This is a genomic window from Nitrosomonas sp. Nm51 (assembly GCF_900111165.1).
Taxonomy (GTDB): Bacteria; Pseudomonadota; Gammaproteobacteria; order Burkholderiales; family Nitrosomonadaceae; genus Nitrosomonas.
In genome coordinates this window covers 1-83517 of record NZ_FOGH01000009.1, presented here as the reverse complement: position 1 = coordinate 83517, position 83517 = coordinate 1, and the positions used below count along the sequence as shown (strand labels likewise).

The following is an 83517-nucleotide window of genomic DNA, read 5'->3' as shown; positions in this document are numbered from 1 at the left end:
ACCAGGTAAATTGCCCAAAACCACTTGGTTAGTGGCAGATTGGTTGAATGAAACAAGGTGCCTGCCGTTAATGAGGTTTGTTTGTGGCATTGACTACATTCCCAATACCCTCGCGTCTTAATAATGTAACCACCATCGTGACCACAACATGGGCAGCGAAATCCTTCCGGCCAGCGTCGCTCAATCAATGCCTGCACGCAGCCTTCTTCTGTACCGTACTGTTTTTGCCAATCTATCAGAGTCATTTCTTGGCCTTTCATTGTCGTTCCTTTATCTCATTGATATTAATAAATAAGATGAAAAATGCTGAGAATAGTTCATAGGCATATTAATTTGTGACGGTTGAATCAAAGCGTCTGCCCGATGAACGGTAGCTTGGGGAAAAACAATGCAAAAATCTCAGTGCGCAGCAGAAAATACCGTATGCTGAAAAAAATTTTCCACATCGGCTAATTGCCGCGTCCGTTTCATCGGCGGAAGGCTTTGCCAGATTTTTCGGCCGTAGGGTTTTGTCGTTAATCGCGGATCACAGATCATTAAAACACCGTAATCCGATTCATCGCGAATCAAGCGGCCTGCACCCTGTTTCAAACTGATCACGGCTCGCGGCAGTTGATAATCCATAAACGCATTCCCGCCTTCTCGGTTGATTTTATCGATACGGGCTGACAACACGGGATCATCAGGCGGCGCAAATGGCAGTTTATCGATGATCACCAGCGATAACGCCGCACCGCGGACATCAATACCTTCCCAGAACGAATAACTGCCGATTAGAACGGCATTGCCAAGCTCGCCAAAACGTTTAAGTATGCCGGTACGCGATGCCCCCCCTTGCAGCAACAACGGATAATCGATCTGTTCGGACGCAAAAGCCGCTGCCAGCTGGTCATGAATCTGCTGCATGGCGCGCAAGCTGGTACATAGAAAAAAAGCCCGGCCACGGCTGGCTTTCAATACAGGCAATGCGGCACTGACGATAAGGCTGATATAGTCTTTGTGATGCGGTTCCGGGATGGCTGTCGGCACATACAGCAGCGCCTGTTCAGCAAAATTAAACGGACTGTCCCAGCTCACTGATTTCGCACCACCGAGTCCCATTTCGCCGAGATAATGATCAAAATTTCTGTTTACCGATAGTGTCGCCGAAGTAAAAATCCAGGCGCGCGGCGTCGCGTTAAGCTGCCGGCCGAAAATTTCCGCGATTGACAGCGGCGTCGCGTTGAGTTGCATCACCTTGCTGTAGACTTCCACCCAGCGCACATAGTCGCCGGTTTCAGCATCGTCCCGCCAGCGTTTGATCAGGTTAATATGATCGTTTGCGCGCCGCCAGCAGTTTTCGAGTCCTTCCGAACGCTCTGCCTGTTTCTCCAGTATAGCGGCCAGTTCCGCAAGTTTTTTCTGCAGCGTATCCAGCGCCGTATTGAATGCTGGATTTTTTAACATGGCGGGTAATGAGAAACGAACATGATCTTCAGGAACCGTCAAACGCAAATCTTTGGCGGCCTTTTCCACCGCAACGGTTGCGTCTGGCAGGATCAAACAGTCACGGGCGGCCTGGAGCGCTTCCGCTTTACTGTCGTGCGCCAGGTCAAGCAGCTGTCCGGTGCTGATCGACTCGCCGAAAAAAAGCCTCGCAGTTTCCGGCAACTGATGCGCTTCATCGAAAATCACCGAGTTGCATGCCGGCAGCAATTCGGTCAGCCCTTCGTCGCGCAGCATAACATCCGCAAAAAACAAATGATGATTCACCACTACAATATCGGCCGCCAGCGCCTTTTTTCTGGCTTCCATCAAAAAACAGTTTTTATAATGCGGGCATTCCGTCCCGAGGCAGTTTTCGCGGGTGGCGGTTACATGATGCCAGACAACAGCATTTTCCGGGACCGCGGCCAGCCCGCTTTTATCACCATCTTTGCTATGCTTCGCATAACGTTCAATCAATTGCAGGTATCTGATTTCGTTACGATTGACAAAAGCCAGATGCTCGTCATGCAGCGTTTTTTCGAGATGATAGCGGCAAAGATAGTTGGCGCGCCCCTTCAGCAAAGCCACACTTACCGGCACATTCAGTGCGGCACGCACACCGGGAATATCCCGGTTGAACAACTGATCCTGCAGGGTTTTGGTACCGGTGGAAATAATGACTTTTCCGCCCGTGAGTAAAGCAGGCACCAGATACGCGAATGTCTTACCGGTACCCGTTCCCGCTTCCGCAACCAGCACACTGTTTTTTTCCATGATTTCGGCAATGGCCTGTGCCATTTCAAGCTGCTGAGCACGCATCCGGTATCCCGGAATCTGTTCGGACAACAGGCCGTCCGATGCAAAAATCGATTTAAGGTCGAGCATTAAACCTGAATGAAAGTATTTATTTAACTACTATTATACGCACAGGAATTACTGCGGTTAAGGCTGAATCGTAAGCATTGGAGAGTTACGCCGACTGTTATGCGAGCGCCAGAAATCGATTCGTTTTCATAAAACTTGGGTAAGTATTTTAGGAAGTGTCGTCATATGTTATAACCGCATGCAATTAACCTGACATACAATCAATGAAACTTCCCGCTAATATTACATGCGGTTTTTATAGTACAGAGAAAAAAGGGAATATCACCTTTATCGCGCAGGTTGGCGGTGAGCTTGCGAACCCCAACACACATGCTAATGACGGTCCTGATTCATTGCTGCCGCAACCGGTCTATTTTGCTATCTCCAATTTTCTTTTTTGCGTATACAAATACCGGATTAAATCGTATTCAAATGGCGAACCGCTTTGATAGTAACGGAATTCGATTTGCTTGCGGGTGTTAACGGCGCGCGTAGCCGCAAAGGCGCTTCCGGCACCCCTGTGAGAATTTAAATTAAAAGCCTGCCAGTAAAAAACAGCGCCGTAAGCCAAGGAATCGACCAGCCGGCCAGCGCCATCGCGCGTATTCATAGGGCCCAGCACAGGCAATACCAGATAGGGGCCATTCCCAACCCCATAGTGTCCTAAAGTCTGGCCGAAATCTTCCGGATGTCTGTGAATTCCCCAGGCGCTTGCATGGTCCCAGAGCCCACCAATACCTGCAGTCGAATTTATCAGAAAGCGCGATACAGCATATGCGGATGATTTGGGTTTTAACTGCAAAATTGAATTTGTCAAATTGGTTAATTCACTTAAATTAGAGAAAAAATTGTTGATCCCGGTCTGCGCAATTTCCGGTATGATAAATTCATAAACCTGAACGGCCGGCAAAAATACGAACTGATCGAATTTGGCGTTAAATTTATAGACGCCCCTGTTAAAGCGCTCCAGCGGATCATAAATTCTCAGCGGGTAGGTATCGTCATCATTTTTGTTTAACGTTCTTTGCGCCGGAATAATTTCCTTCTGTTGTTTGGGTACCGTGCTGCAACCGGTTATCGCACCGATACCTAATAACAGCATTATAATTCCGGGTAATTTTGACAAATCGTTATTCAGCATTTTCAAACAAAGCCGTACGTTACCTAATAGATATGAATTCACACGCAATCAATTACTTATGTTAGCGATTCAATTATTAAAAAAATCAACCATATATGCTGCATTTTCTTTATAATCCATATTTCCGCAGTGGCCCCCGTTGGGATATATTTTGGCTCTCGATTTAAACACCCTTTTTAAATAATCAATTTCACCTGGCGCCAGGATGAAATCATCCTGATTCGTCACCAGTCCGATTTTTTTGGAACTTGTCAGATAATCCTCAATACTTTCCAGGCTGGTACGCGCGATCAACGCCTGTTTATTCAGATCAGACTGCCTGGCCTGGAAATATGGATAAAAATATTCATTAAAATAATCCGCAAAGCTTATTCTGAGACTGACAATCATGTAATCGGTTAATGAACTGGTGCTGGTTAATACCAGATTTTTGGGAACGATATATCCTTCATTGTTGACGACATCCGAAGTAAAATACATCTCAGCAGCGGAAATTCGAAATGAAATACCGATAACAGCAGCCAGTTTTTTCTGGTCAGCTTTAAATTGCTTGAATGCTTCATACAGGAATTCTTCATCAGTGTCGATAAAATTACCCGACGAGTAGAATGCTGAGAACTGATCCATGGTTTCAGTTATGAATTCGTCTATATTATCCAATCCTCCCGGCACATTGCTGATCAGAAGATCATCGAGGATATTCACGGAATTGTACAGGTTGACCGGTGGATTGATCATTAAAACCTTACTGAAATCAAATATTCTGCGTTTTTCATCCAATTTTGATATAAACGCCGATTGAGCGCCGCCCAGGCTGTAACCTGTGAGGTAAAACTCGGTCACAGTGACGTCGTTTCGAATATTCTTCCAGATTAACTGCATTACGTTATAAAGATCTTCAGAATCTTCCTGGATATTGCCGGGAACCGAATTTGTTGATGCAGAAACGATGAAATTCGGATGCGTGGGAGAGCCTAGTGCAACAACATGAAAACCGGCCTGGTAGAAAATTCTGAGTAACGCATCAGCTTTGGGCGAGTTGGAATTGCTTCCAGTCCCGGCAATAATAAAAATCAGCGGCGCGGCGCCTTCCTGCGTGGCCATGGTAAATGTCAGGTTCTCATTGTACCAAAAGACTGCAGGCGTTATTCGATCTTCGAACACTTTAATTTGTTGCGTCTTGATATCTATTTTGTCCGGCATCTTGGCTTTCAACTCCTTGGGGGTACCAAGAACCGACGCTTCAAAAGGATCCGTTATCGGGTATCCGTAGGCCAGAGAAATTTTATTGATACCTGTTAAAACAAGCATCAAAAAAATACAGGCCAGTCTTTTGCTCATCATATTTTAAATAATGTATTGAATGTTAATATAAAATAACGCCACAATTCCGCGAAGAACCAATCAGTGATAGTTTATTCCTGAATACTTGTACCGCTTACCTCCAAACGTGCTGTTGCTGCCAACACTATAAAACATATGACGGTTTTTCCAAAACGTTTAGACATTCTTCAAACCAAAAACCGGATAAAATCATACACCTATTGTTTATGACCCGCGTCTGATAGGTTACTTCTGTCAAATATACATCTTATTTTACTAACCTGAATATGCCTGTTTTTATAACTAATAAACAGACTAATATATGCAGACGGCCTTCTACATACTTGTGGAGAATGCTGACAACCAGGGTTTGATAAAGGATACCTTCCGCCAGAGCTTTTTTCTGAAGCGTCCGCAAATCCCTGGAAGAAAGTCTGATGTTGATACGGACATCTTTCTTGAACATCGCTTCCGCGTATTCCTGATGGCCTTTCTTTCAGCGAAATCCGCAGCCCATCTGAGTTCACCGGCTTCAAACGCTTGTAGAAGTTCTTGCTCTTCCTGATCCAGTTCGCTCATTGACTACCTCCCAAATAGGTTTTGGTCGCTTTTCGGCTCGGAATAATCGTTTTCAATAGCAATCTTTTTTTGTTTAAATTATCGTGCTTGAGGAACTTCAGCATGCAACTTGACACCCAGGGCGCGTATTACTTTAAATATCGTATCAAAACGCGGTTTTGCCCCAGGTGCCAGTGCTTTATACAAGGCTTCCCGCGTCAAACCGGAAGCCCTGGCAACTTCCGTCATGCCACGGGCGCGAGCAATACTGCGAAGCGCCTGAGTCAATGCTGATGGATCATCTTCTTCCAAAACAATTGACAGATATTCAGCAATAGCCTGCGCGTTATCGAGGTGTTCGACGATGTCGAATTCGGGCAAATCAGCGATTTTAATTTTATTGACCATATTTTAATCCTCCAAAGAAGCGGCTAAGCTTTGCGCCCTGGCAATATCCTCATTCTGGCTCGACTTGTCGCCGCCGCCAAGCATCACAATCAATATCCCGCCGCGTTGAATGTAATACATACGCCAACCAGGGCCGAAATGTTCGCGCATTTCAAACACACCATTGCCCACCGGCTTGATGTCGCCCGGATTGCCGTTCTGGGCTTTTTCCAATCGGCGCGCAAGACGACGTCGCGTCATACCATCCTTCAAACCAAACAACCATGCTTTGAATTGAGGGAGCTGCTTAATGATATACATGACAAAAAATGTAGTCGTTTGTTCACACTCCGTCAAGCGTACCGCATTGACGAATGCGGATACTCAGCCCGCATAGCACCGACTCGGGCTTTCATATTTCACCTCAATCCGCCATCCAAACCAAACTTCAAAAAATCACTGACCGCCGCGCACGAACCGAACGTGGAAGTTGCCAGACTTATTGTTGACTTCATCTTTAGAATAGTTGCATTGCAGGAAAGCCGAATATGTTTTAATGTAAAACATCCTTATTGGAAATAATTCCATGCATCAGACAGCCAAATTGGCAAGTAAAGGTCAAGTTACCGTACCCGTCGACAGGGAAAATTTGTTCTAATTCTTGTAATCTGACAAAGTAGAATTAAACAAGCCTTGACTTCCCTGATTGAGCTTGAAGCAAAACGTCAACAACTGACTCTTAAAGGCTTGGCCGGTGTCGACGCTGGTCGAATCGTTGATCATGCATCAATTAATGATTGGGCAAAAAACATTGATAAGCCAGTCTAGTCCGTGGTTCTCAAGTGGACAACGAGCGCTGAACTTGATTTGGTTCGACTTCATACTTTTCTTGCGTTAACTAATCCGTGCGCGGCTCTACAAATAGTACAGCGGCTCATAACAGGCACGGAACAGTTACTGATTTATCCGCAACTTGGTGTGCTGCTGCATGAATTTGCACCACGCAATGTTAGACGAATAATTATTGACGGTTATGAGCTACGTTATGTGCTCACCGAAACCACGGTATATATTTTTCGCTCTGGCACCTGCGGGAAGACCGACTATAAGCCCAAGACAGTGCTCTATCATAGAAAGTCGTCAAATCGACCTTATAGGATGTCATCACACAAAATCAAGCGCAAGTTTTTCGGCAAACCAAAGCGCGACGATTTTGTTTCCGCAAAACTACCCTCTCGCCCCGTTCACATAAGCCGCCGTCAATGCTTCCCGGGGTGATTCGAAGATGTGCCGGCAACGGCCGAACTCCACGAGCTGTCCGGTACGTTCCCTGACCCAGAAAAAAGCCGCGTAGTTGGCGATTCGGCGCGCCTGCGCCAGATTGTGCGTGACGATGACGATGGTGTAGCGGCCCTGCAAGCGGCAGATCAGATCTTCCACCACGCCGGATGCAATGGGATCAAGTGCACTGCAGGGTTCATCCATCAGCAGAATTTCCGGATTCAGCGCCAGTGCGCGGGCAATACACAGACGCTGCTGCTGCCCGCCGGACAGGCTCAGCGCAGAAGCGTCGAGACGGTCGCAAACCTCGCCCCACAGTCCGACATCGCGTAATACTGTTTCAGTAATGGCAGCTACTTCTTTTTTTTGCGTAACGCCATGTTCATTGAGGGGCAATGCGATATTGCGGCGAATGGACAGCGGAAAAGGCGCGGGTTTCTGAAATACCATACCAATACGGCGGCGCAACGCCTGTACATCGCAGTCCCGATGATGGATATCCTGGTTGTCGACCAGTATCCGGCCGTCAATGCCACAGCACGGAATCAGGTCGGTCATGCGGTTTATTGCCGACAAAAAACTGGTTTTACCGCAGCCGGATGGGCCGATTAGTGCAGTAATGCAACCCTTGTATATATCCAGCGATACATTGTCCAGCGCTGTTTTACCGTCATAGTGCAATGTCAGATTGCGCACTTGGATAAGCGGTTGCGGCTCACAGCATGGCGGCCCGGCCTGCAGCGGTCCAAGGGTAAAAGCATCCGGATCGTCGTTCATGTCATGATTTTTTTGCGTTGCAACCCATAAGCCAGTTTCATTGCCAGTATATTGATACATAATAGCAGAATCACAAGCATCAGCGCCGAAGCGTACGCTGATTCATCGCCGCCCGGCACATTCATCGACAGATCGAAAATATGCAACGCCAGCGCGCGGCCCGAATCCAGCAATGAGCCGGGCATGCGGTCGACATAGCCACTGGTAAACAGCAGCGCTGCGGTCTCGGCCAGCGCTCGCCCGATACCGATCAGCAGGCCGGCGGCCAGTGCGGGCGCGGCAGCGGGCAGAATCAGATGAGTCAACGCTGCCGTTCGCGACAGGCCCAGCGCGGCTGCAGATAACCGGTAACTATCGGGCACCGCGCGCAGTCCGGCCTCGGCGGTACTTGTCAGAATCGGCAACAGCATGCAGGCCAGCGTCAGACCGCCGGACAGAATGGAAAAACCAAGCCCCAGGTAAATACTGAAAAACGCGTTGCCGAACAATCCGAATACAATCGACGGCACGCCTGCCAGCACGTGCAAGCTGAAACGCACTGATCTACCGAAACTGCTTTCTGCCGGTACAAGCTCAGCCAGCAGGATTGCCGTTGACCATGCCAGGGGAATTGCGGCGACCAACGCCACCAGCAGAATCAGCAGCGTGGAAACCAGAATCGAAGCGATCCCGCCGGCACGGCCGGCATCGCGCGGCGATTCGGTTAAAAACGCCCAGGAAAGGTGCGTCATACCGCCACGCGCAAGATCAACAAGCAACCAGAAAAATACCAGACTGACCAGCATTACCGCCAGATAGATCAAGCCTTGAGCCACACAGTCGCGGATTTTGCGTCTTGTCCGCAACGCCGCCGATTCAAACATGCCGGTGCTTTTCCAGTAAACCGGCCATGGCTGACAGCGCCATTACCAGCAGCATCAACAACAGCCCGGATACGAACAGAACCGACCGGTGATCGCCCATGGCATACGCCATTTCAAGCGCGATATTGGCCGCCAGTGTCCGCACAGGATCAAACAATGATTCAGGGTGCTGCACCACGTTGCCGGCGACCATCAGCACCGCCATGGTCTCACCCAGCGCACGCGCGGCGGCAAGGATGATTCCGGCAGTAATACCGGCCCGTGCAGCAGGCAGCACAACCCCGGCGATCGTTCCCCAGCGCGACAACCCCAGCGCTGCAGCATTTTGCAATAATTCGTCAGGCACCGCTGCAAGCGCCGTATAGGCGGTTATCGCTATCATGGGCAGAATCATCAATGTTAACACCAGTACAGCGGCCAGCAGGCTTGCCCCAGGCGGCTGCCATTCGCTGATTAATGGCACCAGCACCGTCAACCCCCAAAAACCGAAAACCACCGAGGGAATACCAGCAAGCAGTTCAATCAGCCGCTTGTAAAGCGAAGCCAGGTGCGATGGCGCAAAAAACACGATAAACAATGCCGAAGCAATCCCCAGTGGTACCGCCAGCGTTATCGCACCGATACTTGCCAGCAGCGTGGCGGACAGCATCGGCATCAAATTGTAAGCGCTTTCGAGCGGATGCCATGATGGATCAGTCAGAAATCCTGCCACTGGCAGACCGGTTAAAGCGGGCCAGGATTCGAGTAGCAGAAAACACAGAATCAACAGCATGATCAGCGCGGACAACAATGCGCCGCTTCGCAGAATACCGGTCAGTACACGGTCAGTTAGCATCAACCGGAACAAAATATTGCGCTTCGATCAGATCATGCACCTGCGGCGATTGTGCAAACAGGATGAATTCCCTGGTTAATCCCTGCGGCTCGCCAGCGGTAACCAGATTGAGCGGGCGCGACAGGGAGAAAATCCCTTCACGCACATTTTCCACCGAGGCTTCGACGCCATCGAGTGCCAGCAAGCGTAACGGCGCGCCGCGCTGCACTTCGTATTCGGCGGCGCCGATGGATACGTAACCAATCGCATTGCGGTTGCCTGTTACCGTTTTAATGCCCTGCGCATTGTCACCTATGATGACATGCGGCTTGATGGCGCTGTTTTTAAGCTGCAGATAATCCAGAAACAACTCCAGCGTAGAACGCCCTTCGGCTTTGTTGACAACGGTGATGCGCGCATCCGGCCCGCCAACAGCACGCCAGTGCGACAGGTCCCCGGTGAAAATACCGGCAACCTGCCGCCTGTTGAGCCCGGTCACCGGATTATCCGCGTGCACAATCAGACTGATACCGTCCAGCGCAATGGTGAAAGCAAGCAGGTCGGATTCGTCCGGTTTCAGGGCGCGCGACACCATGCCGATATCGGCAATACGCTTGCGCACATCGTTGATTCCGCGCGATGAGCCGCCTGTCTGTACATCGATGCGAACATCCGGAAATTTCGCTTCGAAACGCCGCGCTATCTCATTGATCAAAGGTGCGACTGTGCTCGAACCCGTCAAAACCAGCCGTTGCGATCCAGCATTCGCAACGGCTGGTACAGCCCAGACCAATCCGCAAAACGCGATGACCGCCGCTACGACACCGAACCGATTGGTCAAGGAAAAAATAATAATTTTAACCATACGTTACCGCGTGTCATTCAATTTCCAGTCGTAATCAAGATAACGTATCCTAAACCCACCCGCTGCAGCCGCCTGCCTGTCCTGTTCGTTATCCGTCAGGCTGTCCGCATACCGCGCCAGAAACTGATTCAGCGAATGCCACCCACCCCAGCCGCTTTCGAAGTCTTCAGCGTACCAGTCAAATATTTTAGAAATTTCCAGACGGCCTGTCGACGAATTATAGCGATTGCGCGTGCGATCTCCCAGAAACGCTTTGGTAACGATTTCAAATTGCTGTTCGAGCTTTTCACCGGCAAATGCCTGATTCAGCAACGCCGGACAACCTATCGACGCGCAATTCACTGCGAAATGAATGCGCGGTTCATTGTAGACGCCTGGCTTGCGGATCATGCCATGTTCAATATCATCGAGCGAGCGCATTTGGCCGAGCAACGGGACAAACGCTTTCTTCCAGGGGCTGCGCAAAAATGAACCCAGGTCCTTGATCGAATCGAGCTTCGGATAACGTGTCAGAATCAGTTCAACGGTAAACGCGTTATAGGCGTTAATTAAAAATGCCAGCTGCGCCGGCTTGCTCCAGCTTGAAAAAGCGTGCCTATCGACAGCGGAAAGCTGCCTTAAATAATCATGCAGCACTTTCTGCTCACGCAGAAAACCGTCATAGTCCACCTGACTGGCCCGCCCCTGGTTAATCATAACTACATGATCACGCAGCAATCGGTCCCAGGCAGAATGATCAAATTGCTCCGCCCAGACAGAATGCGTCCAGCACAATAGCAATACAGTCAAGCAAATTCTGATTAACCCTGTCATTCTGTAATTCTCAATTTTGCTCAATAACCGGCAATTAGTCGGCATTGCCCGGCATTGCTTACAGCTGCCGCAGCGGTGTTAAAACAGCTACCTCAAATACGTTTTCCAGCATCCTGTTCAATAAACGGCCTGCCAATATACCCAGTCATTTATGAACGACTCCTTACCGCAAGCCGAGCACATCCTGCATGTCATACAGGCCGCTGGTTTTATCCTGAAGAAAGCGCACGGCGCGCACGGCACCCATGGCAAAGGTCATGCGGCTGCTGGCTTTGTGCACAATTTCCACACGCTCGCCCGCGCCGGCAAACATCGCGGTGTGTTCACCGACGATATCGCCGGCACGGATGGTCGAAAAGCCGATGGTGTCGTCTGAACGCTCTCCCGTAACGCCTTCGCGGCCGTAAACCGCCACTTTTTTCAAATCCCGGTCCAGCGCATCGGCGATTACCTCGCCCATGCGCAGCGCAGTACCTGAAGGCGCGTCTATTTTGTGGCGGTGATGCGCCTCGATGATTTCAATATCATAGCCCTGGCGCAGCACTTTGGCCGCGATCTCAAGCAATTTGAAAGTAACATTAACGCCCACGCTCATATTGGGCGCAAACACTATGGCGATATCGTTTGCCGCGGCCTTCAATTGTTTCTTTTCCATATCTGAGAGACCGGTGGTGCCAATCACCATTTTTACCCTCGCCTCCCTGCAAGCTTTCAGATGCGCTAACGTACCCTGCGGGCGCGTAAAATCGATCATTTGGTGGCAGTCTGCCAAAGCCGTAACGATATCACTGGTGATTGAAATGCCGTTGCCTGAACCTATCAGTTCTCCCGCATCTTTGTTTAAAAAAGGACTGCCGCTGTGCTCCAGCGCAGCCGACAGCTGCATACCGTCAGCCTGCATGACCGCTTCCAGCAGCGCGCGTCCCATGCGACCGGCGCTGCCGGCTATAGCGATATGTTGAATGGACATGTAACTCCTGTGAATGATTAAAAATTTTATAGTTTAATTTTCTTCCGACTGTTCATCGGTTTCTTCTTCGACTGTTGATTCCGCACTTTCCGCACCGCCGGTATCCGAATCTGATGCGGTTGAATGGAGCGAATACAACTGTTCATTTTCAATCCGCATCAAGCGGTTATCTTCAAAATAAATTGTCAGTTTTTTTTGTACAACCAGGTCGCCTCCTTCACGTTCAATGTATGCGTAATCCCAGCGGTCATCGCGAAACACATCGACTATCAATGGAGAACCGAGTACAAACCGTACCTGAGACTTGGTCATCCCTTCTCTTAATTTGCCGAGCATTTCGTCGGTCACCACATTGCCTTGCTGCACGTCGATTTTATAGAGTACATGCGGAATTAAAAAACATCCTGACAAATTAAAAAAAAACAGCAACATAATGATTATTCTTATCATTTTATAGATACACACATATTCGTTATGCTTATATAGTAGACTGCGCATGATTGAGCACGATATGATACAGTAAATTAATTACATGACAGAAATCACCATGAGCAATTCCGGAGAAGCCAAAAGCATCGATCTGAAGACCATCGGCTTAAAAACCACACTGCCGAGACTCAAGATACTGAACCTGTTCGAGAACAGCCCTATACGTCATCTCTCGGCAGAAGACGTTTACAAAGAGTTGATCAATGAAAATGAAGATATCGGCCTTGCAACAGTTTACCGCGTCTTAACGCAATTTGAACAAGCCGGTTTGCTGGAACGTCATCATTTCGAAAGCGGCAAGGCTGTTTTCGAACTGAAAAATGAAGGACACCACGACCATCTGGTCTGTATGCAGTGCGGCCGTGTGGAGGAATTTTATGATGCCGATATTGAAAAGCGTCAAGAGGCGATAGCAAAAGAGCGCGGATTTAAACTGCGTGAGCATTCGTTATCACTGTACGCCGAATGCCTGCGTGATGCATGTCCGCATCGCAGCAAATAATTTTAATCTCCGTTTGCTTTTAAAAGTTAAACGAATAATGTCTTTTTTGCGATTGCCCGGCACAGCGTTTTTTTCAGTTACAGCCCTTCACATCACTGTACTAACCATCGGCATTACGGTTTTCAGTTACAGCGCGGCTGCAAATCAACAGTTCAACAAATGTGTTGCCGAATTGAAACCGCAAGCGCTGCAACAGGGCATATCCGAGCGTACGGTCAACAGTATACTTGGCCAGGCCAGGCATCTTGCGCGCGTGATCGAACTGGACCGCCGTCAGCCCGAATTCACACAGACGTTTGCAGGCTATTTCAATACGCGCGTCACCGGTGAACGGGTTCGCAACGGACGCAGGCTGTTCGCAAAGCACCGTGATTTATTCGGCAAAATTGAGCGGAAAACCGGCATTCCACCGAAATACCTGGCTTCATTCTGGGGCCTTGAAACAAACTACGGCGGATACTTCGGCGACTGGTCGGTGCCGAATGCATTAACGACACTCGCCTGCGACCCGCGCCGCAGCACGTATTTTACCCAGGAATTATTCAACGCCATGCGCATCATCGACGCGGGAGATATCACCCCCGAACGCATGAAAGGTTCCTGGGCAGGCGCAATGGGCCACATGCAATTCATGCCCTCCACATTTTTAAATTATGCCATCGATGCCGATGGTGACGGCCGCCGCGATTTATGGGGCAGCCTCGAAGATGCCATGGCTTCGGCAGCGAATTTTTTGCTCAAAATGGGCTGGAATCCGGATCTCGAATGGGGTCAGGAGGTCAAATTGCCGCCGGATTTTGATTACACTTTAGCCGGCAGTCAGCACAAACGCCCACTCAGTGACTGGATAGCACGCGGCGTCATGCCGGTATCCGGACCGGGCCTTTTGCCAACAGATCAAAAAGTGTCGCTACTGGTTCCCGCCGGCCACCAGGGTCCTGCGTTTCTCGTTACCCACAATTTTCACGTCATCATGCGCTGGAACCGCTCAGAATATTACGCCCTGTCAGTCGGCCACCTTGCCGACCGCATCGCCGGTGAACCCGGTTTATCTCAGCAACCACCCAAGGATGAAATCAAAATCACGCGCGAGCAGGTGAAACAACTGCAACATGACCTGCATACGCTGGGCATCGATGCTGGCGGCGTAGACGGCGTCATGGGCCCGCAGACGCGCAAGGCTATCAGTCTTTTTCAGCAAAGAACGCAGCGCGTCGCAGACGGCCATCTGGATGCCGACCTGCTCAATGCGGTGCATGCTGCAGCGCAATAATGATGCGGCAACAGCAGAACGTCAAACCGGCCTGCTAACCGGTTTTATTGCCATCCCCGGACAAATGCTTTTCAATATGTTTTTCAACATCGGTTTTGCTGAAACCGATCTCACTGGCCACCCGGTGCGCGTGACTGACCCGCGATACACCATCGATCATACGGTGGGTCGGCGCGTCCTGAACAAATTCAACCTGCAGATACCGTCCGATGCCTTCATTCTGCAAGCGCTCGCATAATTCGTGATTATGGGTAACCAGTATAGTGCTGGCGCCAAGTTGATGAAAGCCTTTCAGAATATATTCAGACAGTGTCATTTTTTCTTCAAATGTGGTGCCTTCGGATAACTCGTCAAGCACGACGAGACTAAGCGGCGTCGAATTAAAGAAAATTTCACGCGTACGTTTGAGTTCATGTCCGAATCGTCCCATTCCCGCCGCTAATTGCCCCGGATCGGGTACCTGGTAATAAATGCGTTCCGCGGGAACCAGTTGTGCACTAGTTGCCGGAATATAACAGCCGATCTGACCGAGCAGTTGAATCTGAGCAATCGTCTTGCAATAAGCTGTCTTGCCACCGCTATTGGGACCGGTAATGATCAGCAGCCTGCCAACCGCATCGAGAATAATATCATTCGGTATGTAAGCGGGATTGTCATGTATCAGCAACGGATTTTTGGCGTTATCGGCAATCAGCAAATGATGCGGCTCATCCAGTACTTTAGGCAATGTCATGTGTCCCTGCAGCGAGTCCCGGTAGCGGTGATGCGACAATAATTCATCGAGTAAACCCAAAGCATCGAGCAATCTGGCCAGGTCCTCGCTTTGCCGGTATTGCCTGCGCAGCGGATAAATCACTGAATCACGGTCGGACGCCCCCATTGCCAGTAATACAATCGGAAAAACCGGAACGGTCAAAACCATAATGCCGTAACCGATATACGATGCACCGAGCTCAGGCGCCAGAATCTCAAAAAAAAGCATAATCGCATAAGCCGCCGCGATAAATACCGTCGCCGGGATCCACTTGAAAATGGTCGGACGAAACCTTGGCAGCGGTAGTAATCTGGGCTTTTCCCGGCGGGTTTTAAACTTATCGTTGGCCAGGTATACCGGCCCTTTCATCAGCTGATAAACGCGTGTCTGGTCAAATGTCTGCAGCGTTGAAAGCAATATTTGCAGATAACGGCTTTCAGGCCGCGGCAATGCTTTTGCTGCCGCCACTCTGTCGACGACATACTGCGTCCCTTCCCGGTATTGATGGTAACCAAAACCGCCGAATTCAAGCCTGCCTGTCCGTTCGGCCGGCACATCGGTGGTCAGTCCGCCGGAAAACTCACCATACAACAGATATTTGAGTTCCCGCTCCTTTTTAACCCCGTTGTCAATGTACCGTTCAAGCGCTTCTCGTATTTCACGATTCGACCCGATTTCCTGTAATGCTTCCTGCTTCAGTCGTAAAACCTGCGCATCCGGCAACGGACGCGCCAATGAACGGTACAAGCACAAGCACCCGGCTTCAGTACGTGTGTAGTTGATTTTGGCAAACAGCCTCTCGGCTTCAATTGCCTCGTATGTCTTTGGGTCCAGTACCGTATAATCTGATTCGGCAGGCCGGAAATCGTCAATGCCGGCAGGCTGATCTCCGCTGGAAAGAATAAATGGATGACGCCAGATAGCTTCATCGGGTACCGCTTGATTGGAATTATTCATATTTTTTCTATAACCATGCAAAAGCCGGGAGGCTGTCCGAGAATAAGTAACCGTAGCGAAAAAAACAGTTTGAAACAGGTTTATTTGATTATTTGAGGCGAATAGAGTACCAGATTGACTGAATGTGTAAAATATCAATATCCCGTTTAAGAATACAAACAATAGCGCGCCCGCAATTATTCAACTATGCCACAATCCAGGAAAATATTCCGCCTGACCGCGTACGGCGGTTCCATTGCCTTGATCCTCAGTGCGGTCTGGTATTTCACCCGGCCGCAGCCCCCTGAGGCTGAATTCGCCGCCGTGACCTATGGTAGTGTGGAAGCCACAGTTGTCAATACGCGTGCCGGCACAGTCAAAGCCTGCCAGCGCGCCAAACTGGCGCCTGCGCTCGGCGGCCAGATTGCCCGTATTCTCGTCGAAGAAGGCGACAGTGTCGAGCAGGATCAGGTTTTACTCGAACTATGGAATGCGGATCTCATCGCGCAACGGGAACTTGCCGAACGCCAGCTCGCGATGGCGCAGGAACGCCATCGGGAAGCCTGCATTCTGGCTGAGAATGCATGGCGGGAATCGCAGCGGACACAGCAGCTGGTCGACAAAGGCTTTATCAGCCCACAGGCCGCAGAAGACGCTGACGCCAACGCGCGTGCGCGCCAGGCCAGCTGCGATGCAGCGTTATCCGACATCAAGCGGGCAAAAGCGCAGATCCGCGTCACCCAGGCCGGTCTCGAACGTACTGTGCTTAAAGCACCTTTTGCAGGTATTGTTGCAAAAATAACCGGTGAAATCGGGGAATATGCCACGCCTTCACCGCCTGGCATCGCCATGCCGCCCGTGATCGATCTGATCGACACCAGCTGCCTGTACGTGACGGCGCCCATGGATGAAATCGACGCACCCAGGATCAAACTCGGTCAGCCAGCGCGCATTACACTGGACGCCATGCCGGAAATATCTTTTTCGGGTCTGGTCAGCCGTATCGCTCCTTATGTCACGGAAGTCGAAAAGCAGGCCAGAACCGTCGATATTGAGGTCAATTTCACCGATTTTCCGGATAATCCACTGCTGGCGGGCTACAGCGCCGACGTCGAGGTGATACTTGACAGCCGCGAGCATGTACTGCGCATACCGACTCAGGCGTTACGTCAGAACAATCAAGTCTGGCTGCTCGGTCCAGACAATACACTCATAGCACGGCAACTGGAAACAGGCTTGGCGAACTGGAGCTTCACCGAAGTCGTCAACGGCATCAAAGACGGGGACCGGGTGCTGATTTCATTCGATCTCGATGAAATCAAACCAGGCATCGCCGTACGGCCTAAACAGCCTAAAGAACCCGACACCCCTCTGTATTATGATTGAGCTCACCGGCATTACGCGCATTTTCCGCATGGGCGGGCAAACCATTTATGCGTTAAATCAAATCGATCTTGAAATACAGGATGGTGGATATGTAGCCATCATGGGGCCATCCGGCTCGGGTAAATCAACGTTGCTGAATGTGATCGGCTTGCTCGACAGGCCGGACAGCGGCAGTTACCAGCTCGACGGCAGGACGGTCACTGATTTATCGGAACCCGAACAGGCGCAGTACCGCCGTGAAAAAATCGGGTTTGTGTTTCAGTCGTTTCATCTGGTTCCGCGTTTGACGGCTGCCGAGAATATCGAGCTGCCTCTGGTTCTCAGTGGCCTGGCACCCAGCGAACGCAAGTTGCGCGTAAACGAAGCGTTGCGTGCATTTGACCTCTCGGATCGCGCCACTCACCGGCCATCTGAATTATCCGGCGGACAGCGGCAGCGCGTCGCCATCGCCCGCGCCACCATTATGCAACCGACAGCCATACTGGCTGATGAACCAACCGGAAATCTGGATCATCGAATTGGCGCGGAAGTTATTGCGTTACTGGAGAATCTGCATAAAACCGGCACTACGCTGATAGTTGTTACACATGACCGTGAACTCGGCGACCGTGCGCACCGTCAACTGATACTGCGTGACGGAAAAATTATTGCTGATAAAAAAGCATGACGCTGGCTGATACATTTCATTTATCGCTTAAAACAGTACTCAGTTACCGCCTGCGCTCAGTTTTGATTATTCTGGCCATGACACTGGGTGTTGCAGCCGTTGTCGTGCTAACTGCATTGGGCGACGGCGCCCGGAATTATGTCGTGAACCAGTTTTCTTCGATCGGTACCAATTTGCTTGTTGTCATGCCCGGCCGGGCGGAAACATCCGGCGCTTTCCCCGGCGCCGTACTGGGACAGACCCCGCGCGATTTGACGCTGAAAGACGCGCAGCTGCTTGGCAGACTGTCGCAAGTCAGGCGGTATGCGCCGTTGAATGTTGGCGAAGCGGAGCTTTCTGCCGCAAACAGGCTGCGCGAAGTAACCGTGCTCGGCAGCAATGCGGATCTCATTCCCATACGGCATATGAAGCTGGCGCAAGGCAGTTTTCTGAAGCGTGGTGCTGACTACAGCGCCCAGATCGTACTCGGTTCTCAACTCGCTCGTGAATTCTTTCCGCGCACGCAAGCTATCGGGCAGCGCGTCAGACTGAATGAGCGCCGTTTCCTGGTATCCGGCATACTCGCCCCCCAGGGGAAAACCATGGGCCACAATACCGACGAAATCGTGATCATACCGGTCAAACAGGCGCAGTCACTATTCAACACCACATCCTTGTTCCGGATACTGGTCGAAGCCAAAAGCCACGATGCCATAGAGCCGGCCAAAGAAGCCATACTGGAAACACTGAAACAAAGTCACGACGGCGAGGAAGATATCACTGTCATTACGCAAGATGCGATCCTGGCAACATTCGACCGGATTTTGCATGCATTGACGCTTGCTGTTGCGGGTATTGCCGCGATCAGTCTGATTGTTGCGGGTATTCTGGTGATGAACGTCATGCTGGTGGCCGTGAATCAGCGCACCTCGGAAATCGGGCTATTGAAAGCGATAGGCGCGCCTGCTGCGGATATCCGTTTTTTGTTTTTTGCCGAAGCAATGTGGCTGTCTACGGCAGGCGCAGTGTTCGGCTTTCTGCTGGGCCAGCTGGGCAGTCTCCTGCTGCGTCTGGCATACCCGGATTTGCCTGCCTGGGCACCCGTATGGGCAAGTGTGGCCGGTATTCTGGTCGCCCTGATTACCGGTATTCTGGCCAGTATTCTACCGGCTAACAAGGCCGCACGTCTGGACCCCGTTCAGGCGCTGGGCAAACAATGAACACAATTGATACACTGCACTTTGCCTTCCGCTCTCTGACCGCGCATCGCCTGCGCACCGCTTTATCGGCTTCAGGTATTGCTATCGGCATCGCCGCGGTCATCCTGTTAACCGCCATCGGCGACGGGGTACAGCGCTTTGTATTATCTGAATTCACTCAATTCGGAACCAATATCATCACCATCACTCCCGGCAAAATCACAACGCACGGCGGATCGCTGGGCGCTATCGGCAGTGCGCGCCTGTTGACCATCGACGACGCGGTTGCGCTGGGCAATTCCCATTATGTACAGTATACCAACGCAAGTGTTATGGGCAATGCGGAAATCAAGGCCAACGGACTCGGCAGGCGCGTTACGTTGTACGGCCAGAGCCCCGATTTTTCGCGCGCATTCAATATGCAGGTTGCTATCGGCCGATTCCTGCCCGATGACGATCCGCGTAATCCGCGCGCTTATGCTGTACTCGGCGCCAAGGTACATCAGGAATTGTTCGGCAGCGATAACCCTTTGGGCGAAATTCTTCAGGCCGGAGGATCCCGTTTCCGGATCATCGGCGTCATGGCGCCGAAAGGACATGTGCTTGGATTCGACCTGGATGACACAGTGTACATACCAACCACACGGGCGCTGGAAGTTTTTAACCGGGAAGGCGTGATGGAAATCAATATATCCTATCGGCCCGATGCACCCTTGGAAGCCGTTGTCGATGCGCTGAAGGATATTCTTACCGCACGGCACGGGCGCGAGGACTTTACGGTGACACCGCAACAGCAAATGCTCAGCACGCTCTCAACCGTTCTGAACGTACTCAAATTCGCTGTTGCAGCTTTGGGCGGTATTTCTCTGCTGGTAGGTGCTGTCGGTATGGTGACATTGATGCATATCGCAGTCGCGGAACGTGTGGCTGAAATCGGATTATTAACCGCACTGGGAACGACGCGCGCGCGTATACGTATTCTGTTTTTGATTGAGTCGACCGTGTTATCAACGCTGGGGGGGCTGGCGGGACTTGCCGCCGGTTCGAGTCTGGCCGGTTTGCTTAAAATTTTTGTGGTCAACTTGCCCGTGAATATACCCTGGGACTATGTTCTGGGCGCTCTGGCCATCTCCATACTGATAGGCCTGGCGGCCGGTGTGGTCCCTGCCATGCGCGCCGCCCGACTGAATCCGGTCGATGCGCTGCATACCGAGTAAGCTGTATTGGCAGTCTTCAGACAATATGCGCCCAAAGCCCGTTCAGAAAAAGGTGCCCGGGACGTCAGGCTGACGCATGATCGGCCGGATCGTGACAAGTTAATGGTGAACCGGACACAATTATGTTATAACCACTGACCTGACACATCCATCTTTGATTTTGCCACCTGGTTTGAACAGAAATGCCATTTAAACCCGTTATTCTCTGGACAGATGCACTGGTTTTTCTAGTGGTTTTTATCGTGCTCGTTACCATATGGCATGTCCGCAGCAATGAACATTTACTTGCGCCATGGAGAAGAGTCGGACACAGCGCCAGCGGCATGTCCGCACTTACCGTTTTACTGGTTTTTATTTTTATCGGATTGCTGGACACGCTGCACTTCCGGCCCGCTCTGCCGCATACAGACAGTGCCGGAAAAAGTGTATACAGTGTTGAAGTGCTCAGCGTGCTCGATATCATGCTCACACCGTTGCGAGCCAACGTTGAAAAAACATATTCGGCGCCACTGGCAACGCATTTACATACCAAAGAAACCGTCGATCTGCCAGACGGCAGCCAGATACGCACTTTTGCCAGACTTGAATTCGGCGGCGCGCACCTTCAAAACCCGGAAACAGAGCATCTGCAGGATATCGGCTGGCGCGCTGCCGCCGGTGCCGGCCTGGGATTACTGGTGTGGTGCGGTCTGCATGCCATACTTTGCCTGCTGATGGCGCGCCGTTCAAGCAATAATTTTGCGCAGTGTTTTCAGGCCGTCTGGCGGCGTACCACAGAAATTCCCTGGTACGCCGTTCTCATTACGCTGGCGATTATCACCGTTCTGACCGGTGTTATCGGCATGCTTGCTGCACACTATCATGTACTGGGTACCGACAAGGTCGGACAGGATGTGCTGTATCTTTCACTCAAGAGTATACGCATAGCGCTGATCATCGGCACCCTGACCACTTTAATCATGCTACCTTTCGCATTACTGCTGGGTATAGCGGCGGGCTATTTCCGCGGCTGGATCGACGATGTGATTCAGTATATTTACACCACGTTGAATTCAATCCCCAGTGTTCTGTTGATTGCCGCAACCGTTCTCATGATGCAGGTCTACATTGAGACCCATCCGGAAATGTTTGATACGATCGCTGCACGCGCCGATATCCGTCTGCTTTTTTTATGTATTATACTGGGGATTACCAGCTGGACCAGCCTGTGCCGGTTATTGCGCGGAGAAACGCTGAAGCTGCGGGAAATGGAATATATTCAGGCCGCGCACGCGTTCGGCGTTTCACACTGGCGCATCGTCAGCCGCCATATTCTGCCCAATGTCATGTACATTGTCCTGATTGCCACTGTGATGGATTTCAGCGGCCTGGTGCTCGCCGAAGCCGTACTGTCATATGTCGGCGTAGGCGTTGACCCTTCCATGATCAGTTTCGGCACCATGATCAATGCGGCACGTCTGGAAATGGCCCGGGAGCCCATGGTATGGTGGGCCTTGCTGGCTGCGTTTGTATTCATGTTTACCCTGGTGCTGTGTGCAAACCTGTTTGCGGACGCGGTGCAAAAAGCACTCGATCCGCGCATCAAAACGTATCGGCATTACAATCATCCAGCAAACACAGGCCATAGCGCTGCTCCCGCAACAACGCAACAGGCTGCTGCAACACAGTCAACTGCCACACCGGCCTCAGCCGGTACTGTCAACCGACCGCCGCAGCCATGAGCGCTCTCCTGGAAATAGAAAATCTGAAAACGGTACTGCACACCGGCGGCAATCCGGTGCGCGCTGTCGATGGACTTTCGTTAGCCATCAATAAAGGAGAGACTTTCGCCCTGCTTGGGGAATCAGGCTGCGGCAAATCCATGACGGCACTGTCCATCATGCGGTTATTGCCCGACACAGGCGAGATTCTGTCGGGCACGGTCAAACTCAGCGGCAACGACATCCTTCAGTTACCCGAAACTTTGATGCGCCGGATCCGCGGCAAACTGATCAGCATGATCTTCCAGGAACCCATGCTCAGCCTCAATCCGGTCATGACCATTGCGGATCAGATTAATGAAGTGTTAAAACAGCATTTAAGGCTGAATAACGAAGACGCGCAACACCGTATCACGGAACTGCTGGAACAGGTCGGCATTCCTGACGCACAGCGGAGAATGCATGAATTTTCATTTCAGTTTTCAGGCGGCATGAAGCAACGGGCGATGATCGCCATGGCACTCGCTGGCCAGCCGGAACTGTTGATTGCGGACGAACCCACGACCGCACTTGATGTCACCATCCAGGCGCAGGTGCTGGCGCTGCTGCGCCGGGTGCAGCGGCAACGTCACATGGCCATTTTACTGATTACGCACGACCTTGGCGTCGTCAGCGAAATGGCGCAGGTCGTTGCGGTCATGTATGCGGGAGAAATCGTCGAACAAGCCCCGCGGCAAAGCTTTTTCGCACAGCCTGCGCACCCGTATTCACAGCAGTTGTTCGCATCACTTCCGGCGAAACAAAAACGCCATCAGGAACTGGCTGTCATCAGCGGCACGGTACCCTCGCTGTCACGGAAATTTACAGGCTGCCGCTTTGCAGACCGGTGCACGTATGCTCTTGCACGCTGTCACGATACCGAACCGCAATGGCACGCCATTGCCGGCAACCATAAAGTCCGCTGTCATCTTTACGATCCGGCTGCAGCGCCTGTCCAAGACAAACCGATTTCCGGTACCGCTTTGAAAACTGCAGCGGCACCGCCGCAATCACCGGCCAACGAACCTTTGTTGCAAGTCGCCGGGCTTAAGGTTCATTTCCCGATACGCAAAGGACTGTTCAAACGCGCAGTCGGACAAGTCAAGGCTGTCGATGGCGTCTCACTGAACATCTTTGCAGGAAAAACGCTGGCGCTGGTCGGCGAATCGGGTTGCGGAAAAACCACTGTCGGTAAAAGCATTCTCCAGCTGATTGAACCGACGGCGGGCAATGTCCGCTATAACGGCAACGAACTGATAGGCATGCGACGTGAACAGTTACGCCCGTTACGCTCACAGCTTCAATTCGTATTTCAGGATCCTTATTCTTCACTGAATCCGCGGATGCGTATCATCGATATTATTGAGGAAGGCATGAATGCACTGAATATCGACGCACCGGCAGTGAATTCGCAGGCATCGCAGACACCACTGTCGCGCGAAAAAGCAATCGATGCACTACTTGATTGCGTTGGTTTGCCTAGTGAAGCCAAGTGGCGCTATCCACATGAATTCTCAGGCGGCCAGCGTCAACGGATAGCAATCGCCAGAGCGCTGGCGGTCAATCCCAGACTGCTGATCTGCGACGAACCGACCAGTGCGCTGGACGTCTCGGTTCAGGCGCAGATTTTGAATCTGCTGAACACATTGCAGGACGAATTCCGGCTCGCCTTTTTGTTCATTACGCATAACATTTCGGTTGTCGAATATCTGGCTGATGAAATCGCCGTCATGTACCTGGGCCGTATTGTTGAATGCGGGCGAATTGACGAAGTGATTGAAAATCCCCTGCATCCGTATACCCAGGCGTTATTGTCCGCCGTTCCGGTCATCGATGCATCCTCCGCTGTATCCATGATAAAATTGAAAGGTGATTTGCCCTCCCCCGCCTCGCCACCGGCCGGCTGCCATTTTCACCCGCGATGCCCGCATGCCATGCCTGTCTGCAGCCAGTCTTATCCGGCAGTCAGCACAATCAGCCCAACGCACTATACACATTGTTATCTTTATTCACAGGAGCACGATACCGACTGACATGAGCATTAGAAATGAAGCTACGCGGCGGCGCACGTTCGCCATTATTTCCCATCCGGATGCAGGTAAAACGACGCTTACTGAGAAACTGCTAATGTATGCCGGAGCAATTCATATCGCCGGCAGCGTCAAAGCACGCAAAGCCAGCCGGCACGCCACCTCGGACTGGATGGAAATCGAAAAGCAGCGTGGCATTTCCGTAGCCAGCTCGGTCATGCAAATGGAATACCGCGACTGCGTGATCAATCTGCTGGATACGCCCGGCCACCAGGATTTCTCGGAGGATACCTACCGGGTGTTGACCGCCGTCGATGCGGCACTAATGGTGATTGACGCCGCCAACGGCGTCGAGGAGCAGACCTTGCGCCTGCTGGAAGTCTGCCGTGCACGGTATACACCGATATTGACCTTTATCAATAAAATGGACCGCGAGGTGCAGCCGCCACTTGATCTGATCGACGAAATTGAACGCACGCTCGGCATGGATGCGGTGCCTTTCACCTGGCCGATCGGCATGGGCCGCGCTTTTCAGGGCGTATACGATCTGCGCAAACAGGGGCTGCGTGTTTTCAAACCGGGCGCCGACCGTGCCGGCACCGCAGACGAGTTCATCACAAATCTGGACGATAACGATGTACGAATGCGTTTCGGCTCCGCCCTGAGCGACGCGCAGCAGGAAATCGAACTGATTGAAGGCGCCACGCACACATTTGACCACGCGGCGTTTCTTGCCGGTCGGCAGACTCCGGTTTTCTTTGGTTCTGCTATCAATAATTTCGGCGTACGCGAAGTGCTGGACGCGCTGGTAGACCTGGCGCCGCCACCCGAACCCCGCCAGGCGATGCAACGCGAAGTACTGCCCGATGAGCAGAAATTTTCCGGCGTCGTCTTTAAAATCCAGGCCAATATGAACCCGGCGCACCGCGACCGCATTGCTTTTTTACGCATCTGTTCCGGTCAGTTCAAGCGCGGCATGAATCTTAAAGTCGCACGCAGCGGCAAAGATATCCGCACCAACACCGTGGTGTCGTTTTTATCGCAGCGCCGCGACATTCTTGAAGAAGCCTATCCCGGCGATATTATCGGCATACCCAATCACGGCACCCTGCAGCTCGGCGACACCCTGACCGAGGGTGAATCGCTGCAGTTTACCGGCCTGCCCTTTTTTGCGCCGGAAATTTTCCGCACAGTCGAAGTGGCCGACCCGCTGCGCAGCAAACAGCTCAAACTCGGGCTGACGCAGCTCGGCGAAGAAGGTGCGATCCAGGTATTCCGTCCGCATCTCGGCAACATGCTGCTACTCGGCGCGGTAGGCATTCTGCAATTTGAAGTTGTCGCGCACCGGCTGCAGCATGAATACGCCGTCGCCGCCCGGATCGCACCGGCCAAATATCAGCTGGCGCGCTGGGTGACGGCGGACGATCCGCGCGAACTGCAGCGCTTTATAGAAGCCAACGCCCACCGCATTGCCTATGACGCTGTAGACGCGCCGACATTTCTGGCTTCATTCGGCGCTGAAATCAGCGTCGCCGAAGAAAACTGGCCGTCCGTGCAGTTTCATAAAATGCGCGAGCATGCCGGGCTGGTTTTTCAAACGCAATAATTTTTTACACACAGGACACATTCCCTATGATCAGCAGCATGACCGGTTATGCAAACCGGTCGCAATCCACTCCCGACGGCACACTGACGCTGGAATTACGCGCGGTCAACAATCGTTTTCTGGATATTCAGTTACGCCTGCCGGACGATTTTCGGGCGCTGGAGCCCAAAATCCGCGAGCACATCGCGCAACAGTTATCCCGCGGAAAAATCGAATGCCGCCTGAACTTCACGCCGCATTCGGCCATTGAAAATCCGCAGGCACTCAATTCGGCGTTACTGCAAAAACTGCTGGAATTAAACACAGCAGTCAAAACCTCATTGCCTGAAACCGCCGGTTTGTCTGTTGCCGAGATTTTGAACTGGCCCGGCATGCTCGGCAACAACACGCTGTCCACCGGTACATTACATCAAAGCACGCTTACACTGTTGCAGGCGGTTCTGCCGGACTTAAAAGCGGCCCGTATGCGCGAAGGCGAGAAACTGCAAGCGGTATTGCTTGAGCGCGTTACCCGTATGCGCCAGCATGTCGCCGCAATTCTGCCGCGCATACCCGCCTTGATCGCAGCATTCGAGGAAAAACTCAGCACGCGCCTGCAAGAGGCGCTTAACCATCTTGATGACGAACGCATCCGCCAGGAAATCACCATTTACGCCGCCAAAATCGACATCGACGAAGAACTTTCCCGCCTGCAAACCCACCTGGACGAAGTCGAACGCATTCTGAACACCGGCGGAACCGTCGGCAAGCGCCTCGATTTTCTGATGCAGGAACTCAACCGCGAGGCGAATACCATCGGCTCCAAATCCGTCGATATCGACATCTCCAAAATCGCCATGGAACTAAAGGTCCTGATTGAACAGATGCGTGAGCAGGTACAGAATATTGAATAAAAAAGTTTTGTAGGATGCTTTGTAGGGTGCCAATAAGCGCAGCGCATTGCGCCTTAAAGATGCGCCCAATGGTGCAATGCCCCTTGGTTATTGCACCCTACGATTATCGAGCAAGACGGAAACCAGTATTGTAGCGGCGATAAGACGGATCGAAGCTGCGGCTTGCAGAACGGCAATGCATGCCGTGGAGGATCCACGAGCCGCCGCGCAACACGCGGTCGTGACCAGTATCCGGGCCTTGTGGATCGGTCACTGGTCCTGACGGGTAACCACCAAACCAGTCCTGACACCATTCCCTTACGTTGCCATGCATCTGGTACAACCCCCAGTCGTTGCAAGGCAAAGCCTTCACGTCAACTGTCTGTTCTCGGAATTCATCGCGTTGGCCATCGCTATAGGGATAATTCCCGTCGTAATTAACCAGCGACGAATCAATTTGGTCGCCCCAACAAAATGGTGTCGTTGTTCCGGCCCGGCACGCATATTCCCATTGCACTTCCGTTGGCAGACACAACTTCAATCCCGCTTTCAGGCCGTTCATTTTGGAGATAAACGCCTGCGCATCCCCCAACTGACATGTTCTACCGGCCGTTCTTCCCCTTTAAATTCACTGAGATTTTCATCCATGACTACTTGCCATAATGTCTGGGTCACAGTTGTGTCAGCAATCCAGAAACCTTTGGTTAATGTAACTTCATGTTGCGGCTCATCGTCGTTCCGTTCCGATTCATCTTTTGGCGAACCCATCAAAAATATCCCCGGCTCGCACCATCGGAACGCCTGACGCACGCTTTTATACGTGAACGCCATCCACAACCCGAATTCGTCCTCGCTCCAGTCGGACGCCCAGGCTTCGGGAAACTCATCAGGGAATACGGTATGTTTGCGGATAACCATAGCAATGAATTTTTTGCTAGTGTGCGCCCTTCATTTAGCGGAACAATTCAGCATGACAGCCGGTGCGGACTAATATAATGGTTTTCTTTTTGTTGTCAATACGATAAATCAACAACCAATCGGGTTCAATATGACATTCCCTGTAACCCGCATAATTTCCGATCAGACCATGATCCTTGTTTTTGGGCGGTAAAGGCGAGCAGGTTGCTATAAGATTGATCAGCAGTTCCAGCTTGTCGATAGTTTTGTTTTGGCGATGGAGACGTTTCAGGTCGCGCTTGAAGCGGCTGGTTGAAGCCACGGAAAACAAAGCTTAAACACCCAGTTTTTTACGTAAATCCTTAAAAGAATCAAATTTTTCCAGATCATTCGATTGTTCGGCTTCTTCCATAGCACTCAAGGTGTCCTGGTTCGGGATAACAATCTCAAATGGAATACCACCACGCATTTTGACCTGCGCGTAAAACATTCGGATGGCTTCACCTGAAGTAATTCCCAGTTGACTGAAAATGGTTTCCGCAGCCTGTTTGAGTTCCGGCTCAATCCTGACTTGTACACGGTCGTTTTTATGGCTCATTTTTGTATGCTTTAGAATTGCTCTTTGAAAGTACACCACAAATGTACTCCCTATCAAGTACGCAATCAATATTAAGAAACTGAAATAATGCTGTAATGCAGCATTACTTTAAATACATAATCAAAACGAATCGTTAAAAACTCCGGATGATTTTCCTTGATGCTTAGGTTTCACACGCACCACCCCCGCAGCCCATCCCCCGCCTGAGCCTTCGCGCGCTCCGTCGCGCTACGGTCAGCCGGCTGCTGGCCTGCTCCGGTTAACTGGTGCAATACCCTCCGGCCATTGCAGCCCGTCCTGCTTGAGCTCAGTGACCTCGGGCAAGACGAAAGCCGAAGTCGACGTTGCGAAGGGACGGATCGTCGGGGGAGCGGAAAGCAGAACGGCAGTTCCTGCCGTTGATGATCCACGAGCCGCCGCGCAACACGCGACTGTCTCCTGTATCCGGGCCTTGTGGATCGGTTACCGGCTTTGGCGAGGAATCACCATACCAGTCCTGACACCATTCCCACACGTTACCGTGCATCTGATACAACCCCCAGTCATTACATGGCAATGCTTTCACATCGACGGTTTGTTCCCGGTATTCACTGTGCTGGCCATTATTGTAGGGATAATTACCGTCAAAATTAACCAGTGATGAGTCGATCTGGTCGCCCCGGCTAAATGGCGTTGTCGTTCCGGCACGGCAGGCATATTCCCATTGCGCTTCCGTTGGCAGGCAGAGCTTCAACTCCGCTTTCAACCCGTTCATTTTGGAGATAAACGCCTGCGCATCCTCCCAACTGACAGTTTCAACCGGCCGCTCTTCACCTTGAAAACGACTCGGATTCTCGCCCATCACCACTTGCCATAACGCCTGGGTCACAGTTGTGCCGGCAATCCAGAATCCTTTGGTTAAAGTGACTTCATGCTGCGGCTCATCGTCGTCCCGTTCAGGTTCATCCTCCGGCGAACCCATCAAAAACGTCCCCGGTTCGCACCAGCGGAACGCCTGACGCACGCCTTTGTAGGTAAACGCCATCCACAGCCCGAATTCGTCCTCGCCCCAGTCGGACGCCCAGCTTTCCGGGAATTCCTCGGGAAATATGGTGTGTTTGCGGATGTTGATCATGGCATATTGTAAGGTGCAATAAGTGAAACGCATTGCACCATAGTATGTTTAATGGTGCAATGCCCTGCGGGTATCGCACCCTACTTTCACTCTTTGTAATTCGCCGTGTCCTCATTGCCACCCGCCCAATCCAGTTGGTAAACACCGTCTTCCACCAGTTTGTGGAATGTCGAATGTGGCCAATCGGCTACACGCTTGACAAGGCCATGCTTCACGGGATTGATATGCACATAATCCATATGCGCATTAAAATCGGATTCATCCCGGATTAGATGCTCCCAGAACCGCCGTTGCCAGATGCCCCGTTCGCCACGGCGTATTCGAGAAGCTCCGCGTGCTTCGTTTTGTGGCAGCCCTTTGGAAAACCCCATTTTAATCAACCGCCAGCGCGTCGCAAAATCCGCATCGTTCAACGGCAATTCGATCACGCAATGCAGATGATCCGGCAGCACAACCCAACCATGAATGACAAACGGATGCGTCTTTCGTACCACCGAAACAGATTTCCGTAACAAATCAATATGCCGCGTGAGCAAATCATTTCCTTGCCGTTGCAACAGATTCACTGTAAAAAAATAAGTCCCGCCCGGATGCCACAGGCGGCGATAATTTGGCATGCTGTCATTCCCCAAATACACATAGCAGGGTGTCAATAAGCGAAGCGCATTGCACCATAAACAAACGTCAAACTACCTAAAACTCTGACCGGCTTGAGCTCATGACCTCGGGCAAGACGAAAGCCGCCGCGCAACACGCGCCCGCCTTCGGTTTCGCGGACCTTGCGGAGAAGCCACGGACTCTGACGGATAATCATCATACCGGTCCCAATACCATTCCCAAACATTGCCATGCATTTCATATAACTCCCAGACATTCGGTGGATACCATGGCCTATACTGGATATTCAGGTGCGGTCATTTCGCCAAGCGTTACGAGACAAATTGCTTGCGCTCTTCCTGGAATTGCAGCACCAGACTGTAGATGACTGGAAACACCAGCAGCGTCAGAATAAGTACTGTAAACATACCGCCTAATACCGGCGCCGCAATGCGATGGGTGACATCTGCGCCGCTGCCGGTGGCCATCATGATGGGTATTAAGCCGATCATAGTAGAGAATGCTGTAATTGAAACTGGCCGCACACGCATAGCTGTCGCCGCTTCAACCGCTTCTTTGATTTCAGAAGGAGATAGCAGCGTCTGTTTTCGTTTGCGCAATCTGGCAATTTCGATATCGATAAAATTTAATACCATCACGCCCGTTTCGGCAGCCGTCCCGGCCAGCGCTATAAAACCAACATAGACCGCGACAGAAAGATTAAATCCGAGACCGTATACTAACCATATGCCACCAATAAGACCGAAAGGAACGGTCAGCATCACGATAATAGGTTCAACCATGTTGCGAAAGGTCAGGTAGAGTAAAAAGAAAATCAGTACAAGTGTTAACGGCACTATAATGCGAAGTTTTTCTGCAGCCCGCTCCATGTATTCGAACTGACCGGACCAGCTGATGGTGTAGCCAGCAGGAAGCCTCACCTGGTTTTCAATAAGCGTTTTTGCTTTTGTCACAAAACCGCCGATGTCAGCGGTTTTGAGGTCTACATAAATCCAGGCATTAGGACGCGCATCTTCACTTTTAATTGAAGGCGGGCCACGCCTTAGCGTAAGATCGGCCACCAGTGACAGCGGGATTTGCGCGCCGATTGGGGTAGGAATCAACGTACGCTTCAGACTCTCCAGATCATCCCGCAATTCACGTGGATAACGCAGATTGACAGGATAACGTTCCAGGCCTTCTACCGTTTCAGTAATGTTCATGCCGCCAATTGCACTTTGAATCACGTCTTGAACGTCGCCCACCGTTAAACCATAACGGGCGGATTCATCGCGTTTGATATCGAAGTCCAGATAATATCCGCCAGCGGCCCGGTCGCCAAAAGCAGATAGTGTTTCCGGCATGGTCTTCATGACTTGTTCAATCTGTTCAGACAATTGCTGCAATTTGTCCAGGTCAGGCCCGGAAACTTTGATGCCGACAGGTGTTTTAATACCGGTCGACAGCATATCGATACGTGTTTTGATTGGCATGGTCCAGGCGTTGGCTACGCCGGGGAAATTAATGGCCCGATCCATTTCAGACATCAGTTCTTGCGTAGTTTTGTTTGGATCGGGCCATTCCGAGCGGGGTTTAAGCCGAACGGTCGTTTCTATCATCGATAAGGGGGCAGGGTCCGTTGCGGTTTCGGCGCGACCGACTTTCCCAAAGACATGGTGCACTTCAGGGAAGGTCTTAATGATCTTATCAGTTTGTTGCAAAAGCTCTTTAGCTTTGGTGATGGAAATGCCGGGGAATGTACTGGGCATGTAGAGTATATCGCCCTCATCCAGCGGCGGCATAAACTCACTGCCGATTTTGGATAACGGATAAAAGGTTGAAGCCAATAGCAGCATGGCCAGTACCAATGTCACTGCCCGCCAGCGCATGGCCAGCTTGAGTATCGGCGAATGAATGAAATGCAAGAAGCGGTTGGCAGGATTTTTTTGCTCGGGAATAATTTTGCCGCGAATAAAATAACCCATCAATACGGGTATAACGGTAATAGTTAGGATGGCTGCTGCGGCCATCGCATAGGATTTGGTATAGGCCAGTGGACTGAACAGCCGGCCTTCCTGTGCTTCCATCGCAAAAACAGGTATAAATGATACGGTAATGATGAGTAATGAAAAGAACAGTGAGGGCCCTACCTCACGGGAAGCTTTGCCTATGGCCTGCCAACGTTCTCTTTTGGTTAACCCGGCCTTTTTCCTGGCGACTGCTTCACTCAGATGTTTATGGGCGTTCTCCACCATCACAATGGCGCCATCGACCATGTCGCCAATCGCGATGGCAATGCCCCCTAAAGACATGATATTGGCATTGATGCCCTGCCATTTCATAACAATAAATGCCATCAATACAGCCAGTGGCAGTGTAATAACAATGACCAGTGACGAACGCAGGTGCAGTAAAAACAAGCCAACCAGTACACAAACGATAATCAATTCCTGGACCAGCACTGTATTTAATGTAGCTACCGCGCGTTCAATCAATGCGCCACGGTCATAGACAGGAATAATCTCGACACCTTCCGGTAACCCTTGCTTGAGTCCATTCAGTTTTTCACGCACTCCCAGTATGGTCGCCTGCGCGTTATCACCATAACGCATGATGACAATACCACCGGCGACTTCGCCTTCACCGTCTAACTCGACGACACCTCGGCGCAGCTCGGGGCCGATTTGTACCTGCGCGACGTCTTCCAGGCGGATGGGCGTGCCATTGGCGTCCACACCAACCGGAATGCTTCTGATATCATCAAGCGATTGGATATAGCCTAAACCACGTACCATATACTCAGTTTCGGCCATTTCGACTACTCTGCCGCCGACATCATTATTCGAGCGTTGAATGGCATATTTCACTTTGGACAAGGGAATACCATAGGCGAGTAATGCATTCGGGTTAACTTCTATCTGATATTGTTTGACGTAACCGCCGACTGACGCGACTTCTGACACGCCCGGTACTGTTTGCAACGGGTAGCGTAAATACCAGTCCTGTATGGAACGCAATTGCGCCAGGTCGTGCTTGCCCGTTCGATCAACCAGTGCATATTCGTAAATCCAGCCGACACCGGTTGCATCCGGTCCCAGTGATGGACTGACCCCCTGCGGCAGCCGTGCATTAGCATAGTTGAGGTATTCCAGCACCCTGGACCTGGCCCAATACATATCGGTATCATCTTCGAAAATGATATAAACGAATGACAGTCCAAAGAAAGAATAACCGCGCACCACTTTTGCATGCGGCACCGCCAGCATCGCTGTGGTCAACGGATAGGTAACCTGATCCTCCACTACCTGGGGTGCTTGTCCGGGGTATTCAGTAAACACAATGACCTGTACATCCGACAGGTCTGGAATAGCGTCTAACGAAATATTTTTAAAAGACCAGTATCCTGCCGCTGCCAGTACAACTACCGCCAGCAGAACCATAAAACGATTATTTAGCGATCCATTGATGATGGCATTAATCATGTTGATGCGGTCCTTCCTCTATCTGTAACGGGTTGGGTCTGGAGTCTTTTTCTTTTAGTCCCGGTTTTATCATTTTGGCTGTGGCTTCACGCAAACTGGATTCAGAATCAATCAGGAACTGGGATGAAGTAACGACTTCCTCACCTTCATTCAATCCATGCAGCACAACCACTTTTCCATCAGCTGCCACGCCTGTTGTAATTGTCCGCGGTTCAAATTTTCCAGCGCCACGCGCAACCAGTACCTTGTCGCGTGTGCCTGAACGGATGACCGCCTCGGACGGAATCACTAATGCACTTTTTTGTTTGCTTGCATAGATTGACACTTCGGCGAACATGTCCGGTTTTAATAACGATTCGGTATTTTTAAAATCAAGACGCACTTTGATTGTGCGTGTTTTGGCTTCGGCATATGGGTAAATGAAGGCCAGGTGTCCTCTGAAAACACGTCCGGGAATGCCTGCCAGCCGCATTTCAACCAGATCGCCCAATTGCACCCAGGGCAATTCATTTTCGTAGATATCGGCATATACCCAGACTGCGGACAAGTCAGCGATCATGTAAATCTCAGTAGCTGGCGTCACGTATTGGCCTTCTCGGGCGCCTACATTAACCACAATGCCGGAAGCCGGGCTATGAATATGCAAGGTTTTATGTATGTTATGGTCTTGTGTCAGATCATGCAGTTGATGTTGCGGAACATCCAGGAGTTTTAGCCGTTCGAGCGCGCTGCTGGCCAGTTCTTCCGCACCGCGGCGAATGTCTGCAATGGGACTTTGTTTTAGTATGTGAAGATGGTTTAAGGCCAGGACATATTCCTGCTGGCTGACAACCAGCTGGGGAGAATAAATACTCAGTAAATTCTGATTCTTCCTAACCTCCTCACCGGTTTTGTCTACACGCATGGTTTCAATCCACCCTTCGACTTTAGGATGTAACCGAACGATACGTTCTTCATCATAGCCCACCCGGCCGACTGTTCGAACGATATGCGACAGCACGTCTCTTTTAACAATCGCAGTACGCACCCCTATATTTTGCGCAACGACCGGATCAATTTTGACTGTACCCGCTGGCTGACCGTCTTCACCGTTATTGTCGGCGTAAACCGGTATATAGTCCATGCCCATTGTATCTTTTGCGGGAACGGGAGAGGTAATCAATGGATTCATCGGGTTACGGTAGAAAAGCGGTTGCCTGTTTTGTTCCGAGTGCACAGCCTGGCTGTTTCCCTGCTGGTGCTGTGTGACCGCCGGCTGTATATAATCGTTAGCCAACCAGCCCCCACCGACACCTATTATCAACATCACAACAGCAACGATTATTAATGGTTTATTCATAAATTTCTTCCTTGCCAACTGCGGCCACTAATTTTGCCAAAGCCTGATTGGCTTCAGCAAAAGCACTCCAATATTGCAGCTCATTATTTAATAAAGTAATCTGGCTGCGGACCAGATTCAAAAAATCGACTTTGTTGACCTGATAACCAACCAGCATGGATGCCACAGTCTGTCTTGCCTGAGGAATAATCCCGGTTTTGAACAATACCGTCTGTTTCGAGGCGCGTTGAAAATCGCTATAGCTTTGTGAGATCTCGGCACGCACCTTATTCCATTCGTCCTGTAGCATATATTTCTGCTGCATCAACTCACTGTTTCGCTGATCGACTGCCTTCGCTTGCTTGCGGTCCAAAAAAATCGGAACGTTCATACTCAAACCAAGGGTTAAAAAATCATCCCGATCAATACCTGCTGGGTTGTCACGCCGGAATCCATAAGAAGCCCGTAACTTAAAGTCCGGATAAAAATCTTTTTTAGCCAGATCAACACGGGCCCTTGCAGCATTGACAGACTCATGTTTCGATGCCAGCAGAGCTCTGGAGTGTTCGGCCAGTTGGTACAATGCCGTTTCAGAAAGAATGGCCGGCAATTCTTCTGCTATTTCTTCAAGTAATGTTATTGATTGGTTGGCAGCTCTATCCAGTAATACATTCAGTTTCGCAACGGAATTATGTCGCGCGCCCTCCAGCCTGAGCTGTTGATCCAGTAGTTTGGACAGTTCCAGTTGTGCCAATAAAATATCTTGCTGCAGCCCTTCACCCACTTCATATTTTGTACGTGTGATCTGAATAAACTGCTCCAGCAGCAGCTGATTGTCTTTTACGACTTGTAGCGCATGGTCCAGGTAGAAAATTTGCCACCAGACCTGTTTAACGTTACTGAGTAACCACCACCGCGCTTCCGTTACATTCTCGAATGCAGCTTTTGCTTCAAAACTTGCCGCTGAGCTGCGTAATGCCAGTTTTCCCGGAAAAGGGATTACCTGCGAAATGCCCGGGCCGATTTGCGTCATGTCCACCTGAGCAGTATTGAATGTATCGACAGGCAGATTTGCAGCACTGAAACTGATTTCAGGATCAGGCAGCGTGCCTGCCTGTGGCGGGATCGCTGCCATTGCCTCGGCGCGCGCGCGCATTTGCGCCAAATCCGGATTGTTCCGGATCGCTATTTCTGTCGCCGATTTTAGTGTTAAAAAATCATGGTCTGCTCCGGCGAACACATCGTTTACAAGTAACAACAAACCTAAAGTAACGCTGTTTAGAATAATAAGAAGTGAAAACATAATGCGCCATACTCGTAATATAAAAGCCTTAGGAGTCGTTCATAAATAACTGTAACACCTGGTTCGCATCTGGCGGGCACACTGCGGCGTTGTTCGCCGCCGCCGTAGCTTGATGACTCACCTCTCGCCTTGCATCCCGCCAGACGCGCCCAATTGTCACGCTTATTTATTCACGGCTCCTTAACGTGAAGGAAACTATGCCTTAACCTGTCAAATGCTTTTGTCGTGCATCTAGCCAGGATCAGAATGAAATTTATTCGGCCACCGATGAAATCCATCAAGCTCAATATAATAGATAGCGCCTAACCACCTTTAAGCCAGTGGGTTTCTTGTTACTGCTCAGGGTGAATTATGCGAGAGGAGGGCGTTGAAATTGTTCAGGTATAAACGAATCTGATTGAGCTGTAACCGAGAAATTACAGGAAATGCAATCGGGGGAGGATGGATCAGAAAGTATAGAAGGTATATAAGTGCTGCAGCTTACATGACATAAGGTGTCCACCTCACATTCTTGGCCGGAAGCCGTGTTACTTGTTTCTTTGAAATGAAGCGCATGCTGGTGGCCATCAGTTATAGGAGGAGCATCAACGGCATTGATTTTATTAACTGTATTTTCTTCATGTACGCACGGCAACTGCCCAAAAGCAAACGCTCCTTGCAATGGCAACCAAAACATGATTAAAACCAAAAGTATTCTGCCTGATCTTCCAGTCACTAGAATTTGATTTTATTTGACAATAAATAATTTTCTCTAAACACCAACACTTTCTACATTAAAGTATTGTCAGTGTCAAGCTGGATACCTAACATGACCAGGCGTAGTATTGACAGGGTTCCAAAAAAGGCGGCGATCCATATGGTTAGCGCATGGGCGCAGCGCAATAGTCTGGTTTTGGGTCAGGCTCAAGTGGGTGAAAAATCCAATGAAATTACGGCCATTCCCAAACTGCTTTCCCGTCTGGATCTTACAGGAACGGTGATCGCAATTGATGCGATGGGTTGCCAGAAGAAAATAACCAGCCAGATTGTCCGGCAAGACGCGGACTATATCTTGAGTCTGAAAGGCAACCAGACCAAAAAAGCCGCCGAGAGTGCGCTTGATACACTGGAGGCAAAATGGGGAAAACAGTATCCTACTATGATCGAATCATGGCGAAGCAAATGGGACAATTCATCGGTATTCTTCAAATACCCTGAGCCGATACGCCGCATAATGTATACAACCAACGCCAATGAAGCGGTGCCTCGTCAGTTTCGGAAATCAACCAAGATCAAAGACGTATTTCCAAATAAAATCAGTCTGTTGAAATTATTGTACGTTGGTATCAAGAACGCCAGCAGAAAATAGGCAATGCCATTTCCAAACTGGAATTTGACATTGTCCCAACTGGCGATATATTTTGAGGGCCGCTTGGATGCTGCACTGGATTTGTAAATTCGTTGCCGAATTTTATATCGCCGCTGAAAACGATCGCTGTCTGGGTGATCGGTTGAAGTGACTCAACAAGCGAAGCGCGTTAGGCGTTAGGTTGACACAGAATTATGAATGCCCTCGTTCAAATTCAGACCTGCATATTCATTATTTCCTGATAAGCCGTGACGAGTTTATTACGAACCTGTACCATGGACTGGAAAGATACATTGGCCTTTTGCAATGAAATCATCACTTCATGCAGGTCCGTATCGGAATCGCCGCTGACAAAGTCCCTGCTTAGCTGCCCCGCTGTCTGCTGTACGTCATTGACCTTGTCGATCGCGGCTTTTAATGTCCCGCTGAAGTCAACCCCGGCTGTTTCATTATTTTCTTCCGGTTTCTTTACACCTGAGGTCAGTGCTGAGGCCGCATTTAATTGTTCAAATACATTATCAATTCCAGATCTATCCATAATTAAAACCCTAATTTCAGAATTCCCCGACACAATGGCTGTGATTTATGCCGAAGTGTATCCAGAATATGCTTGCGCTCCAGCGCTTTCATATCCAGTGATGCAGCTTCTACAGAAATATCAGTCTGCCGGGAATTAGTGCCGGCAACCGGTAGTATGGCGCGCTGCATCACGTTTTCAAGTTCCAGAACATTGTCAGGCCAGTGATAGTGCGTAAGAATGTTAATTGCATCCTGCGACAGGCTGCGGGCACAGCAATGCTGTGCGACCATCTTAATCCATTTCACAAAACGCCGTGCCAACGGCTCGATATCAAGCGGTCTTTGTCTTAGCGCCGGCACTTCAATCGGAAAAACGTTTAAACGGTAATATAAATCTTCCCTGAATTTTTTGCGCTTGACCATCTCAGACATATCACATGCATCGGGGTCCAATGCAATGACACCGCCAGGCAATGCACGCAATAACAAAGCCAGTTTCTGAGATAACGCTTCTTTCGCCGCCAATTGCCGGTGCAGTCCGCCATTAGCCAGCATCAGCTCACGCGTCAACCGCTCCACCTGCAGCTGCAAATCCCGATACGCGCCCGACAGCTGTTCAGAGGCCGCATTAAATACAGTGGATGCAACTTCCAACTGTTCCTGGCCCGGCATATCCGGCAATGGTTCGGCTACATTCATGTGATTGACATCTATATTCGAAATTCAATAACAATTGCTGATGATGAAGCGCAGCATAGCATTAAAGGAAAGTATTGTTATGGCTAGAATAAGACAAGCAAATTTGCTTTATTTGAGCATTCAAGAAAAATGAGAATTCTTGATAATACGTTCGCTGAGAATGTAATCCAGATTGGATATCATTACGCGGCATCAGTCGATTTTTGACGACCAAAAGACGTATAAGCAAACGACTAATTGCATCACTAATAATGTTTAAAACAATTTTTATCAACAATAATCTTGCAAGTTGAGCAGGAGTATATTTGTGGCCACAGTACCTAACGAAACCAACACAGCAAAAATTCCACCGCCCGGCATGGCTTCTGTATTAGGCAAATTCAATCAGCTGCCCAGCCAGAAAAAACTGGGAGTTATGCTCGCTGCGGCGGCAAGCATTGCGTTGCTTGCCGCCGCCTGGATGTGGAGCCAGTCACCCGATTACCGGGTACTTTACTCAAATATCTCCGATCAGGATGGCGCCGAAATTATCAGCGTACTGCAACAAGGAAATGTTCCATACAAATTTTCACACAATAGTGGCGCAATACTGATACCCAGTGACCAGGTGCATGAAGCACGCATACGCCTGGCAGGCCAGGGATTACCGCGAGGGGGGCTGGTCGGGTTTGAATTAATGGAAAATCAGAAATTCGGCATCAGTCAATTTCTCGAACAGGTCAATTATCAACGCGCCCTGGAAGGGGAATTGTCGCGATCCGTACAGTCTCTTTCAGCAGTGCAAAGCGCACGTGTACACCTGGCCATTTCCAAACCATCCGTTTTTGCCAGAGAAAGACAAAAACCCAGTGTTTCAGTATTGCTGAATTTATATCCGGGCAGAATACTTAGAGAAGAACAGGTCAGCGCTATTGTCCATCTTGTTTCCAGCAGTATTCCCAATCTGCCCGTTAAGAATGTCACTGTTGTTGATCAGGATGGTAATTTGCTCAGCGGTCAGGAACGTCCCAAAAATGAATCTAAACTCGACGCCAAACAGCTGGAGTATATACACGAGCTTGAAGAAAGCTATACAAAACGTATCGAAGCGATACTGTCACCGATTACCGGTGCTGCAAATGTACGCGCTCAGGTCACTGCCGATCTGGATTTCTCCAGAATCGAGCGTGCCGAGGAAATTTACCGTCCGAATAATACGGATACCGAAGCGGCATCAATTCGCAGCCAGCAAACAATGGAGTCGGTTTCAACCGGTAACAAAATTGATGGCGGCATTCCGGGTGCATTAACCAATCGACCACCTGAACCGGCAATTGCGCCTATCGAGATTAATGATGAAGACGCGGCCGACGGTATAAAACCAGAACCGCTGCCGACTGATCAACGTAAAGAATCAACCATCAATTATGAAGTCGATAAAACGGTTCAACATACGCATCTGCCTACCGGCAACATTAAGCGTTTGTCAGCTGCCGTAGTTGTCAATTACCGTAAAACAATTGACGAGGAAGGTAATGTCACGCATTCACCACTATCCAATAAAGAAATTCAGGAAATTAATGAGCTGGTAAAAGACGCAATGGGTTTTAATGAGGAGCGTGGCGACACCTTAACGGTTACCAATAATTTATTTACCGATTCAGACCATGCGCTAAAGAATATACCGCTATGGAATGATCCGGAAATTATCGCGCTGGCACAGGAAGCCGGGAAACAATTATTAATTGCCGCGATTGTACTGTTCTTTTTGCTAAAAATTCTACGTCCATTTCTCAGATCATTGACGCAAGATACTGAGCAGGACAAGAAAAAGACCGCAGAATTGACGGATAGCACTGCAGCCGCCAATGCATCAAAGCAGCCGGTGCAACTTGCCGAGGATGGAACACCTTTGTTGAATAAAAAACCTTCTGAAGAATCAATCAGAAAAGAAGTATTTGATAAAAATCTTCAGAAAGCCAAGCAGCTGGCTATCGACGAGCCGGCGATTGTTGCCAATGTTGTCAAAGAGTGGGTCAATGGCAATGGATGACATGGGTTTGAAAAAAAGTGCAATACTGCTCATGTCGCTCGGCGAAGATGAAGCAGCTTCGGTTTTCAAGTTTTTGTCGCCCAAAGAAGTTCAAAAACTTGGCAGCGCCATGTCCGGCCTGAACAACATTACCCAAGGTGAAATCGAGCATGTCATTGAAGAATTTAATACACAGGCCAATGGAAAAACTGCATTGGGTCAAGGCGCGAGTGACTATATCCGCAAGGTATTAACCAATGCGCTAGGCGACGAAAAAGCCGCCAATCTTATCGACCGGATTCTACATGGTGGCGACACCAGTGGAATCGAAGGATTGAAGTGGATGGATGCGCCATCGATAGCTGAACTTATTAAAAACGAGCATCCGCAGATCATCGCCACCATTCTTGTGCATCTTGAACGCGATCATGCCAGCGAAATACTCAGCCTTTTTGCGGAACGCCTGCGCAATGATACATTACTGCGCATTGCAACGCTGGACAGCATTCAACCCGATGCGTTGCGGGAACTTAACGATGTGCTGACCAAGTTGTTGTCTGGTAGTAACAATATCCGGAAAGCACCTATGGGCGGCGTCCGTGCCGCGGCGGAAATCCTTAACTATGTGCCCACAGTTCAGGAGACCAGTGTAATCGATAATATCAGACAATACGACGAAGAACTGGCGCAGCAGATTATGGATGAAATGTTTGTGTTCGATAACCTGGTGGATATCGATGATCAGGGCATTCAACTGTTACTCAGAGAAGTTCAGTCGGAATCTCTGGTCATTGCACTGAAAGGCTCGCAAGAAGAAATCCGCGAAAAAGTTTTCCGGAACATGTCCAAGCGGGCTGTAGAATCCCTGAAAGAAGATATAGAAAGCAAAGGACCTGTACGCGTATCTGAAGTTGAAGCCGAACAAAAAGAAATACTCAAGGTGCTGCGTCAGCTGGCCGAGAGCGGACAGATTGCCTTAGGCGGCAAAGGGGATGACAGTTATATTTAACATACGTTGCAACACAGTCTACCGGTTATTTCACATGATCCGCTAAAACTGTCTTCGTTCAACGGCACGCCATTTACATAAAAAAACCGGAAGCATCCAGATGAATACAACCACTGTTATTCCAAAAGCTAAGCTGGCATCATACGAGCGCTGGAAGCTGGACACGTTTGACATACCCATCGCGGAAGCATCCGCCGAGAATCCGCAATCATGCGTTTCAGCCCAGAATCCTGCCCCATCTGCCGTAACACAGGAAACCGAATCTGTAATTCAAGCAGCAAAGGAAGACGGTCTCAAACAAGGTTATGAAGAAGGCTATAAAAATGGTTTTCAAGAAGGCCGGAGTCACGGTCACCAAGAGGGGAGGCAGCAAGGTGAATCAGAGGTTAAGGCAGAACTCAATCAAATCAATTCCGTATTTAATAACCTGAATGAGCAAATCCAATCAATTGAACAGCAAATTGCACAAGATATTTTAGCGCTGGCGATTAGTTTAACCAAAAAAATGATCACGCAGGCACTTACCATACACCCCGAATTAATCTTGCCCATTGTTAAGGAGGCAGCCCGTCACCTTCCCGGTTCCGAACAGCGTCTACGCCTTTTTCTCAACCCGGAGGACGCAAAAATCATTCGTCAATACCTGTCGGAAAAGTCGCCACAAGAAAGCTGGACAATTCACGAAGACACACATCAGGAGCGTGGCGGCTGCCGTTTAGAGGCGGATGGAAGCGAAATTGACGCAAGTTTAGAAACGCGGTGGCGACGTGCACTGGCGGCCATTGGTGAAAATAATGACTGGATCGATCAATAATTTTCAAATGCACAATCATCATGAAAATTGGCGCAATTATTTAAATAATTGCAATCAACTCGTCACGGCTTCAAAACCGGTCTTACTGAATGGAACCATTACACGCGTTACCGGACTGGTTATGGAGGCAACCGGGCTTAAACTGGCAATCGGCAGCAGTTGTACCATTTTTTTATCCAATGGAAACAATGTATCAGCAGAAGTTGTCGGGTTCTCAGACGAACGCCTGTACTTAATGCCAACCAGTGAAATTTTTGGATTAACGCCCGGCGCAAAAGTGATATCCACCGAAGTCGCGGCGGAGCCGCCTAAAATTGGAAAAAAACAGCATCCGCAAAGACGCGCTTCTGACCAAACCAAGCATGTTAATGTCGGCGAAGGATTGCTCGGGCGTGTACTCAACGGACTCGGCGAACCACTCGATCATTTAGGTTTAATCGAAACCGAGAAAAGCGTTCCGCTTTACAGCAGACCGTTTAATCCATTGGAACGAACACCGGTCTGCCAGCCACTTGACGTTGGCGTACGCGCAATCAATACATTATTGACCGTTGGCCGGGGACAACGCATGGGACTTTTTGCCGGAAGCGGTGTCGGCAAAAGCGTTCTTTTGGGCATGATGGCACGTTACACTGCTGCGGATGTCATTGTTGTTGGCCTAATAGGAGAACGCGGGCGTGAAGTAAAAGAATTCATAGAAAATATATTGGGGCACGAAGGCCTTACACGTTCAGTAGTTGTTGCGGCACCTGCTGATACATCACCCTTACTCCGGCTTCAGGGCGCCGCCTACGCCACTGCGATTGCAGAGTTTTTCCGTGATGAAGGCAAGCATGTTCTGCTGATAATGGATTCGCTGACACGTTATGCCATGGCACAAAGAGAGATTGCACTGGCCATCGGCGAGCCGCCAGCCACAAAGGGGTACCCACCTTCTGTATTTGCGCGGCTACCCCAACTGGTCGAGCGTGCGGGTAATGGCAAGCATGACAGCGGTTCAATTACCGCTTTTTATACTGTTCTTACCGAGGGAGATGACCACAATGATCCAATAGCCGACAGTGCGCGCGCTATTTTAGACGGGCATATTGTACTTTCACGCCGACTGGCGGAATCCGGCCACTACCCGGCAATTGATACTGAGGCATCCATCAGCCGTGTCATGGCCAACATTGTATCAATGGAACACCTCGAGACTGCAAGAAAATTTAAAAATATTTATTCGCATTATCAACGCAACCACGACCTGATCAGTGTCGGCGCTTATGTTTCAGGTTCCGATCCGGTACTTGACCGGGCAATTAAAATTTATCCGGCGCTAAGTCACTTTTTGCAACAAGGCATGGCGCAGCGGGAAAATTACGACAACAGCATTAGAAATTTGTTTGCACTCTTTAATAATCAAGACAACCAGTAACGATACGAGCCACACATGCCGGATATGTCGCCATTAATAAAATTGCTGAATCTTGCACAGAAACAGAGCGACGATTCGGCGAAAAATCTGGGAAGACTGAATTATCAACACCTGGAAGCCGAAAGAAAACTTAATTTATTACTACAGTACCGGCAAAGCTATCAGGACCGTTTGCAAAATGCTATACAAAGTGGTATGGGGCATGTTGAGTGGCAAAATTTCACCACATTTATTAACAAGCTCGATAATGCCATTTCTGAGCAGCGATTAGCAGTCGAATACACAGAAAACAACCGCAAGACTGGCAGCGGCGAATATCAATCCTGTCAACGTAAACTTAACGCCTACGCCACATTATTTCAGCGCCATCAGGAATCGGAAAATACACGGCAAAAAAAAATAGAGCAAAAAGCGCTTGATGAATTTACCAGTAACCGGTTTGCCCATCGCAATTCAAATTCAACCAAATGACGCCACATACACTAACAGCTTGGTACAGGCATTGCTTAACTACAGAATAAACACCAACAATTTTAATGAGATCAACTATGTTAAATTCATCCTTTCCCATTCAAGCACAGATACCGACAAAGCAGCCAGCAGTCAATCGTACTGATTTGATACGCACCAATGAGTCCAACGAGACTGAAGGAAAACAATTTGACAACGTTCTGGCGCGTGAAGTCGAAAATAAAAAACAACCGGCAGCAACTGACCGCGACCCAGGAAACGCAAATAGCGTCGATGCAAAATCAGCCGGCAACACCGAAAGCAAAGAAAATACAGTTAATAAAACCGATAACTCAGATTCCGGCAATACAGCAAAATCATCGTCTCAAACAAAGTCTGACCTTGCGCAAGAGTCAAGCCAAGAAAATGACACAGCGCAAATCGAATTAACAGAAAACAACACCGATAACACAATAATACCACCGCTGCAGACAGTACAGGTGCCAGGAATATCACCTAATCAGTCAGGGATACATGCAAATAACACAAACCTCGGACACGCTTCAGTCTCGACCTCGATACTTTTGCAGTCTCAATCGGAGATACAGCAGAACGATAAACACAGAATGCCAACGAACCAATACCCATGGCAACAACTATCACAAGCAGACAATTCTGCCGGTGACGGCAAGAAATTGCCGTTCCTATCCAATCTCTCCGGTAATAATTTAGGAAACGGCGGCTTACTAAATAATGCAAACCCAGTTAACACAGCTCGCAACGGAAGTATGCCGCAATTTTCGATTGATACAATGCAAAGCCTGTTGGGAAATCAGGATTGGGGACAATTATTACAAGCAGCGAATGTTACCAGTAGTAGTGACAAAATTTCAGAATTTTCAACAGATGCCGGTGACTTTCTGGCAAGGCTGACCGAAGCCAGTTCACTTCTTCAAACAGATTCAGATACAATATTCCAAACTGGATTAAATAACTTGTCACAAACACTTTCTCAAACCGCCACGCATGCAACTGCCTCGCAACATATCGATATTGACGCTCAAATCGGACAACCCAAATGGAATGGTGAGTTCACGCAAAAAATCGTTTGGCTTGCCAGCCAGCAGCATCAGTTTGCTGAACTTCGCCTGAATCCGGCCCACCTCGGCCCGGTGGAAATCATGTTAAATCTTACAAATGACAACGGCACGCAAGCATCGGCCCAATTTGTATCGCCACATTTGGCAGTACGCGAAGCGATAGAGGCGGCCTTACCGAGATTACGTGAATTAATGGCTGAAAGTGGTATTCAGCTTGGGGATGTCATGGTCGGAGCTGAATCATTTCAACAGCAGGATAAAGCTGAACAGCAGGCAAATCATCCAGATAGGAATACACCCGTAATTAGCGCACATAATAATTCTGACACAAGCCGGGAAGGTGGGATTACCATAGGCAGACACAACGGCATCGTTAATACCTTTGCTTAAATGAACGGGAAAATTTATAACTGTGTGCTGAAGGCAAATATACCGCCTTCAACAGTCTGCACGACAAATCCGTCAGGAATGCGCTGCGGGCGCGATAAAATAGCACTGCCATCCGTTGCTGCACGTGCCAACACCACGCCATCATAATTTCTCAGAATATTGACGTAACCTTTATCATCACCAATCACTACAACGTGACCAGCTACCAAAGGTGCGGTTAAATTTTTGCTGCCCAACCGCACCTGCTTCCACATACCGGCACCGCTTCTTTTGTCGTAGGCAGCCAATACACCATTATCTTCGGAAACATAAACATAATCGCTGTCCATTGCCAGTCCCGCACTACTGGATGATTCACGCGCCCAAATCTGTGTTCCGTCGATAATCTGAAAACAGCCCACTCGCCCCTGATAAGCAACGGCACAAATCAGGCGGTCGTCGACAGCCGGTGAACTGGTAATATCAGTCATTCGCTCTAACTCGGTCACACCCCGCGGTTGTGATACCACGGCCTCCCAACCCACATTCCCGGTAAACAGACTCATCCCTACTAATTTGCCACCGGCAAATCCTGCAAATACCGCACCTTGCGTAATGGCCACCCCCGCTGAACTGCGCACTGTCAGAGCAGGCGTTGCACCTTGAAAAAACCATTTGCGACTGCCATCCAGCGCATCGAGACCATAAATCCGTCCATCGGCCGTACGTACAACGACCATATTGTCTTTAACCTGGGGAGGACCTAGTACTTCACTACTGACTTGTGCCTTCCATACCGTATGGCCCGATTCATTGAAGGCAAACACTTCACCTTTAGACGTTCCTACCAGTACCGTACCTTCTCCGACTCCGACACCGGCTGAAAACGGATTTTTAGTCTTAACATCCCAGATTTTCTCGCCTGTCTCCGGTTCCAGTCTGGTCAACCGGCCTTCTTCGTCAGCCACATAAACAGCATCATTTTCATAGGCAACAATAAAACGGGATACTTCGCTATCACCGACGCGGTTTTTCCATAGAAGCGGAATTTCATCAAGTGCATTCAATGCTTCCAATTCCGCCTCATCGATTACTTCTTTTTCTTCTCCTTCAAAGAGTTCGGTAATTTGATATCCCAGCGAATCAAATATACGGGGATCGAATGGTAATGGCAGACTACTGCAACCGTTTAATAGGAATACCAAAAATAAAACCCATAATGATCTGCTTCGTCCAAGCACGCTGGTTCTCAATAGTATACAATCGATTATTCTGATTCACCCAGTGCATCCAGTTTCATTTGGACGATATTGAAATAACTGTTATTTTTATTCAGTTTATCAATGGCCGCTTGATAAGATAAACGGGCCTCTTCCGTTTCTCCTGACGCCAGCAAAACATCACCTTTTAAATCAGCATACAAACCGGAGAAAGAATCTAAATGCTCAGCGTTTAAATGCCGTAAGGCTTCGCTGTAGTTTTCTTCATCCAATAAAACACTGGCAAGTCTCAACCTGGCCAAATCTCTCATCTCGGGTTCTTTGGCATGATCAAGTATCCATTCTAGTTGCTGTTTTGCGCGTTGCATGTCACCTGCATCCACACTGGCCTTAGCGGCTATCAGTGCGGCACGCGGCGCATACCCGCTGGACGGATATCCTTCTGTTAACAAATATGCGGCATCGCCGATTTTCTCAATATCTTGAGTTGACTGAACCTGCTTCAACAAAGCATATAAATCGGCCGCCTGATGCGCTTGTTGTTGCTGATAATATTTCCATACCTGCGTGGCACCGATGGTTGCAACCATTGTCGCCAAAACTATTGTTATAATAGTTCCATACTTGTCCCACCATGCTTTAATGCCTTCAATTTTTTCTTCTTCTTCTCGATTATATGTCGCCATTGTATTATCCTGAAAGAATCTCTGTTCACATCAAAATTCAAACACAATCAATATCTGTTTAAATCTCATGTTTTGTTTTAGTCAGTCTGCCAAAACAAACAACATGCCTGCTATGTTTTTATCAAATCACCAATTGCATGCAAATCTATTCTGGTTTGATCGGTAGCCACGCGTAAAGGCTTTAAAGTGACTTCTCCCGCCAATGCTTCATCATCACCAATAATGATTGCATAACGTGCACCGCTGACATCCGCTTTTTTCATCTGTGATTTAAAGCCGCCACCTCCGCAATGCAGAATGACCTGACAGCCTGCTTCACGTAACAGTTCCGCGGTTTTCCATGCGAAACTCATAGCTTGTTTGCCCTGATGCACAATATAGGCATCGGGAATCGGTGGCATTATTTCTTTGCCACATTGATGCACCAATGCCAGCAAACGTTCTACACCCATGGCAAACCCACAAGCAGGTGCTGGTTTGCCGCCTATCTGCTCTATTAGCCCGTCATAGCGGCCTCCAGCACAAACCGTACTTTGCGCCCCGAGTCTATCAGTAACCCATTCAAAAACCGTACGGTTGTAGTAATCCAGCCCTCTGACCAAGCGCAAATTGATTTCAAATTGAACATCCTGCTCGCGCAGCATAAACTGCAACGTTTCGAAGTGAATACGCGACGCTTCATCCAAGTCGTCGATCAGTCTGGGCGCCTGTTCGATAACCGACTGCATTTTCGGATTTTTACTGTCCAGGATTCGCAACGGGTTTGTATGCAACCGCCTGCTGGCATCCTCATCCAAATGTTTGACGTTTTGCTCAAAATATTTGATTAGCTTCGCCCGGTGCAGTGCCCTAGATTCCATACTTCCCAGTGTGCCAATTTCAAGACGCAGACCGGTGATACCGAGCATTTGCCACAGACGTGCGCACATGACAATTAATTCGACATCTATATCCGGGCCGGAATAGCCCAGTGCTTCTACACCGACTTGATGAAACTGTCGGTAACGCCCTTTTTGTGGTCTTTCATGCCGGAACATTGCTCCGGAATAGGAAAGGCGCTGCGGTCCTTCATACAACAGATTGTGTTCGATGACAGCCCGAACGCAGGAAGCAGTGCCTTCTGGCCGCAGCGCCAGTCTGTCATTGTTGAGGTGATCAACGAAACTGTACATCTCTTTTTCAACAATATCAGTCACCTCACCAATGGAGCGAACAAATAAATCAGTGTGTTCGACTATAGGCGTTCGTATAGAGCGATAACCATACATAGCCAGCCAATCTTGTACAGTCCGTTCGAAAAATTGCCACTGATGCGCTTCTTCGGGAAGAATATCATTCATCCCGCGAACTGCCTTCGCAACTTTAGCCATTACCCAGCTTTCTTAGGATATTTTTCCCGAACATAGTTTTCGACAATCTGACGGAATTCACCCGCTATATTATCGCCCTTTAAAGTGACCGTTTTTTCGCCATCCACATAGACCGGTGCCACCGGACTTTCGCCAGAACCCGGCAAACTGATACCAATATTGGCATGTTTACTTTCTCCAGGCCCGTTCACTACGCATCCCATTACCGCCAGCGACATGTTTTCCACACCTTCATACTGATCACGCCAGACAACCATTTCGTCACGCACATAACCTTGAATACTTTCAGCCAATTCCTGAAAATATGTACTTGTCGTACGCCCACACCCGGGGCATGCAGCAACCAATGGCACAAATGCACGCAATCCCATGGTTTGCAGTATTTCCTGCGCAACAATCACTTCCCTCGAGCGTGATCCGCCGGGTTCCGGCGTTAATGAAATACGAATTGTATCACCAATGCCTTCTTGTAAAAGTACCGCCAAAGCAGCTGCCGAAGCCACAATTCCCTTGGACCCCATTCCAGCCTCAGTCAATCCCAGATGTAGAGCATAATCACACCGCAGGGCAAGTTCGCGATAAACCGAGATCAAATCCTGTACGCCACTGACCTTGCAGGACAGTACAATTCTGCTACGTGGCAGTCCAATTTCTTCCGCTTTTGCAGCACTTTCCAGTGCAGACGTTATTAATGCCTCACGCATCACATAGGCCGCGTCTTTCGGGTCGTTTGAGCCGGCATTTTCATCCATGATGCGCGCCAGCATTTCCTGATCCAGACTGCCCCAATTAACACCGATACGAATAGGCTTGTCATACCGACAGGCTGTCTCAATCAGGGTAGCAAACTGCTCGTCGCGCTTTTTTCCTTTTCCAACGTTCCCGGGATTAATTCGAAACTTAGCCAGGGATTGCGCACATTCAGGATAACTCGTCAGCAGTTTATGTCCATTAAAATGAAAATCGCCGACTAGCGGCACATGGCAACCCATATCATCCAACCGCTGTCGTATAGCGGGGACTGCTTTTGCCGCCTCGGCTGTATTTACTGTGATACGTACCAGTTCAGAACCGGCACGCGCAAGTTGCGATACCTGCTCGACGGTTGCAGTTTCATCGACAGTATCGGTATTGGTCATGGATTGCACGACAACCGGCGCGCCTCCGCCGATTTTAACGGTACCAACGTTGACGCCAATACTGTTACGGCGTTGTGAAATTAAACGATTTGGAGACATCATACGTACATTTTCATTTAGGGCATGGAAGCAGCGCCAGTTAACATGACTGGAAACTATTCAAGCATTAATTGTGCGCTGCCATTTTGAGTATTGGTATAAGGCTTAATATCGATCAGACGGTCATTATATGTAACCTCAACCGCTGATGCATCACTGATAACAATCGACAAGGGTTTTCTGCCGCTGACTCTTTGTTGAGTACCACTGGCATTATTTTGTTCAAAAATTATATCATCGTTACCATCGGTTACTTTTACATGCGCCTCTGCAGTAAAATTCAAGGTCAGCGTACCGAAGGTATTTATTGCAGAAGCGTTGTTTAATCCCGTTAAGGAATCTTGATTGAATTGAGTAGTTTTATCAGGTTTATCTGATAATTTTAATGAAGATAATGGAAGCTGCAGCTCCACGGATGCCTGACCATTTTCTTGCTGAACTGCCAGATCGGTACTTTGTACCGCTGATCGCCAAAACAGTAATTTATCGTGGAGAAAGAACAAAACCGCTGCCAGAAGCGCCAAAATAACAATAGTCAGTACTGTATTGTTTATTCCCCTGCCACTCCTGGATGAAGACTTCATTTCTTGAATTTTGAAGGGTGTGTGTTCAATATGTGAGACAGTCGTTGTCGGTCCTGGCAACAGTTGTACAATTGCATCAGAATCCAATTGCATCAGATTAGCGTAGTTACGTACAAACCCGCGAACAAATGTACGCCCTGGCAGTACATCGAAACTTTCCTTCTCTATTGCTTCAACCTGCTGCACGGAAATCCTGAGTTGACGAGACACATCTTCCATGCTCATATTTCTGGATACGCGCGCATTGCGCAGCATATGACCCACACCATGTACAACACTTGCAGAGTTTAACACCTGGTTATCCGGAGTATCCGAATGACTTTCCGTCTTTAGAAAGTGACTGATTTCTGATTCCGACTCAACAGATAATGCGTTTGTCTGCATATTGTCGGTTACACCGGTGTCACGGCCAATCGCAGGTGAATTTTGAAACGTATCTTGTGCATACTTATCTGCTTCGGAAGCACTGTGAGCACGGACGTCGTCTGCATGGAGATTCTTCATTATTGCATCGTTCAAATGCATGCGTTCATCTTTTTTCTCTTTTTCATTATCGCGCTCATCCATTTCAAAGACCACCTTCTCTCGCAGCCCTATATTCACTAGAATTGGGGAAATTTTTTTGTAGCTGAAAAAGATAGCTATTTGCTGCGCGGATATTTCCGGCAATCCGTTCAATTTGCATCCCAAGCCATAGGCTTCTGGCTGTCGGTTGATATTTTTGCAGGTATTCAGACAGCTTCGACTGAGCAGCCTCAATTTTTCCCACCTTGAAATCCATCTCGATCAACCCGACCAGTGCTGGACGATAATTGGGCTGCAGCGACAGAGATTCATCGAAATACAGGGATGCTTTAGAAAAATTACTACGTTTCAGTTCACAAATACCGGCGTTGGCGTATGCCACATGGCGCGTTTCATAAAGAGGATCTTTTAGCGCGGTCATAAAATGATTAATCGCTCTGTCAATTTGTTCGGGAAAACGCTCGCACAGAAACCAACCATAATTGTTATGTAACTCAGGGTTTTCCGGATCAATTTTCAGCGCACGGTCAAAATTAAACTGCGCTTTGCCATCCTCACCCAAGGTCATATAAACTAATCCAAGCACGCTAAAAGCTGGCGCATAATTTGGTTTTGATTCCAGCGCTGTTTCAATTTCTTCCAGCGCCACTTTATATTGTCCGCGATAGTAATATTCGGCAGCCAATTCAGTGTGTATACGCGCACTTTTCTCTGCTCGCGCCGCACTCTGTTCGGGTGATAAACGTCCTTCTATAGGTTCATGGACACACCCGCCCCACAAAAAGCTCAATACAATAACGAATGCAGACAGCTTCACATATTTTATAAGCATGACTTTTTCCAGTATTGCGCTTATCAAATTTAAATGACCTCCAACTTTCCCCTGGTAGAACGGCGGGTTTTGTCATATACCCGCCCTGCCAGCTGGCCACATGCGGCTGCGATATCATCGCCACGTGTTTTTCGCACCGTCGTTGTCAACCCTGCCTGCATTAGCATATCACGAAATACACGGATCGATTCAGACGAAGAGCGCTTAAATTCAGAACCAGGAAAAGCATTAAACGGAATCAAATTAATTTTACAGGGCACATCCCGGACGAGTTGGATCAGTTCACGCGCATGCGATACGCTATCGTTGATACCGTCAAGCATTACATATTCAAATGTAATAAAGTCGCGCGGCGCATCCTGTAAATAACGCTGACACGCTGCCAACAGATCCTGGATCGGGTACTTCTGATTAACCGGCACCAGATAATCACGCAAAACATCATTCGGTGCATGCAAGGATACGGCCAAAGCCACCGGACATCTTTTTCGCAGTCGATCCATTGCGGGAATTAATCCTGAAGTACTGACCGTTACGCGCCGCCGTGACAATCCATATGCATGGTCGTCAAGCATGATATTTAACGCGGTTACGACATTTTCAAAGTTGGCAAGCGGTTCACCCATCCCCATCATTACAACATTGGTAACTCTGCGCGCGAAAAGCACAGGCTGCGGATCAAGAATACCGTTTCGCGTTTTTGCCGGTGGTTGACAACCGTTCTTCTCCATCAGCATCTTATTTGCCAACCAAAGCTGCCCGACAATCTCAGCGACCGATAAATTCCGGTTAAAGCCTTGTTTACCCGTCGCACAAAATGCACAAGCAAGAGCACATCCGACCTGGCTGGAAACGCACAATGTTCCACGGTTTGCTTCGGGAATAAAAACGCTTTCAACGCCGTTACCCGAGCCAACAGATAACAACCATTTACGTGTTCCATCGGCAGCCGTATGGTCGCGAGTTACCTGAGGTACTGTGATGACAGATATTTTAGAAAGTTTTGCTCTCAGGTTCTTTGCCAAATCGCTCATTTGATTAAAATCAGACTGATTCGACTGGTGAATCCATTTTAGTATTTGCCGGGCGCGAAACGGCTTCTCACCCATTTCTGTCAAAAAATCAGCGAGACCTTCTCTGTCGTAATCAAGCAAATTAATTGTCACAGTTTATTTGAGTACAGCAAAATGATCGGAATCAGCGGGAATAAATTTCCAGTGCCGGGAAAAAACTGGCAATTTCAACAGCAGCTGTTTCCGGCCCATCCGAACCATGTACGGCATTCGCATCAATGCTGTCAGCGAAATCAGCGCGAATAGTGCCTCTATCCGCTTTTTGTGGATCGGTAGCACCCATCAATTCTCGATTTTTGCGAATCGCATCTTCCCCTTCAAGCACCTGTACCATAACAGGACCGGATACCATAAAATCAACTAGATCGTTAAAAAACGGGCGCTCACGATGAACGGCGTAAAACTGCTCGGCTTCAAACCTGGAAAGCTGTATCATGCGTGCGGCAATTATTTTTAGTCCACTTGATTCGAAACGCGTATAAATCTGACCAATTACGTTTTTTGCAACTGCGTCAGGTTTGATAATGGAAAAAGTTCTCTCAATTGCCATCAATTGCTCCAATTATATATGTGTTGATTAACCACATATTTTACCAAAAAAAGAAGCAAAATCTGAAAAAACCTATTATTATTTTATTTGACCGTTTTAGTGCAAAAGTATTGGTGCAGATATGTGGAAAAAGCCTGATACAATATATTCAGCAATCCACTTTCTGCCGGTCTTTATGACCTTCTCGGTAATAAAATGCGCTACGCCAGTCACATCGAACAGCCAATCCGGTAGCTTTGGCACTACCCATGCATTTCACGCCATTGCAATAAAAAATGACCGCCTGATCCTTTGCTTGTTGCTATTATGCGCAAATTCTCGGCGTATGAACTGTGTAAACAGTGTGAATGATTATCAGAAAATTAGACGGTTATAAAAGCATTTCCACACTCAATCTCAAGAAAACTATCATAAAAGACGACTTAAGTTTTATTGTGACGTATCTTTTTGAATTGACTCAATGCGTTTTAACCAGTTTATCGTATAATCAAATAATTGCTTGCGCCATTCCGGCCGGGAAAAAGTGTGATCAGCTTCAGGGATATCTTTCAGCGTCACACATCCGGAAACGGTTAATTCCTGCCAAATTTTGGAAGATTTAACATAATCGTTGAACTCCCTTGCTATATAATCCCATCCGCTTGTCAGAATAAACATCTCACCAGAAAACCGCTGGCAACTTTGCGCCAGCCGTTCAGGTAAAGGCAATGTGTCTAAGGTATCATTGAAAACAGAATCGGCTTTTCCACCTGAGCGCGCCCAGGTCGACTTAATCATTTTCATGCATGATTTCAGCGATGCTGTTAGTGAAAAATTTCCAGACATTACTTTAGTCCAGAATGACTTCTCAAGCAATCGACGCCAGTAATAATGCCTGATCATGGTCTTAGCCAATCCCGCTTCAGTTCTAATCCATGGATTTACCATAAAAATACCCTGAATACGTGGATCCAAGTAACTGTAGAACGCGCTGGCGGTTGCCGATTCACATTCTCCCCACAAGACAATTTTTTCAACTTCTGGCACTCGGCTGAGCAAAGTATCAGCCGCACTTTGTATATCTGCATTCATGTCGACAAAACCACGCAGGTTTCCAGTACTATCACCCGTGCCACGATGATCAAAACGAATAGACGCTATGGCATGACTGGCAAGCAGTCTGGCCAGTGTTACGAACTGTCTGTGTGCACCAACACGATATTGCGGTCCGCCAGCAACCACGATTACCACGCCAATCCTGCTTGAATTCTCTGGTTTACTGATAACGCCAACCAGCGAATCGTTATTACACGGGAAAACGACCGGAATTTCAGTATGACTGAGTAACATAACGTACTGTAGCTTCAACGAGTTCTGGAACCAGCGTGCGCTCGTGCGCAAGCCAGAATGGCGGGCCGATAACTTCCTGATGATCAATCCTGGCACCTCTTTCGCGCCACTTTTCGATCATCATCATATCACCCCGTGGTGTTTTTCTGTCTGCACTGGTAATTACAGTAAACCAGCCAACAGGAACAACAAGTGAATTAACAAATGAATTGAATTTTGCAGCTTTGATCCCCTTAAAAAGATCGGGCCCGACATCATAACCTGATACGCTAATATGTTGACCATTGTTAATCTGATTTTCCAAATCCTGAACAGTTTCCTGTTGTTCTCCACGCTGCATGGATGCAGCAATTCTGATGCGAAGAAACTGCGTTAACGCAGCCTGTCCGTTAATAACAGGTTGCCAGAATATCAAACGCTGTAAGCACTTAATCGCGCCAGCAATTTGCACGGCTTGCAATGCACCAAGCCGCACTCCCAGAATAGAAATTTTCTGATAGCCCAATGTGCCGGCATACGTAATTGCCGCCAGCAAATCCTGACAGCCTTGTTCCCAGTTCGAATCTTTGAATTCACCTTCGCTGTCGCCTGTACCATAAGTATCTACCGATAAGAAACCGTAATTAAACTGTGATACCTGTTGCGCGAACAGTGTGCACATATAACGGCATCGATTCATTTCTTCTGCAAATGATGCGGCAGCAACAATACATTCCGTCTCGTCAGTGATACTTTCAGGCGCGTAGTGCAAGGCGAACAGTTTCCCGGCACCACCCTGAATAAAGTCAACTTCAATTCTGGATTGCGCAAGCATGACTTAGAGCTTCGATTCCACCAGTTGCGTCAAACTGCCAATTGTTTTGAATACATCAGCAGTGATTTCATCATCTTCAAAAACACAGTCATACTCATCTTCCAGCGCTGTTATAATCGCAACCACAGACATAGAATCAAATTCAGGAATATCGCCCATCAATGCTGTCGTTGTATTAAATTTATCTGCACGATCACCGAGGACCAGCACGTCGCGCACGATGTTGATTATTTCATTTTCCAGTTTCATTTACCCTGTTCCACTTAAAACTAAACAAAAATTTTATAAATCCAACGCAACCAGTTCGCTATATAAATTTTGAATATGGCCAGCTGATATTTCATCGCTCAAATAAAACTTCTGAGCCCCTTGTTCCGGTTCAAACCATGTTTTCATTGGTTGATCCAAAAATCGTGCTTCAATTTTACTGGTAAACAACCCATGCTCGAGCAGCAGACTTGTCCTGATGGCCGGCCAGCACTGACGAAATAACACAGCATCGCTGATATACATAATCCATGCGCTGGCTAATCTTTTATAACGGTGTCGTTTATAAATAAAAAAACCATATTTATCATTATTTCTGAAAAACAGAAAGTTGAGCCATGGAAAATGAATATGATCCAGATAATGCTGTACAGCGGTTTCTGGCAAGAGCAGCTTAACCTGCTGCTTGTCCCGAAGTTCGATAACTTTTCCGGATCCATATATAGATGGTATATTCAACAGTATCAAAACGCGGTTATCCAAAGGTTGAAATTTTAAATACCTGAATATTTCAAGGCCATCCTTATTCGGTGAAAACATAGTAAATATGTAACTCTTCTGGCGTATCAGAGCCAGTACCAGCTCTATACTGCGCTTGCGAAAATCAGCAAGCACACACCAGCTGTGTGGGTTACAAAACCGTTTCAAACCACCGGCAATCAATTGCTCGGAGTAAATAGCGCATAAGACACCCACTATCTGCACATCGTTTTTCAGCATGTAGCCGTAATTTGGCACATCGGGCATCCAGGATTGGCTGATGCCCTGCTTCCATTCGGACTGTGTAAAGCGATTATTCATATGGTGATGCAAAAAAAGCGCCACTTCATCGAGATCATCTTTGCAAATTGCAGTTAAAACCGTTGCGTTAACAGAAGAATGGACTCTTAAATTATTTGACATATCAATTGGGTGTAGCGCTCATCGACATCAGTATATCCAGCATCGTTGCGGCTGTTGTTTGCGTCCACTTTACATTTAAACCGCTGGTCTGATCGGTCAGCATTCTAGGTAATCTGGGTACATGAAACGTCCAGCCGGGATATTTAGCGGATAATTGCCGAACAAAAGCTTCTACAGCTGCTTTAGCCGCAATATACTCAGCAAAACCTTTCTGCGGTTGCTCCAAGAAAACCGTCGATGGAACAAATACAGTCATTGAATGCTTCCTGTATACCGCATCGCTTAAAAACTTTTCAATCAGCGCCGCAAAACCTTTCAGGTAATAATGACAAAATTTCTGAAACACCGTGTCGTCCCACACTAATCCTTCCCCCTTCTCGATCAAAGGGGACGCAAAATAATAAATATGTGAAAAACGTTCTTTTGAAATACGGTTTGTAATGCCGGTTTCAGATTCAGACAAGACATTATACGATAGAACATCGCAGCGCCCACCGTGTGAGCGGATATCGCGGGCGATCTTTTGCGCATCCTGTTCTCCCTGATAATATGTAATCACAGAATGACCGCCACCTGCCGCTATTAATTTGGCTGTCACCTCACCAATTCCACGCGAACCACCAATGATCAGTGCCTTCTGATCTGCAAATCGGTTTTTAGTTACAGTACCCTGTAATTCAGCATACCTCTCCTGAGATACAGGCTCGGGCCGAAATAGCGCGGTAATTTCACCGCTTGCCGTATTATGCGTTATACTGATCGTTACCAGTGAAAAACGGTTGTCGCGATGCAATACTTTAAATTGCATTTTTGCATTACCGGCGGCCGCTTTTTGTTCGAAACGAATAGCCAGCCCAGTAAAAACAGAATGCAGTCCCGGACAGCGCATGCCAACAATTTGAGTCAAACCCAGCAATACCGCAGTCTGATTATCCGGTAGATATTTTTTTATATATGGAAATAATTCTTGAATAACATCAGGCATCCAGACCAAGTCCAGCGTACCTTCCAAATCATCAGTATTTTCAAACTGTAAATTTTCAGGTTGCGGTTTTCCCGTTGATACTGGCTGATAGTCAATCATTTCCGGTTTTATGTCAGATTGTCTCATTAATTTCAGATCGATGTCCTGAACACGGCGCCCCTGGACTAGCAGTCTCAGCTTTAAGTCTTGCCCAGCGGATTGTTGACTGAAAACATCGACACACTCGCCATGCAGAACCGGCCGTACAAACTGTACCCTGATCGAATTGATTGATTGAGCGTTATCAAAATTCTTGAATAGGCAATCTAGTGCCTTAAGAACACCGCAGACACCATGCATCACAGTGGTTCCAAACTGGTAGCGTCTTGCGAGTACAGGATCAACATGCAAAGGATTATAATCGCCCGACGCCTGCGCGAATTGGCAGCTTGTCTTCTGATCAATTTGAAACGCGCCTATTCTATTCCAATTCGTCATTTTTATGAAAAGTCATGCAGTCACAGACGACTTTGTAACTTTAATAGGTGGATTTTTTATTTGATAACGATCAACGACCAAATCCCAGACATCTTCAGTGTCACTCGAACCAACACACTCGAACCCGAGCCGCCGATAATGTTCTTTGACCAGACCATTCTTTTCAGTCGGTCGATAAAATCCACGCAGCCTACTCACTCCACTCTTTCTTGCACGCGCTACCAGCTCGTCACAGACAGCATCTTCAACTCTGCGTTTTATGACACGGCAGCTCATCAACCAGGTCTCTATTTCCCAGCGATCTTTATACACTTTGCAAATTAGAACACTGATCATGCCGTTATCACCAAATTTATCCTGCAAATGCACTTGAAGCGTTACAGATTGTTCGTTATTTTCAAATTGTAACACTTCGGCTTCCGTATAACGCCGCGTTGTCAAATTAAACTGATTGGTTTTATTGATTAGCTGTACGATGCGCTTGCGTCCAAATTCATCAAATGGTGCAAAACTGATATGCATTTCAAGTGAAACCAGATAATCGTCCAAACTGGCAGCGGATTTCTGTATTTCCTGACGCCGGACGTTACTTGAATACTGTGCATTGCGCTGCGCATCATCATCGGTAAAATCGATTTTTTCAAAGTAGCGCGCTGCACAGAGTATGCGCAAAAATTGCGATGGGTCCTTAGGCAGTTCGGGCACACTTATTTCGGGCAGCATTGTCCGGATAATTTCACGCTCCGCAGGGTTATCGTCAACAAAAACTATTGCATCCAGACCGATATTCAATGTTTCTGCTATATACCGGATGTTAGACGCCTTATCTTCCCAGTTTGCGACAAAAACAGCAAAATCATTTTTTTTCAATAACATGCCTGAGTGTCTCTGAAACGCCTCTGATGCTATATCCTTATCATTTTTCGAACATACCGCCAATAGAACACCCAGATCTTTTAACGTCTTAGCCCACTGCTGTACCGCTAAAAACGACTCACCAACCGGATGTCCCTGACCAATCTGAATTCCCTCCAAACCATCATCCCCAATCACTCCGCCCCACAAAGTATTGTCAAGATCTAAAACCAGACATTTTTTACTTTTCCCACGTAACGCAGCAATCAGTTTAGTCAAATACTCAGCATACAGCGGCACATAAGTATTCGCCATGGGTACCCTGGATAAATACCATTGTCTATCATCGAACCAATGGCATGCGCCAACCATATTGACTATAGCCGCAACGTCCAGCAACACATCTGGACTGTTTTTAATATCGTCGACCAGTGCGCGGTTAAATTCGGTAAGAGATTTACGTAATATGCCATCAAGTTGCACATCAAAATTCCCGCTGAATTCATAAGGAGGACATGCAAGCGTTTGCACAATGCAAATCATGCCGCCCTTTTGTTTGAATGATTCTCTGATTTGCTGCAAGTAATTAAGCGCCTTTTCACTTGGTGTAATTTGAACTGAAGCGACTGATTGATCACCAAAGAACGGATAGGCACGATAATCCAATGCTACCAAAACTGCGTCCGGTTTCGATTGATTAAGTTTTGAATCAGGATCAAATGCCTCTTGTGCCACTTGCCCAAAATCTGTGGTTATCAACTCAAGATCCACGCCATTCCGTATTGCCGCCATCACGAAAGATGGAATCATCAAATCCATAGTAGCATTACTGACTATGCCTAATTTGAATGGTGTCAGCGTATGAGCTAATAATGAACGGGTATTAGCATTCAGCTTACGTATGGCCTGATATAAACGATTGGATTGGTTTATAGATAAGGCATATTTCGCTAATGCATGCACTTCATCAGCGGGAGTTTTATGGTACTTCAACTGAGCGCAGCGCTCATTGAAGTCGTCGGGAGGAGCAAGTAACCAGGGAAGATCGTACATGAAAAATTCTGTTCGACAATTATTATTTATACTAATTTCTCATGTAAAAGATTTACAATAGTGGCGACATCGGTCATATTGCCTATTTCATCCAGATCAAACTGAACGCCAAAATTAGCTTCAATAGCGGTCAGCAGCCTGATATGGCTTAAGCTGTCCCACTCTTCAATATCATCACGCGTGGTATTAACCGAGAATGCATAAGTATTCTCGGTGAACGTATCTTGAAAAATCAACTCCAGTTGATCGAGTGTTACCGCCTTGTCTTGGCTCATATATAAATTTTCCAGAATTTTATACTATTCAATCGCTTAGCACATTGTAACAGAGCAATGTCTGATAATAAAAACGTATCCAGCCAATATTTTAGGGATTCACTTCCACTATCGCGTTATGTCGTGCCAGACCGCTAATAATACGGCCTGCCGGGTTGCGTACTTGAACAATCTGCCCTTCAGATGCGTCTGATAACGCATGCCCCTCTGAGCTGACTCTGAACCCGCGCCCATTAATCATTAGCTTTACGTTTTGTCCTCTTAATATTATATAAGGTGAGCGCAGCATACTTTGTCGCAAAGGCTGTCCCATTGTCAGATTCGTTACTGCAATTTTACCAACAGCCTGGGAATAGTCTGTCAACACACCTTCAGGGATTTGTGTCAGATTAACAGTTTGAAGCGCCAGGTCACCATAGTTAATCGTGTGATCACGTGACAGCGGTTGTGTGACATGCAATACATCCGCCATGATTCTGATCTCGGCCTGCACATAAATTGTCCAGGATACTTGCCCATCGCAACGCACACCTACCGACGTTTTTCCCCATAATCGGCTACCTGACGGCATGAATACATTAAGTTTCTCACATTTTGGCAATGTAATCCGCTGGTCAATCTGGCCGACCTCGACCTGAATATCACCCGCGGAATTATTTGCATGACTATAAACAAAATCTTCAACCGCTTTTTTAATAAGTGGTATTTCCTGATATTGCGATAACGAATTATGACTTTCTGCAAACAGATTGACTGACAATTTTGCAGTCACCAATAAAATACAAAGTTGAAATGTCTTACGTCGCATTAAATATTGTCCTGAAAATTTTTGCTGCTAATTGCTATTTCCGGCAATTATTGCCGCCCGGACAATATACTAAAGGTCAAAAAATAAATTAAGTGCTTCGAGTTAGCAGTAATTTCACGCTCTTTTTAAACAATTACTCACAAGAGAAATGCACTAACATTGTTGACACGAAAAATGCAATTAATGAAATGAACATTTCAGACCAGGAATTCACATGATTAGCAAACTAGATAAGACTGTTAACTTCCATCAGCAAGCATTAGGTCTCAGAGCCGCACGGCAGGAGCTACTCGCCAGTAATGTTGCTAATGCCGACACACCCAATTTTAAAGCAAAAGATATTGACTTCTCAAGCGTATTAAAAGAGAAACTCGCAACAACCACGTCCGCAGCGACACTTTCGACCACTTCACCAATGCATATCGGCGGCAATAAAGGTAACGGCATCAGCAGTAACATTCTTTACCGTATTCCGCAGCAGCCCAGCGCGGATGGCAACACAGTTGATATGGATTCTGAACGCACTCACTTTGCGGACAATTCCGTCAAGTATGACGCGAGTTTAACTTTTATCAGCAGACAGTTCAGAGGTCTGCTATCTGCTATACAGGAGCGATAATCATGTCACTGTTTAAAGTATTTAATATTGCCAGTTCAGCAATGACAGCTCAATCTCAGCGCTTGAATGTGGTCTCAAGCAATTTGGCAAATGCCGATAGCGTTACTAATTCATCGGGCGAACCTTATCGAGGACGTCAAGTTGTCTTTAGCACGCTCAAAGCAGACGGCAACGGTGCCAGCGGCGTCAAAGTCGCTGCTGTTGTCCATGACGCTTCACCGATGAAAAAAATTTTTGAGCCCAGCCACCCGCTTGCAGATGAAGATGGCTACATCATAAAACCTAATGTCAACGTCGTTGACGAAATGGTCAACATGATGTCTGCATCACGTTCGTATCAAAATAACGTAGACATGTTAAACACGACAAAATCCTTGTTGCAAAAAACACTCACAATCGGTCAATAAAGAGGCGAGCAGTCATGAATTCAGTACAAGAGGTTAATAAACACCCATTAGCAACAACCAATGCCACAACAACAGCGGACAAAAATAAAAACAGCGTAGAAAACCCTCAGGACCGATTTTTAAAGCTTCTGGTAACACAGATGCAAAATCAGGATCCTCTCAATCCGCTTGATAATGCCGAAGTAACCAGCCAACTGGCACAAATCAGCACTGTTACAGGTATTGACAAACTCAATGATACGTTACAGCTATTGCTTGATGGAATCGAAGATAGCCGGACATTGGAGGCTGCTAATCTTATAGGCCACAAAGCATTGGTTCCCGGCACCACTCTGTCGCTTGAAAATAATGCTGCCATTGGCGGGTTTGAACTTCCGCAATCGGTAGACAAGCTGAGCGTCACAATTCTCGACAGTTCAGGCATAGCAGTACGTACACTTGATTTAGGCGCACAACCAGCCGGTGTCAACACGTTTATTTGGGATGGTGCGGCAGATAGCGGAGCCAATGCTGCCAACGGGAATTACAGTTTTGCCATCAAAGCAGCGCAAGGAGATCAGGAAATCACGACCAGCCCACTCGCATTAGGCCAGGTTAGCGGCGTATCGCCGGGTGAACATGATGCCATACTCGACATGGGCGAACTTGGTCTGGTCGGCATGACAGATATTAAACAGATATTTAAATAAGGAGTCAGACATGGGTTTTCAACATGGATTAAGCGGACTTAGTGTAGCTTCCCAAAGTCTCGATGTGATCGGTAACAACATCGCAAATGCCAATACCGTTGGATTTAAACAAGGACAGGCGCAATTTAGTGATGTTTATGCTAACGCGTTATCTGGAGCCGTCGCAGACCAAAGGGGTATGGGCGCAAAAATCGCAAATATAGCGCAGGAATTTTCTCAAGGCACCATAACCGCAACTAACAACCCCCTGGACATCGCAATTAACGGTAACGGTTTTTTTCGCATGAGTAACGACGGCGCAGTTTCGTACAGCCGTAATGGCCAATTCCACATTGATGCAGACGGTTTTATTGTCAACAATAACAATTTAAATTTAACGGGTTATTCAACAGATGCCAACGGAGAAATCCTGACTGCAGATCCCACCAATTTAAGAATTTCGACAGCAGCTTTAACGCCCGATGCAACCACAGAATTTAATACATCATTAAACCTTGACTCACGTACTACGGTGCCTGCTGCATTGCCAGCGTTTGATGCAAACGACCCAGCAACCTACAACGGCACAACTTCCGGCACTATCTATGATAGTCTGGGTAATTCGCATATCTTTTCAATTTATTTTCAAAAGAATGCGGCCAATACATGGGACATGTTTGCTACAGTTGATGGAGAAACAACACCGGCCGGCGTGCCTGTTGGTGTAACGCTGGGCGGGGGAGCTTCTCAGGCGGTAACCTTTGACTCCAATGGTAATTTGACTGCGCCGGCTGCACCAATCGCGGTATCGGTTGATTTGGCGGCAATCAACCCCGCTTTAGGCGCCACCTCTCCTTTGGATTTTACACTTGATCTGGATGGAACCACACAATTCGGTACTGCATTTGGCGTCAATGCACTCAGTCAGGATGGGTTTTCATCTGGCACAATAGCGGGTTTTTCTATTGATGAAGAAGGCCTAATCAGCGGAAACTACACAAACGGAGAGTCAATGACGCTTGGCCAGCTGATACTGGCCAATTTCAGTAATCCTCATGGTCTGACACCGATCGGCGACAATCAATGGATCGAATCGAGGGCATCCGGCCAGCCACTCATCGGTACACCGGGTACGGGAGTAATGGGTGTGCTTCAATCTGCAGCGGTAGAGGAAGCAAATGTTGATCTTACCGCCGAATTGGTTGATATGATCACGACCCAAAGGGTATACCAGGCGAACGCAAAAACCATCGAAACACAGGATGCTATTTTACAAACATTGGTAAACCTATAGTAGGTAAACAATTATGGACCGCCTGATTTATACAGCAATGACTGGCGCAGCGCATACGCTGAATCAGAAGGCAACGGTTTCTCATAACCTTGCCAATGCATCGACAACAGGTTACCGCGCGGAAAACAATGCTTTCCGCGCCGTACCAGTTTATGGTGACGGCTTGCCTACCCGCGCTTTTGTAGTCGACTCAACAACCGGAGCGGATTTCACCCCAGGCCCGATTCAGCAAACTGACCGCAATCTTGATGTTGCGATTCGCGGTTCAGGCTGGATTACAGTGGAATTGCCCGGCGGCAAAGAGGCATACACGCGTCACGGCAGTCTGCAAATCAGCCCGAACGGGATACTGCAGACACATAATGGCTTTAACGTCAAAGGTGACACTGGAATCATTACCGTGCCTCAAGATCATCGTGTCACCATTGCCAAAGACGGGACTGTATCAGTTGTGCCGATTACGCCGCTGCCGAATACAGTTGCCACCGCTGGCCGCATTAAGCTGGTCGATCCGCCAGAAAATCAGCTTATAAAAGGGGCGGACGGTCTGTTCCGCATGAAAGACGAAACTGTTCCGCTGGCTGATGCCAATGTCACCTTAGTTGATGGGGCTTTGGAGGGCAGTAATGTCAATTTGGTGCATGAAATGGTCAGCATGATTGCTTTGGCACGTCAGTTCGATATGCATATCAAAATTCTTGAAAGTGCTGAGCGTAATGCCCAGCAGGCCAGTGAAATAATGGTAGTCAGAGCATAAACGACAGATACGTAACTGTTGATCAAATCAGTATGGAGTAAATCATGACACGTTCACTATGGATTTCAAAAACAGGACTTGACGCACAACAAACCAAGATGGATGTCATTTCCAATAACCTTGCTAACGTCAGCACCAATGGGTTTAAACGTGCTCGCGCGGTTTTCGAAGATTTACTCTATCAAACTATTCGTCAGCCCGGCGCGCAGTCTTCACAACAAACACAATTACCATCAGGATTGCAGCTTGGCGTTGGCGTACGTCCAGTTGCGACAGAGAGCATTTTTACACAAGGCAGTCTGCAACAAACTGGCAATTCGCGTGATATTGCCATACAGGGAGAAGGCTTTTTTCAGGTATTAATGCCGGATGGCACCACGGCCTATACCCGGGACGGCGCATTCCAGTCAGATATTAACGGTCAGTTTGTTACCTCGAGCGGCTATGTTATACAGCCAGCTATTACAATTCCGCCCAACACACTAAGTATTACCGTTGGTCGCGATGGAACGGTTTCAGCTTTGGTGCCCGGTTCGGCAACACCGATACAGGTTGGTAATATTCAATTAGCAAGTTTTATTAATCCTGCTGGCTTGCAAAAAGCTGGTGAAAACCTTTATTTGCCTACCGCATCCAGCGGGGTCGCTAATCCCAATGCACCCGGCACCAACGGGCTTGGTTTGTTAAATCAAGGCTTTGTCGAAACGTCAAACGTAAATGTCGTGGAAGAACTGGTAGGCATGATTCAGACACAGCGCGCCTATGAGATCAATTCCAAGTCAATAGAAACATCTGATCAGATGTTGCAAAGATTGGCACAATTATAGTCCGAATGAGAACTGGATCGAACCGTGACACAGAAATTACACAAGAATTTTTCATCTTTAGTTTCGATGGTTTTGGTGATGCTGTTTGCATCGGGATGCGCATTAACACCGACGACAAAAATCCATCAGCCGATTACATCACGACCACAGCAATCAGAAGTGAATCTTGATACCAGCGGCGGCATTTTTCAGGGTGTCAGCCATACAGCCGGCGCACGCTATACACCGCTTTTTGAAGACCGGCGCGCACGCGGAATAGGTGATACGATTATTGTCACCTTAAATGAGAAAACCAATGCCAGTAAACAATCAGGCAGCAATGTCGACCGATCCGGCAGTTTTGATTTTTCAATTCCCACCGCTATTTTGGGCATACCGTTAAACTTTCTTGGCGGAACTGAAGTGGAGGCAGCCACCAACAACAACTTTGATGGCCAGGGCGCAAGCTCCAGCAATAACGACTTCACCGGTACGATTTCAGTTACGGTCATAGAAGTGATGCCAAACGGTAATTTGTTAGTCAGTGGAGAAAAACAGATAGGAATTAATCAGGGTCATGAGTTCATTCGTCTATCCGGTATTGTGAACCCGATTAATATCATCAACAATACCGTTTCATCTGTTCAGGTATCTGACGCGCGTATCGAATACCGGGCAAATGGCTATATAGATGAAGCACAAACAATGGGCTGGCTATCGCGTTTTTTTCTCAATGTATCTCCATTTTAAAACTGGTTAACTGAACAGTCAGTCAATAACGAAATTAACGCCATGATGATTCGCTGCAAACTTATTTGTATTGTTTTAATAACCATGCTGTTGTCGCCATGTTACAGTCAGGCAGAACGTATTATGGATCTGGCCAGTATACAAGGCGTTCGCAGCAATCAGTTAATTGGTTACGGCCTCGTCGTTGGACTCGATGGCAGCGGCGATCAGACGACTCAAACGCCTTTCACCGTCCAAAGTATTATCAATATGCTTGGGCAGTTAGGCATCAACCTGCCGCCCGGCACGAATCTTCAGTTACGCAATGTCGCAGCTGTAATGGTAACAGCAACATTGCCGGCTTTTGCCAAACCGGGCCAGTTAATCGACGTAACCGTCTCGTCAATGGGTAACGCCAAAAGTCTTCGTGGCGGCACTTTATTGATGACACCACTGAAAGGCGCTGACAATCAGGTTTACGCAATGGCACAGGGTAATATCGCAGTGGGCGGTGCAGGTGCGGCTGCAGCCGGCAGCAGTGTACAGGTAAACCACCTGAATGCTGGCAGAATAACAGGTGGCGCGACAGTCGAGCGTTCAGTGCCGGCCTCGCTTGGGCAATCTGAATATATTAATCTAGAGCTTAATTCCACTAATTTCACAACCGTCAAGCGTATCGTCAACGCAATTAACAGTTTTTACCCAGGTTCGGCCAATGCAGTAGACGGACGTATGGTTCAGGTCAGAGCACCAATTGAAAGCAATCAACGCGTCATGTTTATTTCGCAAATTGAGAGCCTGGAAATAACACCAGCTAAAGACGCCGCTAAAGTTATTGTAAACTCGCGCACCGGTTCGGTAGCTATGAACCAGTCTGTCACACTGGAATCCAGCGCCATTGCTCATGGAAATTTATCCATCATCATCAACAACGAACCTATTATCAGCCAACCCGGACCATTTGCGCAACGTGGCGAAACAGTCGTCGCACAACGCGCGCAGGTTGAAATTCGCAGCGATGAAGGTAACCTGATGTTACTGCCATCCGGAGCAGACCTTGGTGAAGTTGTAAAAGCACTCACTGCTATCGGGGCGACAACGCAGGATTTATTATCTATTTTACAAGCATTAAAAGCAGCGGGGTCGTTACGCGCTGAATTGGAAATCATATAAAATTAAATACGGATTATGATGAATTCTCCTGATCTAACCAGCAGGCTTGCCATTGATAGCAAAAACATTGACGACCTTCATCTGCTGTCAAAGCAAGATTCCAAAAAGGCGTTACATCAAGCTGCACAACAATTTGAAGCGCTGTTTTTACAAATGCTGATCAAAAGCATGCGTGATGCAACGCTTAAAAGCGGTCTGATAGACAGCCAGCAAACACAATTTTATACCGAAATGTACGATCAACAGCTGGCTCAAACCATGTCATCAAAAGGGATCGGCCTGGCAGACATAATGGTCGAGCAGTTAACGCGAACCTATAACACCAACCAGAATTCGCAACGCCCCGAGTCTGTCACTGAGCATAGCAAAACAGATGCCAGCCTTATCGGCTCTGAAAAAACACCGAATAACCGTCAAAATGCGCCCGCAATTGATCAATCTACCCAACTTTGGCTAAATAATCATGCAATATTTGAAACACCTCCTTCCAAAAATGAAACTACACATCAACCAGCTCCCGCTTCGGATAAATCCGCACAACTCTGGCCCGAAACTCAGACTATAGCTGCAAAAATAACAACCAATACTACATCCCAAACCGCATCAACAGTATCTGCGCCTGATAAGACGGCGCATTTTATCAATGCGCTTATGCCCCATGCCAGCAACGCAGCTGAGACTACCGGCATACCAGCTCACTTTATGCTGGCACAGGCTGCACTGGAAAGTGGCTGGGGCAAATTTGAAATACGTCATCCAGACAACTCACCTAGCCATAATCTGTTTGGCATTAAGGCTGGCAGCAGTTGGCAAGGCGAAATAGTAGAAACTATAACAACGGAATATATCAATGGCGTACCACAAAAAATGATTGAAAAATTCCGTGCGTACAATTCATATGAAGAAGGTTTTCGCGATTATGCAAATTTATTATCCAATAATCCACGGTACGCTGACGTTATTAATTCACAAAATGCAACTGATTTTGCGCATGGTCTGCAGCAAGCCGGCTACGCAACAGACCCACACTATGCCGATAAGCTACTGCGTATTTTAAACAATTCTATTTTACACAACCAGGAAGCCATTTAATTTTTTAACCAAATTGCCGTTTCACTAACAAGTTTCTTTTAATTTTTTCTGGATGTTCAATTACGACGATGGGTAACATTCTAAGCACAGGCATATCTGGTTTAAATGCAGCTCAAGCCAATTTAACGACAACTAGCCATAACATCGCCAATGCCGATACGCCTGGTTATACGCGCCAGCAAGTTATTCAAAGCACAAATTTTCCTCAGTCTACAGGGGCTGGCTTTATTGGCCGAGGCGTTAACATCACCACTGTGCAACGTATCCATAGCCAATTTCTAACCACGCAACTGTTACAAGTACAAACACAAAGCAGCCAACTGGACAATCACTACAATCAAATCAAACAAATCGACAATTTACTGGCAGATCCCGTGTCGGGGCTTTCACCGGCATTGCAAGATTTTTTTAGTGGTGTCAATGATGTAGCGGCCAATCCCTCATCCGTTCCCTCACGCCAAGCAATGATCAGTAATGCACAGGCTTTGGTTTCGCGTTTCCACAGTCTGGATCAGCGGCTTTCTGAAATGCATCAAGCCGTTAATACTGAAATCAGCAGCAGCGTAAGCGAAATTAATTCACTGGCAAAACAAATTTCTGAACTTAATCACAATATACTTTTGGCTGAGGGAGCAGCGGGCGGTCATCCAGCTAATGATCTTTTGGACCAACGCGATGCGTTAACCAATCAATTGAGCAAACTGGTAAATACCGATATTGTCAAACAAAGAGACGGAACTTTGAATATTTTCATTGGTTCCGGCCAGGCTTTAGTCGTGGGCAATCAATCCATGTCACTCAAAGCGATGGTCTCCTTTGATAACCCCCAGAAAACAACTATCGGGCTTGTTAACGGTAGCAGTACTATGCGTTTGCCTGAGCATTTGATCCATGGCGGTAGTCTGGGCGGTACTCTGAGTTTTCGAAATGAATCACTGAGTGAAGCGCAAAACGCATTGGGACAGATTGCTATCAACCTCGCTCAAACTTTTAACGAACAACATAATTTGGGATTAGATCTCAACGGAAATCTTGGCACCGATTTTTTTTCAGTGCCTCAACCACAGGTTTTTTCTCATACAGCTAATAATCCGGCGTCAAACATTACTGCTGACATTAGCAATGTCGGCGCGCTAACAACGAGCGATTATCGATTTTCATTTGATGGCATAAATTATACGTTAACGCGCCTATCTGACAACCAATCAGTAAGTGCAGCCGCTGCCCCAACAGCTGGTTCACCGTTAATTATGGACGGTCTTAGAATCAGCTCGGCCACCATCAATGCCAACGAACGGTTCTTGATCCAACCGACAATTAATGGTGCGAAAAATATTGTTGTCAATATTTCAGATACAGCAAAAATTGCAGCCGCAGCGCCTGTACGTACCGAAGCGGCCTTATCAAATACCAGCAATGCCGCTATCAGCCAAGGTAGCATCAACCCGCTACCCCTTGATCCCAATCTGCAACAACCGGTAACCATCACATTCCATTCACCCTACGACGGGCAGTTTGACGTTACCGGCACTGGATCAGCTCTACCAGCAAATAATCAGGTTTATACAGAGGGCGCCGATATCAGTTTTAACGGATGGACCATCCAGATTAACGGTCAACCCGCCGCTGGAGATATATTTACCATTGAACCCAATCATAACGGCAGTGCTGACAACCGCAATGCATTACTGCTAGCCGGGCTTCAAACACAAAATACAATGGTAGGCGGCACAGCATCTTTTCAGGAAACCTATGGCCAGATGGTAAGCTCAATCGGTAACAAAACGCGGGAACTGGAGGTTACCAGCAAGGCGCAAAATAATCTGGTTACACAAACGGAACGCTCACTCCAGGCTATTTCAGGAGTTAACCTGGATGAAGAAGCAGCTAATTTACTACGCTATCAGCATGCATTCCAAGCTTCAAGCAAAGTGATCGAGATCAGCAGTTCGCTTTTTGAGACCATCCTACGAATTGGTTAAATAGTAAATAGCCTTACATAAAGGGACAAAAATGCGCTTCAGTACGAATGGAATCTATGATGCAGGAACAACGGCTATTCTGCAACAGCAAGAAGCCTTAATTAAAACACAACAACAAATTTCAACCGGCAGACGCATTCTGACTCCGGCTGACGATCCAATTGCAGCAACACAGGCACTTAATCTGTCACAGGCTTCATCACTTAATTCACAGTACTCCGTTAATCGCGGTCACGCGCTGGCATCACTCGGACTCGCTGAAACAACATTAAAAAATGTTACGTCAAATCTGCAGGATATCCGCCAGATTGCCGTTAACGCTGGCAATCCTGCACTCACAGATACAGACAGAAGAAGTCTGGCAACAGAGTTACGCGGCCGCTTTGAAGCACTGCTTGGACAGGCAAATATTACAGACGGAACAGGTAACTATTTGTTTTCCGGTTTTCAAGAAAGCACCCGGCCTTTCTCACATCAGGGATTGAACGTACAATACGATGGCGATCAAGGACAGCGGCTCAGCCAGGTGGGCTCAACACGCCAAGTTGCCGTCAGCGATTCCGGGACAGATATCTTTGAACGTATTAAAAATGGCAATGAAATATTTACAACTGCCGCAAATACCGGCAATACCGGCAGTGGCATTATTAGTGCAGGCTCCGTTCCTTCACCCGCCAATCTGACAGGACATCATTACGAAGTTTCATTTACTGTTAACGCAGGCGCAACTACTTATGACGTTGTTGACATTACAACCGGTGCAACGCTTTCAACAGGTAACGCATTCTCAAATACCAACACAATCAGCTTTGATGGCCTCGAATTCAGCATCACAGGTGATCCAGCAAATGGAGATATTTTTACAGTCTCACCCAGCACGAATCAAAGCATCTTTCAAACGGTCGGAGACTTGATCACGGCATTGGAGACTCCTTCGAGCGGACAGCCTGGAGGCGCAAGATTAACGAACGATCTGAATTCCGCGTTGCAAAATATGGATAACGGTTTAGAAAAAATCCTTTCCACGCGAGCATCTGTCGGCTCACGACTACAAGAGCTCGAAGCGCTCGAAACGCTCGGAGGCGATCTTGAAATTCAATACGAGCAAAGGCTCTCCGAATTACGGGATGTGGATTACGCCAAAGCGATTTCTGACTTCAACAGACAACAAGTATATTTGCAAGCCGCACAAAAAACATTCTCAACAGTCTCAGGCTTATCGTTATTCGATTTTATTTAACCGTCCAGGCGGTAAACTATTTCAGACGGTGGCGTTAGGATACGCGGGGTTTCTTCTGATTCCGCCTCATCAAATATGGGTACAATAATCTCAATAAATGGAAACATTGCAGTTGATCCATTCGTCTGAACAAATCCTTTATTATGAATTATTTTTTTCAGAATGAATGAAGCAATCTGAGCATCGTATTTTAAAAACAATGTGTTGGATACCGGCTGTATACGGCTTGTACTGAATGAAGAAAACGCTCCTCGAGACGCACTTAAATCAGTAAAAATCGAATTCACGACGATAACCAAGTCTCCTTCATTAATACGGGCGACTGCTTCGATACGGTCCAGTTTTAGAGGTAACCCCACTGTTCCGGCAGCATTTGGGGTGCCGATAAAGCCAATGGCAGTATCACTGTCTATGCAAATATTCTGACTGCTGTCAACAAATCTCGGTAGCCCCCCTGACAGACTTAATCGCAGCATGCCATCTTTGCGTATTTCGATAACTTCAAACCTGCTTTCAATACGTGAAGCAGTTGGTGTAGGGTCATTTACATTGACAGCATTCAAACATTCAAACCCTAGATAGGAAATTGACTGTGCCGAACCATTTTCTGAAACAAAGGCCGTTACACAAATCAATGCAATAATACTCAGTGCCCTCATATCCAGTCCTCATTCAAAATGTTTTTACATCATGTCTACTGATGTTTTCGCTTTACGCGCAGTCTTCTGGCTTCTTTAGGATCAATGCGCAACGGCCGGTAAATCTCAATACGATCAAGGGGCTGCAAAACAGTTTTTCGATCAGCAAGCTTGCTGAAAACGCCAAGCCGATTTTTATTTAGATCAATTTCTGGGAATTGATCCGTGATGTTGGAAAGACCGATTACCTGCTCAATGGTTGAACCGACAGGCACTCGAAGCTTCTTGAGATATTGGCATTCAGACAGAGCATAAACAATTTCGACTTCAATACTTTCAGTCAGATCTTCTCGATTGATTCGATCATCTGCCGCCATAGACTGCTTCAGCGCGTTCAATAAACGATTCCACAAAGCTGTTGGCAATCATGTGAAACACAGGGCCAACCAACTTTTCTAAAATTTTATGCGAGAAAGTATAATACAAGCGGAACTCTATTTTACAGGCTTCATCGGATAAAGGTATAAAACGCCAGTGGCCATCAAGATGTTCAAACGGTCCATCTAACAGAGTCATTTCAATAAGTTCCGGCGGTGTACGTTTATTCTCAGTGGTAAAACTGTGCTTGACATGATGATAATTAATTTTGATGGTCGCGTGGGTAACGGATTCATTCTGCGGATCAACTGACGTACCGCCACACCACGGAAGAAATTCCGGATACTGTTCAACCCTGTCCACCAAATTAAACATCTGCTCAGCCGAATACTCAACTAAAACGGTTTTCTCAATTTCTGCCATAAAAGTAAATTACCTCTCCTTTCTTTCTATATGAGGTTTATTACTGGAAAACTGATAAAATACACAAAATTTAAAGAACAATCACCTTTTTTAATCATCTGCATGAGTATTATTCACAATAAAAAAGCCTTTCACGATTATTTTATTGAAGAAAGATATGAAGCAGGCATAGTATTGGAAGGCTGGGAAGTGAAAGCTATCCGGGCCGGGCGCGCTCAATTAAAAGAAGCTTATATTATCATCCGAAAAGGTGAATTATACCTGATTGGCTGCCATATCAGTCCGTTGAAAACAGCATCAACCCATATTCACCCTGAACCGGTCCGAACGCGAAAATTACTATTGCATGCAGAAGAGATCAAACGGCTTATCGGCAAGGTCGAGCGTGCCGGATATACACTAGTACCACTAGATATGCACTACAAGGCTGGCCGTATCAAGCTTGAGACCGGTCTTGCCAAAGGAAAAAAACAGCATGACAAACGTGAAACGGAAAAACGGAAAGAATGGGAACGTGAACGTCAACGCCTGATACGCGCCAAGTAAGAAATCAGTATCAACTCTTTTATTATATAAATCGTATAATCGTAATATCTCATGAACTCAGAAAAAAAACCCATTGCAATCTGGCTGTTGATTTGTTGCGCACTTGTTTTTGCCATGATTGTTGTCGGCGGCGTTACACGACTGACTGACTCGGGCCTGTCTATTGTCGAGTGGCAGCCACTGGTCGGTACCATACCGCCGATCACGCAAGAAAATTGGGATGAACTTCTTGAAAAATACCGCTCATCACCCCAGTATCAGCAGGTCAACAAAGGCATGAGTATTGATGAATTCAAAACCATTTTCTGGTGGGAATATTTTCACCGGTTGCTCGGACGGCTCATCGGTCTGGTATTTTTTATACCATTCATTTATTTTCTGGTTAAAAAGAAAATCGACAAACCACTTGGCTATAAACTCGCCGGCATTTTCGTACTAGGAGGACTGCAGGGTTTTATGGGCTGGTACATGGTCATGAGCGGGCTGGTCGATAATCCACGTGTCAGCCAATACCGCCTCACCGCTCACCTAGGGCTCGCATTTATCATTTTTGCAGCCTTGTTCTGGGTGGCTCTCGGAATATTGTCCCCAACTGCGAGCGCCGCCACATCCAGCCGGGATGCCGGGACATTAAAAAGCTTACGCCGCTTTGCGCACGGTTTATCATGGCTCATCTTTATCATGGTGTTGTCGGGCGGTTTTGTCGCAGGTATCCGCGCGGGTTTGGCCTACAATACTTTTCCGCTGATGAATGGCCACTTTATTCCGCCCGATCTCTTCATACTCGAACCCTGGTACCGCAATTTTTTCGAGAATATGACAACGGTGCAATTCGATCACCGCATGATTGCCTGGATATTGATATTTACCGTACCATTTTTCTGGTTCAAGGCCATTTTTAGATCCAGTCTGTCCGGAACCACCCGCTTGGCGTGTCATGCGTTTCTGCTGATGCTGGCCGTCCAAGTCAGCCTTGGCATCGCCACATTATTGCATGTCGTACCAATTAACCTGGCTGCAGCACATCAAGGTGGCGCAGTGTTGTTGTTTGCTTCGTCGCTCTGGGTAAGCCACCAGTTGCGAGAAGCAGTATAAAGCTGAGTATTTTCGATCGGACCGATGTAAAATATACGCGTACTTTAATTCTACTTTGTCAGATTACAAGAATTCAATTAAGCGGAAAATCGTGATTGAAAATCATAGTTGATGCATAAAAATTCGACAACTATCAATCAACGACCTTCATACAGTTTTTCGATTTCGGCTTTATGTCGTTCCATGATTTTGGATCGCCGCAATTTCAGTGTCGGTGTCATCATTTCGTTTTCTATTGACCAAGGCTCGGAAATAACGATAACCTTGCGGATACGTGCATAACCTGGAAATTCACGGGTTTGTTGCGTAACTCTATCAAGTAAGATTTCTTCAATGTGCGCTTTTTGACCGGTATTGGTTGCATTTTTATCAAGGTTATGTTCTTCGGCAAAATTATTCCAGTTTTCGGGATTCAGCACGACCAGTGCACACAAATAAGGACGCGCTTCGCCGATAACCAGAGCCTGGTCAAATATCATGTCACGCATAATGGCTGCCTCCATGTCGCCAGGCGGAATTTTTTCGCCAGTTGACAGGACAATAATATCTTTCAGCCGTCCGGTTATAGTAATATGACCCAGAGAATCAATTGTGGCGACATCGCCCGAATTTAACCAGCCGTCGGAAGACAGCACAACTTCGGTCGCCTGCGGATTATTCCAGTATCCCATCATGACATTCGGCCCACGGATTAACAATGCTCCATCTTCTCCAAGCTTGACCTTCACACCGGGAACCGGCACACCTACGCTGGACGGCACATTATCGTCGTGACGGTTAACACTGACAACCGGACTGCTTTCTGTCATGCCGTAACCTTGCAGTATCGGGAGTCCTAGTCCGATAAATACCCGTGAGATCTCAGCCGATAATGCCGCTCCACCGCTCATGGCGTGACGCAGCCGGCCGCCTAGTTTGCTGATCAATTTGGCGGCCACCAGTGCGTTCAATAACGGCCATAATAAAAACGCCAGACGCCAGTGCCCGCGTTTTTGCCGGTATTCAAAACGGCTGTATCCGACATCTACGGTAAAGTTAAACAACCAGCGGGCAAAAGCAGAATTTTCTGCCAGCTTTGTCTGGACACCCGCATAAATGCGCTCATAAATCCGTGGTACCGATATCAGTATTGTTGGCCGTACGATCTGCAAATCTTCCTGCAGCTGGGGAATTGAGCGTGCATAGGCAACAGTTGCAGCGCACATAATAGGCAGATAATAGCCGACGGTCCGCTCAAAAGTATGAGACAACGGTAAAAAAGACAACAACAAGTCATCCGGATTTACCTGGACAGCCTGCAGGCTGGCATAGGCATTTGACAGAATATTGTGATGGTTCAACATTACACCTTTGGGACGACCGGTAGTCCCAGACGTATAAATTATGGTAGCCAAGCTGAAAGGGTCATCATTGATATGCTTGACTGTATTGACGTCGGCATCGGCATCGGCAGACAGCCAGTCCGCAGAAACCTTCAAACGCGGGCTGTCGTCAGGATGCACCTTCGGCACCGTATCCGTTTCAGGATTTCCGGTTGCTTCAATCAGCACAACCCGCTGCAGACTGTCCACTTTGCAACTGGCTTCAAATACTTCACGCCAGTGCGCCGATTTTTCCAGCAACAGCAGTTTAACACCGGCATCTGCAAGCATATATACTACATTGTCCGCACGGTCTTCAGTATAGAATGGAACAACAACCAGGCCCAGGCCCAATGCCGCCTGGTCAAACATGACCCATTCCGGGCGATTGCGCATCATCACCGCAACGCGGTCTCCAAAGGTCAGCGATTCTCTGATCAGCGCCGCCTGCCATTGGGCGACATGCGCATGCATTGCTTCCCAGGTATGGACACACCATAATTCATGCTTATCATCGTAATACCGGTAAGCCTCTCCCTGCGGCGCAGCGAGCACACGCTCTTTAAATAAACCATCCAGAGTTTTCGCTTGTTCGACAGAAATTATTTGGTTCATATTAATTTGTTTGATGGGTTTTCGCTTCATTTATGTCATCGTCGTCGCTGTGCTTCGCGATACCTGGCCTGGTTCCGCCAGTTGACGATTCATCGGCTGCCCGCAAAGCATCCTCATCGCCAGACGTGGTATCATTATCATTTTCTGTTTCAGCATTCAATGCAGTCGGCTGACTACTGTCTTTATTCTGTTCAGATGCCGGTTTCTCGTGAGCAAACAAATCGGATGATGCTATTTCACTCAATTGTCCGGACTCAAACAAAGTTGACTGCTCGATGTTTGTGCAGGTTTGGCTGCTTCGCGTTTCCTCTCCCGGCTCATTGGATTGTTCCGACACATCTGTTGCCGATGCGGCAGTTGCAGCTGCAGTTGTTGACGATGTTGGTGGTTTTGGCTCTATACGATTGAGCGTACCGGGCGCTACGTAAGAGAAATCCTGGGAAAAATCGTCCACTTTAATCACGCGGCTGCGCAAGTCCCGCATCTTGTGCAGCCGATCCGCTTCGGTGACGGTAATCACGTTAAGGTGATAAGCCTGTGTTATCTGCTTTTCAGCTTGCTGGGCGGTAATTTTGCCCGACTTAACAGCATTGCGCACTTTTGCTTCAAGCGGCGCGCTTTCAATTGCGCATGTCATAGCATCCTCGAGATCTGCCAGAGGTTCACCGGATGCCGTGGGCAGATAGATACCCGCAGTCAGCCGGTCGCGCGCTTCATTCGGCTCGAGCATCATTTGAGATATTTCATGCCCAAGCTTATCGGTTGGCGGTAAATACGGTTTTCCTAGCGGAAAAATCCATTTTCTCAGCAACCACACAAATACCTGATTACCCGGAAAATTGCTCAAAAATTCGTCAAAAATTTGTTGAATGCGGTATATAGCATCCTGAACAGACCAGTGCAATAATGGCAAATCAGCTTGTGGCCGCCCGTCGTCTTCAAAGCGCTTAAGCGTAGCCGAACACAGATACAGCAAACTAAAAATGTCCCCCAAACGGGCGGATAATCGTTCCTTGCGTTTCAATGCGCCACCCAGTTTCATCATGGTGATATCAGCAAGAAATGCAAAATTTACAGCAAAACGCGTGAGCTGTTGATAATAGCGCGCAATTTCAGAATTACAGTTATCCGGAATACTGCTTTTAATATATTTGCCGAATAAACCGTATACCAGACAGTTGACGGTATTACGCACGCTGAATAGAATATGGCCGACCAGCGCAGAGTCAAATGCCACAGAAGCACGTTTTTTATCTGTATCGTGCACTGCATTGATTTCCTGCAGAATATACGGATGGCAACGAATCGCACCCTGCCCGAAAATAATCATGCTGCGCGTCAGAATGTTGGCACCTTCCACCGTTATACTAACCGGCATATGTTGATAGGTGCGTCCAAGATAATTACGCGGACCAATGCAAATACCTTTGCCGCCATGTATATCCATTGCATCGTCAATGGCCTGTCGCGCCCGTTCGGTCAGGTGATATTTAACGATTGCAGAAATCACAGACGGTTTTTCACCCAGATCGACTGCACCGGCTGTCATGATGCGTGCAGCGTCCATCATATAGGTATTGCCGCCGATGCGTGCCAGTGCTTCTTCAATACCCTCAAAATAACCGATCGGCAAATTAAACTGCACACGAACCCGGCCATACGCGCCGCTGGTTCTTGCCGCCAATTTTGCACTGCCGGTACTGGTTGCCGGCAGTGAAATGGAACGACCAGCCGCCAGACAATTCATCAACATGCGCCATCCCTGCCCAACGCCATTCTGGCCGCCGATAATCCATTCCATCGGTATAAATACATTTTCGCCCCAATTCGGGCCGTTTTGAAATGCTGCATCCAATGGCAAGTGACGCCGCCCGATGTGCAAACCCGGCGTATCCGTCGGAATCAAGGCCAGCGTAATACCGAGGCTTTCCTGATCACCGAGCAGGTGATCAGGGTCGTATAATTTAAAAGCCAACCCCAAAATGGTAGCCACAGGACCCAGTGTAATATAGCGTTTTTCCCAGGTAACGCGCATGCCCAGCACGTCCTGCCTGCCATTAAACTCGTCTTTGCACACGATCGCGTAATCGGGAATGGATCCTGCATCTGATCCCGCGTCCGGTGACGTCAGGCCAAAACAGGGGACCTCAAGTCCCTGCGCCAATCGCGGCAAATAATGATTTTTCTGCTCGTCGGTACCATAATGCAGCAGTAATTCCGCAGGACCGAGTGAATTTGGCACCATGACTGTTACCGCGGCCGTCCCGCTACGTGAACCGATTTTCATTACTATCTCTGAATGCGCCAACGCCGAGAAACCACGTCCGCCATACTTTTTGGGAATAATCAATCCAAAAAAACCATTGTCTTTGATAAATTGCCAGATATCCGGTGGCAAATCTTTCAGATCGTGTGTTATCTGCCATTCATCAAGCATGTCGCAAAGCTGTTCAACCGGGCCGTCAAGAAAAGCCTGTTCCTCGTCGCTCAATTGCGGTTTAGGGTAAGCCAAAAGTTTGTTCCAATCCGGCTTGCCACTGAACAGATCGCCATCCCACCAGACAGTACCCGCATCAAGCGCTTCCTGTTCAGTTTGTGAAATGGGCGGCAACATTTTTCGAAAAATTTTGAGAAATTGATTAGAAATAATCAACCGCCTTAACCATGGAACGAATAAAATTAAAGTGGCGACGGCCAGCAATGATATGAAAACAAAAAATAGCGACTCGAGCATTTTTTCCCCTTATGATCGAATTCAGTTAGTTGTATGCTTTGCTGCGCATGCGCACGGTGCATGTTTTACACCAGACGTGTAGAATTCAGTTTCTGCTACGACCCCTAAATTTACATGATAATCAGCCAAATCCCTACACCCACATAACAGTTTTGAACAGAAAGTGTTGCTAAATACATACACAGGCTGCACGCACAGTGATTTAATCTCCAGTTTTTTCTTGAAGGATAATTTATGACCAATGAAACATTGGATTTAGCCTGCCAACTGATCGCGCGGCGCTCGATTACTCCACACGACAGCGGTTGTCAGGACATTCTTGCGCAGCGTCTTAAAACAATAGGTTTTCAGATTGAAAACTTGCGTTTTGGCAGTGTCGATAATCTTTGGGCCAGACGCGGCACTGCATCACCTGTGTTCTGTTTTGCCGGACACACCGATGTCGTCCCTACCGGCCCGCTGGAACAGTGGAAAAGCAATCCGTTTGAACCGGAAATCCGGGATGGTAAATTGTATGGTCGCGGCGCCGCAGATATGAAATCGTCCTTAGCCGCTTTTATTACAGCCATCGAAGCATTTGTTGCTTCGCATCCTGAGCATAATGGCTCTATTGCTCTGTTGATTACATCCGATGAGGAAGGCCCGGCCGTTGACGGCACAGTGAAAGTTGTCAATACGCTTGGCGCGCGCGGTGAATTACTGGATTACTGCATAGTCGGCGAGCCAACCTGTTCACAACAATTTGGGGATACGGTCAAAAATGGCCGGCGGGGTTCACTTTCAGGCAATCTGACAATCAAAGGTATACAAGGCCATATCGCCTACCCTCATCTGGCGAAAAATCCGATTCATTTAGCCGCGCCAGCGATCGCAGAACTCTCGCAAATCCGCTGGGATGATGGCAATGAATATTTTCCACCGACCACCTGGCATACTTCCAACATCAATGGCGGTACCGGCGCAACCAATATCATACCTGGCACTGTAAATATGCAGTTTAATTTCCGCTTTTCTACCGCCAGTACGGTTGATTCTCTGAAATCCAGAGTACATGCGGTGCTTGATAAATATGGATTGGAGTATGCACTAACCTGGACACTTTCAGGAAAGCCTTTTTTAACGCCCAATGCAACGCTTGCCAGCGCGTTACGTGATGCCGTCATTAAAATAACACAAGTTGAACCGCAATTATCTACATCGGGCGGCACATCTGACGGGCGTTTTATTGCAGATATCTGCAAACAGGTTGTCGAATTTGGTCCACGCAATGAAACCATTCACAAATTAAATGAGCATGTAGATGTTGCAGACTTGGAACGCCTGTCGAAAATTTATCAGCTAGTGATTACAAAATTACTGCTATAGGTTGACAGAATGTCATTACAGGGATATATAAATCATAGACGTATACTGCAAACAATGTCAGCACAGTTTTAAATATTTTCCAGCCACAGCAGCAATGCATAAGGCAACAACAATATTTTTCAGTTCGGTTTTCATGAAAAACATGCTCTGCTATTTTTAACTGGAACTGCGTAAAAAAGCAAGCCGTCGATAATGGCTGGAAACGGCTTACATTAAAAAAGAGAAGTTATATAAAAAACAAAATCGCATTGATGGAATAAGCGCTTATAAACTAAACCATTTCTCACGGAAACCATTAGATTTTGTTCTGAATGCTGGTATGGCAATGCCGCTGCATCGACGTCAAAACATCCGGTAGTTTATATAAAAATCTGATCAGACAATGTTTTTGTCTGATCAGATTTGGATCTTGTCACAGTATCAACCGACCCGTTATTGAATTTTATAAAGCATCTTCTAAACCGTCTGAATTTACCGGTGTACTTTTGTCTAATCTGAAGCTTGCTTTATCGATCTGCTCTTTTGTAGCATCTGAGTTTGTATGTGTATCATGTCTTCCCTGTTCCCGGGCAATTTTTTTATGATAAGCAGCTTTGGCGAAATTCACTTCGGCGGCTTTTTCATAATTATGAATCCTCCATAAAACACGTTTTTTAGCGCTCTGCGCGTTTCTGCCAAACTTGCTGAAGCGGGATCTGCTTTTAATAATCTTTTTTTGTTCTTCTGCCTTGGCCTGCATTGATCTGGCCAGATTTTCATGGTGTTTTGTCAGCGCTGTATGATTAAGATTTTCCGTCCCTTTTCCTACGGACGCATGCGGACTCATCTGTGCACATGCGGCAACCAGAATACAGATCGTAAGAACTGCAAAATATTTAACTGTTATGGCTCTCATTAGCATTTCTCCATCGCGTTTAACACAGGGTCTATACTAATCAATCCAAAACAGTTTTAATATTAGGAAAACTATTGTTTTCGCGTAAGCGAAACCATTAGGTAACTCGTTGATGGATAACAAATTGTAATACAGATTAAAAATGATATGTACAAACCTGACACTTACACAGATTATCGCGACCAGAACGAATGCAGACAGCACCAGTATATCCAGGCGTTGGGAATTCTTCAAATAATCTGTTATAGCCTACCAATTCTGCATGCATAAATTTTTTGTTTCCAGCTATCGATAAAGCAAAGATGTTGATTGATTCGAACTGCAGGGCAATCGGGCTTAAATTACTCCAATAATTCGTAGCAGATAATCATTATCCCAACCTGCCTTTAACCGTTTTGTTTTTACACCAACTTTTGACGTTTTTTCTTTTTTTATCAGGTTCAACGCAATATGTCTGATAATGGCAAGATTAGCAGCGCTATGGCCTTTGCGCGTTCGATTACTGTCTTCATCAAAAGCAATATCAAGCACCCAATGTAAATTGTTTTCGATAGCCCAATGAGCGCGAACAGCATGCTCCAATTTATTCGGATTATTGGCGCTTAGACTACTGATGAAATAACGCGTTTCCTCGGTTATTTTATTTTCTGATTCTCTTGTTGCTGTGACCTCAATGATGCTCTGCAGCCCCGCCCAGGAATGTCGTTTTTTTAGCCATGCTATCTCATCTGTTACACGAACAGTACGTGTCTCAATGCGCCCATGCCCACCATCGACAGTTGCCCTAGCGGCTTCCGGAGATAGTGGCGATGTAAAATACGTAACAACATCTTCATGCAAGCTTTCCTGATTGCCTTTCAGGCTCAAAACATAATCTCCGCCTTGCTCGACAATCTGCTGAGCTATCTTCTTCTGGCAACCCATCGCATCAATTGTAATCACAGCCCCTGCAATATCTAAACGAGAAAGCAGCTTGGGAATAGCCGTAATTTCATTGGACTTGTCATCTACTTGAACCTGACCTAAAACCAGGCTATTG

General features: G+C 47.8%; 81 protein-coding genes and 1 pseudogene. 32 read left to right on the top strand and 50 right to left on the bottom strand.

Going from position 1 to position 83517, the window contains the following annotated elements:
• The 7 genes from BMY60_RS05395 to BMY60_RS05365 all read right to left on the bottom strand — a co-directional run.
• A partial coding sequence (locus tag BMY60_RS05395; RefSeq protein ID WP_143057359.1) for a transposase occupies positions 1-260 on the bottom strand: 260 nt, incomplete at its 3' end.
• 139 nt (positions 261-399) lie between these two features.
• Positions 400-2352: a DNA repair helicase YoaA gene (locus tag BMY60_RS05390; protein ID WP_090331911.1), complete on the bottom strand. Its 1953-nt coding sequence runs from the start codon at positions 2350-2352 to the stop codon at positions 400-402.
• A 349-nt stretch (positions 2353-2701) separates the two neighbouring features.
• Positions 2702-3433 (bottom strand): MlaA family lipoprotein, encoded by a 732-nt coding sequence (locus tag BMY60_RS05385; RefSeq protein ID WP_090331929.1) that lies wholly within the window; start codon positions 3431-3433, stop codon positions 2702-2704.
• Positions 3434-3541: 108 nt separating this feature from the next.
• Positions 3542-4816 (bottom strand): alpha/beta fold hydrolase family protein, encoded by a 1275-nt coding sequence (locus tag BMY60_RS05380; protein ID WP_177166591.1) that lies wholly within the window; start codon positions 4814-4816, stop codon positions 3542-3544.
• Between the two features lie 315 nt (positions 4817-5131).
• Complete coding sequence (locus BMY60_RS05375; protein WP_256250700.1) at positions 5132-5374, bottom strand: hypothetical protein; 243 nt, start codon at positions 5372-5374, stop codon at positions 5132-5134.
• A gap of 78 nt (positions 5375-5452) precedes the next feature.
• Entirely contained in the window at positions 5453-5761 is a 309-nt protein-coding gene (locus tag BMY60_RS05370) for an addiction module antidote protein (RefSeq protein WP_090331908.1), read from the bottom strand.
• A 3-nt stretch (positions 5762-5764) separates the two neighbouring features.
• Entirely contained in the window at positions 5765-6061 is a 297-nt protein-coding gene (locus BMY60_RS05365; protein WP_090331906.1) for a type II toxin-antitoxin system RelE/ParE family toxin, read from the bottom strand.
• A 510-nt stretch (positions 6062-6571) separates the two neighbouring features.
• On the opposite strand from BMY60_RS05365, the gene BMY60_RS16175 reads away from it, so the two are divergent.
• Entirely contained in the window at positions 6572-7018 is a 447-nt protein-coding gene (locus BMY60_RS16175; protein ID WP_256250698.1) for a type II toxin-antitoxin system RelE/ParE family toxin, read from the top strand.
• Here the strand turns inward: BMY60_RS16175 and BMY60_RS05355 are convergent.
• The 7 genes from BMY60_RS05355 to BMY60_RS05325 all read right to left on the bottom strand — a co-directional run bounded on the left by BMY60_RS05355 (position 6968) and on the right by BMY60_RS05325 (position 12555).
• Entirely contained in the window at positions 6968-7798 is an 831-nt protein-coding gene (locus tag BMY60_RS05355; protein WP_090331904.1) for a phosphate ABC transporter ATP-binding protein, read from the bottom strand. The two genes, BMY60_RS16175 and BMY60_RS05355, sit on opposite strands and share 51 nt — an antisense overlap.
• Positions 7795-8661, bottom strand: a complete 867-nt coding sequence (pstA, locus tag BMY60_RS05350; protein WP_090331902.1) for a phosphate ABC transporter permease PstA — start codon at positions 8659-8661, stop codon at positions 7795-7797. The genes BMY60_RS05355 and pstA overlap by 4 nt, the downstream gene beginning before the upstream one ends.
• The gene (gene pstC, locus BMY60_RS05345; RefSeq protein WP_090331900.1) at positions 8654-9496 is read right to left on the bottom strand and encodes a phosphate ABC transporter permease subunit PstC; all 843 of its coding nucleotides are present in this window, start codon (positions 9494-9496) and stop codon (positions 8654-8656) included. The genes pstA and pstC overlap by 8 nt, the downstream gene beginning before the upstream one ends.
• Positions 9486-10340: a phosphate ABC transporter substrate-binding protein gene (locus BMY60_RS05340; RefSeq protein WP_090331895.1), complete on the bottom strand. Its 855-nt coding sequence runs from the start codon at positions 10338-10340 to the stop codon at positions 9486-9488. The genes pstC and BMY60_RS05340 overlap by 11 nt, the downstream gene beginning before the upstream one ends.
• 3 nt (positions 10341-10343) lie before the next feature.
• Positions 10344-11129 (bottom strand): DUF547 domain-containing protein, encoded by a 786-nt coding sequence (locus BMY60_RS05335; RefSeq protein WP_218141627.1) that lies wholly within the window; start codon positions 11127-11129, stop codon positions 10344-10346.
• Positions 11130-11316: 187 nt separating this feature from the next.
• Positions 11317-12123: a 4-hydroxy-tetrahydrodipicolinate reductase gene (gene dapB / locus BMY60_RS05330; RefSeq protein ID WP_090331891.1), complete on the bottom strand. Its 807-nt coding sequence runs from the start codon at positions 12121-12123 to the stop codon at positions 11317-11319.
• A gap of 33 nt (positions 12124-12156) precedes the next feature.
• Positions 12157-12555, bottom strand: a complete 399-nt coding sequence (locus BMY60_RS05325; RefSeq protein WP_256250697.1) for an outer membrane protein assembly factor BamE — start codon at positions 12553-12555, stop codon at positions 12157-12159.
• Positions 12556-12670: 115 nt separating this feature from the next.
• Between BMY60_RS05325 and fur the strand changes: the two genes are divergently transcribed.
• Positions 12671-13114, top strand: coding sequence for a ferric iron uptake transcriptional regulator (gene fur / locus BMY60_RS05320; RefSeq protein ID WP_090331927.1), 444 nt, complete (start codon positions 12671-12673; stop codon positions 13112-13114).
• A gap of 37 nt (positions 13115-13151) precedes the next feature.
• Complete coding sequence (locus BMY60_RS05315; RefSeq protein WP_090331925.1) at positions 13152-14387, top strand: lytic murein transglycosylase; 1236 nt, start codon at positions 13152-13154, stop codon at positions 14385-14387.
• A 34-nt stretch (positions 14388-14421) separates the two neighbouring features.
• On the opposite strand, the gene BMY60_RS05310 is transcribed toward BMY60_RS05315, so the two are convergent.
• A complete protein-coding gene (locus BMY60_RS05310) occupies positions 14422-16098 on the bottom strand; it encodes a MutS-related protein (protein ID WP_090331886.1) in 1677 nt (558 codons plus the stop codon).
• Positions 16099-16284: 186 nt separating this feature from the next.
• On the opposite strand from BMY60_RS05310, the gene BMY60_RS05305 reads away from it, so the two are divergent.
• The 8 genes from BMY60_RS05305 (at position 16285) to BMY60_RS05270 (ending at position 26793) form a co-directional block, all read left to right on the top strand.
• The gene (locus tag BMY60_RS05305) at positions 16285-17463 is read left to right on the top strand and encodes an efflux RND transporter periplasmic adaptor subunit (RefSeq protein WP_090331884.1); all 1179 of its coding nucleotides are present in this window, start codon (positions 16285-16287) and stop codon (positions 17461-17463) included.
• Positions 17456-18130, top strand: coding sequence for an ABC transporter ATP-binding protein (locus BMY60_RS05300; RefSeq protein WP_090331882.1), 675 nt, complete (start codon positions 17456-17458; stop codon positions 18128-18130). Before BMY60_RS05305 ends, BMY60_RS05300 begins: the two co-directional genes overlap by 8 nt.
• On the top strand, positions 18127-19329 hold the full coding sequence (locus BMY60_RS05295) for an ABC transporter permease (RefSeq protein ID WP_090331880.1): 1203 nt from the start codon (positions 18127-18129) through the stop codon (positions 19327-19329). The genes BMY60_RS05300 and BMY60_RS05295 overlap by 4 nt, the downstream gene beginning before the upstream one ends.
• Entirely contained in the window at positions 19326-20525 is a 1200-nt protein-coding gene (locus tag BMY60_RS05290; protein ID WP_090331877.1) for an ABC transporter permease, read from the top strand. Before BMY60_RS05295 ends, BMY60_RS05290 begins: the two co-directional genes overlap by 4 nt.
• Positions 20526-20707: 182 nt before the next feature.
• Positions 20708-22246 carry an ABC transporter permease gene (locus BMY60_RS05285; protein ID WP_090331876.1) on the top strand — a complete coding sequence of 513 codons (1539 nt, stop codon included), beginning with the start codon at positions 20708-20710 and terminating at the stop codon, positions 22244-22246.
• Complete coding sequence (locus BMY60_RS05280) at positions 22243-24297, top strand: ABC transporter ATP-binding protein (RefSeq protein ID WP_090331874.1); 2055 nt, start codon at positions 22243-22245, stop codon at positions 24295-24297. The genes BMY60_RS05285 and BMY60_RS05280 overlap by 4 nt, the downstream gene beginning before the upstream one ends.
• Before the next feature lies 1 nt (position 24298).
• Positions 24299-25900, top strand: a complete 1602-nt coding sequence (locus BMY60_RS05275) for a peptide chain release factor 3 (RefSeq protein WP_090331872.1) — start codon at positions 24299-24301, stop codon at positions 25898-25900.
• Positions 25901-25926: 26 nt separating this feature from the next.
• Complete coding sequence (locus tag BMY60_RS05270; protein ID WP_090331869.1) at positions 25927-26793, top strand: YicC/YloC family endoribonuclease; 867 nt, start codon at positions 25927-25929, stop codon at positions 26791-26793.
• A gap of 103 nt (positions 26794-26896) precedes the next feature.
• Here BMY60_RS05270 and BMY60_RS15965 read toward each other — a convergent pair whose 3' ends face one another.
• The 10 genes from BMY60_RS15965 to BMY60_RS05225 form a co-directional block, all read right to left on the bottom strand.
• Positions 26897-27334 (bottom strand): formylglycine-generating enzyme family protein, encoded by a 438-nt coding sequence (locus tag BMY60_RS15965; protein WP_218141626.1) that lies wholly within the window; start codon positions 27332-27334, stop codon positions 26897-26899.
• Positions 27331-27690 carry a formylglycine-generating enzyme family protein gene (locus BMY60_RS15960; RefSeq protein WP_218141625.1) on the bottom strand — a complete coding sequence of 120 codons (360 nt, stop codon included), beginning with the start codon at positions 27688-27690 and terminating at the stop codon, positions 27331-27333. The genes BMY60_RS15965 and BMY60_RS15960 overlap by 4 nt, the downstream gene beginning before the upstream one ends.
• A gap of 34 nt (positions 27691-27724) precedes the next feature.
• A complete protein-coding gene (locus BMY60_RS05260; RefSeq protein WP_256250696.1) occupies positions 27725-27991 on the bottom strand; it encodes a type II toxin-antitoxin system YafQ family toxin in 267 nt (88 codons plus the stop codon).
• 12 nt (positions 27992-28003) lie between these two features.
• Positions 28004-28267 (bottom strand): type II toxin-antitoxin system RelB/DinJ family antitoxin, encoded by a 264-nt coding sequence (locus tag BMY60_RS05255; protein ID WP_090331865.1) that lies wholly within the window; start codon positions 28265-28267, stop codon positions 28004-28006.
• 307 nt (positions 28268-28574) lie between these two features.
• Entirely contained in the window at positions 28575-29414 is an 840-nt protein-coding gene (locus BMY60_RS05250; RefSeq protein WP_218141624.1) for a formylglycine-generating enzyme family protein, read from the bottom strand.
• Between the two features lie 53 nt (positions 29415-29467).
• Positions 29468-29998 (bottom strand): REP-associated tyrosine transposase, encoded by a 531-nt coding sequence (locus BMY60_RS05245; protein WP_090331923.1) that lies wholly within the window; start codon positions 29996-29998, stop codon positions 29468-29470.
• A 99-nt stretch (positions 29999-30097) separates the two neighbouring features.
• A complete protein-coding gene (locus BMY60_RS05240) occupies positions 30098-30235 on the bottom strand; it encodes a hypothetical protein (RefSeq protein ID WP_218141623.1) in 138 nt (45 codons plus the stop codon).
• Positions 30236-30310: 75 nt separating this feature from the next.
• Positions 30311-33460: an efflux RND transporter permease subunit gene (locus tag BMY60_RS05235; RefSeq protein ID WP_090331861.1), complete on the bottom strand. Its 3150-nt coding sequence runs from the start codon at positions 33458-33460 to the stop codon at positions 30311-30313.
• A complete protein-coding gene (locus BMY60_RS05230) occupies positions 33453-34799 on the bottom strand; it encodes an efflux RND transporter periplasmic adaptor subunit (protein ID WP_090331859.1) in 1347 nt (448 codons plus the stop codon). The genes BMY60_RS05235 and BMY60_RS05230 overlap by 8 nt, the downstream gene beginning before the upstream one ends.
• Positions 34792-36081 carry a TolC family protein gene (locus tag BMY60_RS05225; protein ID WP_090331857.1) on the bottom strand — a complete coding sequence of 430 codons (1290 nt, stop codon included), beginning with the start codon at positions 36079-36081 and terminating at the stop codon, positions 34792-34794. The genes BMY60_RS05230 and BMY60_RS05225 overlap by 8 nt, the downstream gene beginning before the upstream one ends.
• 814 nt (positions 36082-36895) lie before the next feature.
• Here BMY60_RS05225 and BMY60_RS05220 point away from each other — a divergent pair.
• Positions 36896-37516: pseudogene (locus BMY60_RS05220) on the top strand (ISAs1 family transposase); the annotation flags it as partial.
• Between the two features lie 127 nt (positions 37517-37643).
• Here BMY60_RS05220 and fliE read toward each other — a convergent pair.
• Both fliE and BMY60_RS15660 read right to left on the bottom strand, forming a co-directional pair.
• Positions 37644-37967, bottom strand: coding sequence for a flagellar hook-basal body complex protein FliE (gene fliE, locus BMY60_RS05215; protein WP_090331854.1), 324 nt, complete (start codon positions 37965-37967; stop codon positions 37644-37646).
• Positions 37968-37969: 2 nt separating this feature from the next.
• A complete protein-coding gene (locus BMY60_RS15660; protein WP_177166590.1) occupies positions 37970-38647 on the bottom strand; it encodes an AAA-type ATPase lid domain-containing protein in 678 nt (225 codons plus the stop codon).
• Between the two features lie 307 nt (positions 38648-38954).
• Between BMY60_RS15660 and fliF the strand changes: the two genes are divergently transcribed.
• The 6 genes from fliF to BMY60_RS05180 all read left to right on the top strand — a co-directional run bounded on the left by fliF (position 38955) and on the right by BMY60_RS05180 (position 45838).
• Positions 38955-40679, top strand: coding sequence for a flagellar basal-body MS-ring/collar protein FliF (gene fliF / locus BMY60_RS05205; protein WP_090331852.1), 1725 nt, complete (start codon positions 38955-38957; stop codon positions 40677-40679).
• A complete protein-coding gene (gene fliG / locus BMY60_RS05200) occupies positions 40672-41667 on the top strand; it encodes a flagellar motor switch protein FliG (RefSeq protein ID WP_090331921.1) in 996 nt (331 codons plus the stop codon). The genes fliF and fliG overlap by 8 nt, the downstream gene beginning before the upstream one ends.
• Positions 41668-41767: 100 nt before the next feature.
• Positions 41768-42481 (top strand): flagellar assembly protein FliH, encoded by a 714-nt coding sequence (locus BMY60_RS05195; RefSeq protein WP_090331850.1) that lies wholly within the window; start codon positions 41768-41770, stop codon positions 42479-42481.
• Positions 42462-43898, top strand: coding sequence for a flagellar protein export ATPase FliI (gene fliI / locus BMY60_RS05190; protein WP_256250702.1), 1437 nt, complete (start codon positions 42462-42464; stop codon positions 43896-43898). The genes BMY60_RS05195 and fliI overlap by 20 nt, the downstream gene beginning before the upstream one ends.
• 15 nt (positions 43899-43913) lie before the next feature.
• Entirely contained in the window at positions 43914-44369 is a 456-nt protein-coding gene (gene fliJ, locus BMY60_RS05185) for a flagellar export protein FliJ (RefSeq protein WP_090331848.1), read from the top strand.
• 146 nt (positions 44370-44515) lie between these two features.
• Positions 44516-45838 carry a flagellar hook-length control protein FliK gene (locus BMY60_RS05180; RefSeq protein WP_177166589.1) on the top strand — a complete coding sequence of 441 codons (1323 nt, stop codon included), beginning with the start codon at positions 44516-44518 and terminating at the stop codon, positions 45836-45838.
• Between the two features lie 14 nt (positions 45839-45852).
• Here BMY60_RS05180 and bamB read toward each other — a convergent pair whose 3' ends face one another.
• From bamB to flgA, 16 genes are all read right to left on the bottom strand, one after another.
• On the bottom strand, positions 45853-47058 hold the full coding sequence (gene bamB, locus BMY60_RS05175) for an outer membrane protein assembly factor BamB (RefSeq protein ID WP_090331844.1): 1206 nt from the start codon (positions 47056-47058) through the stop codon (positions 45853-45855).
• A gap of 26 nt (positions 47059-47084) precedes the next feature.
• A complete protein-coding gene (locus BMY60_RS05170) occupies positions 47085-47723 on the bottom strand; it encodes a tetratricopeptide repeat protein (protein WP_090331842.1) in 639 nt (212 codons plus the stop codon).
• A 110-nt stretch (positions 47724-47833) separates the two neighbouring features.
• Positions 47834-49093 (bottom strand): histidine--tRNA ligase, encoded by a 1260-nt coding sequence (hisS, locus tag BMY60_RS05165; protein WP_090331839.1) that lies wholly within the window; start codon positions 49091-49093, stop codon positions 47834-47836.
• Complete coding sequence (gene ispG / locus BMY60_RS05160; RefSeq protein ID WP_090331917.1) at positions 49093-50331, bottom strand: flavodoxin-dependent (E)-4-hydroxy-3-methylbut-2-enyl-diphosphate synthase; 1239 nt, start codon at positions 50329-50331, stop codon at positions 49093-49095. Before ispG ends, hisS begins: the two co-directional genes overlap by 1 nt.
• Before the next feature lie 56 nt (positions 50332-50387).
• Positions 50388-51482 carry a helix-turn-helix domain-containing protein gene (locus BMY60_RS05155; protein WP_090331837.1) on the bottom strand — a complete coding sequence of 365 codons (1095 nt, stop codon included), beginning with the start codon at positions 51480-51482 and terminating at the stop codon, positions 50388-50390.
• Between the two features lies 1 nt (position 51483).
• Positions 51484-52272, bottom strand: coding sequence for a type IV pilus biogenesis/stability protein PilW (gene pilW, locus BMY60_RS05150; RefSeq protein WP_090331915.1), 789 nt, complete (start codon positions 52270-52272; stop codon positions 51484-51486).
• A 29-nt stretch (positions 52273-52301) separates the two neighbouring features.
• Positions 52302-53438: a dual-specificity RNA methyltransferase RlmN gene (rlmN, locus tag BMY60_RS05145; RefSeq protein WP_090331836.1), complete on the bottom strand. Its 1137-nt coding sequence runs from the start codon at positions 53436-53438 to the stop codon at positions 52302-52304.
• Between the two features lie 31 nt (positions 53439-53469).
• On the bottom strand, positions 53470-53895 hold the full coding sequence (gene ndk, locus BMY60_RS05140) for a nucleoside-diphosphate kinase (RefSeq protein ID WP_090331834.1): 426 nt from the start codon (positions 53893-53895) through the stop codon (positions 53470-53472).
• 429 nt (positions 53896-54324) lie between these two features.
• Positions 54325-55224, bottom strand: coding sequence for a hydrolase 1, exosortase A system-associated (locus tag BMY60_RS05135; protein WP_090331832.1), 900 nt, complete (start codon positions 55222-55224; stop codon positions 54325-54327).
• A complete protein-coding gene (locus BMY60_RS05130) occupies positions 55205-56038 on the bottom strand; it encodes a hydrolase 2, exosortase A system-associated (protein ID WP_090331830.1) in 834 nt (277 codons plus the stop codon). Before BMY60_RS05130 ends, BMY60_RS05135 begins: the two co-directional genes overlap by 20 nt.
• 3 nt (positions 56039-56041) lie before the next feature.
• Positions 56042-56287 carry an acyl carrier protein gene (locus BMY60_RS05125; RefSeq protein WP_090331828.1) on the bottom strand — a complete coding sequence of 82 codons (246 nt, stop codon included), beginning with the start codon at positions 56285-56287 and terminating at the stop codon, positions 56042-56044.
• 33 nt (positions 56288-56320) lie between these two features.
• The gene (locus tag BMY60_RS05120; RefSeq protein WP_090331826.1) at positions 56321-57208 is read right to left on the bottom strand and encodes a hypothetical protein; all 888 of its coding nucleotides are present in this window, start codon (positions 57206-57208) and stop codon (positions 56321-56323) included.
• Between the two features lies 1 nt (position 57209).
• Complete coding sequence (locus BMY60_RS05115; RefSeq protein ID WP_090331824.1) at positions 57210-58670, bottom strand: SDR family NAD(P)-dependent oxidoreductase; 1461 nt, start codon at positions 58668-58670, stop codon at positions 57210-57212.
• 12 nt (positions 58671-58682) lie between these two features.
• Positions 58683-60578: an HAD-IIIC family phosphatase gene (locus tag BMY60_RS05110; RefSeq protein WP_090331822.1), complete on the bottom strand. Its 1896-nt coding sequence runs from the start codon at positions 60576-60578 to the stop codon at positions 58683-58685.
• 26 nt (positions 60579-60604) lie between these two features.
• Positions 60605-60853 (bottom strand): acyl carrier protein, encoded by a 249-nt coding sequence (locus BMY60_RS05105; RefSeq protein WP_090331820.1) that lies wholly within the window; start codon positions 60851-60853, stop codon positions 60605-60607.
• Positions 60854-60944: 91 nt separating this feature from the next.
• Positions 60945-61661, bottom strand: a complete 717-nt coding sequence (gene flgA / locus BMY60_RS05100) for a flagellar basal body P-ring formation chaperone FlgA (RefSeq protein ID WP_090331818.1) — start codon at positions 61659-61661, stop codon at positions 60945-60947.
• Positions 61662-61875: 214 nt separating this feature from the next.
• Here flgA and flgB point away from each other — a divergent pair, with 214 nt between their 5' ends.
• The 11 genes from flgB (at position 61876) to flgL (ending at position 72428) form a co-directional block, all read left to right on the top strand.
• A complete protein-coding gene (gene flgB, locus BMY60_RS05095; protein ID WP_090331816.1) occupies positions 61876-62280 on the top strand; it encodes a flagellar basal body rod protein FlgB in 405 nt (134 codons plus the stop codon).
• A 2-nt stretch (positions 62281-62282) separates the two neighbouring features.
• On the top strand, positions 62283-62687 hold the full coding sequence (gene flgC, locus BMY60_RS05090) for a flagellar basal body rod protein FlgC (protein WP_090331814.1): 405 nt from the start codon (positions 62283-62285) through the stop codon (positions 62685-62687).
• Between the two features lie 14 nt (positions 62688-62701).
• On the top strand, positions 62702-63376 hold the full coding sequence (locus BMY60_RS05085; RefSeq protein WP_090331812.1) for a flagellar hook assembly protein FlgD: 675 nt from the start codon (positions 62702-62704) through the stop codon (positions 63374-63376).
• 10 nt (positions 63377-63386) lie between these two features.
• Positions 63387-64649 carry a flagellar hook protein FlgE gene (gene flgE / locus BMY60_RS05080; RefSeq protein ID WP_090331810.1) on the top strand — a complete coding sequence of 421 codons (1263 nt, stop codon included), beginning with the start codon at positions 63387-63389 and terminating at the stop codon, positions 64647-64649.
• A 13-nt stretch (positions 64650-64662) separates the two neighbouring features.
• On the top strand, positions 64663-65406 hold the full coding sequence (gene flgF, locus BMY60_RS05075) for a flagellar basal-body rod protein FlgF (protein WP_090331809.1): 744 nt from the start codon (positions 64663-64665) through the stop codon (positions 65404-65406).
• A 44-nt stretch (positions 65407-65450) separates the two neighbouring features.
• Positions 65451-66233: a flagellar basal-body rod protein FlgG gene (gene flgG, locus BMY60_RS05070; RefSeq protein WP_090331807.1), complete on the top strand. Its 783-nt coding sequence runs from the start codon at positions 65451-65453 to the stop codon at positions 66231-66233.
• A 24-nt stretch (positions 66234-66257) separates the two neighbouring features.
• Complete coding sequence (locus tag BMY60_RS05065; protein ID WP_371264191.1) at positions 66258-66962, top strand: flagellar basal body L-ring protein FlgH; 705 nt, start codon at positions 66258-66260, stop codon at positions 66960-66962.
• A 42-nt stretch (positions 66963-67004) separates the two neighbouring features.
• A complete protein-coding gene (locus tag BMY60_RS05060) occupies positions 67005-68114 on the top strand; it encodes a flagellar basal body P-ring protein FlgI (RefSeq protein ID WP_090331803.1) in 1110 nt (369 codons plus the stop codon).
• A gap of 18 nt (positions 68115-68132) precedes the next feature.
• The gene (flgJ, locus tag BMY60_RS05055; RefSeq protein WP_371264190.1) at positions 68133-69206 is read left to right on the top strand and encodes a flagellar assembly peptidoglycan hydrolase FlgJ; all 1074 of its coding nucleotides are present in this window, start codon (positions 68133-68135) and stop codon (positions 69204-69206) included.
• A gap of 68 nt (positions 69207-69274) precedes the next feature.
• Positions 69275-71188 (top strand): flagellar hook-associated protein FlgK, encoded by a 1914-nt coding sequence (flgK, locus tag BMY60_RS05050; RefSeq protein WP_090331799.1) that lies wholly within the window; start codon positions 69275-69277, stop codon positions 71186-71188.
• A 31-nt stretch (positions 71189-71219) separates the two neighbouring features.
• The gene (flgL, locus tag BMY60_RS05045) at positions 71220-72428 is read left to right on the top strand and encodes a flagellar hook-associated protein FlgL (protein WP_090331797.1); all 1209 of its coding nucleotides are present in this window, start codon (positions 71220-71222) and stop codon (positions 72426-72428) included.
• On the opposite strand, the gene BMY60_RS05040 is transcribed toward flgL, so the two are convergent.
• From BMY60_RS05040 to BMY60_RS05030, 3 genes are read right to left on the bottom strand one after another with little or no spacing between them, the layout of a single operon-like run.
• Positions 72425-73087, bottom strand: a complete 663-nt coding sequence (locus tag BMY60_RS05040) for a hypothetical protein (RefSeq protein ID WP_090331795.1) — start codon at positions 73085-73087, stop codon at positions 72425-72427. The genes flgL and BMY60_RS05040 overlap by 4 nt on opposite strands.
• A 35-nt stretch (positions 73088-73122) precedes the next feature.
• Positions 73123-73443: an RnfH family protein gene (locus BMY60_RS05035; protein ID WP_090331794.1), complete on the bottom strand. Its 321-nt coding sequence runs from the start codon at positions 73441-73443 to the stop codon at positions 73123-73125.
• On the bottom strand, positions 73430-73867 hold the full coding sequence (locus BMY60_RS05030) for a type II toxin-antitoxin system RatA family toxin (protein ID WP_090331792.1): 438 nt from the start codon (positions 73865-73867) through the stop codon (positions 73430-73432). Before BMY60_RS05030 ends, BMY60_RS05035 begins: the two co-directional genes overlap by 14 nt.
• A gap of 102 nt (positions 73868-73969) precedes the next feature.
• Here BMY60_RS05030 and smpB point away from each other — a divergent pair, with 102 nt between their 5' ends.
• Positions 73970-74413 carry an SsrA-binding protein SmpB gene (smpB, locus tag BMY60_RS05025; protein ID WP_090331913.1) on the top strand — a complete coding sequence of 148 codons (444 nt, stop codon included), beginning with the start codon at positions 73970-73972 and terminating at the stop codon, positions 74411-74413.
• A gap of 51 nt (positions 74414-74464) precedes the next feature.
• Positions 74465-75508, top strand: coding sequence for a COX15/CtaA family protein (locus BMY60_RS05020; protein WP_090331790.1), 1044 nt, complete (start codon positions 74465-74467; stop codon positions 75506-75508).
• Positions 75509-75645: 137 nt separating this feature from the next.
• On the opposite strand, the gene BMY60_RS05015 is transcribed toward BMY60_RS05020, so the two are convergent.
• A complete protein-coding gene (locus tag BMY60_RS05015) occupies positions 75646-77484 on the bottom strand; it encodes an AMP-dependent synthetase/ligase (RefSeq protein WP_090331788.1) in 1839 nt (612 codons plus the stop codon).
• 1 nt (position 77485) lies between these two features.
• The gene (locus BMY60_RS05010; RefSeq protein WP_090331786.1) at positions 77486-80218 is read right to left on the bottom strand and encodes an acyl-CoA dehydrogenase; all 2733 of its coding nucleotides are present in this window, start codon (positions 80216-80218) and stop codon (positions 77486-77488) included.
• Positions 80219-80452: 234 nt separating this feature from the next.
• Here BMY60_RS05010 and dapE point away from each other — a divergent pair, with 234 nt between their 5' ends.
• Positions 80453-81583 (top strand): succinyl-diaminopimelate desuccinylase, encoded by a 1131-nt coding sequence (dapE, locus tag BMY60_RS05005; RefSeq protein WP_090331784.1) that lies wholly within the window; start codon positions 80453-80455, stop codon positions 81581-81583.
• Between the two features lie 442 nt (positions 81584-82025).
• Here dapE and BMY60_RS05000 read toward each other — a convergent pair whose 3' ends face one another.
• Together BMY60_RS05000 and BMY60_RS04995 are read right to left on the bottom strand one after the other, a co-directional pair.
• Positions 82026-82409: a hypothetical protein gene (locus tag BMY60_RS05000; RefSeq protein ID WP_143057358.1), complete on the bottom strand. Its 384-nt coding sequence runs from the start codon at positions 82407-82409 to the stop codon at positions 82026-82028.
• Between the two features lie 405 nt (positions 82410-82814).
• Positions 82815-83517: ISAs1 family transposase (locus tag BMY60_RS04995; RefSeq protein WP_143057357.1), on the bottom strand; the 703-nt coding region annotated here is incomplete at its 5' end.

Bases quoted from the DNA above. Each gene is read 5' to 3' on its own strand.
- flgJ (WP_371264190.1), top strand. From the start codon at position 68,133: ATGAATTCTCCTGATCTAACCAGCAGGCTTGCCATTGATAGCAAAAAC.
- BMY60_RS05270 (WP_090331869.1), top strand. From the start codon at position 25,927: ATGATCAGCAGCATGACCGGTTATGCAAACCGGTCGCAATCCACTCCC.
- BMY60_RS05060 (WP_090331803.1), top strand. From the start codon at position 67,005: ATGATGATTCGCTGCAAACTTATTTGTATTGTTTTAATAACCATGCTG.
- smpB (WP_090331913.1), top strand. From the start codon at position 73,970: ATGAGTATTATTCACAATAAAAAAGCCTTTCACGATTATTTTATTGAA.
- BMY60_RS05370 (WP_090331908.1), bottom strand. From the start codon at position 5,761: ATGGTCAATAAAATTAAAATCGCTGATTTGCCCGAATTCGACATCGTC.
- BMY60_RS05110 (WP_090331822.1), bottom strand. From the start codon at position 60,578: ATGTACGATCTTCCCTGGTTACTTGCTCCTCCCGACGACTTCAATGAG.
- BMY60_RS05010 (WP_090331786.1), bottom strand. From the start codon at position 80,218: ATGCTCGAGTCGCTATTTTTTGTTTTCATATCATTGCTGGCCGTCGCC.
- flgE (WP_090331810.1), top strand. From the start codon at position 63,387: ATGGGTTTTCAACATGGATTAAGCGGACTTAGTGTAGCTTCCCAAAGT.
- pilW (WP_090331915.1), bottom strand. From the start codon at position 52,272: ATGCTTATAAAATATGTGAAGCTGTCTGCATTCGTTATTGTATTGAGC.
- BMY60_RS05135 (WP_090331832.1), bottom strand. From the start codon at position 55,224: ATGTTACTCAGTCATACTGAAATTCCGGTCGTTTTCCCGTGTAATAAC.
- fur (WP_090331927.1), top strand. From the start codon at position 12,671: ATGAGCAATTCCGGAGAAGCCAAAAGCATCGATCTGAAGACCATCGGC.
- BMY60_RS05195 (WP_090331850.1), top strand. From the start codon at position 41,768: ATGAATACAACCACTGTTATTCCAAAAGCTAAGCTGGCATCATACGAG.
- BMY60_RS15960 (WP_218141625.1), bottom strand. From the start codon at position 27,690: ATGGTTATCCGCAAACATACCGTATTCCCTGATGAGTTTCCCGAAGCC.
- BMY60_RS05085 (WP_090331812.1), top strand. From the start codon at position 62,702: ATGAATTCAGTACAAGAGGTTAATAAACACCCATTAGCAACAACCAAT.
- flgL (WP_090331797.1), top strand. From the start codon at position 71,220: ATGCGCTTCAGTACGAATGGAATCTATGATGCAGGAACAACGGCTATT.
- BMY60_RS05315 (WP_090331925.1), top strand. From the start codon at position 13,152: ATGTCTTTTTTGCGATTGCCCGGCACAGCGTTTTTTTCAGTTACAGCC.
- BMY60_RS05115 (WP_090331824.1), bottom strand. From the start codon at position 58,670: ATGACGAATTGGAATAGAATAGGCGCGTTTCAAATTGATCAGAAGACA.
- flgB (WP_090331816.1), top strand. From the start codon at position 61,876: ATGATTAGCAAACTAGATAAGACTGTTAACTTCCATCAGCAAGCATTA.
- fliI (WP_256250702.1), top strand. From the start codon at position 42,462: ATGACTGGATCGATCAATAATTTTCAAATGCACAATCATCATGAAAAT.
- dapE (WP_090331784.1), top strand. From the start codon at position 80,453: ATGACCAATGAAACATTGGATTTAGCCTGCCAACTGATCGCGCGGCGC.
- BMY60_RS05340 (WP_090331895.1), bottom strand. From the start codon at position 10,340: ATGGTTAAAATTATTATTTTTTCCTTGACCAATCGGTTCGGTGTCGTA.
- pstA (WP_090331902.1), bottom strand. From the start codon at position 8,661: ATGTTTGAATCGGCGGCGTTGCGGACAAGACGCAAAATCCGCGACTGT.
- BMY60_RS05290 (WP_090331877.1), top strand. From the start codon at position 19,326: ATGAACACAATTGATACACTGCACTTTGCCTTCCGCTCTCTGACCGCG.
- BMY60_RS05280 (WP_090331874.1), top strand. From the start codon at position 22,243: ATGAGCGCTCTCCTGGAAATAGAAAATCTGAAAACGGTACTGCACACC.
- BMY60_RS05365 (WP_090331906.1), bottom strand. From the start codon at position 6,061: ATGTATATCATTAAGCAGCTCCCTCAATTCAAAGCATGGTTGTTTGGT.
- pstC (WP_090331900.1), bottom strand. From the start codon at position 9,496: ATGCTAACTGACCGTGTACTGACCGGTATTCTGCGAAGCGGCGCATTG.
- BMY60_RS05225 (WP_090331857.1), bottom strand. From the start codon at position 36,081: ATGTTTTCACTTCTTATTATTCTAAACAGCGTTACTTTAGGTTTGTTG.
- BMY60_RS05235 (WP_090331861.1), bottom strand. From the start codon at position 33,460: ATGATTAATGCCATCATCAATGGATCGCTAAATAATCGTTTTATGGTT.
- BMY60_RS05170 (WP_090331842.1), bottom strand. From the start codon at position 47,723: ATGGCGACATATAATCGAGAAGAAGAAGAAAAAATTGAAGGCATTAAA.
- BMY60_RS05390 (WP_090331911.1), bottom strand. From the start codon at position 2,352: ATGCTCGACCTTAAATCGATTTTTGCATCGGACGGCCTGTTGTCCGAA.
- BMY60_RS05325 (WP_256250697.1), bottom strand. From the start codon at position 12,555: ATGTTGCTGTTTTTTTTTAATTTGTCAGGATGTTTTTTAATTCCGCAT.
- BMY60_RS15660 (WP_177166590.1), bottom strand. From the start codon at position 38,647: ATGAATGTAGCCGAACCATTGCCGGATATGCCGGGCCAGGAACAGTTG.
- BMY60_RS05355 (WP_090331904.1), bottom strand. From the start codon at position 7,798: ATGAACGACGATCCGGATGCTTTTACCCTTGGACCGCTGCAGGCCGGG.
- BMY60_RS05275 (WP_090331872.1), top strand. From the start codon at position 24,299: ATGAGCATTAGAAATGAAGCTACGCGGCGGCGCACGTTCGCCATTATT.
- dapB (WP_090331891.1), bottom strand. From the start codon at position 12,123: ATGTCCATTCAACATATCGCTATAGCCGGCAGCGCCGGTCGCATGGGA.
- BMY60_RS05020 (WP_090331790.1), top strand. From the start codon at position 74,465: ATGAACTCAGAAAAAAAACCCATTGCAATCTGGCTGTTGATTTGTTGC.
- BMY60_RS05250 (WP_218141624.1), bottom strand. From the start codon at position 29,414: ATGCGTTTCACTTATTGCACCTTACAATATGCCATGATCAACATCCGC.
- hisS (WP_090331839.1), bottom strand. From the start codon at position 49,093: ATGGCTAAAGTTGCGAAGGCAGTTCGCGGGATGAATGATATTCTTCCC.
- BMY60_RS05240 (WP_218141623.1), bottom strand. From the start codon at position 30,235: ATGCATGGCAATGTTTGGGAATGGTATTGGGACCGGTATGATGATTAT.
- fliG (WP_090331921.1), top strand. From the start codon at position 40,672: ATGGATGACATGGGTTTGAAAAAAAGTGCAATACTGCTCATGTCGCTC.
- BMY60_RS05035 (WP_090331794.1), bottom strand. From the start codon at position 73,443: ATGGCGGCAGATGATCGAATCAATCGAGAAGATCTGACTGAAAGTATT.
- flgA (WP_090331818.1), bottom strand. From the start codon at position 61,661: ATGCGACGTAAGACATTTCAACTTTGTATTTTATTGGTGACTGCAAAA.
- BMY60_RS05385 (WP_090331929.1), bottom strand. From the start codon at position 3,433: ATGCTGTTATTAGGTATCGGTGCGATAACCGGTTGCAGCACGGTACCC.
- ndk (WP_090331834.1), bottom strand. From the start codon at position 53,895: ATGGCAATTGAGAGAACTTTTTCCATTATCAAACCTGACGCAGTTGCA.
- BMY60_RS05105 (WP_090331820.1), bottom strand. From the start codon at position 60,853: ATGAGCCAAGACAAGGCGGTAACACTCGATCAACTGGAGTTGATTTTT.
- BMY60_RS05375 (WP_256250700.1), bottom strand. From the start codon at position 5,374: ATGAGCGAACTGGATCAGGAAGAGCAAGAACTTCTACAAGCGTTTGAA.
- BMY60_RS05245 (WP_090331923.1), bottom strand. From the start codon at position 29,998: ATGCCAAATTATCGCCGCCTGTGGCATCCGGGCGGGACTTATTTTTTT.
- BMY60_RS15965 (WP_218141626.1), bottom strand. From the start codon at position 27,334: ATGAACGGCCTGAAAGCGGGATTGAAGTTGTGTCTGCCAACGGAAGTG.
- ispG (WP_090331917.1), bottom strand. From the start codon at position 50,331: ATGTCTCCAAATCGTTTAATTTCACAACGCCGTAACAGTATTGGCGTC.
- BMY60_RS05310 (WP_090331886.1), bottom strand. From the start codon at position 16,098: ATGAATAATTCCAATCAAGCGGTACCCGATGAAGCTATCTGGCGTCAT.
- fliJ (WP_090331848.1), top strand. From the start codon at position 43,914: ATGCCGGATATGTCGCCATTAATAAAATTGCTGAATCTTGCACAGAAA.
- flgC (WP_090331814.1), top strand. From the start codon at position 62,283: ATGTCACTGTTTAAAGTATTTAATATTGCCAGTTCAGCAATGACAGCT.
- BMY60_RS05300 (WP_090331882.1), top strand. From the start codon at position 17,456: ATGATTGAGCTCACCGGCATTACGCGCATTTTCCGCATGGGCGGGCAA.
- flgF (WP_090331809.1), top strand. From the start codon at position 64,663: ATGGACCGCCTGATTTATACAGCAATGACTGGCGCAGCGCATACGCTG.
- flgG (WP_090331807.1), top strand. From the start codon at position 65,451: ATGACACGTTCACTATGGATTTCAAAAACAGGACTTGACGCACAACAA.
- BMY60_RS05125 (WP_090331828.1), bottom strand. From the start codon at position 56,287: ATGAAACTGGAAAATGAAATAATCAACATCGTGCGCGACGTGCTGGTC.
- BMY60_RS05155 (WP_090331837.1), bottom strand. From the start codon at position 51,482: ATGGATGAGCGCGATAATGAAAAAGAGAAAAAAGATGAACGCATGCAT.
- BMY60_RS05030 (WP_090331792.1), bottom strand. From the start codon at position 73,867: ATGGCAGAAATTGAGAAAACCGTTTTAGTTGAGTATTCGGCTGAGCAG.
- BMY60_RS05040 (WP_090331795.1), bottom strand. From the start codon at position 73,087: ATGAGGGCACTGAGTATTATTGCATTGATTTGTGTAACGGCCTTTGTT.
- BMY60_RS05380 (WP_177166591.1), bottom strand. From the start codon at position 4,816: ATGATGAGCAAAAGACTGGCCTGTATTTTTTTGATGCTTGTTTTAACA.
- BMY60_RS05285 (WP_090331876.1), top strand. From the start codon at position 20,708: ATGCCATTTAAACCCGTTATTCTCTGGACAGATGCACTGGTTTTTCTA.
- flgK (WP_090331799.1), top strand. From the start codon at position 69,275: ATGGGTAACATTCTAAGCACAGGCATATCTGGTTTAAATGCAGCTCAA.
- BMY60_RS05120 (WP_090331826.1), bottom strand. From the start codon at position 57,208: ATGTCAAATAATTTAAGAGTCCATTCTTCTGTTAACGCAACGGTTTTA.
- BMY60_RS05295 (WP_090331880.1), top strand. From the start codon at position 18,127: ATGACGCTGGCTGATACATTTCATTTATCGCTTAAAACAGTACTCAGT.
- BMY60_RS05305 (WP_090331884.1), top strand. From the start codon at position 16,285: ATGCCACAATCCAGGAAAATATTCCGCCTGACCGCGTACGGCGGTTCC.
- BMY60_RS05130 (WP_090331830.1), bottom strand. From the start codon at position 56,038: ATGCTTGCGCAATCCAGAATTGAAGTTGACTTTATTCAGGGTGGTGCC.
- BMY60_RS05230 (WP_090331859.1), bottom strand. From the start codon at position 34,799: ATGAATAAACCATTAATAATCGTTGCTGTTGTGATGTTGATAATAGGT.
- BMY60_RS05000 (WP_143057358.1), bottom strand. From the start codon at position 82,409: ATGAGTCCGCATGCGTCCGTAGGAAAAGGGACGGAAAATCTTAATCAT.
- fliE (WP_090331854.1), bottom strand. From the start codon at position 37,967: ATGGATAGATCTGGAATTGATAATGTATTTGAACAATTAAATGCGGCC.
- BMY60_RS05015 (WP_090331788.1), bottom strand. From the start codon at position 77,484: ATGAACCAAATAATTTCTGTCGAACAAGCGAAAACTCTGGATGGTTTA.
- BMY60_RS05255 (WP_090331865.1), bottom strand. From the start codon at position 28,267: ATGAGCCATAAAAACGACCGTGTACAAGTCAGGATTGAGCCGGAACTC.